86 protein-coding genes, 2 tRNA genes, 3 pseudogenes and 1 other annotated feature are annotated in these 105,050 nt (G+C 63.6%); of the genes and pseudogenes, 45 read left to right on the top strand and 46 right to left on the bottom strand.

Translation table 11 applies throughout. The features are described 5' to 3' along the window. The 4 genes and pseudogenes from ASC93_RS32210 to ASC93_RS17830 form a co-directional block, all read right to left on the bottom strand. Positions 1-633, bottom strand: a pseudogene (locus tag ASC93_RS32210) (hypothetical protein); the annotation flags it as partial. A 1,846-nt stretch (positions 634-2,479) separates the two neighbouring features. Then, a pseudogene (locus ASC93_RS32205) lies at positions 2,480-3,085 on the bottom strand (hypothetical protein); the annotation flags it as partial. Positions 3,086-3,592: 507 nt separating this feature from the next. Then, positions 3,593-4,732, bottom strand: a complete 1,140-nt coding sequence (locus ASC93_RS17835; protein ID WP_157201987.1) for a hypothetical protein — start codon at positions 4,730-4,732, stop codon at positions 3,593-3,595. A gap of 60 nt (positions 4,733-4,792) precedes the next feature. Continuing rightward, positions 4,793-5,689, bottom strand: a complete 897-nt coding sequence (locus ASC93_RS17830) for a cytochrome c5 family protein (protein WP_056445155.1) — start codon at positions 5,687-5,689, stop codon at positions 4,793-4,795. Positions 5,690-5,873: 184 nt separating this feature from the next. Here ASC93_RS17830 and ASC93_RS17825 point away from each other — a divergent pair. Beyond that, positions 5,874-5,949, top strand: a tRNA-Arg gene (locus ASC93_RS17825). Positions 5,950-6,485: 536 nt separating this feature from the next. On the opposite strand, the gene ASC93_RS17820 is transcribed toward ASC93_RS17825, so the two are convergent. Then, the gene (locus ASC93_RS17820; protein WP_056445152.1) at positions 6,486-7,112 is read right to left on the bottom strand and encodes a recombinase family protein; all 627 of its coding nucleotides are present in this window, start codon (positions 7,110-7,112) and stop codon (positions 6,486-6,488) included. A gap of 226 nt (positions 7,113-7,338) precedes the next feature. Here ASC93_RS17820 and ASC93_RS30015 point away from each other — a divergent pair, with 226 nt between their 5' ends. Further along, a complete protein-coding gene (locus ASC93_RS30015; protein ID WP_082548131.1) occupies positions 7,339-8,031 on the top strand; it encodes a DUF4145 domain-containing protein in 693 nt (230 codons plus the stop codon). A gap of 72 nt (positions 8,032-8,103) precedes the next feature. After that, complete coding sequence (locus tag ASC93_RS30895; RefSeq protein ID WP_157201986.1) at positions 8,104-8,826, top strand: hypothetical protein; 723 nt, start codon at positions 8,104-8,106, stop codon at positions 8,824-8,826. A 617-nt stretch (positions 8,827-9,443) separates the two neighbouring features. Here the strand turns inward: ASC93_RS30895 and ASC93_RS17815 are convergent. Next, complete coding sequence (locus tag ASC93_RS17815) at positions 9,444-9,935, bottom strand: type VI secretion system tube protein Hcp (protein WP_056445149.1); 492 nt, start codon at positions 9,933-9,935, stop codon at positions 9,444-9,446. Between the two features lie 134 nt (positions 9,936-10,069). Between ASC93_RS17815 and ASC93_RS30010 the strand changes: the two genes are divergently transcribed. The 8 genes from ASC93_RS30010 to ASC93_RS17780 all read left to right on the top strand — a co-directional run bounded on the left by ASC93_RS30010 (position 10,070) and on the right by ASC93_RS17780 (position 20,659). Then, entirely contained in the window at positions 10,070-10,618 is a 549-nt protein-coding gene (locus ASC93_RS30010) for a glycoside hydrolase family protein (RefSeq protein WP_229412773.1), read from the top strand. Beyond that, a complete protein-coding gene (locus ASC93_RS17810; protein WP_157201985.1) occupies positions 10,602-11,087 on the top strand; it encodes a hypothetical protein in 486 nt (161 codons plus the stop codon). Before ASC93_RS30010 ends, ASC93_RS17810 begins: the two co-directional genes overlap by 17 nt. 252 nt (positions 11,088-11,339) lie before the next feature. After that, on the top strand, positions 11,340-12,326 hold the full coding sequence (locus ASC93_RS17805) for a glycosyltransferase family 2 protein (protein ID WP_056445143.1): 987 nt from the start codon (positions 11,340-11,342) through the stop codon (positions 12,324-12,326). 402 nt (positions 12,327-12,728) lie between these two features. Further along, the gene (locus ASC93_RS17800) at positions 12,729-14,018 is read left to right on the top strand and encodes a nucleotide sugar dehydrogenase (protein ID WP_056445140.1); all 1,290 of its coding nucleotides are present in this window, start codon (positions 12,729-12,731) and stop codon (positions 14,016-14,018) included. Positions 14,019-14,261: 243 nt separating this feature from the next. Continuing rightward, a complete protein-coding gene (locus tag ASC93_RS17795; protein ID WP_056445137.1) occupies positions 14,262-15,674 on the top strand; it encodes a TIGR03013 family XrtA/PEP-CTERM system glycosyltransferase in 1,413 nt (470 codons plus the stop codon). A gap of 37 nt (positions 15,675-15,711) precedes the next feature. Further along, positions 15,712-17,844, top strand: a complete 2,133-nt coding sequence (prsK, locus tag ASC93_RS17790; RefSeq protein WP_229412772.1) for an XrtA/PEP-CTERM system histidine kinase PrsK — start codon at positions 15,712-15,714, stop codon at positions 17,842-17,844. 11 nt (positions 17,845-17,855) lie between these two features. After that, complete coding sequence (gene prsR, locus ASC93_RS17785) at positions 17,856-19,217, top strand: PEP-CTERM-box response regulator transcription factor (protein WP_056445131.1); 1,362 nt, start codon at positions 17,856-17,858, stop codon at positions 19,215-19,217. Next, entirely contained in the window at positions 19,214-20,659 is a 1,446-nt protein-coding gene (locus ASC93_RS17780; RefSeq protein ID WP_229412771.1) for a right-handed parallel beta-helix repeat-containing protein, read from the top strand. Before prsR ends, ASC93_RS17780 begins: the two co-directional genes overlap by 4 nt. A 3-nt stretch (positions 20,660-20,662) precedes the next feature. On the opposite strand, the gene ASC93_RS17775 is transcribed toward ASC93_RS17780, so the two are convergent. The 6 genes from ASC93_RS17775 to ASC93_RS17750 are packed head-to-tail and all read right to left on the bottom strand — an operon-like array spanning position 20,663 to position 26,211. After that, a complete protein-coding gene (locus tag ASC93_RS17775; RefSeq protein WP_056445128.1) occupies positions 20,663-21,508 on the bottom strand; it encodes a hydrolase 1, exosortase A system-associated in 846 nt (281 codons plus the stop codon). Then, complete coding sequence (locus ASC93_RS17770; protein WP_056445123.1) at positions 21,498-22,346, bottom strand: hydrolase 2, exosortase A system-associated; 849 nt, start codon at positions 22,344-22,346, stop codon at positions 21,498-21,500. The genes ASC93_RS17775 and ASC93_RS17770 overlap by 11 nt, the downstream gene beginning before the upstream one ends. Continuing rightward, complete coding sequence (locus tag ASC93_RS17765) at positions 22,343-22,594, bottom strand: acyl carrier protein (protein ID WP_056445266.1); 252 nt, start codon at positions 22,592-22,594, stop codon at positions 22,343-22,345. Before ASC93_RS17765 ends, ASC93_RS17770 begins: the two co-directional genes overlap by 4 nt. Before the next feature lie 48 nt (positions 22,595-22,642). Next, the gene (locus tag ASC93_RS17760; RefSeq protein ID WP_082548129.1) at positions 22,643-24,103 is read right to left on the bottom strand and encodes an oligosaccharide flippase family protein; all 1,461 of its coding nucleotides are present in this window, start codon (positions 24,101-24,103) and stop codon (positions 22,643-22,645) included. 34 nt (positions 24,104-24,137) lie between these two features. Continuing rightward, entirely contained in the window at positions 24,138-25,061 is a 924-nt protein-coding gene (locus tag ASC93_RS17755) for a hypothetical protein (RefSeq protein WP_157201984.1), read from the bottom strand. A gap of 43 nt (positions 25,062-25,104) precedes the next feature. Beyond that, positions 25,105-26,211, bottom strand: a complete 1,107-nt coding sequence (locus ASC93_RS17750) for a glycosyltransferase family 4 protein (protein ID WP_157201983.1) — start codon at positions 26,209-26,211, stop codon at positions 25,105-25,107. A gap of 217 nt (positions 26,212-26,428) precedes the next feature. Here ASC93_RS17750 and ASC93_RS17745 point away from each other — a divergent pair, with 217 nt between their 5' ends. Next, the gene (locus ASC93_RS17745) at positions 26,429-27,439 is read left to right on the top strand and encodes a polysaccharide deacetylase family protein (RefSeq protein ID WP_056445110.1); all 1,011 of its coding nucleotides are present in this window, start codon (positions 26,429-26,431) and stop codon (positions 27,437-27,439) included. Here the strand turns inward: ASC93_RS17745 and ASC93_RS17740 are convergent. Together ASC93_RS17740 and ASC93_RS17735 are read right to left on the bottom strand one after the other, a co-directional pair. Next, positions 27,393-28,481 (bottom strand): GNAT family N-acetyltransferase, encoded by a 1,089-nt coding sequence (locus tag ASC93_RS17740; RefSeq protein WP_056445107.1) that lies wholly within the window; start codon positions 28,479-28,481, stop codon positions 27,393-27,395. The two genes, ASC93_RS17745 and ASC93_RS17740, sit on opposite strands and share 47 nt — an antisense overlap. Beyond that, complete coding sequence (locus tag ASC93_RS17735; protein ID WP_056445103.1) at positions 28,478-29,707, bottom strand: aminotransferase class I/II-fold pyridoxal phosphate-dependent enzyme; 1,230 nt, start codon at positions 29,705-29,707, stop codon at positions 28,478-28,480. The genes ASC93_RS17740 and ASC93_RS17735 overlap by 4 nt, the downstream gene beginning before the upstream one ends. A gap of 181 nt (positions 29,708-29,888) precedes the next feature. Between ASC93_RS17735 and ASC93_RS30005 the strand changes: the two are divergent. Beyond that, a pseudogene (locus ASC93_RS30005) lies at positions 29,889-30,824 on the top strand (acyltransferase family protein); the annotation flags it as partial. Positions 30,825-30,917: 93 nt separating this feature from the next. Here ASC93_RS30005 and ASC93_RS32200 read toward each other — a convergent pair. Then, complete coding sequence (locus ASC93_RS32200) at positions 30,918-32,006, bottom strand: acyltransferase (RefSeq protein ID WP_056445094.1); 1,089 nt, start codon at positions 32,004-32,006, stop codon at positions 30,918-30,920. A 224-nt stretch (positions 32,007-32,230) separates the two neighbouring features. Between ASC93_RS32200 and ASC93_RS17715 the strand changes: the two genes are divergently transcribed. After that, a complete protein-coding gene (locus ASC93_RS17715; RefSeq protein ID WP_056445091.1) occupies positions 32,231-33,811 on the top strand; it encodes an acyl-CoA ligase (AMP-forming), exosortase A system-associated in 1,581 nt (526 codons plus the stop codon). Further along, positions 33,808-35,046, top strand: a complete 1,239-nt coding sequence (locus ASC93_RS17710; RefSeq protein WP_056445088.1) for a pyridoxal-dependent decarboxylase, exosortase A system-associated — start codon at positions 33,808-33,810, stop codon at positions 35,044-35,046. Before ASC93_RS17715 ends, ASC93_RS17710 begins: the two co-directional genes overlap by 4 nt. 87 nt (positions 35,047-35,133) lie before the next feature. On the opposite strand, the gene ASC93_RS17705 is transcribed toward ASC93_RS17710, so the two are convergent. The 11 genes from ASC93_RS17705 to ASC93_RS17655 are packed head-to-tail and all read right to left on the bottom strand — an operon-like array spanning position 35,134 to position 49,451. Then, a complete protein-coding gene (locus ASC93_RS17705) occupies positions 35,134-37,041 on the bottom strand; it encodes an XrtA/PEP-CTERM system amidotransferase (RefSeq protein WP_056445085.1) in 1,908 nt (635 codons plus the stop codon). 43 nt (positions 37,042-37,084) lie between these two features. Continuing rightward, positions 37,085-38,251, bottom strand: a complete 1,167-nt coding sequence (locus ASC93_RS17700) for a TIGR03088 family PEP-CTERM/XrtA system glycosyltransferase (RefSeq protein WP_056445082.1) — start codon at positions 38,249-38,251, stop codon at positions 37,085-37,087. A 13-nt stretch (positions 38,252-38,264) separates the two neighbouring features. Next, positions 38,265-39,482, bottom strand: a complete 1,218-nt coding sequence (locus ASC93_RS17695) for a TIGR04063 family PEP-CTERM/XrtA system glycosyltransferase (RefSeq protein ID WP_056445074.1) — start codon at positions 39,480-39,482, stop codon at positions 38,265-38,267. Positions 39,483-39,510: 28 nt separating this feature from the next. Continuing rightward, positions 39,511-41,067: an exosortase A gene (xrtA, locus tag ASC93_RS31730; RefSeq protein WP_056445071.1), complete on the bottom strand. Its 1,557-nt coding sequence runs from the start codon at positions 41,065-41,067 to the stop codon at positions 39,511-39,513. After that, entirely contained in the window at positions 41,058-42,260 is a 1,203-nt protein-coding gene (locus ASC93_RS31725) for a TIGR03087 family PEP-CTERM/XrtA system glycosyltransferase (protein ID WP_056445066.1), read from the bottom strand. The genes xrtA and ASC93_RS31725 overlap by 10 nt, the downstream gene beginning before the upstream one ends. A gap of 13 nt (positions 42,261-42,273) precedes the next feature. Beyond that, positions 42,274-43,371, bottom strand: a complete 1,098-nt coding sequence (locus ASC93_RS17680; RefSeq protein WP_056445063.1) for a FemAB family XrtA/PEP-CTERM system-associated protein — start codon at positions 43,369-43,371, stop codon at positions 42,274-42,276. Continuing rightward, the gene (locus ASC93_RS17675; RefSeq protein ID WP_229412770.1) at positions 43,368-44,252 is read right to left on the bottom strand and encodes an XrtA system polysaccharide deacetylase; all 885 of its coding nucleotides are present in this window, start codon (positions 44,250-44,252) and stop codon (positions 43,368-43,370) included. The genes ASC93_RS17680 and ASC93_RS17675 overlap by 4 nt, the downstream gene beginning before the upstream one ends. Further along, on the bottom strand, positions 44,249-45,334 hold the full coding sequence (locus tag ASC93_RS17670) for an XrtA/PEP-CTERM system-associated ATPase (RefSeq protein ID WP_056445062.1): 1,086 nt from the start codon (positions 45,332-45,334) through the stop codon (positions 44,249-44,251). Before ASC93_RS17670 ends, ASC93_RS17675 begins: the two co-directional genes overlap by 4 nt. A gap of 17 nt (positions 45,335-45,351) precedes the next feature. After that, the gene (locus tag ASC93_RS17665; RefSeq protein ID WP_082548127.1) at positions 45,352-46,935 is read right to left on the bottom strand and encodes a TIGR03016 family PEP-CTERM system-associated outer membrane protein; all 1,584 of its coding nucleotides are present in this window, start codon (positions 46,933-46,935) and stop codon (positions 45,352-45,354) included. Beyond that, positions 46,916-47,890, bottom strand: coding sequence for an XrtA-associated tyrosine autokinase (locus ASC93_RS17660; protein ID WP_056445056.1), 975 nt, complete (start codon positions 47,888-47,890; stop codon positions 46,916-46,918). The genes ASC93_RS17665 and ASC93_RS17660 overlap by 20 nt, the downstream gene beginning before the upstream one ends. Before the next feature lie 16 nt (positions 47,891-47,906). Further along, positions 47,907-49,451, bottom strand: a complete 1,545-nt coding sequence (locus tag ASC93_RS17655) for an XrtA system polysaccharide chain length determinant (protein WP_056445052.1) — start codon at positions 49,449-49,451, stop codon at positions 47,907-47,909. Positions 49,452-49,890: 439 nt separating this feature from the next. Between ASC93_RS17655 and ASC93_RS17650 the strand changes: the two genes are divergently transcribed. From ASC93_RS17650 to ASC93_RS17615, 8 genes are all read left to right on the top strand, one after another. After that, positions 49,891-50,640, top strand: a complete 750-nt coding sequence (locus tag ASC93_RS17650; protein ID WP_229412769.1) for a serine protease — start codon at positions 49,891-49,893, stop codon at positions 50,638-50,640. A gap of 132 nt (positions 50,641-50,772) precedes the next feature. Further along, on the top strand, positions 50,773-51,399 hold the full coding sequence (locus ASC93_RS17645) for an XrtA/PEP-CTERM system exopolysaccharide export protein (protein WP_082548125.1): 627 nt from the start codon (positions 50,773-50,775) through the stop codon (positions 51,397-51,399). 286 nt (positions 51,400-51,685) lie between these two features. Next, complete coding sequence (locus ASC93_RS17640) at positions 51,686-52,216, top strand: hypothetical protein (protein ID WP_056445045.1); 531 nt, start codon at positions 51,686-51,688, stop codon at positions 52,214-52,216. 15 nt (positions 52,217-52,231) lie between these two features. Beyond that, positions 52,232-52,498: an HPr-rel-A system PqqD family peptide chaperone gene (locus tag ASC93_RS17635; protein ID WP_056445041.1), complete on the top strand. Its 267-nt coding sequence runs from the start codon at positions 52,232-52,234 to the stop codon at positions 52,496-52,498. Continuing rightward, positions 52,492-53,409, top strand: a complete 918-nt coding sequence (locus ASC93_RS17630) for an HprK-related kinase A (protein ID WP_056445037.1) — start codon at positions 52,492-52,494, stop codon at positions 53,407-53,409. Before ASC93_RS17635 ends, ASC93_RS17630 begins: the two co-directional genes overlap by 7 nt. Continuing rightward, on the top strand, positions 53,406-54,494 hold the full coding sequence (locus tag ASC93_RS17625; RefSeq protein ID WP_056445036.1) for a nucleotidyltransferase family protein: 1,089 nt from the start codon (positions 53,406-53,408) through the stop codon (positions 54,492-54,494). The genes ASC93_RS17630 and ASC93_RS17625 overlap by 4 nt, the downstream gene beginning before the upstream one ends. A 53-nt stretch (positions 54,495-54,547) precedes the next feature. Further along, entirely contained in the window at positions 54,548-56,170 is a 1,623-nt protein-coding gene (locus tag ASC93_RS17620; protein ID WP_056445031.1) for a GMC oxidoreductase, read from the top strand. Positions 56,171-56,213: 43 nt separating this feature from the next. Next, on the top strand, positions 56,214-57,011 hold the full coding sequence (locus ASC93_RS17615; protein WP_056445028.1) for an SDR family oxidoreductase: 798 nt from the start codon (positions 56,214-56,216) through the stop codon (positions 57,009-57,011). Between the two features lie 64 nt (positions 57,012-57,075). Here ASC93_RS17615 and ASC93_RS17610 read toward each other — a convergent pair whose 3' ends face one another. The 10 genes from ASC93_RS17610 to ASC93_RS17565 form a co-directional block, all read right to left on the bottom strand. Next, complete coding sequence (locus tag ASC93_RS17610; RefSeq protein WP_056445027.1) at positions 57,076-57,957, bottom strand: PEP-CTERM sorting domain-containing protein; 882 nt, start codon at positions 57,955-57,957, stop codon at positions 57,076-57,078. A gap of 190 nt (positions 57,958-58,147) precedes the next feature. After that, positions 58,148-59,413: a glycosyltransferase gene (locus ASC93_RS17605; RefSeq protein WP_157201981.1), complete on the bottom strand. Its 1,266-nt coding sequence runs from the start codon at positions 59,411-59,413 to the stop codon at positions 58,148-58,150. An 80-nt stretch (positions 59,414-59,493) separates the two neighbouring features. Next, the gene (locus ASC93_RS17600) at positions 59,494-60,558 is read right to left on the bottom strand and encodes a molybdopterin biosynthesis protein MoeY (RefSeq protein ID WP_056445024.1); all 1,065 of its coding nucleotides are present in this window, start codon (positions 60,556-60,558) and stop codon (positions 59,494-59,496) included. Continuing rightward, positions 60,555-61,442 (bottom strand): ThiF family adenylyltransferase, encoded by an 888-nt coding sequence (locus ASC93_RS17595; RefSeq protein WP_056445018.1) that lies wholly within the window; start codon positions 61,440-61,442, stop codon positions 60,555-60,557. The genes ASC93_RS17600 and ASC93_RS17595 overlap by 4 nt, the downstream gene beginning before the upstream one ends. A 66-nt stretch (positions 61,443-61,508) precedes the next feature. Then, a complete protein-coding gene (locus tag ASC93_RS17590) occupies positions 61,509-62,285 on the bottom strand; it encodes an N-acetyltransferase (RefSeq protein WP_229412768.1) in 777 nt (258 codons plus the stop codon). A 116-nt stretch (positions 62,286-62,401) separates the two neighbouring features. Further along, positions 62,402-65,182, bottom strand: a complete 2,781-nt coding sequence (gene prsT / locus ASC93_RS17585; protein ID WP_056445015.1) for an XrtA/PEP-CTERM system TPR-repeat protein PrsT — start codon at positions 65,180-65,182, stop codon at positions 62,402-62,404. 178 nt (positions 65,183-65,360) lie between these two features. Next, entirely contained in the window at positions 65,361-65,681 is a 321-nt protein-coding gene (locus ASC93_RS17580; protein ID WP_056445012.1) for a hypothetical protein, read from the bottom strand. Positions 65,682-65,722: 41 nt separating this feature from the next. After that, positions 65,723-69,022, bottom strand: a complete 3,300-nt coding sequence (gene icmF / locus ASC93_RS17575) for a fused isobutyryl-CoA mutase/GTPase IcmF (protein WP_056445010.1) — start codon at positions 69,020-69,022, stop codon at positions 65,723-65,725. A 160-nt stretch (positions 69,023-69,182) separates the two neighbouring features. Further along, on the bottom strand, positions 69,183-72,719 hold the full coding sequence (locus tag ASC93_RS17570; protein ID WP_229412777.1) for an indolepyruvate ferredoxin oxidoreductase family protein: 3,537 nt from the start codon (positions 72,717-72,719) through the stop codon (positions 69,183-69,185). A 231-nt stretch (positions 72,720-72,950) separates the two neighbouring features. After that, positions 72,951-73,886: a LysR substrate-binding domain-containing protein gene (locus tag ASC93_RS17565; RefSeq protein ID WP_056445003.1), complete on the bottom strand. Its 936-nt coding sequence runs from the start codon at positions 73,884-73,886 to the stop codon at positions 72,951-72,953. Positions 73,887-74,029: 143 nt separating this feature from the next. On the opposite strand from ASC93_RS17565, the gene ASC93_RS17560 reads away from it, so the two are divergent. After that, the gene (locus ASC93_RS17560) at positions 74,030-75,250 is read left to right on the top strand and encodes an HD-GYP domain-containing protein (RefSeq protein WP_056445000.1); all 1,221 of its coding nucleotides are present in this window, start codon (positions 74,030-74,032) and stop codon (positions 75,248-75,250) included. 30 nt (positions 75,251-75,280) lie between these two features. Here ASC93_RS17560 and ASC93_RS17555 read toward each other — a convergent pair whose 3' ends face one another. Beyond that, positions 75,281-76,318 (bottom strand): GGDEF domain-containing protein, encoded by a 1,038-nt coding sequence (locus ASC93_RS17555; protein ID WP_056444997.1) that lies wholly within the window; start codon positions 76,316-76,318, stop codon positions 75,281-75,283. Between the two features lie 387 nt (positions 76,319-76,705). Between ASC93_RS17555 and ASC93_RS17550 the strand changes: the two genes are divergently transcribed. The 12 genes from ASC93_RS17550 (at position 76,706) to ASC93_RS17495 (ending at position 87,731) form a co-directional block, all read left to right on the top strand. Next, the gene (locus ASC93_RS17550; protein WP_056444987.1) at positions 76,706-76,891 is read left to right on the top strand and encodes a Flp family type IVb pilin; all 186 of its coding nucleotides are present in this window, start codon (positions 76,706-76,708) and stop codon (positions 76,889-76,891) included. 58 nt (positions 76,892-76,949) lie between these two features. After that, positions 76,950-77,474, top strand: coding sequence for a prepilin peptidase (locus ASC93_RS17545; RefSeq protein ID WP_056444984.1), 525 nt, complete (start codon positions 76,950-76,952; stop codon positions 77,472-77,474). A gap of 94 nt (positions 77,475-77,568) precedes the next feature. Continuing rightward, entirely contained in the window at positions 77,569-78,930 is a 1,362-nt protein-coding gene (locus ASC93_RS17540; RefSeq protein ID WP_056444978.1) for a hypothetical protein, read from the top strand. 1 nt (position 78,931) lies between these two features. Further along, positions 78,932-79,780 (top strand): Flp pilus assembly protein CpaB, encoded by an 849-nt coding sequence (gene cpaB, locus ASC93_RS17535; protein ID WP_056444976.1) that lies wholly within the window; start codon positions 78,932-78,934, stop codon positions 79,778-79,780. Positions 79,781-79,827: 47 nt separating this feature from the next. After that, entirely contained in the window at positions 79,828-81,354 is a 1,527-nt protein-coding gene (locus ASC93_RS17530; RefSeq protein ID WP_056444973.1) for a type II and III secretion system protein family protein, read from the top strand. A 9-nt stretch (positions 81,355-81,363) separates the two neighbouring features. Next, positions 81,364-81,642 carry a hypothetical protein gene (locus tag ASC93_RS17525; RefSeq protein ID WP_229412767.1) on the top strand — a complete coding sequence of 93 codons (279 nt, stop codon included), beginning with the start codon at positions 81,364-81,366 and terminating at the stop codon, positions 81,640-81,642. A 74-nt stretch (positions 81,643-81,716) separates the two neighbouring features. Further along, positions 81,717-82,889: an AAA family ATPase gene (locus ASC93_RS17520; protein ID WP_056444960.1), complete on the top strand. Its 1,173-nt coding sequence runs from the start codon at positions 81,717-81,719 to the stop codon at positions 82,887-82,889. Positions 82,890-82,909: 20 nt separating this feature from the next. After that, complete coding sequence (locus ASC93_RS17515) at positions 82,910-84,253, top strand: CpaF family protein (RefSeq protein ID WP_056444957.1); 1,344 nt, start codon at positions 82,910-82,912, stop codon at positions 84,251-84,253. 24 nt (positions 84,254-84,277) lie between these two features. Continuing rightward, a complete protein-coding gene (locus ASC93_RS17510) occupies positions 84,278-85,255 on the top strand; it encodes a type II secretion system F family protein (protein ID WP_056444952.1) in 978 nt (325 codons plus the stop codon). A gap of 10 nt (positions 85,256-85,265) precedes the next feature. Further along, complete coding sequence (locus ASC93_RS17505) at positions 85,266-86,207, top strand: type II secretion system F family protein (protein WP_056444949.1); 942 nt, start codon at positions 85,266-85,268, stop codon at positions 86,205-86,207. 16 nt (positions 86,208-86,223) lie between these two features. Further along, on the top strand, positions 86,224-87,318 hold the full coding sequence (locus tag ASC93_RS17500) for a LytR C-terminal domain-containing protein (protein WP_056444946.1): 1,095 nt from the start codon (positions 86,224-86,226) through the stop codon (positions 87,316-87,318). Positions 87,319-87,407: 89 nt separating this feature from the next. Continuing rightward, positions 87,408-87,731 (top strand): BON domain-containing protein, encoded by a 324-nt coding sequence (locus ASC93_RS17495; protein WP_056444944.1) that lies wholly within the window; start codon positions 87,408-87,410, stop codon positions 87,729-87,731. Positions 87,732-87,783: 52 nt separating this feature from the next. On the opposite strand, the gene ASC93_RS17490 is transcribed toward ASC93_RS17495, so the two are convergent. Beyond that, positions 87,784-88,551, bottom strand: a complete 768-nt coding sequence (locus tag ASC93_RS17490; RefSeq protein ID WP_056444941.1) for a DUF2807 domain-containing protein — start codon at positions 88,549-88,551, stop codon at positions 87,784-87,786. Positions 88,552-88,774: 223 nt separating this feature from the next. On the opposite strand from ASC93_RS17490, the gene ASC93_RS17485 reads away from it, so the two are divergent. The 3 genes from ASC93_RS17485 to ASC93_RS17475 all read left to right on the top strand — a co-directional run bounded on the left by ASC93_RS17485 (position 88,775) and on the right by ASC93_RS17475 (position 91,263). Then, positions 88,775-90,010 carry an RtcB family protein gene (locus ASC93_RS17485; protein ID WP_056445256.1) on the top strand — a complete coding sequence of 412 codons (1,236 nt, stop codon included), beginning with the start codon at positions 88,775-88,777 and terminating at the stop codon, positions 90,008-90,010. Positions 90,011-90,020: 10 nt separating this feature from the next. Further along, on the top strand, positions 90,021-90,437 hold the full coding sequence (locus ASC93_RS17480; RefSeq protein WP_056444937.1) for an RNA 3'-terminal phosphate cyclase: 417 nt from the start codon (positions 90,021-90,023) through the stop codon (positions 90,435-90,437). A gap of 202 nt (positions 90,438-90,639) precedes the next feature. Beyond that, the gene (locus tag ASC93_RS17475; RefSeq protein ID WP_056444934.1) at positions 90,640-91,263 is read left to right on the top strand and encodes a DVUA0089 family protein; all 624 of its coding nucleotides are present in this window, start codon (positions 90,640-90,642) and stop codon (positions 91,261-91,263) included. A 577-nt stretch (positions 91,264-91,840) separates the two neighbouring features. Here ASC93_RS17475 and ASC93_RS17470 read toward each other — a convergent pair. Beyond that, positions 91,841-92,689, bottom strand: a complete 849-nt coding sequence (locus ASC93_RS17470; RefSeq protein WP_229412766.1) for a TIR domain-containing protein — start codon at positions 92,687-92,689, stop codon at positions 91,841-91,843. A gap of 157 nt (positions 92,690-92,846) precedes the next feature. On the opposite strand from ASC93_RS17470, the gene ASC93_RS17465 reads away from it, so the two are divergent. After that, on the top strand, positions 92,847-93,425 hold the full coding sequence (locus ASC93_RS17465) for a recombinase family protein (protein WP_056444926.1): 579 nt from the start codon (positions 92,847-92,849) through the stop codon (positions 93,423-93,425). A gap of 583 nt (positions 93,426-94,008) precedes the next feature. After that, positions 94,009-95,243, top strand: a protein-coding gene (locus ASC93_RS17455; protein ID WP_157201980.1) for an IS3 family transposase whose coding sequence is annotated in 2 segments (ribosomal slippage) — positions 94,009-94,300 and positions 94,300-95,243 — 1,236 coding nt in all. Because the reading frame shifts where the segments join, the coding sequence is not laid out codon by codon here. Then, positions 94,290-94,406: a sequence feature (AL1L pseudoknot), on the top strand. Its footprint overlaps the gene before it by 117 nt. 1,013 nt (positions 95,244-96,256) lie before the next feature. On the opposite strand, the gene ASC93_RS17450 is transcribed toward ASC93_RS17455, so the two are convergent. The 7 genes from ASC93_RS17450 to petA all read right to left on the bottom strand — a co-directional run bounded on the left by ASC93_RS17450 (position 96,257) and on the right by petA (position 102,002). Beyond that, positions 96,257-97,699 carry a DUF6538 domain-containing protein gene (locus tag ASC93_RS17450; RefSeq protein ID WP_056444916.1) on the bottom strand — a complete coding sequence of 481 codons (1,443 nt, stop codon included), beginning with the start codon at positions 97,697-97,699 and terminating at the stop codon, positions 96,257-96,259. A 113-nt stretch (positions 97,700-97,812) separates the two neighbouring features. Then, positions 97,813-97,888: transfer RNA gene (locus tag ASC93_RS17445), tRNA-Thr, on the bottom strand. 21 nt (positions 97,889-97,909) lie between these two features. After that, positions 97,910-98,386, bottom strand: a complete 477-nt coding sequence (locus ASC93_RS17440; RefSeq protein ID WP_056444913.1) for a ClpXP protease specificity-enhancing factor — start codon at positions 98,384-98,386, stop codon at positions 97,910-97,912. Between the two features lie 90 nt (positions 98,387-98,476). Next, positions 98,477-99,088, bottom strand: coding sequence for a glutathione S-transferase N-terminal domain-containing protein (locus ASC93_RS17435; protein ID WP_036231132.1), 612 nt, complete (start codon positions 99,086-99,088; stop codon positions 98,477-98,479). Between the two features lie 90 nt (positions 99,089-99,178). Next, complete coding sequence (locus ASC93_RS17430) at positions 99,179-99,940, bottom strand: cytochrome c1 (protein WP_056445253.1); 762 nt, start codon at positions 99,938-99,940, stop codon at positions 99,179-99,181. 30 nt (positions 99,941-99,970) lie between these two features. Beyond that, positions 99,971-101,386 (bottom strand): cytochrome bc complex cytochrome b subunit, encoded by a 1,416-nt coding sequence (locus ASC93_RS17425; RefSeq protein ID WP_056444910.1) that lies wholly within the window; start codon positions 101,384-101,386, stop codon positions 99,971-99,973. Between the two features lies 1 nt (position 101,387). Further along, positions 101,388-102,002: a ubiquinol-cytochrome c reductase iron-sulfur subunit gene (gene petA / locus ASC93_RS17420; RefSeq protein ID WP_056444904.1), complete on the bottom strand. Its 615-nt coding sequence runs from the start codon at positions 102,000-102,002 to the stop codon at positions 101,388-101,390. A gap of 265 nt (positions 102,003-102,267) precedes the next feature. On the opposite strand from petA, the gene mscL reads away from it, so the two are divergent. The 4 genes from mscL to ASC93_RS17400 are packed head-to-tail and all read left to right on the top strand — an operon-like array spanning position 102,268 to position 104,961. Beyond that, positions 102,268-102,708: a large conductance mechanosensitive channel protein MscL gene (mscL, locus tag ASC93_RS17415; protein ID WP_056444901.1), complete on the top strand. Its 441-nt coding sequence runs from the start codon at positions 102,268-102,270 to the stop codon at positions 102,706-102,708. A gap of 15 nt (positions 102,709-102,723) precedes the next feature. Continuing rightward, complete coding sequence (locus ASC93_RS17410) at positions 102,724-103,875, top strand: Do family serine endopeptidase (RefSeq protein ID WP_056444897.1); 1,152 nt, start codon at positions 102,724-102,726, stop codon at positions 103,873-103,875. A gap of 15 nt (positions 103,876-103,890) precedes the next feature. Next, entirely contained in the window at positions 103,891-104,577 is a 687-nt protein-coding gene (locus tag ASC93_RS17405; RefSeq protein WP_056444895.1) for a DUF2461 domain-containing protein, read from the top strand. A 12-nt stretch (positions 104,578-104,589) separates the two neighbouring features. Beyond that, positions 104,590-104,961, top strand: a complete 372-nt coding sequence (locus ASC93_RS17400) for a cupin domain-containing protein (RefSeq protein WP_056444892.1) — start codon at positions 104,590-104,592, stop codon at positions 104,959-104,961. The last annotated feature ends 89 nt before the right edge of the window (positions 104,962-105,050 follow it).

The raw sequence follows: 105,050 nt of genomic DNA, 5'->3' as shown, positions 1-105,050 counted from the left end.
GCGCGATTTCAGGTTGTGGCCGACGTTGGCGTCGTGCGAGAAGCTGTAGCGGAAGGTCAGGCTCTTCACGTGACCGATGTACAGGTTGTGCGACTGACCGTCGCCGGCGCCGTTGTGGCCGAATTCGCTGTACTCGACCAGGATGTCGCTGTTCGTGTTGGCATTGGCCAGGATACCGTTCTGGTTATCGTGCAGGAACGAATTACGCAGCGTGAAATTGGTGCCTTCGAGGCGGAAGGCGGCACCGTTCGCGTCGGGCACTTTAGCACCGTACATTTCGACGTTATCGACGACGATGTTGTTGCCGTCGACGACCCAGATACCCTTGCCGCCGGCGTTCTTGCCGGCCGCGTCGATTTTCGGACGGCCGTTGACGCCGCGGATCGTCAAATTGCTGCGCACGATGGTGCACACGTCGCCGCTATAAGTGGTGTTACCGGTGATTTCGACGACGTCGCCGTCTTTGGCGGCTGCGAACGCGGCGCACGGCTTGGCGTAGGTTTTGCCCGGACCTACCGACAGGGTGGCTGCGGAAGCCACGGTCATGCCTGCGAATGCCAGCAGAACGGCAGCAGTCAGGCGCGATGCGGAAAATTGGGTGTTGCGCGATGCGATTTGACGCAGTTGTTGCATGTCGATGTCCTCGTAAGCGATTGCCTGTCAGCAGTTGTTCCTGCTGGAAAGTTGCAGAATACGAGGTTTAAGATCGACGGTTTGTAACGAAGTGTAACCGAAAATAGCTAAACGATAACCCTGAAAAGAAGGTAATTAATGTTCCTTTTAGCCTTATTTAGTAGAGCTAAAGAACATGTACTGGTCACTCTTTCTAGCACTGGCTGCAAGAAAAAACGGTCCAGATACCGACTTTCCCTATGGAATGTAATTTCCGATGGAAAATTTACCGACAGAGCCAGAGTAACAACATGCATATCTGTCTGGTAAATGCCGGCGCCGCGGCCGTTGTCGGAATGACTTCAAAAAAATTTTTCGAAATCAAGTCGATGTTGCGTTCACGCTGCATTTTTTTCGGAAAAAATTTATGCCAACGTCCAACACCTACGAGGAATTTACCGAAAAAGTTCAGGCCTGGAAACTATTTTCGGAGAAAACGTTGTTTTCGGGGTAATTGCGGGCAATTAACTTCGATTGGTCCGCAGAGTACAGGCCGGACGACAAATAAAAAAACGCGGCACGAGGCCGCGTTTCCGATGGGTGAGACTCCGACGATTGCGCTGTCGTTACATGGTCGAGTAGGTGCACGACTTGACCACGCGGTAAGCCGGGTCGCCACCGAACGCCGTGTTCGTGCAGGCGATCGAGCCGGTGACCGTCTTGGTCGCGTAGAAGCCGTTGGCGCCGTAACGGACCTGATGCGTGCCCGAGAACGAGCAGACCCCGCCTTCAGCCGCACACGTCGTCCAGCCCGCGTCGGCCGAGACCGTCGCCGTGGTGCCGGTCGTACCCGAGGTCGTGACCGTGTTGCTGGAGTAGCTGCAGTTCTTGAGCAGGCCGTGTGCCGGGTCGCCGAACGCGGTGTTCGAGCAGACGACGGAGCCGGTGAACGTCTTCGTTGCGTACGAACCGTTGGCGCCGTAGCGGACGTTGCGGGTGCCGCTGAACGTGCAGGTGCCGCCTTCGCCGGCGCAGGCGATCCACGACGACGTGTCCGCTGCCGGGGCCGCGATCGCGACGCTGATCGCGCTCGAGTAGCTGCAGGTCTTGGCGACGCCGTGGATCGGATCGCTGAACACGGCGGACGTGCACGGCGTCGAGCCGGTGATCACTTTCGACGTATAGATACCGTTGGCGCCGTAGCGGACTTCGTGGGTGCCGCTGAACGTGCAGGTGGCGCCTTCGTTGGCGCAGGTCGTCCAGGTGACTGCCGCTGCGCTCGCATCCGGACCCGTCGCTTCATAGGCACCGATATCCATCAGGCCGGCCACCGGACGTGCTTCGCCGTAAGCGGTGGATTTATATTGCGCCACCGGCAGCAGCGACACGCCCTTGACGGACTTGCCCGGGTCGGTAGCGGCATTGATCACGAGCGCGCTGGCGGTCGGATGCAGGTCCCAGTTGGCACGGTCGACGAAGCCCGGGGCAACGGAACGGTAGTTGCTCTTCTGGATGGCGCTGGCTTGCGAGGTGAGCGTACCGATGCCACTGAAGATATTGTTCTGGATCAGGGCCGGGGTCGGAACCTTGCCGCTGACGAACACGAACGTGCCGTCGCCATAATCGTTCAGGAACGTATTATTGATGACGTACAGGTCGCTGCCGATATTGGTCGCGCCTTCTTCGCCGTAGGCGACGATGGTCGGGTTCTGGTTGGCGGCCGGCTGTTCGATGACGTTGCCGATGATGTAGGACGTACCGGCGTTCGGCAGGTCGATCTCGTACGACGGCTGGCCGCTGGCCGTGCTGCCGGTCTGGCCCGGCGGCGTGCTCGAGAAGCGGCTGTACGCGATCATGTTCGTATCGNGCGCGATTTCAGGTTGTGGCCGACGTTGGCGTCGTGCGAGAAGCTGTAGCGGAAGGTCAGGCTTTTCACGTGGCCGATGTACAGGTTGTGCGTCTGGCCTTCGCCGCGGCCGTTATGGCCGAATTCGCTGTACTCGATCAGGATGTCGCTGTTCGTGTTGGCATTGGCCAGGATGCCGTTCTCGTTATCGTGCAGGAACGCGTTACGCAGCGTGAAATTGGTACCCTGCAGACGGAAGGCGGCGCCGTTTCCGTCCATGACTTTAGCGCCGTACATTTCGACGTTGTCGACGGTCAGGTTGTTGCCGTTGACGACCCAGATACCTTTGTCGGAGGCGCTCTTGCCGGCCGCATCGATTTTCGGACGGCCGTTGACGCCGCGGATCGTCAGGTTGTTGCGGTTGATGCTGCAGACGTCACCGCTGTAGGTGGTGTTGCCGGTGATTTCGATGACGTCGCCGTCCTGGGCGACAGCGATGGCAGCGCACGGTTTGGCATAGGTTTTGCCCGGGCCGACCGACAGCGTGGCTGCGGAAGCGGAGGTCACACCTGCGAAGGCCATCAGAATGGTGGCAGCCAGGAGTGAATGGGTACGCAGAGTGTGCATGGAGATTCCTCGTAAAGTTTCTGTGCGGGAAGTAATTCCCGTGGGCAAGTTGGAGAATACGAGGTTTGCGATCCGCGTTTTGTAACGACGTGTAACAGTAATTGCTCAAGTAAAAAGACTTGGATCAAGAGGATTGACGTCTTGTTCAGGATTATTCATAACAAAAATTCCATCTTGATGACTTCCTGAACATTATATTCGGGCATCGCCTGTTTGTGTTTCCTCAGGCCAATTTAAATTCTCCCTCTGAAACATGAAGTTTTGAATACAGAAAGTTAACAGTTAAATTTATGCAAGGGGCCGTAGCGTTTATGCACGAAACGGCTGCACGCACTTTTTTGAGAAAAATCAGCGGAAAAAACGCGACAGAGCGCGAAATGTTGCGTGGAAGCGTCAATGGAAGGTTGCCGCGCGCGGGCGGCGACGTCATGGCCGTCACGGAGGATGCGGCATTGCGGCGCGACAGCAGGGTGTCGACGCCGCCCGGCACGCGCGGCAGCAACCGGCTCAGCGGCCTTTATATGCGGCGGCTTTCGGATCGGTACCGCTCGACCACGGATCTGCCGCCGGCCCCGCTTTCACGACCATGTCGTTGACGAGCGGCCGCAGCGTGAAGCCGGCACGGTTGATGAACCCCGGCTTGTCCAGGCGGCGGTTGTCCTTCTGGATCGCGCCGGCCTGCGAGGTCAAGGTGCCTGGGCCGCCGAAAACATTGTTCTGGATTAGGGCCGGCGTCGACACCTTGCCGCTGATGAACACGAACGTACCGCCGGTGAAATCGTTCAGGAACGTGTTATTGATGACATATAAATCCTGGCCCGGATTCGTCGCGCCTTCTTCGCCATAGGCCACGAGGGTCGAATTGTCGTTCACGGCCGGCTGCTCGATGACATTGCCGATGAGATAGGACGTGCCGGCACTCGGCAGGTCGATCTCGTACGACGGCTTGCCGCTGGCCGTGCTGCCGGGCCGGCCAGGGGGCGTGCTCGAGAAGCGGTTGTACGCGATCATGTTGAACATCGCGCGCGACTTGAGGTCGTGGCCGATGACGGCGTCATGCGAATAGTTGTAGCGGAAGGTCAGGCTCCTGGCGTTACCGATGTAAAGATTATGCGTCTGGCCCGTGCCGCTGCCGTTGTGGCCGAACTCGCTGTGCTCGATCACGATATTGCTGTTTTTATTGGCATTACTCAGCACGCCGTTCTCGTTATCGTGAATAAAAGCCTGGCGCAGCGTGAAATTCGTGCCTTCCAGACGCAGCGCCGCGCCATTCCCATCCGGCACTTTTGCGCCCAGCATCTCGACATTCTCGACCGTGATGTTGTTGCCGGTGACGACCCAGGTGCCCTTGCCGCCGTGGTGGTGCCCGGCGGCGTCGATGGTCGGCCGCCCCTGCACGCCGCGGATGGTCAGGTTGTTGCGGGCGATGGCGCACACGTCGCCGCTGTACGTCCAGTCGCCGACGATCTCGATGGTGTCGCCATCCTTGGCGGCGGTGATGGCGGCGCAGGGGGCAACATAAGTCTTGCCCGGGCCGACCGACAGCGTGGCGCCGGCCGCGCTGCCTGCCACGGCCAGCAGGAGGGTTGACAGGCCGGCCAGCGAGCGGGCCCGTGTGCGCGTTACGGGGATGTACAACGGTGACACGTCAATTCCTTGCTTGATTCATACAATGAAAAAACCGTCCCGCAGGACGGCTTTTTCGGCTTATTTCGCTGCCGCGACCATGTAGTCCACGGCCGCTTTCACATCGGCATCGGGTGCCGTCGAGCCGCCTCGCGGCGGCATCATGCCGGCCTCGCCCTGGAAACCCTTGATGGCATGCTGGTACAGCATGCTGGTGCCCTGGGCGATACGGGGCGCCCACGCGGCCTTGTCGCCGAATTTCGGCGCGCCGGCGATGCCGGCACCGTGGCAAGCCGTGCAGGTCGCATTGAACAGGGCTTTGCCGGCTTCGTTGTTGCCGGCCACGGCCGGGGTTGCCAGCGCGCCCGCGGTGGGCGGCGTGCCCGGCGTTGCTGCCGGCGTTGCCGGTGCCGGTGCGGCGTTCGCCGCCGGGGCCGCAGCGTTGGCCTGGGCCGGTGCGGCGCTTGCGGCCGGCGCTTCCGGTTCCTTGAACTTGGCGCCCGCCTGGTTCGCCATGAAGGCTACCGCACGGGCGACTTCGATATTGTCGAGATCGGGATCGCCGCCCTTGGCCGGCATGGCGCGGATGCCTTGCACGGCGTGCTGGACGAGGGTGTCGTAGCCCTGGGCGATGCGGGCGCTCCAGGCGCCGGCGTCGCCGGCTTTCGGTGCGCCAGCCGCGCCCGTGCCGTGACAGGCGATGCACACGGCGTTATACACGGCCTGGCCCGATTGCAGGATCTTCGGCGCGTTCGCATCCTTGAGCGCAAACCCTTCCTCGGCCACCGGGCGCACGCGCGCGGCGATGGCCTGCGCGCTCTGGCTTTCGGACCCGGCACCACCGAGGGGCTTGTTGGTGGCAAAGATCACCAGCAGGATGATGCCGATGACGATGACCAGGAAAAAACCAGCCACTGCGATGATCAGTTGCTTGGGAGTCCGAATGAAGGAGGTGTGTTCGGTATGTGCGTCGCTCATGATTTCCTTAATACAAATTAAAAAAACCTGCTTCTGCCCTACGGAATGCTTATCTAAATGCAATGCCGCCGGCCGATTATAGACGCAAAGACTTTTAATGGAAACGCAATTTCCGGCCGTGATGGCCGGTTCCCCATAGACGACGGTCGGGAAAGTCTGTATCCTTCGCATCACTCCGACCAGCGCGGCTGTAGCTCAGTGGATAGAGTATTGGCCTCCGAAGCCAAGGGTCGTGGGTTCGATCCCCGCCAGCCGCGCCATCCCACCTTCCGTACGCAGTTTGAAATCAATGAGTTGTTGATCGGTTTGGAGACCGCGTTGATGCAAACTTGCAACTAGTATACGTTGGCATCGCCCTGTCACTGTGCTCAGATTGTGCTCAGGCTTGCCGCATGACGGCATCCGCTGCACCTATGCAAGAAGGCTGTCCGCAGGTAGTAGGGCAGGCCTCGTACTTGGGGTATCCCATGGGCCATAAGTAGGACGTAGTAGGCCCCGGCCCCGTATCAAGTTATGTCGATTTAAGAAGGCTCGGGGGCTGCATGGAAAACCTACGCACTCGTCAAAAGTCCAACAACAATAGAAATCGACCTTTAACCCCTTTTTTGAATTCGTCTGATAGGCGAACCCCGGGGGTACTTTGGGCAGCAGAGGAAAAAAGGCAGGCTACTCAGCTGCTACCTTTCCTTCGCGTCTACCGCATCGCTGACTTACCCTGTGCCTGTGGAATCGGTGGCGACACTGCCGAACCGAATACAGCTATAGGGGCATCCGACATTAGCCCCACTGTCGCGCTCTATGCCGCTTCCTTTGACTCGCGGACACGCTGGGCCAGTCGGGCAAGGGTAGACCGTGAACAGCCTGTAGCGGCGATTACGTGGTTCCAGCTATCGCCCCTGCGCAGCATGGTCATGATCGCTTCGTTGCGTTCTACGTCTTCTTTACGGCCCTTGTAGCCCCCTTCTGCTTTAAGCTTCTTGATGCCCTGCTGCTGACGCCTGCGACGATCGGTATAGTACTTGCGTGCGATAGCGGCCAGCATATCCAGCATCATCCCGTTCAGGGCGTCCATCATGCGTGCGGTCATTTCATCCGTGGCGCTGGTCATCATCCACGACGTAGGCAAGTCCAGCGCAACAACACGAACCTTGCGCGCCTGAAGTTCCCGTTTCAGGTTTTCCCAATCCTGGGCATTAAGGCGCGACAAACGGTCTACCTGTTCGATCAGTAGTACATCCCCGGCATGGCAGTCCGACAGCAAACGGAACAGTTCAGGACGGTGCAGGCTTGCCCCTGATTCGTTCTCGACGTAATACGCTGCGATACGTAGGCCGCGTTCGGATGCGAAGGCATCAAGATCGGCTTTGGCGCGGCTGGCGTCTTGTTCTGCTGTAGATGCGCGCAGGTAGGCACGGACAAACATCTTGGGAACCCTTCAGTTCGATTTGGATGGTTCTCATTATGCTAGTTCGATTAGGGTTTGGAAAGATGAATTATCGAACTAGAACCGGACCATAGTTCCTTGGTTCGCTTGGGGTATCCCAGTGGAGAACTGCCAAGCTTACGCCACAAAGGATGGGATAAGTTCTTTCAGCGAGCACTGGAACTTCCGTTATCATCAACATACTGATGCCTTTACTCTAAGTCCCATGCCGACGATTAAAATCACTGAACGCGAAACCTATGAATGTGACCAATATCCGGATGAATGCCCGGTGTGCCACAAACATGTACATGCCACGCTAAAGCTTTCGCATATTGCAGGGACTACGAGGGAAGTGGCCAGGTCAGCAAGAATCGAAGCAGTTTTTCTTTGCCCAAATAGTAGCTGTGCAAGTTTATTTATCGCGTATTTTCGCGAGGCGACCGATCGCTACGGGCATGGTAACGGGGAATTTCGTTTTACGGGTGCCGCACCTCGCGCTTCGTTAAAACCAATGGTATTTGAAGGGATTGTTAAACTTTCTCCGAATTTTTTTGAAATCTATACACAAGCTACCGAAGCAGACCATCGAAGGCTCGATCAAGTCGCTGGAGTTGGGTACCGAAAAGCTTTGGAATTTCTGGTAAAGGATTACTGCTGCGATAAAAACCCGGACGATGCAGACACAATCAAAAAAACTGCATTAGCGGCTTGCATTGATAGATATGTAAACGACCAGAATATCAAAGATTGCGCCAAGCTTGCGGCATGGTTAGGCAATGATGAGACCCATTACGTTCGAAAATGGAACGACAAGGACGTTCAAGACCTGAAGGCACTCATGGGCCTTGCAATGTCTTGGATCGAAACCAGTATTAAAACTGATCAGTATAGGGCTTCCATGCTCAACAAGTCGTAAAGACCTTTAGCAGCTTGAATACCTTTTTAAAATTTATTTTTAAAAACATGAGATTTAGTCGAAAGGTTTCTGATGAGTCAGTGGCTTGTCCAGTTGCAAGGTGATCCTTTTGATTTGGAAGAATTTCCTCGGTGGTTTCCCAAAGGTAACGTACATGCAATCACCCGAAATAACGAAACATTCCTAACTGGGAATGCTTTCAACAAATTTGAAAAAGCCGCAGATGTGCGTGACTCGGCAGCTCAGATTCTTGATGAATTCTCGTCAGTAATTTCGCTTTTATGGCCGAGTCTGAAGCGCCCAACAATCGGTCACCTTATCCATGAAAACGGTGATGGCGAAGGAAAGGTGCATTATGTACTTGTTGCTGAAAGCGCCACTATTCGATCCAAATTTAGTGCCGCCAAAATTTCGATCAACGGTGTACCCCAATTCGACCTAGATGGACCAACCCAAGCAGAACAGTTGTTAGAAGCTGCACGTCAAGATCGCTGCCTTCAGCTTGTATTGGCGATTTGGGCAGACCCCATCCGTACTTGGCCTCGGCTTTATCGTCTGCTTGAAGAACTGGAAGCGTTCTTGGAAAGCAGGGTTGACGTATCAGGCCTAACTACTAAGACCGAACGTGACCGGTTTACCCATTCCGCAAACAGCGCCGAGATCGCAGGTAAAGATGCGCGCCACAGGGGCGGAAAATTCGTTCCCCCTAAAAACCCCATGGGATTGAACGAAGCAACTACATTCATTGGCCAGTTGATTGTAGCGGTCCTTAAGCAAGCAAAGACGAACCGCTGAGCTTGATAAGGCTGCACAGTTAGTTGGTAATCTATGCCTATTTTTTGGGCATTTTTTTTATTGGTCGTATACAACGTTGCTTTTATGATATCAGGCGAAGGTAGCTTGACCTCGTGGTGTAGTTAGCCAGACCGCCTTGGGCAACCCTTGACCTGCTGCTGCATGGGTCACCGCAGGATTGGGCGGCGACCTATGATGCCGGTTTTCCTGCAAGTAACGCTAATGAATCCAACGCACGCTATTGTTTAGATCGTGCCGTTTGGATGATTCTAAAAAAACAGGAACATTCAAACGTCAGACGTGAGCCTGCAAAGGATGTTCTATTTAATCCACCACCAGCGTACATTGGTCGAGTTGTATTCGAGCGCCCATCTACACAATCGAACACGGTTCATATTGTCTCGGAAGGGTTCACATACACAATAAGAAAAATTGTAGGGGTATTTGATCCATCGGAGCGATTTTTTGAAATACTAGCTGAATCCGAAGAGAAGGATGGCGATTCACTATTACAAGTCGCAGCCGAATATTATCAAGGTTTTTTGCAGATCCTCGACGATGACGAGCCCTAATATATTGCAATATCGATAATGTGGGCGGCCAAGCCGCCCACATTATCACGCAACCTTATTGACAGCCAAGTCCCACCCGCCAACGGTTGATCCACCTGCTCCGCCGCCGATCTTTTGTTGGGTATATCGCCATTTGACCTTCGAAAACTTCAGGGAGACATGTTCGCCGAGAATTGATCCTGCTTCGAGGCCCGGCGTGATGGCACCGACCAAAACGTTCTCCAGTTCAATCTCGAAATACCTGATTGGCACACCATTCCCATCCGCGCGCATGAATTCGAATTTTGCTTTCGGAATAGTTTTCCCCATCGCGCACGTCTGCATTAATATCGGCGACGACAGATCGGCGAGTTTGCTGAATGTGATTTCTTCGATTTCGACTCGCTCCGCAGTATGCCCACCACCCGTCGACGACGTTGCGCTACGAGGCTGATGAAGCCCCCAGTTTACAGACTCGCACTCTATCCAGTCTTTATGCTTATCGTCTTGTGATTCGCCTTTGATGCCGTCGATCTGCAGGTAGACGTCGATTGCCATAGTTCCTCCGTATATTGATGAAAGAGTAGGTTGGCTATGGTGGCGCAATCCGGCCGAGATCGCTTGTGCCCGCGCAAGAAGGCACGTTGTCGTAGTGCTAGATTTGTCGGATGTTTATAAACTGCGGAGCCAACATGACTGGTAAGCATGGCCAGGCCACGACGAGCGGGCCGAACGCTTCAATGAAGATGAGCCCGGAAGCACGGGCTCGGATGCGCGCGACCGAGAAAGCAATTTATCGTTATTACAACGACCTGGGCAAGAATAAAGGGAATTGCACTTGGGGTGCGGGTATTCTTTCTCACAAGGGTGTTTGCACTGAAGACGAGTTAAAGAAAAAAGTTAGTGCGACGATGGTCGATCAAGAATTTGAACGCCGAGTGGGTGAGGCGGAACGAATTGTTCAACGAAACACCATCAAGGCTGTTAATCAGGATCAATTCGACGCGTTGGTCAGCCTAACATATAATTCTGGTGGCCGGGGTGCACGAGATACCTTTGATTTCGTAAATCGAGGAGATCTTGCAGGTGCGGCGAAAAATATCTCTTCGATGATTAAGGTTGGGGTAATGGAAAAAGGTAAGAAGAAATATGTTGTCGCGCCGGGTTTAATCAAACGGCGGGAAGAGGAAGCTGCCCCTTTCCGTGTTAAAGACGATAAGAAAAATGCTGACAGCAAATAAGGAGATAATTATGGCTCTTCGTCATTACGCAATCTTGCGCCGACGAGTGACGGCGCCCGTCATTGCCACGCTGGCTTTGGCTGCTTTGCCTGCTTGGGCCGATGCGCCTGCCGACTACGAGCAAGCCGTCGTTGGCAAGTGGCGCCTGACCGCAGCCTTGGATGGTGCGGACGTTACGTCTCTTGATGAGAAAGAGGCTCAGCGGCTGGTCGGCCGAGTGTTTACGATCCGCAGAGATGCGATAACGTTCGGCGACCGCAAGTGCGGTCCGTCTGAGTTTGAAGCAGAAAGCGTCGAGCCTCGGATGTTTGTTCGTGAACAGTTTCATGCCGATGCTGCTAAGCTACACCTGCCCAGCCCTGTGACAGTTGTTGATCTTAGCTGCACGTCTGTGTTCATCAAGAATGCGGTCACACTTGTCATCGCTTGGAAAGGATGGTTCTTCGACGCTGTTCGCGTGAAGCGCTAACTTTGAAATCGGGGAGAAAACTGCCTGACTTTCTTCCCATTATTTTTTCAGCCACGTCAGTCTCCCCCTGCCCCTCTCCCGGGACGTCACCCGTCAAACCACGTTCTATCGACGTCGCTACCGTTTGTGCGCTGCAACGCCGATGCACATGATAGTGTCCGTTGCCTTTCGGATTGGCTGCACATGTGTCAACATTCGACACTGCGCCGCGACCGCCGTCCGGCGCCGATTTTCATTTCACAGAGGACGATGATGAGCGCCAAGGTTTATGTGGTCATAGTGACCTACAACGGATCCAAGTGGGTGACGCCATGCTTTTCCAGCCTGCGCAAGTCGACCGTGCCGCTGCAGACGATCGTGATCGACAACGGGTCGCAGGACGACACGCTGGCGCGCATCGCCGCCGATTATCCTGAAGTCGAGATCGTCAATACGGGCCAGAACCTCGGTTTCGGCAAGGCCAACAACATCGGCATGGAACTGGCATACCGGCACGGCGCGGATTATGTGTTCCTGCTCAACCAGGACGCCTGGATCGATCCGGACGCCGTCGAAAAGCTCGTCGATGCGCATCAGCGCCATCCGGGCTACGGCGTCATCAGCCCGATGCACCTGAACGGCGCCGGTGACGGCCTCGATTACGGGTTTTCCAATTACATCGGGCCGAACAAGTGCAGGGGCCTGTATTCGGACATCTACCTCGGCCGCGTGAAGGACGTGTACGACGTCGGCTTCGTGAATGCCGCCGCCTGGTCGATGACGCGCGAATGCGTGGAACGCGTCGGCGGTTTCAGTCCGTCGTTCTTCCACTACGGCGAGGACGACAATTACACGCAGCGCCTGCACTTCCACAAGCTCAAGCTGGGCGTCCTGCCCACGTCGCGCATCTATCATGACCGCGAGCAGCGCCCGCCCAGCAAGTTCTTCGAGTCCGGCGAAACCTTCCGGCGCGAAGTCATCGCGCGCAGCTCGAACCCGAACACGCATTTTTCCTTCGGCCGCGAATGGGTGTCCGTGTTCGCCCACCTCGGCTATGCGCTGGCACGCCTGAACATGCACGACGTCAAGCTGCAGCTGGCCAAGGTCCGCCTGCTGGCCGGCATCGACAAGGCGACAATCGCCGCCAACCGCGAGCGCAGCAAGGCGGGCCGCGGCGCATTCCTGGACCTGGATGCCGGCGGCAGCGCACGGATTTCAAACGCCGCGCCCGGCCTGGCGGTCGAACACCAGCCCGGCTGACAAACGCCTGGCGTAATGGGCGATTTACCCGGAAAGCATAGCATTACGACAAGTTACGACCGTTCAATAACCATGCTTACAACACTCCGGTAAATCAGCACAAGGTAGTGCTTGCCTCTTTTGACTGCAGCAACTTATTCTGCTGTTCTTGGAGCGTTCGTTTCATGCGCACGGTATGTCTTGTTGCTAACTTGTAATCGATAAAATGTTATTATCTCATCAGCACGGCGGTGAGGATTCGTGAAGATTGGGTTGACGACCGCGGCATGAACGATGCTCTGTAACTGTCGATGACATGGGTCGTCGCCGTCCGCGGGACGGGGGGCGGCTTGTCGAGCATGCAGATGTTTCCGTGCTAAACAAAAGTTATCGTAATAGCAAAATTTGCGGAACGGAATCAATATGAAGCCAGACGAGGTCATCGCAGTAGTTGGATTGGGTTATGTAGGTTTGCCGCTGGCTGTCGAGTTCGGCAAGCTCGGCCCGACGATCGGGTTCGATTTATCGGTGGCAAAGGTCGAAAGCTACAAGAAATTTGTCGATCCCGCCGGTGAGGTCTCGACTGAACAATTGCGTGCAGCACGCCACCTGAGCGTCACGACCGACCCGGCCGCGCTGGCACAGGCCGATTACATCCTGATCGGCGTCCCGACGCCCGTCGACATCGCCCACGTTCCCGACTTCGCGCCGCTGATCGGCGCCAGCGAGACCGTCGGCAAGCACATGAAGCGCGGCGCGATCGTCATCTTCGAATCGACCGTCTATCCGGGCGCGACCGAGGAAGTCTGCATCCCCGTCCTGGAAAAATTCTCCGGCATGAAGTGGAAGGAAGACTTCCACGTCGGCTTCTCGCCCGAGCGCATCAACCCGGGCGACAAGGAACACACGCTGACCAACGTGATGAAAGTGGTCTCCGGCGACGACCAGGAAACCCTGGACCGCGTCGCGTCCATGTACGAGACCGTCGTCAAGGCCGGCGTGCACCGCGCGTCCAGCCTCAAGGTCGCGGAAGCGGCCAAGGTCATCGAGAACACGCAGCGCGACCTGAACATCGCCCTGATGAACGAACTGGCGATCATCTTCGACAAGATCGGCATCGACACGCTGGAAGTGCTGAAGGCCGCCGGCACGAAATGGAACTTCCTGCCGTTCCGCCCGGGCCTGGTGGGCGGCCACTGCATCGGCGTCGACCCGTACTACCTGACGCACAAGGCCGAGATGATCGGCTACCACCCGCAAGTGATCCTGGCAGGCCGCCGCATCAACGACGGCATGGCCAAGTTCGTTGCCGAGAAAACCGTCAAGTCGATGATTTCGGCCGGTTTCCACGTCAAGGGCTCGAAAGTCAACGTGATCGGCCTGACGTTCAAGGAAAATTGCCCCGATCTGCGCAATTCCAAGGTCGCCGACATTGTGTACGAGCTACAGTCCTATGGTGTCGACGTGCACGTGTACGACCCGGTGGCGGAAGCGGACGAAGCGCAGCACGAGTACGGCATCAAGCTGGAGCGCTGGGAAGACCTGCCCAAGGCCGATGCCCTCATCGTCGCGGTCCCGCACAAGGAAGTGCTGGCGCGTTCGCTGACGGACATCCAGTCCAAGCTGAACGACGGCGGCTGCTTCGTCGACGTGAAGGCCCAGTTCGATCCAAACGGGATCCGCGAGGCTGGCTACTGCGTCTGGCGTTTGTAATGTAATGCGGGCAGCCGCGATTCCGGTCGCGGCTGCCATGACTATTCAACAGGTCGTGCCGAGGGCAGGCCGCTTGGTCCCCGAGCCTTGCCGTTTCGCATGCAATGATGACAATGACAGTTCCTGGCTATTCTTGGCCTTATTTTCTTTCCTCGAGTCAAAAGCTTTCGGGAACGCCCGTGCGTCTCCCGCTTACCCTATTGGTTGTGCAAGTCAGCAATAACAGCTACTCCGGAGGCAACTGTGCTTAGGATCTCTAATCACTATGTGTCGAAGATCGTGTTCGTGCTGCTGTTCGTCGAAGTGCTGGTACTGCTCGGCGCAGTCTACATCGGCGCGGCGGTGCGATTCATGGAAGTGGGCCAGAATGCCGGCCTGCCCAGCATCGGCCATCTCGATCATTTCTTCACGTCCGCCATCGCCTTTACCGCAGCGATCATTTTCAGCATGAGCGCGATGGGGATGTACCAGCTCGACTTCAACGAAGGCCTGCGCCATCCGTTCTTCATGAAGCTGATGCCCTCGTTCCTGATGGGCTTCCTGATCCTGACGCTGGTGTTCTACGTGGCGCCGGACCTGTACTTCGGACGCGGCATCATGGCGCTCGTGTTCGGGATCGCCGCCAGCGGTATCTTCCTGGCGCGCATGGTGTTCTTCAAGTCGTCCGAGCTGCGCTTCCTGGAAACCCGCATCCTGTTCCTGGGCAGCGGTCCGCTGGCCAAGGAATGCAGCGACCTGGCCGTGCAGAGCGCCAGCTATCACCGCTACAACATCGCCGGCTTCGTGCCGACGCCGACCGAAGAACTGTGCGTGCCGTCGACGAACCTGCTCAAGTCGCGCGAGGGCGAATCGCTCGTCGCGCTGGCACGCCAGTACAACGTCGAGGAAATCGTCGTCTCCGTGCAGAACCGCCGCGGCGGCTTCCCCATCAAGGATCTGCTCGAGTGCAAGCTGCAGGGGTTCAAGGTCACGGACGCCGCCACGTTCTTCGAGCGCGAGACCTGCCAGATCCGCGTCGACTCGCTGCAGCCGTCGTGGCTCGTGTTCGGCGGCGGCTTCGACCAGAGCTTCGTGCGCACGTTCATGAAGCGCAGCTTCGACATCGTCTGCAGCCTGATCATCATGGTGCTGACGCTCCCGCTGATGCTGCTGGCGGCGCTGGCCGTCAAGCTGGAAGACCGCGGCCCCGTGTTCTATTCGCAGGAGCGGGTCGGCAAGGACGGCGTCACGTTCTTCGTCCACAAATTCCGCAGCATGCGCACGGACGCCGAAAAGGGCGGCAAGCCGCAATGGGCGCAGCAGAACGATCCGCGCATCACGCGCGTCGGCAATTTCATGCGCAAGACGCGTATCGACGAGCTGCCGCAGGTGCTCAATGTGCTCAAGGGCGACATGTCGTTCGTCGGCCCGCGTCCCGAGCGCCAGTACTTCGTCGACCAGCTGATCGAAGTGGTCCCGTATTACAACGTGCGCCACAGCGTCAAGCCGGGCATCACCGGCTGGGCCCAGGTGCGCTACGGCTACGGCTCGTCGGCCGAGGACGCGCTGCAGAAGCTGCAGTACGATCTGTACTACGTCAAGAACAACAGCCTGTTCCTCGACGTGCTGATCCTGATCGATACCCTGAAGGTCGTCCTGTTCCGCAGCGGACGCTGATGCTGCCCGCGGCTGCCGGCAAGGCCGGCGGGCGGCCGTGGATGACCACCGAATCCTGCCCAGTAACGTGATCAATATCGCTGCTTCCAGCTACGCACTGGCCGCCATCGGCTTCCTCGCCCTGGGCCTGTCGGTCCTGTCGGGCTGGCGCGGCCGCGCCCAGCGCGGCACGCTCAGCACCGCGTGCCTGGCCACGGCCGCGTGGGCCGCGGCGCTCGGCTGGGACGCCGCGCAGGAGATCCTGTGGAATACGGGCACGGCCGCGCTTGAACTGCTGCGCGACGGCGCCTGGTCGCTGTTCCTCGTAGCGCTGCTCGGCCACTGGCAACAGGAATCGGAAGGAACGCCGACGCGTCTCATCCTCGGTCGCTTCCACGCGCCGCGCACGTCGCTGCTGGCGGCGGGATGCGTCTACCTGATGCTGCTGGCCGGCGTCGGCGTCGCCCACTGGCGCAACGACCTGCTGCCCGAACTCGGGCTGCCCCTCCTGATCGGCTACGTCGGCCTGTCGGTGTACGGGATGCTGCTCGTCGAGCAGGTCTACCGCAACAAGACCATCGAGGAACGCTGGGCGATCAAGTTCGCCTGCCTCGGCATCGGCGGCATGTTCGCCTACGACTTCTACATGTACAGCAATGCGCTGCTGTTCCGCAAACTGAGTCCGGACCTGTGGACGGCGCGCGGTTTCGTCAACGCGCTGACCGTGCCGCTGGTGGCGGTGTCGATGACGCGCCGTAAATCGTGGACGACGTCGTTCGCCGTCTCGCGCCGCGTCGTGTTCCATTCGGCCGCGCTGTTCGGTTCCGCGATCTACCTGCTGGCCATGGGATCGGTCGGCTACTACCTGCGTTATGTCGGCGGCAGCTGGGGCACGGTGATGCAGACCGGCTTCCTGTTCGGCGCCATCTCGCTGCTGGGCGTGATCCTGTTCTCCGGCACGGCGCGCTCCTGGCTGAGGGTCTCGATCAGCAAGCATTTTTATCGCTACAACTACGATTACCGCGAAGAGTGGATGCGTTTTACGCGCACGCTGTCCGAGCGCGGCCCGAACCTGGGCGAGCGCGCGATCCAGGCGCTGGCCGTCCTCGTCGAAAGCCCCGGGGGCACGTTGTGGCAGCGTGATGCCGGCGGCCGCTTCACGGTGATGGCGGGCTGGCAGGCGCCCGATATGCACGTGGCGGAACCGGCCAACGCGCCGTTCTGCCGCTTCCTGGAAAGCACGCAGTGGGTGATCGACGTCGACGAATATGTCGAGCGCCCCGACAAGTACGAAGGCCTCGCGCTGCCCGACTGGCTGCTGGACATGCCGCGCCGCTGGCTCGTCGTGCCGCTGATGCTGCAGGAAAAACTGTTCGGCTTCGTCGTGCTGCAGCGCGCGCGCAGCCCGTTGAAACTGAACTGGGAAATCATCGACCTGCTCGAAATCGCCGGCAGCCAGGCCGCCAGCTACCTTGCGCAGGAAGACGCGGCCAATGCGCTGATGGTGGCGCGCCAGTTCGAGTCGTTCAACCGCATGTCGACGTTCGTCGTGCACGACCTCAAGAATCTCGTCGCCCAGCTGTCGCTGATGAACGCCAACGCCGAGAGGCACAAGGACAATCCGGAATTCCAGCGCGACATGCTGGAGACGCTGAACCACTCCGTGCAGAAGATGAAGCTGCTGCTGCAAAAGCTGTCGCGCAGCGAGAATGCCGAGAAGCCGCAGCCGCTGGCGGTCGACGAGGTCGCGCGCCAGGCGCTGGCCCTGAAAAGCGCGTTCGAACCGCATCCGCAGCTGCTCGTCGAGCAGGCCGGCCTGCTGGTGCTGGCCGACCGCGAGCGCCTCGAACGCGTGATCGGCCACCTGATCCAGAACGCGATCGAGGCGACGCCGCGCGACGGCCACGTGATGGTCCGCGTGGCCCCGGCGGCCGGCGGGCGCGGCGAGGCCGTCGAGGTCGAGATCACGGACACCGGCGAAGGCATGACGGAGGAATTCATCCGCGAGCGCCTGTTCAAGCCGTTCGATTCGACCAAGTCGGCCGGCATGGGTATCGGCGTGTTCGAGAGCCGGGAATACATCACTGAACTGGGCGGGGCGCTGGAAGTGACCAGCCAACCCGCGCTCGGCACCACATTCAAGGTCGTCCTGCCGCTGCATCGCGTCGCCGCGGCCGCGACGATCGCCTGAAAGAAGACACCATGACCCAACAAAAACCCAAGCTGTTGATCATCGAAGACGACCCGGGCCTGCAGAAGCAGCTGCGCTGGAGCCTGGACGCCTACGACGTCGTGGTGGCCGGCGACCGCGAGGCGGCGCTGGCGCAGATCCGCCGCCACGAACCGCCCGTGTGCACGATGGACCTGGGCCTGCCGCCCGATCCGGACGGCTCCACCGAGGGCCTCGCGACCCTGCAGCAGATCCTGGCGCTGGCGCCGGACACCCGCGTGATCGTCCTGACGGGCAACCAGGACCATGCCAACGCCGTCAAGGCGATCGCCATGGGCGCCTACGATTTTCACCAGAAGCCGGTCGACCCGGAAGTGCTGAACCTCGTGATCCAGCGCGCCTTCTTCCTGCACAACCTGCAGCAGGAAAACCGCCGCATGCAGCAGTCGCAGGCCGACTCGCCGCTGGCCGGCGTGATCTCGCGCGATCCGGGCATGCTCAAGGTCTGCCGCACCATCGAGAAGGTGGCGCCGACGTCCGCCTCCGTCATGCTGCTGGGCGAATCGGGCACCGGCAAGGAGGTGCTGGCGCGCGCCATCCACGCGCTGTCGCCGCGCGCGAAGGAGCGCTTCATGGCGATCAACTGCGCGGCGATCCCGGAAAACCTGCTGGAAAGCGAATTGTTCGGCTACGAAAAGGGCGCCTTCACGGGCGCCGCCAAGCAGACCAAGGGCAAGGTGGAACTGGCCCACGGCGGCACGTTCTTCCTCGACGAGGTTGGGGACCTGCCGATGGCGCTGCAGGCCAAGCTGCTGCGCTTTTTGCAGGAGCGCGTGATCGAGCGCATCGGCGGCCACGAGGAGATCCCCGTCGACGTGCGCATCGTCTGCGCGACGCACCAGAAACTGAAGGACTTGTGCGCGCAGGGCCGCTTCCGCGAAGACCTGTATTACCGCTTGTCGGAAATCGTCGTGACGATCCCGCCGCTGCGCCAGCGCGAAGGCGATGCCGCGCTGCTGGCCCATCACTTCAAGAACAAGTTCTGCGCGCAGGAGTCGCGCGCGTCGCTGCACTTCGCGCCGGACGCGCTGGCCGCGATCGAAGCGTATCAATGGCCCGGCAACGTGCGCGAGATGGAAAACTGCATCAAGCGCGCCGTCATCATGGCCGACGCGAACACCATCGTCGCCGACGACCTGGGCCTGCCAGACACGGGCGCCGAAGAGGAACCGCTGAACCTGCGCCAGGTGCGCGACGAGGCCGAATACAAAGCCATCGCCCGTGCGCTGGCGCGCACCGACGGCAACATCGTCAAGGCGTCCGAGATGCTGGGCGTGAGCCGTCCCACGTTGTATGACCTGATGGGACGCCACGGCATCAAGGCCAGCGCGTGACGGTGCGCCGGCTGGCGCGCCGCGGCCTGCTGGCGGCGGGCGTCGCCGCGGTGCTGCTTGCCGCCGCGCTGCCGGCCATCGTCGACCACATGGGCGTCGCCCCGCGCACGCTCGCCCCGTACATCGAAAAGCGCACCAGCGGCCATAACCCGCTCATCGTCGGCAGCGGCCGCCGCGTCGCCGCAATCCTGACGACGCTCGACCGCGGCCCGGCCGGCGTGGCGCCGCCCCGGCTGGCCCTGAACGTCGGCGCGCAGCCGCGGGCCGCCGGACAGGATGGCGGCGGCATCCAGGTCGCCACGCCCGATGCCCTGCGCGCCGCGCTCAAGGAAGCGGCACCGGGCGACGTCATCACGCTGGCACCGGGCACCTACCGCTTCCAGGGCAAGGGCATCGGCATTGCGCGCGCGGGCCGGGCGGATGCGCGCATCGTCGTGCGCGCGGCGCAGCCGGGCACCGTGCACATCGAACTCGAGACGCTCGAGGGCTTCGTCGTCGACGCGCCGTACTGGCGTTTCGAGAACCTCGATATCCGCGGCGTGTGCCCGGCGGACGACGACTGCGAGCACGCCTTCCACGTCATCGGCGGCGGCCATCACTTCGAGAGCGTCAACAACACGATCCGCGACTTCAACGCGCACATCAAGATCAATGGCCACGACGGCCGCTACCCCGACGACGGCCTGATCGACCACACGACACTGGCGGCCACGCACGTGCGCGCGACGACGAAGCCGGTGACGCCCATCGATCTCGTCACCGCCAGCGGCTGGACCGTGCGCGCGAACGTCATCACCGACTTCGTCAAGCGCGACGGCAACGAGGTCAGCTACGGCGCGTTCGCCAAGGGTGGCGGCAAAAACAACGTCTTCGAACGCAACGTCGTCTGGTGCGAGCAGACCTTGCGCGGCCAGCCGGGACAGCGCATCGGCCTGTCGCTGGGCGGCGGCGGCACGGGCCGCGAATTCTGCCGCGACGGCCGCTGCATCACCGAGCAGGATGGGAGTGTCGTGCGCGCCAACCTGATCGTCGGCTGTTCGGACGTGGGCATCTACCTGAACGGCGCGGCGGCCAGCAAGGTCGTCGACAACACGCTCGTCGACACGAGCGGCATCGACGTGCGTTATCCGACGAGCAGCGCGGTGGTGGACGGGAATCTGGTCGACGGTCCGATCCGCGCCCGCGACGGCGGCATCGTGCACCTGGGAGACAATCGCGCAACGCCGCTCTGGCGCGCGTACGTCGGCAGCCATCCCGTGCGCAGCCTGTTCCGCGCACCGGAGACGGGCGATTTTTCCTGGCGCGGCGCGCCGCCGTTGCGCGACGAGATGGATAGCGAAGGGCGGCCGGCGGATGCGCGCGACCTGTGCGGCAAACCGCGCGCCGCGGCCGCGGTGTATGGGGCGTTTGCCCGCTTTACGGATTGTCTGCCGGCGTCCTGAACGTCACCACGACACGACCCATTCGCGGGTCCACTCGGCGACCTGGTCGCGCCAGGCGCGGCGCGAGAACGTGTGGTCGGCACCGTCGAGACGGCGCCAGGTGACGCGCGGCGCGGACAGCAGGCGTTTCCAGGCCGGCGTCGATCCGGCCACGTCGCAGAATTCGCGCCCCGTCAGGTCGGCGCCGCCGATCACGAGCAGCGTGTGGCCGCCGAATGCGTGCAGGCCCTGGCGCATGCGCTCGGGCAGCGCAGCGGGGGCGTCTTCCGACGACGCTGCGCGGCCCGCGAACGCGGTGCGCACGAGTTTCAGCATCGATGCCAGCGAGCCCGCGTAGTCGAATTTTCCGCGTGCCAGCTTGCGCCAGAACGCGGGGTCGCGCAGGCGGTCGCGGTAGTGGTGTTTCAAGGTCGTGCGGGCGACGCCGTCGTCCGTGCGTACCCAGGGATTGAGCAGCACGAGGCCGCGCACGCGCGCGTCGCCCGGCGCATACATCGCGGCCGCCGAGGCGCCGTCGCACAGTCCCCACAGCACGACGTCGGCGAGGCCCGGCACGGCGCCGACGAAGGCGTCGAGCGCGGCGCGGATGTCGTCCTGGATGACTTCGAAATCCCGTTCTTCGCCGTCGCTGTCGCCCATGCCGCGGTAGTCGAAGCGCATGGCGGCGATGCCGTGCGCGGCCAGGTGGCGCGCCAGCAGGGCGAACTGGCGATGGCTGCCGACGCGGTATTGCGGACCGCCGACGACGATCAGCACACCGCGCGCGCACGGCGCCGCGGGCACGCTGGCGATGCCGACCAGCGTATCGCCGCCGCAGCGGAAGGCGAGGGCGCGTTCTTCATACGACATGGGCGCCCTCCCCGATGACGCCGTCGGTGGCGTCGAGCAGCGCGGGGCAGGTCGACACCGCCGTCGTGGCCCAGAACGGCGACCCCGTCACCGTGTGCACGTGGAGCACCGTGCCTTGGCCTTCCCACGCCGCCTTGACGCGCGCGGCGGCCGGTCCCGGCGCTTGCCCGGGCGCGCCGAGCACCTCGAACCAGTGCGCCGGGGCGGGCGGCAGCATGGCATCGGGCGCGGGCAGGCCGTCGATCGCGCGCGCCAGTTCGGGAGATAAATCGTAGCCGGCGATTTCCAGCGTCTCTCCGGTCTGCAACGCGGCGCGCAAGGCTTTCGTTCCCGACTGCGCGGCGTCGTCGCCCAGCATCGCGCCCGCCGTGCGCAGGCGCAGGAACTGGGTCAGGTACGCCGAGCCGCTGGCCACCGGTTGCCACAGCAGCAGCGGCGCGAGCGGGTAAGCCGCCGTGCGCGCATGGTCGAGCGCAAGCAAAGCGCCCAGGCGCAGGCCCCACAGCGTGAGCGGTGCATCGATGCGGGCGCGCAGCCAGGCGGCGCCCAGGTCGAGGTCCCGCTTCCATGCATCCCAGCGCGCATCGGCGAAGTCGCCGGCGCTGTCGCCGGTGCCGAGCAGGTCGATCTGCAGCACGCCATAGCCGTGCGCGGCCAGGCGGCGTGCGCCGAGGGCGGCCATGCGGCGGGTGCGGTTGAGTTCTTCGGCGAACGGCGGCACGTACAGGACGGCGCCGCGGCATGCGCCCGCAGGCCGGTGGAACAGGCAGAAGCGCCGGTCCGCGCCGCTGCCGAGGAAGAACGGTTCCGTGTCCACCTCGGCCCGCTCTGGCGTCATTCGGCGCGTTTCGCGGCCACGAAAGCGGCCAGGCTGCCCAGGGTTTCGAAGGTGCTGGCGCTGATGTCGTCGTCGTCGACGGCGATGCCGAAGCGTTCTTCGAGCGCGCCGATCAGGCTGACGACGGCCATCGAGTCGAGTTCGGGCAGGCTGCCCAGCAGGGGGGAATCGGCGTGCAGACGCTGGCCGGCGTCGCCCAGGCTCAGCACGTCGATCAGGGTCGCTTTGACTTCGTCGAGATACGTCATGGTGGTCATTCGGTTCGGTGAGCGCCCGCTTGGCAAGCGAGCGGTCGATTATACATTCGGGAGCAGCAGCGCCAGCCGGGCCTTCAACGGCGCGGCCAGGCGGTGCACTTCGCCCACGAGTTCGTGGCGGGTGGCGCGCAGCAGCACATACCAGGCGGCGGCCAGCGGCAGCAGCATCACGAGCAGGCGCGCCATCGCGGGGAGCGTCGCCGGCAGCAGCGCCGCCAGCAGCCAGGCGACGGCGCCGGTGCCCAACGCCACGACGGCGCTGGGCAGCAGGGCGCGGATCATCATCGCGGTCGTGAAGCCGAAATACCGGCTCTGCTGGATCGCGGTGACGGGCGCGCTGGCGACGGTCGCGAAGAACAGCGCCCATGCGAATCCGTTCAGGCTGCCGTCATACAGCAGCACGCCGAACAGGATGCGGGTCGCCAGGGTAACGACGACCGGGAAGGCGCTCAGGTAGGGACGGCCGATCGCCGTCACCGCCATCGGGATATAGTTGAAGGCCAGGGTCACGAAGGCCGCCAGCACGAGCGGCAGGATCGCGGGCACGCATTCGATCCATTTGGCGCCGTACAGCGCGACGACGATGTCCTGGCCCAGCACGGCCGTCAGCGCCAGCGCGGTCCAGCCGACGCCGGTCAAGAGCAGCGTGGAGCGGGCCAGGATCGGCGCCAGCGATTCGCCGCGGTGGTACGTCTGCGCCATGTACGGGACGGCGCCGTAGTTCATCGTCGAACCGGCGACGTAGCTGAAGATCGACACGGTGGAATTCGCGCGGCTCAGCAGGCCCACGTGGCGCGCGGACCCCAGCTTGCCGAGCAAGATGTCGGGGATCGAGTTGTTCAACGTGGTCGCGCAGTTGGTCACGAGGGAGCCGACGCCGAAATGGGCGACGCTCTTCCAGTGGCGGAAGCCCGGCAGCCACGGCATGCCTTTCGGGCGCAGGGGGATGTAGGCGATGCCGCAGGCGAGGATGTTGATCAGGTTACCCCACGCCATGGACATGGCGCCGTAGCCCATCTCGCCGAGGATCAGCGTGCTGGCGCAGAAGCACACGGTGCCGACGACGTGGACGACGGCCTGCTTCTCGGCCTCGTAGCCGCGCGCCAGCAGGGCGCCCGTGACGGTGCCGAACGGGATGAACACGAAGCCGACGGCCAGCACGCGCATCACCGGCACGATGCCCGGTTCCTTGAACCACATGCCGAGCCAGCCGCTGGCCGCGAACAGGGCGGCCGCGATGACCCACGACGTCGTGAACACGACGCCGGTGGCCGAGCGGATCTTGTCGTTGTCGAGGTCCGGTTCGCGCTGCAGGTAATAGCTGACGCCGAAGTCGCGGAACACCTGGGCGAAGTTCACGAACACGACGGTCATCGAATAGATGCCGATCTCGCTCGGGCTCAGGATCCGCGCCAGCAGGATGCTGACGATGAACTGCAGGACCTTGGTGCCCGAAGTCGCGAAGAAGTTGATGACGAGCGAACGACGCAAATCTGCCATGACAGGGCAACCGGGGAGAAAAACGCGCCGAGAATCAGGCCGGCGCGTTGGAGATCAGGTGGATGGCCTGGCGCGACGTCGTCTTGTACTTGTTGTTGATGAAGCGCATCGGCCCGATGAAGTGGAAGAACGCCGTCTCCGCCGTGGCGCAGTCGGGCGTGCCGTATTTCGGGAACGGCAGCGATTTCGTGGCGAACGCGTTCGCCACCAGGTAGTTCGACGTCACCTGTTCGGTGCCCCAGCGTTTCCAGTCCTCGCCCAGCTTGCCGGTCATGCGGCGCGAGAAGTCGAGCAGGTTGTCGCGCATCGTCGTCGATGGCGGAAAGCCCGTGAAGCCGGAGCAGCCGCGCACGTAGCGGGCGTCGCCCGGCAGGCCGACGTTGGCCATCTCGGCTTCCGACAGCGTCTGGATGTGCGCGCCCGGTTTCATCTTGGGCAGCGCGTGGGCGCGCACGGCGTCCAGCGGGCGGATCGGCGTGTCCGGGATTTCGCCCAGCACGAAGCCGGCGCCGGCCTGGATGGCCTGCAGCACTTCCGGGATCGGCTGCATGGTCAGCGTGTCGGCATCCAGCTGGATGACGTAGCTGTCCAGCGCATAGCCGGAGATCGCGAACAGGCGCTCCCAGGTGCCGCCGCGCGGGATGTCCGCATGGGTGAATTCGTGCGCTTCGCGCAGGATCACGTGCGGCAGGTGATGCTTCAGCACGGCGCGGTCGTTCTCGTCGATCGACGGATCGCACACGACGACGATGCGGGACGGATTCAGGAAATGGGTAAACGACTTGACCGCGACCAGGTAGGAATGGACGTCGCGCTGGTGCACCATCGACAGCAGCGTGAAGGGCAGGTCACCGCGCTGCACGGGACGGGTGTCCAGGATCTGGCGTGCGACTTTCTGGTACTGCCATCGGAAATAGTCTCGCCTTGCGCGCTGGACCACCCTCTCGACTAAAGACATTCCTCAGGACTCCCTTTTCTGCTGTTCAAATTCAAAGCATCGGTCACAGAAACCGCGCGATGTGTGCGGCGAATTCCTTGCTTTGACGCACAACATTATATGCGGTATCGACGTGCGCACGCGCGTTGTTTCCATGCATTTTTGCTATTTCCGGACTGTCGACATAGCGCAGAACGGCCTGCGTGAAGCCGGCGAAGTCGTCCAGCCCGATGACCGCGCCGGTCTTGCCGTCGAGGATGGTTTCCTTCGGTCCCAGCGCCGCGCTGGCGACGACCGGGATGCCGCAGGCCATGGCCTCGACGATGGCATTGCCGAAGCTTTCGCGCTCGGCCGCGTGCACGAGCAGGTCGGCGGCGCGGTAGTACGGCACGAGGTCGTTCTGGCGGCCGGCGAACACGCAGATATCTTCGAGGCCGAGTTCCGTCGCCAGCCGTTTCCATTCCACGGCCGGCGGGCCGTCGCCCACGTAGATGAAACCGATGCGCCGGTCCGGACGCGCGGCGACCACGTCGCGTACCACCTGCAGCAGGCGGTCGACGCGCTTTTCCGGGCGCGCCTGCGAGACGGCCAGGATCCAGAAGCGGTCCGGGTCGAGGCCCAGCCGGGCGCGCGCGGCGGCCCGGTCGCCGGGATGGAATTTCACGGAATCGACCGAATTGCGCATCAGGATGACCTTGTCGCGCGGTAGTTTCTGATAATTCAGCAGGAATTGTTCCTGGGCGACGGAATTGGCCAGGTGCAGGTCGTGCTGCTGCTTGCGCAGCACGCGCCGCACGAGGTATTTCGCGATCTTTTTGAGTGCACCGTCGCGCTGGCGCGGATCGAAGCTGTCGTTTTCCGTGTTGATCGTGCGCACGCCCAGGCGGCGCAGCAGATCCAGGCACACGGTGTTCGACAGCGCGCTCATGAACACCATGACCTTCACGTTATGGGTCAGCACGAATTGTTCGATCGCGGCCCGGCCGGCCGGCGTGGTGTCGTAGCAATCCAATTCCACGGGCTGCAGGTGTTTCGGCTGGTAGCTGGGATTGCCCGTCAGCCTGGGAAACGCCATGTAGACGTTCGCCCGGTCGAGCAGGTCGCTGCTTGCCCGGTCGCGCACGGCGGCGGTGAAATTCCATACGTAACCCGTATCGTCGGGATAGCGCATGGTGAACACGACTCCTGGCTTTTCCGCTGTTGTCACCCTGTACTCCGGTTTTGGTGCGAAGTTGCAATATTTAGCACAAAATTATAGCTCATCAATTAATTCTGCATGTTGCAGTGCAGCGTATTCGTGCGTGCAGCTGGGGCGGATTGCCACACGATTGATTTCCGGGCGACAAACACATTGTGCTAGGATTGCAATACTTTTAACGGCCCAAGTAATGTTAGAAAAAGCTCAGCAAGTGCCGGCGCAACTGGCACCCGGACAGCGTCCGGTCCTGCTCGTAATCGTCGACACCGAGGGCGAATTCGCCTGGGATCAACCGTTCAACCGCAGCGCCATCGGGACCACGTCCATCGCCAGGCAGCCGCTGATGCATGCGCGCGTGTTCGACAAGTTCGGCATCATCCCCACGTACATGGTCGACTGGCCCGTCGCGACGACGCCGGCCGCCGTCGCCACCTTGCGCCGCCTGCTCGATGCGGGCCGCTGCGAGATCGGCGCCCATTTGCATCCGTGGGTGTCGCCGCCTTACGAAGAGGCGCTGTCGGATTTCAATTCGTATGGCGGCAACCTGCCGCGCCAGCTCGAATACGACAAGCTGCGCCTCCTCACGGAGACCATCGTCGACGCGTTCGGCAAGCAGCCGCTCGCGTTCAAGGCGGGCCGCTACGGCCTCGGTCCGCACACCGCGGAATCGATCGCGTCGCTCGGCTACGACGTCGATGCGAGCGTCGTCCCGTACAGCGCCTTCACGGCCGACGGCGGGCCGGATTTCCGCGCATTCGACGAACATCCGTACTGGTTCCAGGCCGGGAAGCGCGAGCTGCTCGAACTGCCCGTGACCACGGGGTATTGCGGCTGGCTGCGCCGTTTCGGCCAGCGTTTATATGACGTCGCCCAGGGCCCCTGGGCGCGGCGCGCGCGTCTCGGCGGCGTGCTGGCGCGTTCGCGCGCGCTCGAACGCGTGCGCCTGAGTCCCGAAGTGGCGAGCGGCGCCGAGATGCGGCGCCTGACCGATGCCTTGCTCGCCGGCGGCTGCCAGGTGTTTTCGCTGACGTATCACAGCCCGTCGCTGATGCCGGGCCATACGCCGTACGTGCGCAGCGAGGCAGACCTGGAACGCCTGATCGCCAACGTGCACGATTACTGCGCGTGGTTCCGCGACGAGGTCGGCGGAGAATTCATGAGCCTGGCGCAGCTGCGGCAGGCGCTGGCGGCGCAGCGCTGACGCGCGCGCTGTCTCCCTTTTTGCGCGCGGCCAGCGCGTGCAAGCGGCCCAGCAGCGGCCAGCGGTAGCCGTTCAGGTGGTACATCGTGCGGATCTCGTCGGTCCAGCGGGTGTGCCACTCCATCACCCGTCCATAGAATTCGATGCGCTCGAAACGTCCTTCGTCGAACAGGCCGCGCGTCGCTTCCTCGCGCATCAACAGGGCCGGCGACAGCTGCGGTCCGAGCGCTTCGTCGTAGGCCGTCTTGAGGATCACGATGCAGCCGCCGCCTTCGACGCACAGATCCATCGCGGCCAGATGCGGACCGGCGGGGCCGTCGAACCAGTAGCGGTAGACGCTGGCCGCGCCGCGGCGCGCCAACGCTTCCAGCATCGTGCGATAAAAGCGGCCCTGGTCGTTGGCCGCATCGACGGCGGTGCCTTCGGTGGCCTTCCAGCCGCTCGTCTCCAGCTTGCCGTAGTCGGCCACGGCGGCCGCCATGTCGTCCGGCGAGCGCACGATTTCCAGGCGCGTGGCGATGCCGTCCTGGCGCAGGCGGTTGCGCTGCTTTTTGAGGTTGCTGCGCAGGTTCTTGCCGCGCGCAAGCCAGTAGTCGTCGAAGCTGCCCTGCACCGTGATGCGCGCCGTCCGGATGTAATCGAAGCTGCGCGCGCCGCCGGGACGCGCCATGAGTACCGGGTCGCACTGCGTGAGGCCGACCATCAGCGCGGGGCCGGGCAGGGCTTGCAGCAGGCCCGCGAGCAGGCCGTCGGCGGGACGGGTGTCGGCCTGCAGCCACAGGCCGACGGGTGCCTGGGCCGGCTGGAACGTGTTCCAGACGCCGCGGCGGCCGGGCGCGACGATCGTCATCGCGTCCGTGTCGTCGCCGTGCCAGGCCAGCAATTCCCGGCCCGTGCCGAACACGTCGAGCAGGGCCTGCACGAAGTCGGCGGCGAGCAGCGGCGACGCGGCACCGGCCGCGTGCAGGCGCTGCCAGCGTGCGGCGTGCCGCGCGAAGTCGCGCGCGGGGACGACGGTCCAATGCGCGGCGGTCGCGCTCATGCCGGCACCGCCGCGCAGGCTTCGAGCGCCTGCCGCACCTGCGCGTGCAGCCAGGCCCGTTCCGCGTCGTCCAGCGCCTGGTGGCAGGGGAAGGCGATCAGGCGCCGGCCGAGGTCCGCGCTGTTGGCGCACACGCTCGCGTCCACGCCCGGCCACAAGGTCGCGCCGAAGCGCGTCATCGGCACGCCGGCGCGCTGCAGCGCGTCGAATACCGCCTGCGGGCGATCGACGAGCAGCGGGAACATCCACGGACAGGCGCCGTCGGGCAGGCGCGTCATCAGGGGACGGCAGCCGGGCGCGCCGTCCAGCGCGCGCTGCAGTTCCTGGTAGTTGCGCCGGCGCCGCGCGACGATGCGCGCGGGCGACACGCAGCGCAGTACCGCGCGCGAAAACCAGGACGAGCGCTTGTCGGCCCAGCGCGCATCGAACTCGAAGCTGCTGTCCGACGACGACGGGGCCAGCGCGGACGCCGGCGCTGCCGCGGCGGTGCCGTTCGCGGCACGCGATTTGCGCGCGTTCCACAGCGCGCTTTTCAGGCGCAGCGGCAGCGCGAGCAACAGCCGCAGCACGGGCAGGCGGCCGTAGGCGAAGGCCGCTTCGAGCGCGTTGAGCGCCGCTTTCATCTCGAAGCCGGCACCGGCGCCGTGCAAGGCCACGTCCAGCCGGTGCCGGTGCGACACCAGGCAGCCGCCTTCATAGATCGGGAAGAATTTCATCGTGCTGCCGATCGCATAATCGCCCACGCTGCCGACCGCGGCGCCGTCGCGCGCGCCGAAGAAGGCGTGCGCGCAATCCTCGACGAGGCCGACGCCGTGGCGGTCGCACAGCGCGCGCAGCGGCCCCAGGTCGTGCGGGATGCCGAAGAAGTGGGTGGCGAGGATCGCCTTGACGCGGCCTTTGGCGAGGTGCGCTTCGATGTCGGCCAGGTCGGGCGCCGTGTCCGGACGGATGCGGTAGAACGCGACGTCGGCGCCGCACCAGTGCGCGGGCGGGACCATCGACGGACTGTGGTAAGCCGGCACCAGCACGACGTCGCCCGCGCCCACGCCGAGCGCGCGCAGCGCGAGACCGATCGCGATCCGGCCGCTCGTGACGAGACGCACGTCCGCTCCGTCCAGCAGCGACGGCAGCGCGGCACGACGCCCGCCCGTGAATGCGGCAAGCGACAGCACGGGCACGGGAGGGATGGCGCGGCGGGCGGACGGTGGAGCGGTTGTTGACGGCATGCACTTAATATAACACGCACGTTTCGGGGGCCGGTGCCGGCTAATTGCGGCTAAATTGCAACAAAATTAATTAAGTTAATTTCGATGCTACAATTTGTTGGATTGTACGTACGGGCGGATTTAATCCGTAACGCGCCGCAGCCGCGGGTATTCAACCGTTCCACAACCAGCCACCTCCATCATGAAACGCGACATCCCGCTCGGGCTCTCGGTGTATCTGGACCTGGTGCGCTTCGGCGCCGCCTCCCTCGTCGTGCTGTCCCACCTGTGGGTGCTCGCCTTCCCCAGGCATCCATTGCCGTGGCCCGGCCATGCCGCCGTCGTCATCTTCTTCGTGCTGTCCGGCTTCGTCATCTCGCATGCGTCCCGTCCGGAACTCGGATTGCGCGGCTACCTGCACCATCGCACCGCCCGCATCTATCCCGTCGTGCTGGGCGCGGCCGCGTTGTCCGTGCTGCTGTCCGCATTCGGCGTGCACGCGATGCAGTACGCGGGCACGCGCGGGTCGGACGCGCTGGACGTGGCGTTGAACATGACCTTCCTCGCGCAGACGTGGACCAATGTCGCGCTGCCGTACAACGGCCCGTTCTGGTCGCTGAACTACGAAGTCTGGTATTACATCCTGTTCGGCATCTGGTGCTATCACCCCAGCCGGCTGCTGCTGCTGTGCGCCGCCGTGATCGCGGGGCCGAAGATCCTGCTGCTGATGCCCGTGTGGCTGCTCGGCGTGTATCTGCACCGGAAGATGACGGTCCTCGACCGCAGGACGGCACTGTGGATCTTCGGGCTGACGCTCGCCGCCGGACTGGCGTTCTTCTGGATCGACGTCGGCGCGCGCGTCCGCGGAGCCATGCGCGGCATCTGGCCCGAGGCGATGGATCTCACGCGCGGATCGAACCAGTTCGTCGGCGATTTCCTGCTCGGCCTGATCGTCGCATTGAACTTCCTGGCGGCCGGCTCGCTCGGCATGGGCCTGTTGCTGAAATGCGAAGCGGCGATCCGCTACCTGTCCAGTTTCACGTTCTCGATGTACGTGTTCCACATGCCGCTGGCGGTCCTGATCTGGAACGGCCTGGGCGTGCAGGCGGCGCTGCCGTTCTGTGGCCTGCTGCTGCTCGGCGTCGTGGGCATGGGCGAGTTGACGGAGCGGCGCACGAAGCGGTACCGGTCGCTGCTTGCGCCGCTGTTCGGCGTCGTGCGAACGCCGGTGTCAATCCAGCGTGGGACGGACGACGGGCACGAAGACCGCGCGCCCCGCATCCCACCAGCGGTTCAACCGGTGCTTGAACGCGCCCGCGACGGGCTGCTCGACGCGGACGTTGATCGCGTAGGCGACGGCGATCATCACGACCACCGTCCCCCAGAGCAGCCCATGGGGATTTAATCCGGGGTAGAAGTGGTTGAAGACGACGTAGCCGATGGCCTGGTGCACCAGATAGAGGGGATAGGTCAGGGCGCCGACCACCATCCAGTTGCGGCGGCCGAACCAGCCGGACTTCTTGAGCGCCACCACCAGCATCACGACGAAAAATGCGGAGACCAGGAACAGGACGACACCGAGGTCCATCGTCGTGTGCGAGGCGGCTTCGAATTTCGGCACGCGGATCGCGCTTTCGTACAGCGCCAGCGCCCAGCTTCCGAGGATCACGCCCAGGCGCAGCCACGACATCCCATGCGACCAGACCTGATACATCATCGCGCCGGCGATGAAATAGGCGGCATAGTCGACGATCAGGACCTCGCGCAGGTGTTCCATCCCGGTCAGTTCGAACAGGACGACCGCGACCAGCCAGCCGGTGAGGAAGAGTTCCGCGCGATGGATCTGGCGCAGCAGGAGCAGCACCGCCACGAGGGCATAGAAGCGCATCTCGACGACCAGCGACCAATACGAGCCGTCGATCTGCGTGACCGGGGCGATCTTCTGCATGACGCTGAAACCGCTCAGCATCGTCATGTTCGATGCATACTGGACCAGCGTGGGCGCGTTCCTGCCAAAGAACAGCAGGATCAGGAACGTCAGGGTGCAGCAGACCCAGAAGGCGGGGTACAGGCGCACGATGCGCGAGATGACGAAATGCTTCAGGCTTCCGCTCGAGGCGCTCATCAGGATCACGAATCCGCTGATCAGGAAAAACAGTTCGACGCCATAGCACCCGTATTTGGCGACCGGTGCCAGCAACGGATAGGGCATGCTGGAACTGTGCGCGGCATACCCGCGAAACGCATAGTGGAAAAGCACGACCGCAAGCGCCGCCAGGAAGCGCAGCAGATCGATTTCGTTCGCGCGGGGTTTGTTCATGTTGTCGATCCTTGGTCGATGGCGCGAGGAAGCGTGTGCACGGCGCGGCAATCGTGAAGCGGTGAGCTGAGCCACGAATGAGAGCACCTTTCCCATGCCAAGTCAACACGGACCTTGTCGCGCCGGCGGCGGCGACGCGAGCGCTTCCTCTACGACTTGACGGAGACGAACTGGTAAGATTGGCGTTTGCCCGACCACGCCCGCCGGCAGAACCCATGGCATTGATGAACCACCTGATCCACGACTCCCTGTTCGACAGCGCGGCGCGCACGCCCGCCGCCGAAGCTCTCGCCTATGGCGACAAGCGCTGCAGCTACGCGCAGCTCGCCGCGCAGGTGCGCGCCGTCGCCGCGCTGCTGCTGGATGCGAAACTGGAACCCGGCGCGCGCGTGGCCGTGTACATGGAAAAGCGCATCGAGAACGTGGCCGCCATGTTCGGCGCCGCCGCCGCCGGCTGCGTGTTCGTGCCCGTCAATCCGCTGCTCAAGCCCGAGCAGGTCGCCTACATCCTCGCCGATTGCAACGTGCGCCTGCTGGCCACGACGGCCGAGCGCCTCGCGCAGCTGGCGCCCGTGCTCGAACGCTGCCCCGATGTGCGCGCCGTGCTGCTGGCCGACGGCGATGCGGCGCCCGCATCCGCCGCGCTGCCGGTGCTGGCCTGGCCCGCGGACGTGGACGTGGACGTGGACGTGGACGTCGCGCCGCACCGCCGCATCGACACCGACGTCGCCGCGATCCTGTACACGTCGGGCAGCACGGGGCAGCCGAAAGGCGTCGTGCTGTCGCACCGGAACATGGTCGCGGGTGCGCAGAGCGTCGCGAGCTACCTGGACCTGCGCGCGGACGACCGCCTGCTCGCCGTGCTGCCGCTCAGCTTCGACTACGGCCTGTCCCAGCTGACGACGGCCTTTATGCGCGGCGCCAGCGTCGTGCTGATGAACTACCTGTTCCCGAAGGATATCGTGGCGATGGTCGCGCGCGAGCGCATCACGGGCCTGGCCGCCGTGCCGCCGCTGTGGATCGCGCTGGCGCGCCTGGCGTGGCCGGCGGGTTGCACGCTGCGCTTCATCACGAATTCCGGCGGCGCCATGCCGGTGCCGACGGTGCAGGCGCTGCGCGAAGTCTTGCCGGACACGCAGATCTTCCTGATGTACGGCCTGACGGAAGCGTTCCGCTCCACCTACCTGTCGCCGGCGGAAGTGGCGCGCCGTCCCGATTCGATCGGCCGCGCGATCCCGAACGCCGAGATCCTCGTCGTGCGTCCGGATGGCAGCCCGTGCGACCCCGACGAACCGGGAGAACTCGTGCACCGCGGCGCGCTCGTGGCGCTCGGCTACTGGAACGATCCGGCGCGCACGGCGCAGCGGTTCCGTCCCGCGCCCGGCCGGGACCCTGGCCTGCCCGTGCCGGAACTGGCCGTGTGGTCGGGCGATACGGTGCGCCGCGACGCCGACGGCTATTTGTACTTCGTCGGCCGCAGCGACGACATGATCAAGGTGTCCGGCTACCGCATCAGCCCCACCGAGATCGAATCCGTGCTGCACGCGACCGGTCTCGTCGCCGAGGTGGCCGCCTTCGGCATCGACCATCCGCAACTGGGCCAGGCGATCGCCGTGATCGCCGTGCCCGTCGAGGAAGGCGTCATCGACGGTGCCGCGCTGCTGGCCGAATGCAAGCGCCGCCTGCCGGCCTATATGGTGCCGGCCCACATCGACCTGCGCGCCGGCCCGCTGCCGCGCAACCCGAACGGCAAGATCGACCGCAACCTGTTGCGGCTTACCCTGCAAACGAACGACGCATCATGACAGCAAGTAACCGCGCGCGCCACGCGCCGCAGATCCTTTTTTCCGTCGTCGACGACGTGTTGCAGGTCGGCGGCATCCCGCTGACCCGGCTCGCGCAGCGCGTGGGCCGCACGCCGTTCTTCGCGGTCGACCGCGCCCTGTGCACGCAGCGCGTGCGCGACCTGCGCGTCCAGCTGCCGCAAGGCGTGCTGCTGCATTACTCGATCAAGGCGAATCCGATGCCGGCGCTCGTGCAGCACATGGCCGGCCTCGTCGACGGCCTGGACGTGGCCTCCGGCGGCGAACTGAAAACGGCGCTGGATGCCGGCATGGCGCCCGAGCGCATCAGCTTCGCCGGCCCGGCCAAGCAGGACGCCGAACTGGCGCAGGCGGTGGCCGCCGGCGTGTGCGTGAACGTCGAATCGGAGCGCGAGCTCATGGCCCTCGCGCGCATCGGCGACCTGCTGGGCATCGCGCCGCGCATCGCCTTGCGCGTGAATCCGGACTTCGAACTGAAATCGTCCGGCATGAAGATGGGCGGCGGCGCCAAGCCTTTCGGCATCGACGCGGAGGAGGTGCCGCGCCTGCTGCGCGTCGCGGCCGGGCTGGCCGTCGACTTCCAGGGCTTCCACATCTTCGCCGGTTCGCAGAGCCTGCGCGCGGACGCCATCATCGACGCGCAGGCGCGCAGCATCGAACTCGCGCTGCGCCTGGCCGACGCGGCGCCCGTCCCGGTGCGCCAGGTGAACATCGGCGGCGGCTTCGGCATCCCGTATTTTCCGGGCGAGGAACGCCTCGACGTGGCGCCCATCGCCGCGCGCCTGGCGCCCGAACTGGAAAAGCTGACCACGGCGCTGCCGCAGGCGCGGCTGGCGCTGGAACTGGGCCGCTACCTCGTGGGCGAATGCGGCGTCTACGTGACGCGCGTCGTCGACCGCAAGGTCTCGCGCGGTGAAGTCTTCCTCGTGACGGACGGCGGCATGCACCACCACCTGGCCGCCTCGGGCAACCTGGGGCAGGTCATCCGCAAGAATTATCCGGTCGCCGTGGGCAGCCGCGTGGCGCCGGTTGACAGCGGCCCGGCCAGCGTGACGGGGCCGTTGTGCACCCCGCTCGACATCCTGGCCGACCGGATGGAGCTGGCGCATGCGCAGGTGGGCGACCTGATCGTCGTGTTCCAGTCGGGCGCCTACGGCCCGTCCGCCAGCCCGGGCGCATTCCTCGGGCACCCGGCGGCGCTGGAAGTGCTGGTGTAGGGTAGGCACCCCGGTGCCCACGCGCGAGGCATGCGGTGGGTTGGCGTCACGCGTGGGCTCGGTGAGCCCACCCTGCCTGGGCAGGCTCTAAGCGCCGGCGCTGACGCGCAGGAACGCGTCGAACATCATCAGCGACCACAGTGCCACGCTGTGGTCGGCCGTGCCCGCGTGGTGCTGGGACACCAGCTGTTCCAGGTAGCGGCGGTTGAAGATGCCGGTATCGACCAGGCGCGCGCCCAGCACGGCCTCGCGCACCGCCTCGCGCAGCGGGCCGCGCAGCCAGGCCGCCAGCGGGATCGAAAAGCCCTTCTTGGACCGGTACATGATGTCGTGCGGCAGATGCGGCTCCAGCGACTTCTTGAGGATGTACTTGCCTTCGCCGCCGCGCAGTTTCAGGCTCGGGGGCAGGGTGGCCGCGTATTCGCAGAATTCGTGATCCAGCAGCGGCACGCGCACTTCCAGCGAGTGGGCCATGCTGGCGCGGTCGACCTTCGTCAGGATGTCGCCCGGCAGCCAGGTCTTGAAATCGAGGTACTGGATCAGCGACAGCGGATCGTCCGTCGGCGCCTGGGCGGCGTGCGTGCGCATCACGTCGATCGCGCGGTAGCCCTGCAGGTCGCTCTTGAACGTATCCGAGAACAGCTGGTTGCGCTGGCGGTCGGTCAGGCGCGACACGCCGTGGAAGTAGCCCTCGACGAGGTCGCGCGCGATCGCCTCGAACGTCGTCTTGGCGCGGAATACGCGCGGCGCCCAGTCGGCCTTCGGGTACAGGCTGCCCAGGGTGCCGAACAGCGGTTTGCGGATCGCTTCCGGGACCTTCGAGCGCACGCTGTGTTCGGCCATCGCGAAACGGTAGCGGCGGTAGCCGGCAAAGTTCTCGTCGCCGCCGTCGCCCGACAGCGCCACCGTCACGTGGCGGCGCGCCAGCTGGCACACGCGGTAGGTCGGGATCGCGGAACTGTCGGCAAAGGGTTCGTCGTACAGGTGCGCGAGCGTGTCGATCAGGCCGTAGTCGTCCTTGTCGACGATCTGCGCGTGGTGGTGCGTGCGGTAGCGCTGGGCCACCTGCATGGCGTACTGGGTTTCGTCGAACTCGGGATCGTCGAAGCCGATCGAGCACGTGGTGACGCCCTCGCTGACCGTGCCGTCCCTGGCGCCGGCCATCATCGCGACGACGGCGCTGGAATCGACGCCGCCGGACAGGAAGGCGCCCAGCGGCACCTCCGATTCCATCTGGCTCTTCACCGCTTCGCGCACGCGGTCGATCAGTTCGGCCTCGACGTCCGCCTCCGGCCGCGCCGGCGCGACGTTGAAGGCGAGGTCCCACCAGCGCTTCGGCTGCACCGCGCGGTCGCCGACCTTCAGCAGGATCGAATGGCCGGGGCTGAGTTTATAAGCGTTATGGAAAATCGTGTTCGGCTCCGGCACGTAGCCGTAGGCGAAGTAATCCTCGACGGCGCGCGGGTTCAGCTTGCGCGACAGTTCGGGGAAGGTCATGATCGACTTGAGTTCCGAGCCGAACACGAACAGGCCGCTGGGCAGCAGCGAATAGAACATCGGTTTTACGCCAACGTGGTCGCGCGCGAGGAACAGCGTCTGCTTCTTGCGGTCCCACACGCCGAACGCGAACATGCCGCGCAGCCGGCGCACGCAGTCCTCGCCCCACGCAAGCCAGGCGTTCATGACGACTTCCGTGTCGGACTTGGTGCGGAACACGTGGCCCAGCGCGATCAGCTCGTCGCGCAGGATGCGGTAGTTGTAGATCTCGCCGTTGAACACGAGCGCCACGTCGCGCGCGGCGTTCAGGAACGGCTGCTGGCCGGTGGCCACGTCGATCACGGACAGGCGGCGGTGGCCCATGCCCAGCGCTTTTTCCAGATACAGTTCGCCTTCGTCGGGACCGCGGTGGTACTGGCTTTCGTTCATGCGCCGCAGCGCTTCGCGGTCGATCTCCCGGTTGCCTTGGGTGTCAAAGATTCCGACTATTCCGCACATGATGTTGGCTTTCTTGCTTGTATATGGGTGAAACGGTAACGCGTCAGTGTGCCTTGTTCAGGCACAGTTCGTCGTACAGGACGCCGTATGCGGCCACCATGGCGCGCAGGCTGAAACGGTCCAGCACGCGGGCGCGCGCCGCGCTGCCGTGCGTGCGTGCCATGGCCGGGTCCTGCGCGTAGCGGGCCAGCGCGTCGGTCAGGGCACCGACGTCGCCGACCGGCACCAGCAGGCCTTGTTCGCCGTCGTCGACGACTTCCGGAATGCCGCCGACGCGCGAGGCGACGACGGGCAGGCCGCACGCCATCGCTTCCAGCATCGAGACGGGCGTGCCTTCGGCCAGCGAGGGCAGCGCAAAGACCGAGAACGTGTGCAGGATGGCGGCGATGTCGGACCGCGCGCCGGGCAGCCACACGGCATCAAGGAGGCCGAGGCGCGCCACCTGGTCGCGCACGGCCGGCAGCAGCGGGCCGTCCCCGACGATCGCGAGTTTCAGGCGCGGCGCCAGGTCGGGCAGGCGGGCACGCAATTGCGCGAACGCGTCGACGAGGGCGCGGTGGTTCTTGACGTCCTGGATGCGCGCGACGGTGCCGATCACGATGTCGCCCGTTTGAAACGGCGCGTCCGCGGCTGGCGTGCCGCCGGGCGCGTACTTGTCCGTGTCGACGCCGTTCTTGATGAACAGCGTCTTGTCGGTCGGGATGCGCACGACGTCGCCGAGCCAGCGGTTCAGGTCTTCGGACACGGGAATGAAGCGGTCGACGAACGGGACCAGGCGGCGGCGCAGGAAGTTGTGTTTCGGGTTCAGGCCGTGCGGGTCGCTCGCGTCGCGGCCGTGTTCCGCGTGGATGCGCACGGGGACGCCCGCCAGCGTGGCGGTAAAAGCGTATTCCAGCGCGGCCAGGTTATACGTGTGCAGCACGGTCGGGCGCATGCGCCGCATCAGGCGCCAGAACGTCAGGTGCGTGCCGAGGCCGAGACCGGGCGGCTTGCCGAGCGCATGCAGCTCGACGTCGTGCCGGGCGATGCGGTCGGCGAACGACGTGTAGGTCGTCAGGCAGACGACGGCGTGGCGCCAGGCCGGCATGCGGTTGATGCAGTCGACGAGCAGCGTCTCCAGGCCGCCCACGCCGAGCGAATACACGAGGTGCACGACCAGCGGCCGGGTGTCGACGCCGGCCGGCGTGAGCGCAGGTGCGGGCGCGTTCATCGTCGACGTTCCATCATGCCGCCAGGGCCTTTTGCGTCAGGCGGCCGTAGATGGCCGGATAGCGTCCGACGCTGACCTTCCAGTTGCGCTCCGTCTCGACGTAGCGGCGGCCGGCCTGGCGCAGCTGCGGCCACGTGTCGTGCGCGGCCAGCAGGGCGCCGACCTTGTCGGCCAGCGAATCCGGATCGTCGGCGCCGAACAGCACGCCGGTCTTGCCGTCTTCGATCAGCTCGAGGTGGCCGCCGACGTCGGAGGCGGCGAGGATGCGGCCCTGCGCCATCGCCTCCAGCGGCTTGAGCGGGGTGACGAGGTCGGTCAGGCGCATCGACAGGCGCGGGTACACGAGCACGTCGAGCAGGTCGTAGTACTTGTTGACCTGGTCGTGCGGCACTCGGCCCGTGAACACGACCCTGTCGGCGATGTTCAGGTCTTTCGCCAGCTGGCGCAATGGCGCGTCCTGCGGGCCGCCGCCGACGAGCAGCACGCGCAGGTCGGGCATGCGCGCGATGAGCTTGGGCACGGCGCGCAGCAGCACGTCCAGGCCTTCGTAGGCATAGAACGAGCCGATGAAGCCGACCAGGCGCGCGTCGCCCAGGCCCAGTTGTTGTTTCAGTGCGAGGTCCGGCGTGCCGCCCATCGAGAATTTTTCGATGTCGACCGCGTTCGGGATCACCGTGACCTTCTCGGCCGCGACGCCGCGCGCGACGATGTCCTTGCGCAGGCCCTCGCAGATGGTGGTGACGGCGTCGGCCTGCTTCAGCGCATAGGTCTCGAGCGCGCGCGTGAGGCGGTAGCGCAGGCCGTTCTCCGTGCTGGTGCCGTGATCGACGGCGGCGTCTTCCCAGAACGCGCGCACTTCGTACACGACCGGGATGTTGAAGCGCTTGCCGGCGCGCAGCGCGGCGATCGCGTTCAGCGACGGCGAGTGCGCGTGCAGGACGTCCGGTTTCACGAGCGGGATGATCTCGGCCAGGCGCTTGGCCAGGCCGTCGATCACGTTCACCTGGTTCAGCACGGGCATCTTCGCCAGCGCGCCCTTCGATTCCGGCGTGCGGTAGAAGTGCAGGCCGTCGACGGTTTCTTCCAGCATGTCGCCGGCATTCTGCTTGGCGCCGGTGACGTGGAAGGTTTCCCAGCCGAGCGCGCGTTGCTCGCGCAGGATCGAACGGGTGCGGAAGGTGTAACCGCTGTGCAGCGGGATCGAATGGTCGAGGACGTGCAGGACTCGCATGGTCTGGATTTCCGTTTTTGTGGTCGCGTTATTGGTGAGTTCGGGTCGCGTTCAGCGCCTGGTCCAGCGCGGTGCCCTGATCGGCCAGGAAGCGGTGCAGTGCGGCGCGCGCGCGTTCCTTGTCGTTGTCGTACGGGACCGCGAGCATCACGGCGGCGCCGTCGTCGCCGCGCAGCATGGCCTTGTTCGCGGCCTGCCACAGCTTGCCGACGTAATCGCTGCCCGTGTAGTGCCCGCCGACCCATTTGAAGGCCCAGACCATGATCGCGCCCTGCGGCGTGCGCAGGACCCCTTCGTGCAGCGTGAGCGGCGTGCCGGCCACGGTCTCGCTGCGCGCTGCGCTTTCGACCTCGTGCCAGGCGTCTTCGTAGCCGTTCAGGCGGTTCATGGAACTGATCAGGTTCTTTTCCGGGTCCTGGTTGCGGTAGTACAGGATGGTCAGGCTGACGGGCAGGCTGCCTGCCTGGTAGGCCTGGTGGAAGCGCGCGTCCGGTGTCATGTAGAAGGGCTTCCAGTCCGCGAAGTCGGCGGTGCGCGGTGCGGTGACGGCGACGTCGGCCAGGCGCACCGGCGCCGGGTTGTGGTTGGCGCGCTCGCCCAGCAGCGCCAGCGCCGGCCAGAACGCGCACACGAGCACGACGCCGGCCACCATCGCCGGCAGGCGGCGCGGCGCGGCGGCGCCTTGCGCGACCGATGCGGGCATGGTCGTCGGCGCCGGCATCGATGGGGCGACGATGTCCTCGCGCCAGAAGCTGCCGATCCAGAACATGACGAACATGACGAGGCCGAAGAACAGCCAGCCGTAGATGATGTGGTCAACGCCCGTCGCCAGCTCCATGCCGGACAGGTGGCCGATCATCACGATCATGTACGCGCGCAGGCCGTTGGCGATGACCGGGACGACCATCGACAGGGCGACGAACAGCACGCGCCGCGCCGTGGAGCGATAGGTCAGGTAGGCGTACAGGCTGCCCAGGGTGATCGAGGAAATCAGGTAGCGCACGCCGCTGCAGGCCTCGACGACGGACCAGCTCCCGGTCGGCAGTTCGAAGCGGGTGCCGCTGCGCAGCACGGGGATGCCGGTGGCGCGCACCGCCCACACGGTGAAGTCGGCGGTGAACTGGATCAGCGGGGCGACGAAGATCTCGCCGAACGGCACCGCGAACAGCAGGAACAGCAGGGGGAAGGTGAGCGAGCCGGCCAGGCGCGGGCCGAACAGGGCCAGCGCGGCGACGGGGAACATCGCGACGAACGTGTATTGCGACACGACCTGCACCTCGCCCAGCTGCGCGGCCAGCCAGCCGGCGCCGAGCACCGCCAGCAGCAGCAGCGCGGGCGGCCACGGCCTGGGCGGATACAGGCTGAAATTCTCGCGCCGGCGCCACACGAGCCAGAGGCTGATCGGCAGGATCACGTAGCCGTGCGCGAACGTTTCGGAGCTGTTCCACACCGAGATGATCGAGCGCACCGTGCCGAGGTACAGCAGGAACGGCGCGAGCAAGGCCAGCACGATCAGGAAGGTAGCCTGGCGCGAGATGGGGGTGGCGGTGGCGTTCATCACACCGGGCGGCGGTTTCAGGAACATTCGAGACTCTCCCCAATGCAGGCCAGGTTGCTGGACCAGCTGTAGCGGCGCTGGACCTTGGCGCGGGCGGCCGCGCCGATCGCGGCGGCGGCGCTGTCCTGGCCGGCCAGCAGCGTCGTGACGACGTCGACGAAGGCGGCGGCATCCTCGGCCAGTACCAGTTCGCTGCCCGGCACCGCGTCGATGCCTTCCAGCGCCTGCGGCGACACGACGACCGGGGTCGCCATCGCCATCGCTTCCAGCACCTTGTTCTGGATGCCGCGCGCGATGCGCAGCGGTGCGACCGAGACGGCGGCGTGCGCGATGTACGGCCGCACGTCGGGCACGGTGCCGGTCACGACGACGCCCGGCAGCTTCGCCAGTTCTTGCACGGCCGGCGCCGGACGGGCGCCCACGATATAAAACTTGACGTCGGCGAAGCGCTCGCGCAGCGTCGGGAAGATGTCGGCCGCGAACCACTGCACGGCATCCACGTTGGGCCAGTAATCCATCGCGCCCGTGAACACGAGGGCGCGCTCGCCGGCCGCATACGGATTCGCATGCGGCTGGTCGGGCGAAAAGTAATCGGTGTCGACGCCGTTGTTGAAGTGGCCGATCTTGGCCGTGCTTTCCGGCGCGAGCTGGCGGAACAGCTCCGCCTCGGGCGCGGAGACGAACAGCGACGCGTCGTAGTCGCGCGCCACGCGGCGTTCGTACGCGAGCAGCTGGCGCGCCTCGTAGCGGTACAGCCAGTTCATCGGCCACGATTTCTGGTCGGCGTACTGGCGCCACTTGTCCGAGTCGACGTCGCAGAAGTCGACGACGCGGCGCGCCGAGCGGTACGGGTCGGCGTACTGCGCCATCGCCGACGAGAACACGAGCACGCGCTCGATCTTGTGTTTCGCCACCGTCTCGTCGACCCAGCGCGCGAGCGAAGCGTCGCGGTAGTATTCGAGCGAGAGCGAGCGGTTCTTCACCAGCGCCTGCAGGCTGCGCACGCGCGCCAGCAGGGGCTTCATGCCGGCGAAGTGGCTGCTGGCGCACAGCGCCTCGACGTGCGGCACGTATTGCCAGTCGTCGGGATCGTCCACGAAGGTGCCCAGGTGCACGCGATAGTGCCGCGCCAGGTGCTTGAGCAGGTGGTACGAGCGGATCTTGTCGCCCTTGTTGGGCGGGTACGGGATCCGGTGGATCAGCAGCAGCAGGTCTTCCACGATGGCTTCCTTGTCACCCCAGATTACGGACGATGTAGGGACCCATGAAGTTCGCCACCGGCAGCGGCAGCTTCTTCCACATCTTGATGAACAGCTGGTATTTCGGGTTCAGCGGATTGTTGTCCGGCAGCGCGCTCGCGCCATACAGCTTGTACTCGTACGGCAGGTGCTGCGCCGTGAAGCCCCAGTTCTTCTTGAAGTCGTAGGCGCCGGTGCCCAGCTTGCTGCGGCCGAAGTCGAACAGGCGGCAGCCGCGCGCGGCCGCTGCCTGCATCAAGTTCCAGTACATGAAGTCGTTGCCGGCCACTTCGCGTGCGAGGTCGGTGCCGCCGCCGTAGTAGGGCACGACTTCGTCGCGCCAGTAGAACGACAGCACGGCGGCCACGAGGCGGTTGTCTTCCGTGACGATGGAACGCACTTCGCATTCGTTGCCGAAGACTTCCTGCAGCATGGCGAAGTATTTTTTCGGGAATACCGGCGTGCCCAGGCGATGCACGCTGCGCGCATACGCTTCGAACAGGCGGTCGACGTTCGCATCGACTTCGCCGCGCAGGCCCAGCTTGATGCCCTTGCGGACCATCGCGCGCTGCTTGCGCGGGATGGCGTTCAGATTGGCTTCGTCGTCGCCGGAAATCTCTTTTCTGAACGTGACGTACAGCTCCTTCGTGTGCCACGCCGCGTCGTCCGGGTGGAAGCGCTGCATGCCGCGGTATTCCAGGTGGCCGACGCCGAGCCGTTGCGCGAGTTCGTGCGCGGCGGCGTCGAGCATCGTGCGGGCCGCATCGCTGGTCGCGGCCGGGCCGCCGTACACGCAGAACGGCATCGCGCCGAGCGAGTGGCCGAACAGGCGGCTCTTGATCTCCGCGAGCGGCAGCACGCCGAGGATCTGGCCGTCCTGCTGCACGTAATAAAACCAGGTCTTGATGCCGAACGAGCCTTCGATCACCTTCTGCCAGCCGGACAGGTGGAAGAAGGTGGCGTCCGGGCAGGCGCGCACGAAGGCGTCCCAGCGGCCGTATTCGTGCGGCTGCAGCGTGTGCAGCGTCATGGGCGAGGTGGCCAGGACGGGGGCGGCCCGTTTGGCGGCGGCGGCTTCGATGATCGAGTTCATGGGCGGTTCAGGAAGATGTGGTCCATGCGATCCCACGCGAAGTCGCGCGCGAGGGATTCGATGCGGCGTTCCATCCGGTCGATGTTGATGTAGTGGCGGAAGCGCGCCTTGGCGCCGAGGCCTTCGGGCCGCGGCTGGCCGGGATCGACTTCCCACGGGTGGAAGTAGAACAGGGCGCTCTGGCCGTCATCGCGGTTGACCTTGGCCATCATCCAGCGCGACAGCGCATACGGCAGCAGGCGGAAATAGCCGCCGCCGCCGGCCGGCAGGTTGCGGCCCATCATCTGCACGGTCGTGATCGGGATTTCCAGCAGGCCGTCCGTGCCGTTCGGGTAGAACGCGAAGCGCGGCGCTTCCGGCATGCCGTAGTGGTCGTGCACGACCGGGTAGATGCTCGAGCTGTAGCGGTAGCCGGCGTCCAGGAGTTCGTCGAGCGCCCACAGGTTGTCGCGGCCGATCGAGAAGCTCGGCGCGCGGTAGCCCAGCACGGCCTGGCCGCCGATGTCTTCCAGCAGCGCTTTCGCGGAACGGATGTCGTTGGCGAATTCGGCGCGGGTCTGGTCCGACGCGCGCAGGTGGCCGTAGCCGTGGCTGGCCAGTTCGTGGCCCGCGGCGACGATGCGTTTCACGAGTTGCGGATAGCGCTCGGCGATCCAGCCCAGCGTGAAGAAGGTGGCGCGCACATCGTGGCGCTCGAACAGCGCGAGGATGCGCTCCATGTTCGCTTCGACGCGGCATTCGCGGCTCGGCCAGCTGGCGCGATCGATGTAGGGCGCGAACGCGGAGACCTGGAAGTAATCCTCGACGTCGCAGGTCATCGCATTGCGGATGCGTTGTCCCGGGGCCGGCACGGGCCGCGGGGCGAGTTCGACCATGTTCATTCTTGGTTGTCCATAGGCTGGGTTACCGCCCCCTGGGGCGTGGCGACGATCTTCTTCAGGATCGACAGTACGGAAACGATCGACTTTTCCAGACGCATCATGCGTTCGTCGAGCACTTCGACGCTGCTGGCGCGGCGTTCGCCGTTGCGCTGGTCGATGGTGCGCAGGCCGGCCGGATGCAGGTCGGTCCGGTAGCCCGCGTCCAGGTCGGTGCCGGGAGCGGCGTCGGGCAGCGTGTCCGGCGCCGGCGTGCCGACCGGATCTGGCACGTCGAATTCCTCGCTGATGTCCTTCACGACGGTGTTGATGTCCTGCTCGCCGAACGCGTGCATCTCTTCCAGATAGCCCATCAGCAGCACGCGGTCCATCAGCGTGTTGACCTTGCGCGGGATGCCGCCGCTGTAGGCGTAGACCGCGGCGTGGGCGCCGTCGTCGAACGACGGGTCGCCCTTCCAGCCGACGGTCGCCAGGCGGTGTTCGACGTAGGCGCGGGTTTCCTGCGCATCCATCGGGCCCAGGTGGTAGCTGGCGATCACGCGCTGGCGCAGCTGCTGCATGCCGGGGCTGTGCAGGGTGGCGCGGAATTCCGGCTGGCCGAGCAGGAAGGTCTGCAGCAGCGATTTGTCGTCGGTCTGGAAGTTCGACAGCATGCGCAGTTCTTCGACCGTGCGCGCGGACAGGTTCTGCGCTTCGTCGATCACGAGCAGGGCGCGCTTGCCCTGGTGGTCGACGTCGCACAGGAATTTTTCCAGGCGCGTGAGCAGGTCCGTCTTGCTGGCGCCTTCATACGGCAGGCCGAACGCCGACACGACCATGCGCAGCGTGTCGTCCGGGTCGAGGTGCGTGTTGACGATGTGGGCGGCCAGGATCTGGTCGGACGGCAGCCGGTTGAACAGGTTGCGCACGAGCGTGGTCTTGCCCGCACCGACTTCGCCGGTGATGACGATGAAACCCTCGCCCTGCGACAGGCCGTACTCGAGGTAGGCCATGGCGCGCTTGTGGCCTTTGCTGCCGAAGAAGAAATGCGGGTCCGGACGCAGCTGGAAAGGTTTGGCGGAAAATCCGTAGAAAGACTCGTACATCGTATGCCTCCGCGGGCTCAATACTGGACGGAAAGCGTCGCCACGATGGCATTCTCGTGGTAGTCGCGGTTGTCGAACACGCCGATGCGGCCCTTGGAGTGGCGCAGGTCGAGCGATCCGTTGATCTTGGTGTTGAAGCGGCTGCTCATGCCCACGTTCAGCTGGCGGATGTCGTTGGTGATGCCGGTCCGCAGCGATTTCACCTTCGCGCCGTACAGGCTGGCGTGCGCCGAGGTCCGCGTCGACAGCTTGTAGTCGGCATTCACGTTGGCGCCGTGCTGGTCGGTGTCTTCGTTCAGCGAGCTCAGCTGCGTCGGCAGCAGCGTGCTGTCTTCCTGCTGCAGCGACAGGGCTTCCGTACGTTCCTTGAACACGGACAGCAGCAGGCTGCTGCGCGCACCCTTGAACGTGACCGAGCCCTGCAAGCGCTTGTTGCGCATGTAGCGGTTGCTCAGGTAGTTGATGCTGTCGACCAGCGTGGGCGGCAGGCCCGCCTGCGCCATGTACGCCTGCACGATCTGCTGGCGCACGACCGGGTCCGGATACGCCCCGGCGAACAGGCGGTTCAGCATGGCGGCCGTGTCGAGCGCGGCCGGCAGCAGGAATTGCGAGCGCGTCGTCGTGACGATGTCGGCATAGGTCAGCGCCCAGATGCTGCGCTGGGTGCGGTAGCTGGCGTCGAACGATCCCGTCTTGCCGAAGTAGCGGTGGCCGAACGACGCCTCGACCTTGGTGCGCGTCGACGGTTGCCAGATGAAGCCGCCCGACCAGCTGGGGCCGCTCGTGTTTTCGGAGAGCGCGTGGTATTCGTACTTGTCGTAGCCGACGGTGGAGGTCAGGCTCAGGTGCGACGCGACGCGGTACTGCAGGCCCGCCAGGCTGTTCTCGGTCGTCGTATTGCCGGTGCGCTGGGCGCTCATGTCCTGGTGCGAATAGTGCACGTTCCAGCCGAGATCGGGGGATGCGGGGCCGCTGACCAGGTCGATCGCGCGCGTGCTGGCCAGGCTGTTGCCGAAGCCGTTGCCGCTGCCGCCCTCGACCGAGTCGCGCGCCAGGCGGGCCGTCAGCGTGGCCGTCGCGCCGAACCGGTGGCGCAGGTAGGGGCTGATGCTCCAGGTGCGGATGTTCGTGCCGTTGTTGGCCGCAAACGAATTGTTCGGCACCGGGCCGAACGCCGACACCGCCTGGCGCGACCCGTTGGCGCTGGCGTCCACGTACAGCAATTCCTTGATGGCGATGGCCTCGGCCGTCATCGAGTAGCGACGGTCATTGCTGCGCGCATTGGTCGTATCGGTGTTGCTGTACGCGTATTTGCGCCATTCCGCGCTGGCGTTGAACTTGAGGCGCGGACTGAGGCCGGTGACGGTCAGGCTCGGCGCCGCCTCGCTGATGAAGCTGCCGCGCGCCTGTTCGTCGGCCACGTTGCCGACGTTGTCGGAATACGATTCACGCAACTGGACGACGGGCGTGACTTTCCATTCTGCCCGGCAGTCGTTCGACAGCAGCATCGCCGCCAGCGCAAGCGGCGTGAGCCGGAGCGCGCCGCTGCCAGGCCATTTGACCAACCGGTGAGCGGACAAATTAGCCGTAGTGATAGTCATACGTTTCTTCGATGCCTGGGAAGTCCCTGGTCTTGTTATAGATGAGATTGACGTTCGGGTAGCCTTCCAGCTGGTGCAGGGCTTCCTTGACCGCGTGCTGGGTCGTCGTCTGCGCTTCGACCACCATCACGATCTGTCCCATGTGCGAGGCCAGCACGCGCGATTCGCTCGTCAGCAGCAGCGGCGGCGAATCGAAGATCACGACGCGGTCCGGATAGCGGTTGGCGATCTCGTTCACCAGCGTGCTCATGGCGGAGCTGGCCAGCAGCTCGGTCGCGCGCGGCGTGCTGGTGCCGGCAGGCAGGATCGACAGCGTGTCCACGTTCGTGCGCAGCATGACGTCGGCCATGTCGATCTTGTCGTCCAGCAGGATGTCCATCAGGCCACGGTGCGCGGGCAGGCCGAGCGAGCGCAGCACCGACGGGCGCGCGACGTCGGCGTCGACGAGCAGCACGGTGTGGTCGAGTTCCATCGCGATGCTCATCGCCAGGTTGATCGCGCAATAGGTCTTGCCTTCGCCCGGCAGCGAGCTGGTCACCATGATCAGGTTGCCCGGCTTTTCGCCCGCGGCGCGTTCGGCGAACGCGCGCTGCAGCAGCGGGCGCTTGATGACGCGGAAGTCTTCCAGCAGGCGCGTGCGGCCGCCGGCCGCCGTGACCATGCCCAGGTCGCGCATGCGGTTCAGGTCCAGTTCGACGCGGCGGGTCGAAAATTTCTGCGCCGGGCGCGAATCGGCCTCGGCTGCCGCGGGCGCCGCTGCGGGTGCGGCCGCGGGTTTGGCCGCGGATTTGGCCGATTCCGGCGCCACGACCGGTGCCAGGGCCACGGGCGCGTTCGGCGCGGCCGCGCCGGCCGCCTCGATGGCGTCGACCGCGGCCGTTTCCGCTGGCTTGGCGACGGCGGGCGCGTTGCGCTGCAGGTCGATCCGGCTTGCCGCTTTTTCGATGATGCTCACGGTGTACTCCTTAATCTTAAAGCGTGGGGCGGACCAGGATTGCGGCCATCCCGATGCCATAGGCACTGAACAGCAGCAACACGGATCCCCCGAGCGCGACCAGGCGGCGCTTGCGCTTGACGGTCTGCTCCGGCGTCCAGTTCATGCCGATCGAGCCGAGCACCGGCAGGCCGGTCACGTCGCGCAGCGTGCTCTGGCTCAGGAACGTCGGACGCAGTTGGCTCATCAGGAACGCGACGGCCAGGCCGGCGATGAGGGCGCCGGCGAACACCAGTGAGAACAGGCGCAGGCGGTTCGGGCCGCTCGGATGGTTCGGCACGGTCGGCGGATCGATCACGCGGAACGTCAGCATGTCGGTGGCGGACGACAGGTCGCCCGACAGGCGCGCCGATTCGCGGCGTTCGACCAGCTTCTGATAGTTTTCGCGGTTGACCGCATAGTCGCGGTTCAGCTGGGCGAACTGGGCCTCGATTTCCGGCGCCGTCGTGCTCTGGCTGCGCAGGCGTGCCGCACGGTTCTCGTATTCCGCGACGCGGGCGCGCATCGACGCCACGCGCGCCTCGGCCTGCGACAGCGCCACGTTCAGCTGCTGCAGCATCGGGCTGTAGCTGGCGCCCGGGTCGAGGCTGCGCTTCTTGTTCTTGGCCAGGTCGGCCTTCTGCGCCAGCAACTGGTCGAGCAGGCGGCGGTTGGCGATCACGTCCGGATGCTGTTCCGTGAACTGCAGGCGCAGCATGTCCAGGTTCTTTTGCGCGGTCGCGATGCGCGCTTCCAGTTCCGGGTCGACGAGGGCCGGGTCGACCGTCACGGTGCCCGGCTTGGCCGGCTCGCCGTCGATCTGGTGGCGGATCGCGTTGCGTGCCTGTTCCGCTTCGGCCAGTTCGAGCTTGGCCTGGCTCAGCTGGTCGTTCGCCTGCAGCAACTGGCCGCCGAAGTCGCCGCTGCCGCCGCCTTCGCGCGGGAGCATGCCCAGGTTCTTGAGCTTGAATTCCTTCAGCGAATTCTCGGCCGCGGCCAGTTTTTCTTCATAGGTCTTGATCTGGTCGTCGATGAACTGGACCGCCTTTTCCGAATCCTGCTTCTTGCCGCTGAAGCTGCCTTCGACGAAGATCGTCAGCAGCGACTGGACGACGTCCTTGCCCAGCTTGGGACTGTCGGAGACATAGGTCAGCGTGTAGATGTCGTCGCGCTCCGTGCCGGAGACCTTGATCTTCGACATCAGTTCATCGACGATCTTGTCGTGTTCCTTGCTGTCCTTGGCCTTGACGTCGAGGTCGACCATGCGCATCAGGCGCTCGACGTTCGGGCGGCTGATCAGCGTACGGCGCATGAACATCACTTGCTGCTCCAGGTTGGGCACGGTCGTCATGCTCGACAGCAATGGTTTCAGGATGCTCTGCGTGTCGACATAGACGCGTGCCGATGCTTCGTACTGATTGGGCAGGCGCAACACCACCACCCAGCCGATCAGTGCGACAACCCAGGTAATGACGACGGCATGCCAACGGTATTTGCCAATCGCCTTGAGGAAGTTAAGAAGTACGGCTGTGATCTCTGCCATCTCGTCAGTCTCGCCATGAACGGCCCGCTACCTTTCGGGAGGGGGCCAAAAAATAATCAAATACCTCGCATGATCGCTTGTACCCCGAGCAATTGCAATTACACGCGAGAAAAATATGGTGAGCCCATTCGGAAGTGCCTCATCTGCAACACTAATGCCGCCAAGCAATCTGAGGACCATGCGGGTTTTTGCTTAACATCCGTGAATTATTAGCACGGATTTAATAAAAATCCGTTAAACCGTTGTATGCCTTCAACGCCAGCGCAGTGCGTTGAGCGATCTCATCGCGTAGACTAGCGGCGCAGCAATTGCTCAAGTTCAAGCGCTTTATTGTAATGTCTAAAATGCAAAAGGGGGTGCACGGTTGATGCCGCTTCGAAATAGGGAGCGTGCTCCCGTCAACCCGTCTTCCCACCCCCGTCGGCGCCGTGTGGCGACCGTGCTGGGCGTACTTGCGCTGTCCGCCTGCGCCCTGCCGGGGCTGGCCGCGGCAACCGACCTGAGGACGATCGTCCCGACCATCAAACGTTCCGTCGTGGGTGTCGGCACGTTCGAGCGGACCCGCAGCCCGTCGACGGTCTTCGTCGGCACCGGTTTCGTCGTCGGCGACGGCCTGGACGTCATCACCAATGCCCACGTCGTCCCGGCCACGCCGGCCGACGGCAACATCGAACAGCTCGGCATCGTGCTGCCGGATGGCGAAGGGGTGCGCTTCCGGCCGGCCGCGCTGGTGGCGCGCGACAACGAACACGACCTGGCCCACCTGCGTCTCAGCGGCACGCCCTTGCCCGCGCTCGAACTGGGCGATTCGGATACGGCCCAGGAAGGGCAGGAGCTGGCGTTGACGGGTTTCCCGCTCGCCATGGCGCTGGGCCTGCACGCGGCCACGCACCGGGCGACCCTGGCGGCCATCACGCCCATCGTCCGTCCTTCGCTCGGCGCCCGCAGCCTCGATCCGCGCCAGATCGCGGCCCTGCAACGCGCACCCTTCAATATCTTCCAGCTCGACGGGACGGCGTATCCCGGCAACAGCGGCAGCCCCGTGTACGATCCCGCCACCGGCAAGGTGCTGGGCGTGATCAATGCCGTGTTCGTGAAAGGGCTCAAGGAGACGGCGATCACGGCGCCGAGCGGGATCACATATGCCATCCCCGCCAACTACGTGCGCGCGCTGTTGCAGAAGAAGTAAGCAGAAAAGCGGCAAGCGCGTCATGATCAAACACAATTTCTATTGTGCGCAGTCTTTTCGTTGGGCACTATGTTATACAATACGAAGCTGTTAATGGCTTTATAACAACGGCTTTACCGAAAGGGATCTGACGTGGGCAAGTACAAGGCGAACCTGGTGAAACATTCGGCGATCGTGCTCGCCGCCGCATGCGCGCTGGCGCTGGGTGGTTGCGCAACGCGCGGCCAACAGCCGATCGAGACGCAGGTGACCGACAGCCAATACCTGATCGGGCCGGGGGATGCCGTGAACATCATCGTCTGGCGCAATCCGGAAGTGTCGATGTCGGTGCCGGTGCGTCCGGACGGCAAGATCACGACGCCGCTCGTCGAAGACCTGCCGGCCGCCGGCAAAACCTCGACCGCGCTCGCCCGCGATATCGAAAAAGCCCTGTCCAAGTACATCCAGCAGCCCGTCGTCACCGTCGTCGTGACGACCTTCGTCGGCAATTACGACGAGCAGATCCGCGTGATCGGCCAGGCCACGAAGCCGCAGGCGCTGCCTTACCGCCGGAACATGAGTTTGATGGACGTGATGATCGCCGTCGGCGGCACCACGGAATTCGCGGCGGGCAATCGCGCCAGCCTGATCCGTAACGTGGATGGTAAACAACAACGGTTCAACGTTCGCCTCGACGACCTGATCAAAGAGGGCGACATTTCGGCCAACGTGCCGATGCGACCGGGTGACGTTCTGGTCATTCCGGAAAGTTTCTTCTGACAACAACGTCCGTCGATATTTTTTACATCACCCGGCGTTCCAACATACAATAGTAGTTGCTGGGTGGTACGGCACCAAAATAAGCACCTGATTTTAATGTAAGTTTTTCTTCCTGGCACCACGCTGGCGCAAAACTTGCTTGTTCAGGTACTGGTCGCCCTCAGTGAGCGCGACAACATTTTGGGGAACGCACGTGGCTACCGAAAATCAAAATAACGACAAGATTGAAACGGCGCCGTCCTTGACTCAACGCGGGGCGGCCCGTCGTCGCCTGGCCAAAATCGGCATGGGCGCCGGGGTTCTCGCGACGCTGGAAAGCAAGTCGGCGATGGCGTCGATGGTCTGTCGGGCGCCTTCGGGCTCGCTGTCGAACGGCCTGGCCGCCAGCCATTACGCGAACGGCAAGGCGCCTGCCTGCAACGGCTTATCGCCGGGCTACTGGAAGCAGCCGCAACATGCATGGCCGGTGTCGCGCGACCTGATGTTCACCAGCGTGTTCTACGCGGTGGGCAACGGCACGGCCTGCCCGGTCCGGGCCGATTCGTACAACAACGGCGACTGCTACAAGCCGGGCTCGTACTACTGCGCCAAGCTGGCGGACATGCTGAACCCGCAGGACTTCGACAACAACAATGTCGGCATGCACCTGGTGGCGGCTTACCTCAACCTGCAGGCGAAGTACATCGACTTCATCGAACTCACCGACCTGCAGACCATGTGGAGCGAGCTGCAGACCACGGGCCGCTACAGCCCGACCGCCGGCGTGTACTGGGACAATGCCCAGGTCGCTAACTACCTCAGCTCGATTCACGACTGACGGGCGGCGACACGCATGTGGCGTTTGACGCCTGGGCAGGCGCTGGCCTGCCGGGAATGGGATGGGGAAGCCGTGCTGTACAACGACTTGTCGGGCAGTACCCACCTGCTGGATGGTGCCGCGCTCGACCTGCTGCTCGCCTTGCGCGACGAACCCGCCGATGCCGCCACGCTGGCCGGCCGCCTGGCCGAACGCTTTGATGCCGGCGACGATGACCTCGTGTCCCTGATCGACGACATGCTGGCCGCGCTGGCCGGGCTGGACCTGATCGAACCATGCTGACGGTCGGTTCGCTGTCGCGCGCCGAACTGCGGGCGCGCCTGTCCGGCGACGGCCTCGTGTTGCGCACGGGCCCCTTCGCCAACCGCATCCGCAGCGACGTCCCGCCATTGATCGACAGCCTCGCGCTGATGTATGCCGATTATCCGGTCGAGCCGGACGGCGGCTTCGTCGACTTCCACCTCGATTTACGGCGCTCGGGCGGCCTGCGCCGCTGGTATCGTTCCCAGGTGCATTTTGCCTATGACGGCACGACGCCGTTCCAGCCGCTGCCGCTGGGGCAAGCGTATCCGATGCTGGAATGGACGATGAACTGGTGCGTCTCGCACCGCGCCCACGGCTATCTGATCATCCACGCGGCCGTGCTCGAAAAACATGGCCGCGCGATCATCCTGCCGGCGCCGCCCGGCTCCGGCAAGAGCACCCTGACGGCCGCCTTGCTGGGACACGGCTGGCGGCTGCTGTCGGACGAGATGACCCTCGTGCACCTCGACGACGGCGTGCTCGTGCCGCTGCCGCGCCCCGTCAGCCTCAAGAATGCCTCGATCGACATCATCCGCGCCTTCCGTCCCGACGCCGTGCTGAGCCGCCCCGTGGAAGAAACCACCAAGGGGACGATCGCCCACCTGAAGGCGCCGCGGGACAGCATCGCCCGTGCCCTGGAACCGGCCCGGCCCGCCTGCATCGTGTTCCCGCGCTGGGAGGCCGGCGCCGCCGTCGCATTGGAACCGCTGCCGAAAGCGCGCGCCTTCATGCAGGTGGCCGACAACAGCTTCAATTACCAGGTGCTGGGCGCGCGCGGTTTCATGGCGCTCGGCCGGCTGATCGACGCCAGCGACGCGTACACGTTCCGCTACAGCAGCCTGCCCGACGCGATGGCACTGTTCGAACGCCTGGCGCTGGGGACGGCATGACGCGCCTGCCGGTACTGGTGCGCGTGCTGCGCGATCCGGCCGTCGTGCGCGGCCTGGACGCGGCCGGCTGGGACTTGCTGCTGCGCCAGGCCGACGCCGCCAACCTCGATGCGTTCCTGCTCGTGCTGCTGGAAGATGCCAACCTGCTGGACACGGTTCCCGCCGCGCCGCGCGCGCACCTGGAGTGGACGCGCGCGGGCGCATCCGGCCATGCCCGGGCCGCGCGCTACGAAGTCCGCCAGATCGGCCGGGCGCTGGCGGATCTGGGATTGCCGCTGATCCTGCTCAAGGGCGCCGCGTATGCGATGGCCGGCCTGGACGCGGGCCGCGGACGGCTGTTTTCCGACATCGACATCCTCGTGCCCAAGACCCGCCTGCCCGAGGTCGAGGCGGCCCTCATGATGCACGGCTGGATCACCACCCACCACGATACCTACGACCAGCGTTACTATCGTGAATGGATGCACGAGCTGCCGCCGATGCAGCACGCGCGGCGCGGCAACTCGATCGACGTGCACCACGCGATCCTGCCGGAGACGGCGCCGGTGCGCCCCGACCCGGACAAGCTGCGCGCCGCGGCCAGGCCGATCGCCGGCGCGCCCGGCCTGGCCACGCTGGCCCCGGCCGACATGGTGCTGCACAGCGCCGTGCACCTGTTCTTCGACGGCGAATTCGACAAGGGCTTGCGCGACCTCGTCGACATGCACCGGCTGCTGCGGGAATTCGGCGCGCAGCCCGGGTTCTGGGACGCGCTGCCGGCGCGCGCGCGCGAACTCGAGCTGGGGCGGCCGCTGTTCTATGCGTTACGCTATTGCCCGCGCCTGCTCGGCACGGTCGTCCCGCCGGCGGTGCAGGCGGCCGTGGCCCCGGCGGGGCCGAATCCGGTCCTGTTGTGGCTGATGGACCGGTTGTTCGGGCGCGCGCTGCTGCCGCTGCATGTGAGCTGCGAGGGTACGTTCAGCAGCCTGGCGCGCTTTGCGCTGTACGTGCGCGGGAACTGGCTGCGCATGCCGCCGCTGCTGCTGGCGCGGCATCTGTTTCATAAAGCGTTTATCACGAAGCATGACGAGTCGCAGGCGGCCTGAACCTTTTAGGCGCGCCCGGCGACCCCAACTGGAGCGGCCACTGCCGGGGGAATATGTCGGAACCGTTTGATATCGACCAGGACTGGGACGCCGTCGTCGTCGGCACCGGCATGGGGGGCGCCACGCTCGGTTACGCGCTGGCGCGCGCCGGCCGTCGCGTGCTGTTCCTCGAAAAGGGCGCGGCCCACCCGGACCTCGTCGGCCGCTACGCCGAGGACGACTTCCCGCGGCCGGAAGTCCCGCAGCCGGCGCATCGGGACATCCTCGCGCGCGCCGGCCGCTATCCGGACCAGATCGTCGACCGCTCGGGTCCGCGCACCCAGCGCTTCGTGCCCTTCATCGGTTCCGGGGCGGGCGGTTCGAGTGCGCTGTACGGCATGGCGCTGGAACGCTTCTTCCCATCCGATTTCGCCGCCGCCGACCACTATCAAGCGCCGCCCGGGGCCGATCTGCCGCCGCGCTGGCCCGTCGCCTACGACGAGCTGGCACCGTACTACGACAAGGCCGAGCAATTGTTCCGGGTGCGCGGCACGGCGGACCCGCTGCGCGCGGACGGGCCGCGCGAGCATTTGCTGCCGTCTCCGCCGTTGACGCCGGGGTCCGCGGAACTGTTCGGCTTGTTCGAAGGCCGCGGCCTGCATCCGTACCGGTTGCCGCTGGCCTGCGAATTCGTCGACGGCTGCAGCGGTTGCCAGGGTTATCTGTGCGGCCGCGCCTGCAAGAACGACGCCGGCCGGATCTGCCTGCAACCGGCCTTGCGCGACCACGGCGCCCGCCTGCTCGACGATTGCGAGGTCGTGGCGCTGGAAGCCGACCGCAGCCGCGTGACGGGCGTCGTGTGCGAACGACGCGGCACGCGCTTCACCGTGCGTGCCCCCATCGTGGTGCTGGCCGCCGGCGCCCTCGAGACGCCGCGCATCCTGCTCGGCTCGGCGTCCGGCGCGTGGCCGCAAGGCCTCGCGAACGCGTCCGGCCTCGTCGGCAAATACCTGATGCGCCACCACATCGACCTGTACCTGGTCGAGCCGAAGCTCAAGGGTGAGTTCGACAATCGCCAAAAAGAGCTCGCCTTCAACGATTTTTATTTGTTGGACGGACAGAAACTCGGCTCCGTGCAATCCTTCGGCCGCCTGCCGCCGGCGGCCACCCTGGCGGCCTCCGTGGCCGACGACCTGCGCCAGGGACCGCTGCCGTGGGTGGCGCCGCTGTTCAAGCTGGCCAAGCCGTTCGTCATGCCGGTGCTCGACGGTCTCGTACATCGGCGCATGATCCTGGCAGCGACGCTCGAGGATTTCCCGTATGCCGACAACCGCGTCGAACCGGCGCGCGACGACGCGGAGAACGCCCGCCTGGCCATCGAATACCGCGTGCGCGACGCCGACCGCGCGCGCATCGCGGCGTTTCGCGCGCGGATGCGCGCGGTGTTCGCGGGCTACAGCGTCAAACTGATCAAGCAGGCCGAGAACAACCAGCGCATCGCCCACGTGTGCGGCACATGCCGGTTCGGCGACGATCCTGCGCAGAGCGTGCTCGACCGTAATAACCGCGCGCACGGGCTCGCCAACCTGTACGTCGTCGACAGCTCGTTCTTCCCGTCGTCCGGCGGCACCAACCCGAGCCTGACGATCGCGGCGAACGCCCTGCGCGTGGCGGATCACCTGCTGGCGCAGGCCTGATGCGGCTTTATTTATTCATCATTCATCGACAAGGAGATCGCCCATGCGGCTTTCCGACTTAAAAGGCCATTGGGCGCTGGTGACTGGCGCGTCGTCCGGCATCGGCGAGGAATTCGCCCGCCAGCTGGCGCAGGCCGGCATGCGGCTGGTGCTCGTGGCGCGGCGCGAAGAGCGGCTGCTGGCCGTCGTCAAGACGTTGCAGACGGAGTACGGCGTCGAGGCGCGGGCCATCGTGGCCGACCTGGCCGATCCGGCCGCCGTGGCGCGCATCCGTGCGGAACTCGACGGCGCGGGCATCCGCGTGCGTCTGCTGTGCAATAACGCTGGGGCAGGGCGCTGGGGACGGTTCGAGGCGACCGATGCGAGCGTCTACGACGAACTCAACACGCTCAACACGACCGCGCTCGTCGCGACGTGCCGCCGCTTCTTCGACCATCTGTCCTCGTTCCCGAGCAGTGCCGTGATCAATGTCTCGTCGGCCGCGGCCTACCAGCCGGTGCCGTACATGGCCGTGTACGCGGCCAGCAAAGCCTTCGTGCAGAGCTTCAGCCAGGCGCTGCATGGGGAGTGGAAGGAGCGCGGGATCCTCGTGCAGACGCTCGTGCCGGGCCCGACGGCCACCGAGTTCGACGCCAAGGCCGGCGCCTACGAGAGCGCCCTCGTCGAGCGCGATGCGCCGGCCGACGTCGTGCGGGCATCGCTGGCGGGACTGGAGCGCGACGTGCCCGTCGTGAACGCGGCCAAGGGGACGTACAAGCAGCGCGTGTTTGCCGGGCTGGCGCCGCACGCGATGGTCATCCGCGAAGTCGGCAAGATGTTCAAGCCGCCCGAAGGCAAGTGAAACGGCAATAAAAAAACCGCGGTCGAAACCGCGGTTTTTTCATGAGGCCGGTCCGAAAGGCGGATTAGGCCTTCGGAGCGCGACGACGACGCTGTGCGCCGACCAGACCCAGCATGCCCATGCCCAGCAGCATCATGGTGCCCGGTTCCGGCAGGGCGAAGGTGTTCGAACCGTCGACCTTGAAGACGATGTCGTGCGCGGTGTCAACGGTGTAATCCGGGAACAGGGCGCTGCCGCCTTTCTGGAAGTTCAGCGTAGCCGAGTTGCCAGCCGGGAAGTTCAGGTTCGATTCGAAGTTGATGCCGAACAGCAGGTGCGTCACGCCCTGCAGGTAGGCCGGGTCGATGAAGTCGCCAGCCTGGACGATGTCTGCGTTCAGCTTGGTCGAACCCTGGCCGCCGGCGCCAGCGATCGTGAAGGTCGACTGGGTGTTGGTCGGCACGATGGTCAGCAGGGCGATCAGCTGGCCGTCGTCGAAACCGGTGCCGCCGGTGGTCGAGGCGTTGGCGGCGGTGTCGTAGTAGATCGCGACTTTGTTGTCGGCAGCGGTGCCGCCCAGACCGAAGGTAGCGGTCGTGCCTGCCAGGCTCGTGACTTTTTCGGTCAGCTTGGCGACGATCGTGAATTCGAAGGCCTTGCCGGCGCCTTTGGTGCCGTTGGCGTTGAAGTCCAGGCCCGAGTCGAACGTGTTCGTCGTGTTGCCGTCGATGCTGGCCAGGTTCGACTGGTACAGGAACTGGAAGTTCTGGCCAACGCTCAGCGGCGAGCCGAACGGGCCGACGCCTTTCGCAACACCGCTACCGGTCGTGTTCCAGTCCAGGGTCGTGGCATCCGATGCCAGGACGTTGGTGCCATCCTTCAGGGTGAAAGCTTGTGCCGACGATGCGGCGAGTGCGAAACCAAGGGCGGCTGCGACCGGGATCAGCTTGCGAAACGACTTCTTCATATTGGCTCCAAGTAATCTGCTGGTTAAATTTGTCGGGGGGAGTAGCCCGTTGTAATTGCGGGCTTATACCTACACTAAAGCAATCCCCGTGCCAGCTCGATTTACTCTGTTTAGAATCAAGGACTTAAGCAGTAAAACAAGAGAAATCGTAAGTCACCAGACGCGCGGTGTAAAAAATTCCGACAGCCAATTAATCGACGTTGGACAGCGCAGCGCTGTCGTCGCCCACCCTGTGCGCCGGCGCAAACCGGTGGAAAGCACGCACGCCTTCCAGGAAGGCGGCCATGCGTTGCGGCGCCGGATAAGCGGCGAAGGCATCGGCCACGCGCCGCGCCGCGGCCGTCATGGCCGGATCGTCGAGCATCGCGCGCACCTGGCGCGTCAGTTTCTTGGCGCGGAAGCGATCGGCGCGCAGCAACGCACCGGCGCCGGCCTTGATGACGCCGCTCATGTTCAGGAATTGGTCGAGATTGCCGGCGACGCCCAGCACCGGCACGCCGGCGGCCAGGGCCTGCTGGCTGGTCGGACTGCCGCCGTTGCACACGACCAGGCTGGCGCGCTGCGCCGCCAGGTCGCCCGGCAGGTAGGGCGCGACGAACGCGTTCGCCAGCGCGCTCGCCACGTCGATCGTCCCGGCCGTGGCCGCGATGACCGTCACCGGCAGCGGCGCCAGCGCTTCCAGCACGAGCGGCAGCAGGCGGCCCTGGCCGGAACTGCCGAGCGTGACGTAGACGATGGGTTTGTCTTCCGGCACCCTGTCCCACCACTCGGGCTTGGCAAGCGGCGGCGCCCAGATGATGGGGCCGATGTACGCATGCTGCTGCGGCAGGCTTTTTGGCGGGAACAGGTCGGGGACGTCGGCGTACATGCTGTAGTCCGCATCCGTGTACACCTTGCGCAGGTCGGCGCCCAGCGAGGGCAGCCCGTATTTGCGGCGCACGCGGTTGAGCGGGACGGAATGCGAGGCGAAGGCGACCGGACGCGCCATGCGGAAGATCGCATTCGCGATGCGGATCGGCAGGAGGCGCGTCAGCGGGATGTGCGGCACGGCGTAATGCTGCACGACGTACGGGCTCCAGTACGCGTTCATCAGCGACACGTACGGAATCCGGCGCAGCCGCGCGCTGACGGACAGCGACAGGCGGAAGTCGCCGACGACGATGTCGGGGCGGACCGCGTCCAGCACGCGCAGGTCGTCTTCCACGTAGCCGGTGAGGGTCGCCGTGTTGTACACCGGCTTGCCGCCCGCGAGCGCGTCAAGGAATTGCTGGCTGGGAATGCTGTGGATGGTCCAGCGGGTGAATTGCGTCCCGTTGAAACAGAAGTCATAGCCTTCGGCGCAGGCGAAATGCACGTCGAAGCGTGCCGGATCGAGGGATTGCGCGAGCGCGATGGGACGTCCGACGTGGGCCAGCGTCACGGCTTCCGCAAAGAACAGGATTTTGATACGTTCCATAGGGGCGTTGATCGTGAAAGGGTTGCGGGAACGTGCCGGGCGAACGACGCCGGCGGTGCGGGAAGGCCCGCGCCGCCGGTTTATTTCATCAGTTCTTCGAGCGGCTTGCGCAGCGAACGGGCCTGGGGTGCGGGACCGGCGCCGAGGCGGCCCATGAAGACCGGATGACCGTTGCCGGTGCCGATCAGCTTGTGCAGGCGCTGCTGCAATTGCCGCGCCGCGCCATGCAGTTTCTCGACGGTCGAGAACGATTCGCCGTGCTGCACGTAGGCGGAAAAAATCAGCGGCGTCATCTCGGGCTGCATGGCCAGTCCCAGGTGGGTGAGCGTGAGCCAGAAGCGCTGCACGGCGCGGCCGGCGGCGACGTGGTCCTCGACGGTCTCCGGCGCGCGTTTGGCCATGATGACGAAGTGCGCAGCGCAGCGCAGACCCGGCACGAGGTCCATCTGCAGGCGCGGCGCCCAGGTGCCCATCAGGCGGTTCATCGTGGACAGGCGGCCCCAGCTGACCATCGCCCATTTCATCAGGCGCAAGGTGGCGGCGTCGACGCCCAGGGCCTGGTCGGGCACGCGGTCGGGGCTGTGGCGCGCGTTCCAGTGGATGATGCGGCGATGCACCTCGTAGGCTTCCGGCATGGTCAGGCGCAGCTTGGCGTTCGAAAACATCAGGCGCGCGGCGGCCATCTTGCCGCCGAAGCCTTCGATCCAACGCACGTCGTAGCCGTCGCCGACGGCATCTTCGAGGGCGCGTTTTTCCTCGGGCAGCAGGGCGCGCGTGCTCATCGCGCGGCGCTGCACGCTGCGGGTCGTGATCGCGGCGATGAGCGGACTCGGCGTTACTGCCGCATCCTGCACGAAACGCACGTCGAACACGGGCAGGTGATCCTGATCGTCCGGACGCCGGGTGATCTCGGTGCGCAGGCCGTGGGCGGTGGCGGCGATCGCCATCGTTTCCAGCAGGGTGCCGTGCGACAGCTGGCTCGGGCGGCCGCGGAAGTCGTACACGGTATCCTCGCGCGTGTCGTAAAAGTGCACGGCGACGTGGTCGGGGCCGAGCACTTCGAAACGCCAGACCTGGGTGTTGTCGCCGCTCGGCGCCCAGCGTGCCAGCTCGAGGATGTCGTGGATCGTCTGCGGGAGGTTCATGCCTGTACCGCTTTCCCTGCCAGCTGGCGTGTCATCTGGCGCTTGCCGACGGCGATCATCAGTCGGTGCAGCGGATTGCCGTTGCCGCCCGGGCGCCAGGTATGGGCCAGCTTGTTGCGATAGGCATCGAACTGCACGCCGTGCGGTGCGGCCAGGACCTTGCCGCGTCCGAGCAGGATCTTGAGCGCCTCGGTGGCGACGATGCCGGCGCACAACTGGCACGCCATGAAGGTCGACGGACCGCGGCGCTCCACGAAGTTGACGGCGTCCGGCACCACGAGATAGGGACGATGCAGGCCGGCCGGCGCGAGGCCGACGACGAAGCGGATTGCCTTGTCCAGTTCTGGCAGGTCGCCCCACTGGAAATACTCCTCGAACGTCATCTGCCCCGGCATGAAGTTCAGCAGGGCGGCGCCCATGCCCAGCGGCGCGGCCGTCGTGGCCGGGATGCCGAGGCGGGCGCAGGCGGCGAACGTCTGCTGGCGGGCGTCGAAGGCAAAGAAGTCGAGCGCGTCGACGTACAGGTCGACACCGTCCAGGAATTGATCGAGATTGCCCTGGTTGACGCCATCAGGAAAGATCTTGATGTCGATTTCGGGATTGATGTCCTTGGCCATGCGGGCCAGGACCTCGGCCTTGGGCTGGCCGACCGTCGACATCATGGCGCCGACCTGGCGGTTGAAGTTGACGATGTCGAAGGTGTCGAAATCGGCGATATGAAATTTTGTCACGCCCAGGCGCGCCAGGGTCAGCAGGTGTACGCCGCCGACCCCGCCGCCGCCGGCGATGGCGACGCGCTTGCCGCGCAGGGTCTGCTGTTCTGCCGGCGTCACCCAGCCGATATTGCGCGAAAACGCCTGTTCATAGCGGAACGGATTTGTCATTGATGAGGAAAAACGGTTTTATCGATAAAAGGGCCGCGGCGACGTGATCTGCAACGCACAGCCCTTTTATGCGTGCTGTTCGTCCATGCGCAGGAGGCGATTGATGATGCCTCGTTCTTCGCGCGGCGAGAAGAAATAGGGATAAAACGAACGTTCGGACACGTTGTTATCGGCGCTAAATGTGCCGCCGAATTTCTGGATCTGTTCCGTTACAAATTCCAGATTTACCCGCAACAGGTAGGCCGGTGCCTCGACGCGCGGGTTGATTTTCAGTTCGCCCTCCTGCTGGAAACCGAGCATGCGTTCGTAAAAACGGCGATGGCGCGGGTTCACTTCGATGACGATATCCGTACATTGGTGGATGTCGCGGGCGTAGATCACGGCCAGGTGAAACAGGTTGGCCAGCGAAGTCTTCGAACGTACCGATGGGTCGAACGCCAGCTTCGTGAACTCGCACAGGCGCGCGCCATAGTTGCGGTGTGCGTCCAGCTCCTCCTTGAAGATCTGGTCTGCCATCAGGCCGATCGGCGAGTCGATACCGATCGTGAGCGTACCGACCACGTCGCCCTTGTCGGTGGCGGTGAGGGTAATGCGATTCGGGTCGTCGCTGAATTGGTGCGTGCCGGAGTAACCACGCCAGGCATACATCTTGTTGATCAGCATACTTGCCGAATTTCGCCCGTCCGCAGTATCGGTAAGCCGGATTCCATACGAATCGTGGTTCACGATGACATCCTCATATTGCGAGGGCGTCATATTATCGCGATCGCTGAAATCATGAGCGTCCGATAGGGATGCGGCCGAACTACCCTCTGGATCCTTGAAATCGTCGAAAGTCGTCATCGCAGGATTCCCCAATTGTTTAAAAACGCCCGCGTGCGGCGGACGGAAGTTCCGGACCCCGGCCCTGGCGCTGCCGGGCACGGATTATTATTTATTTATTAATGTATATTAGCTTCTTACAAAGCCTTTAGCAATGCGCGCGCTTCATCTGCCTGGGCGAACGATTTATCGGTCGCCAGAAGCTTGTCGAGCTCCTTGCGCGCGCCCGCCTTGTCGCCGGATTTGCTCAGGCCCACCGCCAGGTGGTAGCGCACTTCCGACGAGTTCGGCGCCAGGCCGCTGGCCTTCTGCAGCAGCGGCACGCCGCGGCTCGTATTGCCTTGCTCGACCAGCAGCCAGCCCAGCGTGTCCATGATGCCGGGGTTGTTGTCCGCCAGCTTGTACGCCTGCTCGGCAGTCGGCAGGGCTCGCGGATCTTTTTCTTGTTGGTAAGCGTAGGCCAGGTTGTTCAGTGCGGCCGCGTTGTTCGGGATGCGCTTGACGACGTCTTCCAGGCGCGCGATCGCCGCCTTGTAATCCTTGGCGGCCAGGCTGTTCTCGGACACGTACATGCCGGTCAGGACGTCATCCGGGTGTTCCTTGAGCCACTGGGCCGCGCGTGCCTGCGCTTCCTTGCCTTTGCCGGCCAGCGTCATGGCCTGCAGGGATTTCACGAAGATTTGCGGCGCCTTGTCGAGCGCCAATGCCTTGTCGTAGGCCGGCAGCGCTTGCGCCGGCTTCTTCTGCGCCATCAGCACGTCGCCTTCGGTTGCGTAGCCGACGGGCGACTTGGCGTTGGTCTTCTGGATCTCGCGGGCAAAGGCCAGGGCCTCGTCCGCGTGGCCCATGCGCATGGCCAGCTCGACCTGGGCCAGGCGGGCGGCGACCAGGTCCGGCTGCAGGTCGACGGCGCGCTTGAGGTCCTCGACCGCGGCATTATTGTTCTGCATCAGCATGTGCACACCGGCCAGGCGCAGGTGCGGCGCGGCCGATTTCGGCACCAGGTTCACCAGCTTGCTGTAGGTTTCCAGCGCGCCGGCCGTGTCCTTGTTGGCGATCTGGGCCTGGCCCAGCAGTTCCACCAGCTCGGGATTGGTCGGGTTGGCGGTCTGGAACTTGCGTGCCAGGGTCAGCGCTTTTTGCGGCTGTCCCGTACGCAGGTAGTGCCGGCCGAGCGTGATCGCGGGGACCACCGAATTCGGATTCGAATTGCTGGCTTTCTCGAACCACGTCGTCGCCTCGGCGGCATGATTCTGCATCATCGCCAGTTCACCCAGGGCGCGCATGGCGTCGGCGTTGTTCGGTTCCTTCTGCAGGACTTTTTCGTAGCGCTGCTTGGCGGCGTCGGGTTTCTTTTCGACGAGGTCCAGGCGCGCCAGGTTCTGCACGGCCGGAATGAAGGTCGGCTGTATGGCCACGGCCTTGTCGAGCGCGGCGCGGGCGGCGGGAACATCGCCCCTCACCATGTTGACCGCACCTTTCAGCGTCAGCACCTGGGGATTGTCGGGCTGCTGCTTTTCGAGGGCGTCGATGGCGGCCAGGGCCTTGTCGTAGTGCTTGAGGCTGACTTCTGTCTGGACCAGCGCCATCGTCGCGTGCGCCGATTTCGGATCGAGCTCGGTGGCCATTTCCAGTTCGGACAGGCCGCGTGCCTGGTCGCCCTGGGCCAGCTTGGACAGGCCGAGCGAAGTGCGCAAGCCGGCCGCCTTGGGCGCCAGCACAGCGGCTTTTTCCAGGTAGGCACTGGCTTTGTTGAAGTCATGTACCTGCATATAGGTTTCACCGGCCAGCGCCAGGACCTGCGGATCGTCCGCCGCGCTCTTGAGGGCCGGTGCCAGCGTGGCGGCCGCGTCGGCCGGCTGGGCGCTCCTGAGCTGGACCTGGGCCAGCAGCTTGCGGGCATAGACGTCGTCCGGATTGCTTTCCAGATATTTACGCAGGTGCTGGTCGGCCTGTTGCAGGGAGCCGAGATTCAGTTCGGATGCACCGGTCAGCAGGATGCTGGGCATGTGGTCGGGGGCGACTTTCAGCACGCGTTGCAGGGCATCCTGGGCGGCCTGGTATTTACCTTGCGAGAATTCGTACAGCGCACGGGTGTACGTCACGAGCAAATTGCCCGGAGCATTCTTCTCGGCGGCATCGATTTCCGTTTTTGCATCCGGGAACTTGCCGCGGGTGATGTCGATGTATGCCTTTTCGATATGCGCGGTACGATGGTGCGGATTTAACGCCAGCGCCTGATCGAATGCGGCGATCGCCTCGTCGGCCTTGCCCTGGGTGCGCAGCATGGTGCCGCGCGCCATGAAGACATCCGGATTCTTGGGGTCCTTGGCCACCGCCTCATCGATATAGTGTGTGGCGGCATCCCTGTCGTGCTTGGCGATGGCATAGCGCGCCAGGCCGAGCAGCGCATCGCCCGAATTGGCGTTCAGCGCCAGGGCCTGGTCGAACGCCTGCTTGGCCTCGTCGAGCTTGCCGGTTGCCAGCAGGGCTTCGCCGCGCAGCGCCAGCAGCGGCGCCGACTTGGCGGCCGCCTCAGGCGTGACGTCGTCGAGGATTTCCTTGAATTTGCCTTGCTGCGACATCGCCTTGCTCAGCAGGGGCAGCACGCGGTCGGCCGCGATACCGGCCGAGCGGGCTTTACGGAATTCCTTTTCGGCCGAGGCGAAATCGCCCATGCCGAGTTCCAGGCTGCCCAGCTCGATGCGCGCTTCGCCGTTTTCCGGGCTCTTTTCGACGGCATTCTTGAGCTGGATCATTGCCGACTTCAGGTCACCCTTTTGCTGGTACTGTTTGGCATCGGTCAGCAGCTGTTCGGTCGACTGCGTGGAGCGACCGCAGGCGGACAGCCCTGCTACCATGAAAGCGCCGGACAGGATGGCAGCAGTGAGTTTGAGCTTGTTCGGGTGACGCGGCATCTGGATTCCTCGAGATATGGTTCGTGTCCGCATTGATGTGCGGATTCCTCTTCAACAATAATACCTGAAGGAATAGTAACAAAGCCGTACAAGTTGGACGTCTTGTTGCAAATCCCCCCATCAAAGTGGTAGAAGTCGCTCCCTTTTGACGCGATATCTCGTCGATATGACGCTCATCTTACTTCTCCGGGCCACTGCCGCCCTTGCGCAGGCGGCTCAGCAGGGCTTCGACATTGTCCCCGACGGGCAAGCCATGGCGACGTAACAATTGCACGTGCAATACCAGATTCTCGAGCACGAGCTTGGCCGACACGGCCAGCAGCGTCATCAGGCGGTCTTCGGTACTGAAATTTTCCATCGAGGCAGCCATCTCGCACAGGTGGCTGGCGACCAGCTGGCGCAGGTCGTCGTCGGGGAAGGGCAGGTCCGCGAAGTCGATCGGATCTTCCTGTTCGACTTCGCGCATGAGGGCGGCGAGTTGTTGCGGCTGGATCGGCATGAATGGCTCCGTGGTGGTCCCGGAACCATTCTACCGGGGGCTCACATATTGCGACGATATTGTCCGCCGACCTCGAACAGCGCCGTCGTGATCTGCCCCAAGGAACACACGCGCACGGCATCCATCAGGCGTGCAAACACGTTCTCGTTGTCGATGGCGGCTTGCTGCAGCGCAGCAAGGGCAGCCGGTGCCGCGTCCGCGTGGCGCTGGTGGAAGTCTTGCAGGCGGGAGAGCTGCGACTGCTTTTCGTCGTCCGTGGAGCGCGCCAGTTCGATCGTCGCCGGTGCCTGGGCACCCTTGGGATTGCGGAACGTATTGACGCCGACGATGGGCAGCGAGCCATCGTGCTTGCGGTGCTCGTACAGCATCGACTCTTCCTGGATCTTGCCGCGCTGGTAGCCCGTCTCCATCGCACCCAGCACGCCGCCGCGTTCGGCGATGCGTTCGAATTCCTGCAGCACGGCTTCCTCGACGAGGTCGGTCAATTCCTCGAGGATGAACGAGCCCTGGTTCGGATTCTCGTTCTTGGCCAGGCCCCATTCGCGGTTGATGATCAATTGGATGGCCAGCGCGCGGCGCACGGACTCGTCGGTCGGGGTCGTGATCGCCTCGTCGTACGCATTCGTGTGCAGCGAGTTGCAGTTGTCGTAGATCGCGATCAGCGCCTGCAAGGTCGTGCGGATGTCGTTGAAGTCGATCTCCTGCGCGTGCAGCGAGCGGCCGGACGTCTGGATGTGGTATTTCAGTTTTTGCGAGCGGTCGTTGGCGCCGTACTTGTCGCGCATCGCGACGGCCCAGATGCGGCGCGCCACGCGGCCCAGCACCGTGTATTCCGGGTCCATCCCGTTCGAGAAGAAGAATGACAGGTTCGGCGCGAAGTCGTCGATGTGCATGCCGCGTGCGAGATAGGCTTCGACAAAGGTAAAACCGTTCGACAGCGTGAAGGCCAGCTGCGAGATCGGGTTCGCGCCCGCTTCCGCGATGTGGTAGCCGGAGATCGACACGGAATAAAAATTGCGCACCTGGTTCTGGACGAAGTATTCCTGGATGTCGCCCATCACCTTCAGCGAGAACTCCGTCGAGAAGATGCAGGTGTTCTGGCCCTGGTCTTCCTTGAGGATGTCCGCCTGGACGGTGCCGCGCACGTTCGCGAGCACCCAGGCGCGGATCTTGTCCGCTTCTTCGGCCGCGGGGCGACGTCCATTCTCGCGCTCGAACCGGTCCATCTGCTGGTCGATCGCGGTGTTCATGAACATCGCGAGGATGGTCGGCGCCGGGCCGTTGATCGTCATCGACACGGACGTGGAAGGGCTGCACAAATCAAACCCGTCGTACAGCACTTTCATGTCGTCCAGCGTCGCGATCGACACGCCGGAGTTGCCGACCTTGCCGTAGATGTCCGGCCGCAGCGCCGGGTCGGCGCCGTACAGGGTGACGGAGTCGAACGCGGTCGACAGGCGCTTCGCGTCCATCCCTTGCGAGACCAGTTTGAAACGGCGGTTGGTGCGGAACGCGTCGCCTTCGCCGGCGAACATGCGGGTCGGGTCCTCGCCCTCGCGTTTGAACGGGAACACGCCGGCCGTGTACGGGAAGGCACCCGGCACGTTTTCCAGCATCAGGAAGCGCAGGATCTCGCCGTGGTCCTCGAAGCGGGGCAGGGCGACCTTGCGCACCTTGTTGCCGGACAGGGTGGTGTAGGTGAGATTCGTGCGGATTTCCTTGTCGCGGATCTTGACGACGTGCTCGTCGCCGGCATAGGTCTCCTGCAGCTGCGGCCAGGACGCGAGCAGTTTTTTCGCTTCGCCGTCCATCGCGTCGTCGCGTTCCGTGATCAGGTCGTCGAGGACCACTTCACGGTTGGCGGCGGCCAGCATGCGCTTCGTTTCGGTGAGCTGCTGGCGTTCGCGCGCGAGTTTCACCTGGCGGCCGACGTTGCGGTGGTAGCCGCGCACGCTGTCCGCGATCTCGGCCAGGTAGCGCGTGCGCGCGGGCGGCACGATCACGTTCTTGCCGCTCGAGTATTTGGTGGCGGGCCGGGGCAGCCTGGATGCTTCGGTTTTCAGGCCGAAGCCGGCCAGCGCCGGCAACAGGCCGAGGTACAAGGCCGTTACGCCGTCGTCGTTGAAGCGCGACGCCTGCGTGCCGTAGACGGGCATCTCGTCCGGCGACTTGCTCCACGATTCCTTGTTGCGCTGGACCTGCTTGGCCACGTCGCGCAGCGCGTCCTGGGCGCCCTTGCGGTCGAACTTGTTGATGGCGATGAAGTCGGCGAAGTCCAGCATGTCGATCTTTTCGAGCTGCGATGCGGCGCCGAATTCCGGCGTCATCACGTACATCGACACGTCCACGTGCGGCACGATGGCGGCATCGCCCTGGCCGATGCCCGACGTCTCGACGATGACGAGATCGAAGCCCGCGACCTTGCACGCGGCGATCACGCCAGGCAGCGCCTGCGAAATCTCCGAACCCGCTTCGCGCGTGGCGAGCGAACGCATGAACACGCGGGCCCGCATTTCCCCATCCTTGTTCCACGGGTTGATCGCATTCATGCGGATGCGGTCGCCCAGCAAGGCGCCGCCGGATTTGCGGCGCGACGGGTCGATCGAAATCACGGCGATGTTCAGGCGGTCGCCCTGGTCGAGGCGGATGCGGCGAATGAGTTCATCCGTCAGCGACGATTTACCCGCGCCGCCCGTGCCCGTGATGCCCAGCACGGGCACTTGCAGGCCTTCGGCCGTGTCCATGATGCGCTTGCGCAGCTCGGCGCTGGCTTTACCGTTTTCCAGCGCCGTGATCAGCTGCGCGAGGGGGCGGTGTCGCTGCTCGATCGATCCCGTCTGCAGCGGCTCGAGCGTGGTCGGCGCATAGGGCGACAGGTCGACGTCGCAGGCTTCCAGCATAGCCCGGATCATGCCGACGAGGCCCATGCGCTGGCCGTCTTCCGGCGAAAAGATGCGCGTGACGCCATAGGCATGCAGCTCTTCGATCTCGTGCGGGACGATGACGCCGCCGCCGCCGCCGAACACCTTGATGTGGGCGCCGCCGCGCTGGCGCAGCAGGTCGATCATGTATTTGAAATATTCGACATGGCCGCCCTGGTAGCTGGAGATGGCGATGCCCTGCACGTCCTCGGCGAGCGCCGCGGTGACGACGTCGTCGACCGAGCGGTTATGGCCCAGGTGTACGACTTCGGCGCCATTCGTCTGCAGGATGCGGCGCATGATGTTGATCGAGGCGTCGTGGCCGTCGAACAGCGAGGCGGCGGTGACGAAACGGACTTTGTTGGACAGTTTGGCGTGTTCCGGCAGGTCGAGCTTGGCGGCGGACGTGATGTCGTTCATGGTGTTCCCTGGAAAACGGAAGCGAACTTTTGGTTCTTTGTACGGTATATGACGTTAACGTAAACGTCAAGAATGGCGCATTGATGTGCTCCGCGTGGGCACGGGGTGCCCACCCTGCGTAGGGTGGGCGGCCTCCGCCCACGCGTTCAACCGGCGTAAATCAGGCCGCGCGTTTCTTCACGCTGCCGGACAGCAGCTCCTGCCTGCGCACGCGATACTCGGCCACGGCCTGCTCCTTGACGTGCCCGAAGCCGCGGATCTGCTCCGGCAGCGCCGCCAGCTCGACGGCGACGGCGTGGTTCGCCGCATCCAGCGACGGCAGCAGCGCTTCGATCATGTCACGGTATTCTTTGATCAGGGCGCGCTCCATCTTGCGCTCGGCCGTGTAGCCGAACACGTCGAACGCCGTGCCGCGCAGGCCTTTCAGCCTGGCCAGCAGCTTGAACGCGTTCCACATCCACGACCCGAATTCGGCTTTCACCAGGTGGCCCTTGGCGTCCTTCTTCGCGAACAGCGGCGGCGCCAGGTTGAATTTCACGCTGAACTTGCCGTCGAACTGGCTTTGCAGCTGTTCGACGAAGCGGCCGTCCGTGTACAGGCGCGCGACTTCGTACTCGTCCTTGTAGGCCAGCAGCTTGGCATAGGACTTCGCCACGGCCATCGACAGCTTGTTGCCCAGCTTGAGCGCCGCCTCGCGTTCGCGCACGCGCGCGACCAGCGTCTCGTATTGCGTCGCGTACGCCGCATCCTGGTAACCGGTCAGGAACTCGACGCGCTTCTTGACGACCGAGTCGAGGCTCTGCGGCATCTGGATCAGAACGGGTTGCGCCGGCATCGCCGTGCGTTCGACGCGCTCGAAGTCGACGGCGGCGCGGCGGCCCCACAGGAAGCTGCGCTGGTTCGACGCGACGGCCACGCCATTCAGTTCGATGGCGCGCAGCAGGGACGCTTCCGACAGCGGCACGAGGCCCTTCTGCCATGCGTAGCCCAGCATGAACAGGTTGGCGGCGATCGAATCGCCCATCAGCGCAGTCGCCAGCTTCGTCGCGTCGAGGAAGTCGGCGCCCGCTTCGCCGCCGACGGCTTCCACGATCAGCGAACGGACCTGGTCGGCCGGGAATTCCCAGTCTCTCTGTTGCGCGAAGGTGCCGGTCGGCTGCTCGTGCAGGTTCACGATGACCATCGTGCGGCCCGGACGCATCTTCGAGATGGCGTCGGCCGCGCCGGCCGTCAGCATGTCGCAGCCCAGCACGAGGTCCGCCTCGCCGGTGGCGATGCGCTGGGCGCGCAGGCGTTCCGGCGTTGCGGCGATCTTGACGTGCGACGTGACGGAGCCGTTCTTCTGGCTCATGCCCGTCATGTCCAGCACGGACGCGCCTTTACCCTCGAGGTGGGCCGCCATGCCCATCAGCGCGCCGACGGTGATGACGCCCGTGCCGCCGATGCCGTTGATCAGGATGTTGTACGGGGCCGCGATCGAGGGCAGCGCAGGCGTCGGCAGCGGACCCCAGCCGTCGTCGCCGTCATTCTTGCTGGCGCCGGCCTTGTTCTTCTTGAGCGTGCCGCCTTCGACGGTGGCGAAGCTCGGGCAGAAGCCCTTCGCGCACGAATAATCCTTGTTGCACGCCGACTGGTCGATGGCGCGCTTGCGGCCGAATTCCGTTTCCTTCGGCAGGATCGAGACGCAGTTCGACTGGACGCCGCAATCGCCGCAGCCTTCGCACACGGCTTCGTTGATCACCATGCGTTTCGCCACGTCGGGGAACTCTCCCTTTTTACGACGGCGGCGCTTCTCGGCCGCGCAAGTCTGGTCGTAGATCAGGACCGTCACGCCCGGGATCTCGCGCAGTTCGCGCTGCACGTCGTCCATCTTGCTGCGGTCGTACAGCGTGACTTCGGCCGGCAGCGCCGAGCGATCCTCATAACGCGACAGATCTTCCGTGACGAGCGCGATGCGCTTGACGCCCTCGGCCGCCATCTGGCGCGCGATCAGCGGCACGGACGTCGTGCCGTCGACCGGCTGGCCGCCCGTCATCGCGACGGCGTCGTTGTACAGGATTTTATAGGTGATGTTTACCTTGGCCGCGATGGCGGCGCGCACGGCCAGGTAGCCGGAGTGGAAATAGGTGCCGTCGCCCAGGTTCTGGAACACGTGCGGCACGTCGGAGAACGCGGCCTGGCCGATCCACGGGGCGCCTTCGCCGCCCATATGCGTCGTCAGCTTGTTCATCTCCGGGTAGATCGACGTGGCCATCACGTGGCAGCCGATGCCGGCCAGCGCGAACGAGCCGTCCGGGACCTTGGTCGACGTGTTGTGCGGGCAGCCGGAGCAATAGAATGCGGGACGGAACGGCGTCGTCACGGCTTTCATCAGCACGGCATCCTTCGCTTCCAGGAAGGCCAATCTCGCCTTGACCAGGTCGCGCGTGCGGTCATCGAGATTCAAACGGGTGATGCGGCCGGCGATCACGCGCGCCACCTGGGCGACGGAAAAGTCGGCCTTGGGCGGCAGCAGCCATTCGCCGCGCGGCGCGACCCACTCGCCCTTTTCGTCGAACTTGCCGATCACGCGCGGACGCACGTCGTCGCGCCAGTTGTACAGCTGCTCCTTGAGCTGGTATTCGACGACCTGGCGCTTCTCTTCGACCACGAGGATCTCGTCCAGGCCCTGCGCGAATTCGCGCACGCCTTCTGGTTCCAGCGGCCAGATCATCGTCACCTTGAACAGGCGCAGCCCGACCTCGGCGGCCATCGCTTCGTCGATGCCCAGTTCTTCCAGCGCTTCCAGTACGTCCACGTACGATTTACCCGACGCGATGATGCCGAGCTTCGCGTCCGCGCTGTCGATCGTCGTGCGATTCAGCTTGTTTTCACGCGCGTACGCGAGGGCCGCGTAGATTTTGTAGTCCTGCATCAGGGCTTCCTGATTGCGCGCCTGCTGGCCCAGCGGGATGGACGAGAGCCGCGTATTCAGGCCGCCTTCCGGTATCGCGAAGTCCTGCGGAATTTTCACCTCGACGCGGAACGGATCGGCGTCGACCGACGCGCTCGACTCCACCGTGTCGGCCAGCGCCTTGAACGCGACGGCCAGGCCGGAAAAGCGCGACATCGCCCAGCCGTGCACGCCCAGGTCCAGGTATTCCTGCACGTTCGACGGGTACAGCACGGGGATCATGCAGGCGGCGAAGATGTGGTCGGACTGGTGCGGCAGGGTCGACGAATAGGCGCCGTGATCGTCGCCCGCGATGAGGAGCACGCCGCCGTTCTTTGCCGTGCCGGCGTGGTTCATGTGCTTGAAGACGTCGCCGCAGCGGTCCACGCCCGGACCCTTCGCGTACCACATCGCGAACACGCCGTCGTACCTGGCGGGACCGATCAGGTCCACGGTCTGCGTGCCCCAGACGGCGGTCGCCGCGAGATCCTCGTTCACACCCGGCACGAACTGGATGCGCTTCGCTTCCAGGTGGCCCTTGGCCTTCCACAGGTTCTCGTCCAGGCCACCCAGCGGCGAACCGCGGTAGCCCGACACGAAGCCGGCCGTGTTCAGGCCCGCCTGTTCGTCGCGCAGCTTCTGGATCATCGGCAGGCGCACGAGGGCCTGGATGCCGGACAGGAAGATCTTGCCGGAGGTGGCGGTGTACTTGTCGTCGAGGCTGACGTCTTTGAGGGGAACGGGAACGGCGGGCGCGGCAGGCATGGACGCGGATGCGCCCTGGCCCAGGACGGTGTCAGGCATGGAGTCTCCAAACTTTGTGTTTTCAGATGGACCCGTGCCGGTGGTGCGCCGGGTAGGCGCTGGCCGGATCGGGCCCGGAGGCCGCTTTGGCGGCTGTTACAGCAAGTGTAGAGACAAGTTGACGTATACGGAAATACGGATTGGGGATGGAGCCATAAGAAAAAATGATGGCCCAGCCCGGCCGCGCCCGGATCAGCCGTCGAGGGAACGCGCGCCGACCCAGAGACCCTCAGCGCACAGCCCGTGCGCCACCTGGACGACGAGGCGGCTGACGGCGGCCGCCGCATTGGTCAGCGGGATATTGCGCGAGGTGCAGAGGACAACGGTGCGCGCGATGGCCGGATCGCGGATGGCGAGGGCCCGCATGGCGCCGCGTTCGAGCTCGGCCTGGACCGGCGCCACCGGCAGGATGGTGGCGCCCATGCCCGCCAGGATGGCCGACTTCAGGATCGCGATCGAATTGATTTCGATGACGTCGTGCGTGGCCAGGCCCGCGGCCCGTGCCGTGCTTTCGATGCGTGGCCGCACGCCGTGCTGCAGGCCCGGCAGGATCAGGGTCGTATCCAGGGCGGCGCGCAAGGTCAGGCTGTCGCGTCCGGCGGCGGCGGGTGCGTCGGCGCGGCAGACGAAGCGCAGTTCTTCCTCGACGAGCGGGGTGGCGACGAAGCCGCCGAGCTGGCCGTCGTCGAACAGCACGGCCAGGTTGATGCGGCCGGCGCGCAATTGTTCAGCCAGGCTGCCGGTGATTTCCTCGGTCAGCTGCAGCGTGATTTCCGGATAACGCTGGCGGATGGCGGTCAGCAGCGGCAGCGCGAGGGCGTCCGAAATACTGTGCGGCAGGCCGAGCGTGACGCTGCCCGACGGCCGCTCGGCCGATTGCACGACGGCCGCCTGCGCATCCGCGACCTGCTTGAGGATGGCCAGGGCATGTTCGTAAAACAGCTTGCCGGCGTCGGTGCTCAGCACGCCCTGGGCCGAGCGGTGCAGCAATTGCACGCCCAGCTCTTCTTCCAGCTGGCGCAACTGCTGGGTCAGCGCGGGTTGCGCCACATGCAGCACCAGGGCCGCGCGCGACAGCGAGCCGTGGTCCACGATGGCGACGAAATAGCGCAGCTGGCGAAATTCCATGATGTAAATACTTGTATCTTTATGGCTACAAAAAATAACCAGAAGTTTATTTATGGAAACTATCTTGTCATCAAGTTGTTATACTCGGAGTCGCCCGAGGGCTGCCAAAGTGCGGCGAGATTAACACACCCCCAGACCCTTTCATGCTCAAGAAAGTCGATTCTTCCCGGCTGCGCGTAGGGATGTTCATCCACGATCTCGATTGCGGCTGGATGGAGCATCCGTTCGTCCGCAACCGCTTCGTCATCACGAGCGAGGACGAGATCCACAAGATCCTGACGGCGGGCATCCGCGGTGTGACGATCGACTGCGCACGCGGGCTGGACGTGACCGATGCCCCCACGATCGCCGAAGCCGACGCTGCGACGGAGGCCGAGCTTGCCGCGATCGCGGCCCGGCCGGTGGCGCCGCTGCGCACGACGCTGGCCGAGGAATTCGACCGTGCCATGGCGATCCGGCGCCAGGCGGCCGGGCTCGTCAGGACGGTGATGCAGGATGCGCGCCTGGGCAAGGCGGTGGAAATGGACAAGGTGTCGCCGGTGGTGGAGAGCATCACGGCGTCGATCCTGCGCAATGCGTCCGCATTGCTCGGCCTGTCCGTCATCAAGAACAAGGACGACTATACGTTCCTGCATTCGGTGAGTGTGTGCACGCTGCTGGTCGCATTCTGCCGTTCGCGCGCGATGGATGCGGAGGCCACCTACCAGGCCGGCATCGGGGGCCTGCTGCACGACACCGGCAAGGCCCTGGTCCCGGACGACATCCTGAACAAGCCGGGACGCCTGACCGACGCGGAATTCGAGATCGTCCGCCGCCACCCCAGGGACGGCTACGACATCCTGTGCCGTTCGCCCGAAATCGGCGCCATCCCGCTCGACATCACGCTGCACCACCACGAACGCCGCGACGGCACGGGGTATCCGGACCGCCAGGGCGAACTGGACATCAGCGAACTGGCGCAGATGGCCGCGATCGTCGATGTGTACGACGCCATCACGGCCGACCGCTGCTACCACAAGGGCATGCCGGCGGCCGAGGCGCTGCGCAAGATGTATGAGTGGAGCAAATTCCATTTCAATCCGGCGTTGACCCAGGAGTTCATGCGTTGCGTCGGCATCTATCCGGTCGGGACCCTCGTCCTGCTGGAATCGGGCCGTCTGGCCGTGGTCGTCGAACCGCACGAAACGAGCTTGCTTACGCCCAAGGTCAACGTGTTCTACAGCACCAAGAGTCAGACCTATATCAAGCCGCAGACGGTGGATCTGGCGCGTGGCGTGGGCTTCGGCGGCGGCGACAAGATCGTGCGCCACGAATCGCCCGAAAAATGGCAGGTCGACCCGCTGCGTTTCATGGCGGTGGCGTAAGCCGGCGCGGCCTGAGCCGTCCGGCGGCGTTCAAAAGAATTCGGCGGTGTCGTTGGAGGCGACGGTCTGCAGCAGGCCGTGCGCGACGAGGTCGTCGTAGTGGCAGGCGCGGTTGCGCCCGTTGCTTTTCGCGTAGTACAGCGCCTGGTCGGCGTGGCCCAGCGTGACCACCGGCGATTCATAGGCGCTGATGCTGACGAAGCCGACGCTGACCGTCACGCGTCCCACCTGCGGGAAGTCATGGCTTTCGACGTTCGTACGGAAGCGCTCGATGATCTTCCAGGCATTGTCCAGCGTGGTCGAGCGCAGCAGCACGACGAATTCCTCGCCGCCGAAGCGGAACACGCGGTCCTGGGCGCGGAACGAGGATTGCAGCAGGTTCGCGATCAGGATCAGCACTTCGTCGCCGTACAGGTGGCCGAACTTGTCGTTCACGGCCTTGAAGTGGTCGACGTCGACGACGGCCAGCCACTGTTTTTCTTCGCCGTAGTGCTGGCGCCGCTCGGGCAGGCCCGGCAGGCGCGGGTCCTGGTCGTGGGAATGCTGCAGCATGCGCGCGAGCTGGTCGTCGAAGGTCTTGCGGTTGAGCAGGCCGGTGAGGGAATCGCGCTCGCTGTAGTCGAGCAGGTTCTGGAAATTCCGGTACACGCCGACGATGCCACCGATCACATACACGGTGTCGTGCGAAAACGCCTTGTCGTCGCGGATTTCCAGGCAGGTCGTGGCCTTGTCGCCGAACCAGATCGGCAGCCACAGTACGCGCATGCCGTCGGCGGCGATTGCTTCCGCGCTGGCCTGGTGCTCGGCCAGGCAGCGTTTCAGTTCGGGGAGGGCGGCCACCGGATCGCCCAGCGCGCCGTCGGTCCCTTCCTCCAGATGCGCCGCGCCACCTTTCGCGATGCTGGCGCGTGCGCGCAGATATTGCTGTCCCGAGACGGTCGTGATGGCCAAGATGCGCGTCTGCGCCGCACCAGCAAGCTCCTGCACTGCCGAGATCACGGAGATATCGAGCATCGCGTGATCGCGGTGGCCGGTCATGTCCACCATGTGTTTCAGAAGCGAGTCCATGTCGTTCTCAGCAATGTAATCAACCGACCTGCAGGCTGGGCACAGCCGCCGTCGCGTTCGCAGGTATCAGGTGTTTCACAAAGAGCAAGCGAAACAGGATATAGCGTTTTTGTATTCTAAGCAATTATGCAAATGCAATTTTTTTAGCCTGAGTGAATTTTCTCAAAGCTTAATCGCACTGTGCTCCCCCAATTGAGGGGGATTTCGATTCCATGGAACAAAAAATAGTTCCATGAGGCAAAGTTGTCTGTCATCAAGTTGCCGCGTGGCATCAACACTTATAGTGAACTCACTGGCACGGAACGCGGCAAGCCAGCTAAGAAAGGGACTTGACCAGCGCCCCCGGCTAGTAGCAGTTCTTATTAACCTACCATATGGGAGTTTGTCATGAGCAACTTCATCTCCGCAGTCAAAGCCTTCGCTGCTGACGAGAACGGTGTGACGGCCATCGAGTATGGCCTGATCGCTGCCTTGATCGGCGTGGCGATGGCGGCCTCGGCGACAACCGTGGGCAGCAAGGTGAAAGGGGTATTCGACTACGTCGCCAGCCAGCTGGTCACCCCGGCTGCGTGATGTAGTGGAGCTGCCCTCCGGGTTTCCGGGCCCGGAGGGCTTTTTTTTGGGGGCTGTGATGCAAATCGAACAATACCTCGATGCGCTGCTGCTGCTCATGGTCAGCATTGCCGCCATCAACGATCTGGCGACGCGGCGTATCCCGAACCGTCTTCTGCTCGTCGGCCTGGCCGGCGCGCTTGTCCTGCACGGGCTGTCCGTCGATCCGGGCGCCGCGTTGCTCTCCGCGCTCGGCGGCATGCTGCTGGGCCTGGCCATCTTCCTGCCGTTTTACCTGGTGCGCGGCATGGCCGCCGGCGACGTCAAGATGATGGCGGTGGTCGGGTTCTTCACCGGTCCGGCCGACGCGTTCCAGATCATCGTCCTCACGTGGTGCGCCGGCGGCGTGATGGCGTTGCTGCTCGTGGTGCTGCGCAGCCGGGTGAAGGCGGCCCTCGTCAACATCGGTCACATGTTGTTCGGAATCTTCGTTCCCGGCACGAAATTATCTGACACGGCGCCCGCGCAGAGCGTCGGTTCCATGCCTTACGGACTGGCAATTGCGTTTGGCACGATCGTGGTTTTGGTCACTCATTATGGATGAGCCCGCTCTTGGCGAAGCTCAAGGGTGGCCAAAAGACCGGTCGTTAGAATGATTCTGACCTGTTTCGGAAAACATGCAAGGCAAGGGGGTTCCGATGTTTGAAACGCTATCGACAGGCAGTACCGCGACGCCGCCGCGCGCCGCACAGGCGGCGCCAGCGGGCGGTCCGGAGATCGCGCCGGTGCTGCCGCGCCAGGCCAAGACCGTGCGCGACACCGGTCTCGAACCGCGCTTCTTGACGGACCTGGTGCTCAAGGCGATCCAGACCGGCGGCAAGACGCCGTTGACGCATCTGGCCGGCAAGCTGCGGCTGTCGATCAGCGTGCTGCGCGAAATCCTCAATCCGCTGATCGCCGAACAGCAGGTGGAAGTGGCCTGGTGCGGCGAGTCCGACATCGACATGCAATACCAGCTGACGGCGATTGGCCAGCGCGGCGCCGCCGACGCCCTGGGGCGTTGCCGCTATGTCGGCCCGGCGCCCGTCACGCTGGCGTCGTATCGCGCCGTGGTCGAACGCCAGGCGCTGCGCCACGCGGACGCCGAGCGCATCACGCCCGCGCAACTGGCGGGCGCGCTCGGCGAGGATGGCCTGACGCCAGGCGCGCGCGACGTGCTGGGCGCGGCATTGTACGCGCGCCGTTCGCTGCTGCTGTACGGACCGTCCGGCGGCGGCAAGACGACGCTGGCGCGCAAGCTCGGGCGCCTGTTGCCCGGTCCCATCGCCGTACCGTATGCGTTGATGGTCGGGCGCCAGGTAATCCGCCTGTACGATCCGGCCGTGCACGTGGCGCCGCCGCCGACTGCGCGCCAGCAGGAAGAACGGCGCAGCTGCGATGCGCGCTGGACCGTGTGCCAGCGCCCGCTCGTCCACGTCGGCGCCGAACTGGGACGCGACATGCTCGACCTGCGCTTCGACGCAGAAGAGGGCGTGTACCACGCGCCGCCGCACCTGCAGGCGAACAACGGCATGCTGGTGCTCGACGACGTCGGCCGCCAGCGCATTGCCGCCGCCGAGCTGCTGAACCGCTTCATCGGACCGCTGGATGCCGGGTGCGACCAGCTGTCGCTGCAGGGCGGCCAGGCCGAACTGGTGCCGTTCGACGCCGCCGTGGTGTTTGCGACCAACCTGGCCCCGGGCGGCGTGTTCGACGACGCCGCGCTGCGCCGCATCGGCTACAAGGCCGACATCGGCGCGTGGGCGCCGAATGCCTACCGCGCCCTGTTGCGCCGCCAGTGCCGGCTGCGCCGCATCGATTACGAGGATGCCGCGGTCGATCACCTGGTCGAGCGGCTGCACCCGCAATCCGGACGCGCGCTGCTGGCCTGCTATCCGGGCGAGTTGCTCGACCGGGTCACCGATTTCGCCGGGTTCGCCGGGGCCGAACCGCGCCTTACCGTCGCGGCGGTCGAGCAGGCCTGGCGCAGCATGTTCATCGCTTGCGCGACGGAGGCCTGACATGAAGAACAAGCGTGCCATCCTCGTCATGGCTGTCGCGATCCTGTTCGGATTCGCGGCCGTCGTGTTCGCATCGCGCTGGTTGCTGAAGCAGCCGGGCAGCGGCCGCATCCTCGTGGCTGCCACCGACGTCAACCTTGGCCAGCGCCTGACGCCCGAGATGTTCAAGCTGGCCGAGTGGCCGGCCGACAGCGTGCCGAAAGGCGCCTTCACGGATCCGCAGAAACTGGGCGGTCGCGTCCTCAAGACCAATCTGCTGATGGGCGAGCCGGTCAGCGAAGCCAAGCTGGCGCCGGCCGGTACGCTCGGCGGATTGTCGGCCCTGATCACGGAAGGCAAGCGCGCGATCACGGTGCGCGTGAACGACGTGATCGGCGTGGCGGGCTTCGCACTGCCCGGCAACTATGTCGACATCATCGTCAGTACCCAGAAGGACGTGCCGCCCGGCGCCGACGCCCGCCAGCAGAACATCTCGAAGATCGTGCTGGAAAGGATTCTCGTGCTGGCCGTCGCCCAGGAAGTCAACCGCGACGAGACCAAGCCCAAGGTCGTCAATGCGGTGACGCTGGAAGTGACGCCGGAGCAGGCCGAAAAGCTCGACCTGGCGCGCAGCGTCGGCACGCTGTCGCTGGCCCTGCGCAACCAGGTCGACCCGCAGTCGGCGAGCACCGAAGGCGCGACCAAGCTGACCCTGCTGCCCGAGGCGCCGCCGCCGGCACCGCGCAAGCCCGCGCCCAAGCCGGCACCGGTGGTACGTCCGGCGCCGGTGGTGGTCAAGGTGGCGGCCCCGGTGCGACGCGATTGCGTCAGCGTGCTCAACGGCCTGCGCGCGTCGCAGGAGTGCTTCTGAACTTCATTCAGGGTAAAGCCATGAACGGATGCTTGACGCCATCACCGATGCTTCGCTGCCTGTTCGCCGCCGGCCTGGCGCTGGCGGCCTCTGGCCCCGCAGGCGCGGCCGCCAGATCGAAAGCGCAGTCCGCGGACAATCCGGCCGAGGCTGCGCCACCGCGCGCCGAGGTCGGCCCCAACTGCAAGGGCGAGGCCGCGCGGCCGGCCCAGCTGGCGCTGCAGATCGGCAAGTCCAGCCTGATGCGCCTGCCGGAGCCGGTCCAGCACCGCAGCGTCGGCAATCCGCTCGTCGTGCAGGCCCTGATGGTGGCGCCCGATACGCTGTACATCGCGGGCGTCGACGTCGGTACGACGAATATGATCATCCAGGGTAAAAGCGGCCTGTGCAGCGTGCTCGACATCACCGTCGCCATGGACCCGTCGGCCGTGCAGGCCACGCTGGCCGCCGCCTTGCCGGACGAGCATGACATCAAGGTGCTGGCCGCGGCCGATGCCCTCGTGTTGACCGGAACCGTGAGCGATGCCACCGCGGCGGCGCGCGCCGTCGAACTGGCGGCCGCTTATGTACGGCGACCTTTGCGCGGGCTGACGGTGCCCGACAAGGAGGACGCCGCCAGCCAGAATCAGCGGGAAAGCCAGAATCAGGGCGGTGCTGCGGCAGCCGCGGCGCGGGTGGTCAATATGCTGTCCGTGCGTGCGCCGCAGCAGGTCCAGCTGGAAGTCAAGATCGCCGAAGTGTCGAAAACCCTGCTCGACCGCCTGGAAGCCGGCGTCACCTGGCGCTTCGGTTCCGGCAGCTGGGGGGCCACGCTGCTGTCGAATTTCATCAGCGGCACGGCCAACGCGTCGTTCCAGGCGACCAAAGGCACCGGCCGCAGCGTGGCCGGTGCAGCCGAGAAGCAGGACGGCTTCGTGCGCGTGCTGGCCGAGCCGAACGTGATGGCGATCAGCGGTCAGGAGGGAACGTTCCTCGTGGGCGGGAAGTTCTATATTCCGGTCGCGCAGGACAACAACCGCGTCACGCTGGAAGAGAAGGAATTCGGCGTCGGCCTGCGCTTCACGCCGACGGTGCTGGGCGGCGGACGCATCAACCTGCGCGTCGCGCCCGAAGTCTCGGAATTGTCGCGCGAAGGCATCGGCGTGTCGGCCACCGGGTTTTCCGGTACCGCCATCATGCCGGTCGTGACGACGCGCCGCGCCACGACCACGGTCCAGCTGTACGACGGCCAGAGCTTCGCGATCGGCGGCCTGATCAAGAGCAATCTGGTCGCCAACCTGAAAGGGTTGCCCGTGCTGGGCGAACTGCCCGTGCTGGGCGCCCTGTTCCGCAGCACGGATTATCAACAGGACCGCACGGAACTGGTCTTCGTGATCACCGCCCACCTCGTCAAGCCCCTGTCCGGCAATGCCTACACGCTCCCGACCGACAAGGTGGGCGAGCCGTCGCGTGCCGGACTGATGTTGGGTGGGCGCCTGGAAGGGCCGCCGCCGGCGGCGACGACGGCGGCCATGTCGACCCCGGCGCCGACGGCACCGCCAGCGCAGAGCGCGGGCGGCTTCGAATTGAAATAGGAGAAAGCGATGGTCATCAGATACGAGCGAATGGCGTGCGCGGCGTTGGCGGGCATGCTGCTGTACGGATGCAGCACGACGCCGCGCTTCAACGAAAACTTCGGCACCTCCGTGCGCGCCAACGCGGCGGCGCAGGTGCTCGATCCGGCCGCCGCGGCCAACACGAATCCCGCGGCCGGCATGGAAGGCTCCACCGCCGTCATCGCCCAGGGACGCTACCAGGATTCGTTCAAGGCGACGGAGCCCCCCATCAGGCCGTTGATCATCAGCGGGGCGGGCAGCAAATGATGCGACGCTCCGGGTCGAACTGAACATTTTGCGCCCACTCATCCCGATGACCAGAAGCCGATCCGAGGAGTCCGATGAAAGCCCTGCTGATCAGCCGCGACACCCAGCTTTACGCGGAGATCGCCTCCCAAGGCGCGGCGCGCGTACCGCCATTGAATGTCGCCGCCAGCCGCGCCAGCCTGCGCGATGCACTCGAGCGTCCGCTGTCTGATGGTCCGAGCCTGATCATCGTCGACATCAGCGACGCCGATGCCGCCGACGGCGACCTGCTGGAGCGCCTGACCCGTCACTACTCGGCAGCGCATTTCATGCTGCTGACCGACAATCATCATCCCGATCTCCTGATCCGCGCCATGCGCGCCGGCGTGCGCGAAGTGCTGCAACTGCCGCTGGTGCACCGCGCGCTGCACGAGGCGATCGACCGCATCGCGGCCAGCGCCGGCGTGGCCGCGATGCGCGACGGGAAGATACTCGCGTTCATCGCCTGCAAGGGCGGCAGCGGCGCGACCTTCATCTCCACCAATTTCGGCTACGCGCTGGCCACGCTGGCGGACAAGAAAGTGCTGTTGATCGATCTGCATCGCCAGTTCGGCGACGCCACGCTGTACGTGTCGGACCAGAAGCCGGGCATGACGCTGTCCGACGTGTGCCAGCAGATCGCCCGCATCGACGGACCGTTCCTGGAATCGTGCCTCGTGCACGTGGCGCCCGGGTTCGGCGTGCTGGCGGCGGCCGACGATCCGGGCCAGACCACCGAGGCCAAGCCCGAACACATCGACACGATCCTGCGCGTCGCGCGCCAGCACTACGATTACATCCTGCTCGACGTCGGACGCCAGATCGACGCGGTGTCGCTGCGCGCGCTCGACAGCACGGACGCGATTTATCCGGTGCTGCAACTGGCGCTGCCGGACATCCGCGACGCGCGCCGCCTGCTCGACATCTTCCGCTCGCTCGGTTATGTCACCGACCACATTCGCCTGATCGTCAACCGCTACGAAAAGGGCGGCAAGCTGCGCCTTTCGGATTTGCACGCGGCGCTGGGCGCGGAAGTGCTGCACACCGTCCCCAACGATTACATCGCCGTCACCGATTCCGTCAACCAGGGCATTCCGGTGCTGCAGCTCGCGCGCGGTAGCGCCGCCGCGCGCAGCCTGGCCGACCTGGTCGAAATGGTGACCGCGCGCCGCATTCCCGAGACCAAGGGCCTGTTCGACCGCCTGTTCGGGCGCAACGAAGACGATTGATTTTTTCGAGGAGCCGACCCATGTCCCTGCGCGAACGCCTGTCCGTGACGGACGAGGAGCGCCAATCCCAGCCGGTACCGGCGGCGGCGCAACAAGCCTATCAGGAATTGAAGAAGACGATGCACCAGATGATCCTCGACCGGATCGACCTGGAGCGCCTGAAACGCCTGACGAGCGAGCAGTTCAAACACGAGCTGGCACTGCTGGTCCAGCGCATCATCGAAGAAGAACGGATCGTGCTGAACCAGCAGGAGCGCCATCACCTGGTGCTCGACATTCAGCACGAAATGCTCGGCTTCGGCCCGCTCGAGCCGCTGTTGAACGATCCGACCATCTCCGACATCCTGATCAACACCTACGACAAGATCTACGTCGAACGGCGCGGCCGCCTGGAACTGACCGACGTCAGCTTCCACGACAACGCGCACCTCATGAAGATCATCGAGAAGATCGTCTCGCGCGTCGGCCGCCGCGTGGACGAGTCGAGCCCGATGGTCGACGCGCGCCTGCCGGACGGTTCGCGCGTCAACGCGATCATCCCGCCGCTCGCGGTCGACGGGCCGCTGGTGTCGATCCGGCGCTTCGGCGCGACGCCGCTCACGGTGCAGAACCTGCTCGACTACAAAAGCGTCACGCCGCCGATGATCAAGGTGCTCGAGAGCCTCGGTCTCGCCAAGGTGAACATCCTGATCTCGGGCGGTACCGGCAGCGGCAAGACGACGATGCTGAACCTGATCTCCGGCTTCATCCCCGGTAACGAGCGCATCGTGACGATCGAGGACGCGGCCGAACTCCAGCTGCGCCAGCCGCACGTCGTGCGCCTCGAGACGCGCCCGCCGAACATCGAAGGCAAGGGCGAAGTGACGCAGCGCGCGCTCGTGCGCAACTCGCTGCGCATGCGCCCGGACCGCATCATCCTGGGCGAGGTGCGCGGACCGGAAGCGCTGGACATGCTGCAGGCCATGAACACGGGTCACGAAGGTTCGCTCGCGACCATCCACGCGAACACGCCGCGCGACGCGCTCGCGCGCCTGGAGAACATGGTCGGCATGGCCGGCGTGAACCTGACGCCGCGCGCCATCCGCCAGCAGATCGCCTCCGCGATCACCGTGGTCCTGCAGGCGTCGCGCCTGGCCGACGGCACGCGCAAGGTCGTCAGCATGCAGGAGATTACGGGCATGGAAGGCGAGATCATCTCGATGCAGGAAATCTTCCGCTTCGAGCAGACTGGGATCGACGCCGACGGCAAGGTGCAGGGCCATTTCTGCGCCACCGGCGTGCGCCCGCGCTTCGCCGACCGCCTGCGGATGTTCGGCACGGCGGTACCCGAAGACACGTTCGATCCCGACCGCGTGTTCACCTGAACCGCACAGCCGCGAAAGCCTCGCATGGACATCCTCTTCTACGGATTCATCGTCTTTCTGTTCGCCGCCGTCATCCTCGGCATCGAGGGCGTTTATCTATGGTGGGTGGGCACGCACGGCGCCAGCGCCCAACGGATCGCGCGCCGGCTGCAGCTGATGTCGGGGAACCAGGGCCGGAACGCCGAACGCATTTCGATCCTCAAGCTGCGCCGCTTCGGCCAGCACGACCTGACCGACCGGCTGCTGCAGCGCTGGCGCTTCGCGCACCGCATCGACCGGCTGCTCGTGCAGTCCGGGATGGCTTGGTCGGTCGAGCGCTTCCTGCTGTGCTCCGGCGCGGTGTTCCTGGTGGCCGTGTATGTCGTGATGCAGTGGCCGATGCCGTTGCCGGTGCGCGTCGGGATCGTCGTGCTGTGTGCCCACGTGCCGTTGCTGCTGGTGCGGCGCGCGCGCATGCGCCGCCTCGCGCACATCGAGGAGCAGTTGCCCGACGCGGCCGACTTCATCGCGCGCGCGCTGCGCGCCGGCCACTCGTTTTCGAACGTGCTGCAAATCGTCGGGAACGAACTGCCGGAGCCGCTCAGCGGCGAATTCCGCATCGCGCGCGAGGAAATCAATTATGGCGTGCCGCTGGGCGAAGCGCTGCACAACATGGCATCGCGCATTCCGCTGACCGACCTGCGCTACCTCGTCATCGCCATCCTGATCCAGCGCGAGACCGGCGGCAATCTGGCCGAGATCCTCGGCAACATCAGCCACATCATCCGCGGCCGCCTGCGGCTGGCGGCGCAGGTTCGCGTGCTGTCGGCCGAAGGGCGCATGTCGGCCTGGATCCTCGGCCTGCTGCCGTTCGCCGTGGGCGCCATGCTGGTGCTGGCGAATCCCACTTACGTCATGATTCTGTGGACCGATCCGTTCGGCGTCAAGCTGCTCTGGACCGCGCTGGTGATGATCATCATCGGCGTGATCTGGCTGAAGAAGGTGATCCGCATCCGCATCTGAGGAGACGTCGATGTCTAGCGCACAGCTGCTGTTCCTGTTGATCGTCTTTGCGATCGTCTGCTGCCTCGCGTGGATCGCGGCAGTGCTGTTCGCGCCCGCCGCGCTGCGCGCCCGGCTGGCGAGCTTCATGGGCCGCAGGGACGACGGTCAGGCGGAGGGCAACGGCTGGGTCGAACGCGTGGCGCGCGCCGCCAAGCCGCTGACCAAGCTGTCGGTGCCGGAGGAGGGCTGGGAAAAGTCGGCGCTGCGCACCCGTTTCATGAACGCCGGCTGGCGCAATCCGGCGGCGCCGACACTGTACTTCGCCTCCAAAACGTCGCTGGCGCTGGGCCTGCCCGCGCTCGTCGGCCTCGTGCTGGCCTTCGTGCCTGCCGACATTGCCGGTTTCGGGACGGTGTCCCTGCTGCTGCTCGCGGCGACGTGCGGCTATTATTGTCCGAACGTGATCCTCGAGCGCGTGATCAAGCGCCGCAAGCGCGACATCTTCGAAAACATTCCCGATGCGCTCGACCTGCTCACGGTCTGCGTGGAGGCTGGCCTGAGCCTCGAGCGCGCGCTGGTCAAGGTCGCCGCCGAGATCCACATCAAGAGCGTGACGCTGGGCCAGGAATTGCAGCTGGTGCTGATGGAGATGCGCGCCGGCTTCAGCAAGGAAAAGGCGCTGCGCAATTTCGCGCTGCGCGTCGGGCTGGAAGACGTCGATTCGCTCGTTGCGATGCTGATCCAGTCCGAGCGCTTCGGCACCAGCATCGGCGACGCCTTGCGCGTGTATTCGGAAACGCTGCGCGGCAAGCGCCGCATCGTGGCGGAAGAGGCGGCCGCCAAGATCGGCCTGAAACTGTTGTTCCCCCTGATCTTCTGCATCTTCCCGACCTTATTGATGGTGTTGCTCGGCCCTGCCGGCATCCAGCTCACCAAGCTCTTCGGTACCGCACTGGGCGGTTCCAATTGATTCGATGGAGATAGTCATGCGCACGCGTATCCGGCTCTATACCATGCCTTTGTTGTGCAGCGGCGTGCTGCTGCTGGCCTGCAGCACCCCGTCGCCGCTGCCGGAAGCCGGCACGACCATGTCTTCGACGGCGGATGACAGCTATCTGCGCGGCCGCAACCTGTACCTCGCGCGCCGCTACGACGAAGCGATCGCCGCCTACGAGGCCGCGCTGCGCATCGACGGCACGCACGTCAATGCGCGCAACGGGCTGGCGATCGCCTACGCCGAGCAGCGCGATTTCGCCCGCGCGATCCCGATCTGGCGCGAGCTGACCCGCGACGTCACCATGGCGTCCGGCCCGGCGTCCGGCTTCCTGTTTGCCAACCTGGGCTATGCCTATCTGCTCAGCGGCGATTTTGATGCGGCCCAGGTCGCACTGGAAAAAGCCTGCCTGCTCGATCCGCTCAGCCAGCGCGGCTGGCAATACCTGGGCGAAACCCTGCTCAAGCTGGGCCAGGAAGCGCGCGGCCGGCAGATGCTGCGCCAGGCCGAGGCCTTGCGCGAACACGATTTCCGCGCCGACTATGCGACGGCGAACGGCGGCACGCGGCTGCCGGCCATCGAGCAGGCGGTCAAGACCGACCAGCACCCCGACGACGAGGAATGGGCGTCCGTCGAAGTGATCCGCAGGGACGACGGCCTGCTCGAGTTGCGGCGCGTGCCGGCACAAGCCGCGGCGCTGCGCAGCGAACCGGTCGACCCCGCTTCTGGCCGCTCGTTCGTGCCGGAGGCGGTCGCCACACTGGAGATCAGCAACGGCGACGGCCGCGAGGGGCTGGCACGCTTCGTGTCGCGCCAGTTGCGCGATCCCGGGCTCAAGGTCGTACGCTTGACCAATGAAAAAGGGTTCGGCGTGCGTCAGACGCGTGTCGAGTACCAGCCGGCTTTCCGGACGACGGCGGAACGCCTGGCCCGGCATGTCGGCAGCGGCGAACCGGTCGAAGTCGGAATGGCCGGGCATGCCGACGTGCGCCTCGTCATCGGTCACGACCTGCCGCTGCAACGCATCACTGCACGGCCGCCGTCGGGTCCGCTTGTGGCGCAGGCAGGCCGGACCGACACGCCCTGAACGGCCAGTGCCGATTTCACAACAGTAGCGGGCGACAGGCTGTCCCGAAATTCGGAATAATGGTCACTTGACCATTCGGGAGAACCGCCATGAAGCTCACTCGTTTCCAGTCCGCTATTGCTCAGTCTGTGCTTGCGACGTCGCTGCTGGTCTCGCTCGCGGCCTGCGCCCCGACGCCGACCCGCGAAGGCACGGGCGAATACGTCGACGACTCCTTGATTACCAGCAAGGTGAAGGCCGCCTTTGCCGCCGATCCGATGGTCAAGGCGACCCAGGTCAACGTGGAAACGTTCAAGGGGACGGTGCAGCTGAGCGGCTTTGTCGATTCACGTGAATCCGCCGCGAAGGCGGTCGAACTCGCGCGTAGCGTAAAAGGCGTGAAGTCCGTCAAGAACGACACAGTCATCCGCTGAGGACGTTACGCCGCACCGGCATATGGCACGTCGTGTGCCGGTGCGTGCGCGCTTATTGCCAGCTGACTTTGCCGAAGCCGTTCGTCGTGGCATTGCGCGTGGCCGGCTTGCCGTAGACGGTGGCCGAGCCCATGCCGCTCAGATTGACGTTGGCGGCAGTTTTCGCGTACACGCTGGCCCCACCGAGACCGGTCATGTCCAGGTCGACTGTTTCGGCGCGCAGTTGTTGAGCGTCCAGGCCACCGACGCCGCCCAGTTGCGCACGCAGTAATTTCGTCTGGCCGGCCACGGTGATATGCCCGGCGCCGCCCAGATGCAGTTCGATGCGCTCGGCCTGGCCGGGATTCAGCGTCAGACCGCCGACGCCGCCCAGGCGCGCGTCGACGTCGCGATATTGTCCCGTGAAGCGCACGGCGCCGGCGCCGTCCAGCGCGAGTTTCAGCTTGTCGCCGCTGAAGCCGGAGACGTCGCTCGAGCCGACGCCCTGCGACACGAATTCCTGCAGGTTCGGCACGGTCAGGTCGGCGCGCAACTCGTTCTTGCTGTTGCCGTCGAAACGGGTATTGTTTTCCATGTCGATCACGAGCGTATCGCCGCGCTGCGTGGTCGTCACCTTCGCCACGTAACGGCGGTCGCCGGACACCACGAGCGATGGCGTCGGTCCCTGGTGCAGGTTCAGGCGGATCACGCCGCCCAGGTGCACTTTCGACACGCCGGCATCGACATTACGGTTTTCGCGGACGAGATCGTCGGCCACGGCGGCATGTGCGCCGACTGCCAGGGTGGTGGCGAGGATGGCGCTCTTGATCAATTTGTTCATGTCGGGTCTCCGTTGGTTTGCTGTTGAAAGCACTGTTGAAAGTACTATAGGCAATCGCCCTGGACGAAACCCGTCGATTGCGACGGATTGCAGCATTGGCGGTACAGGCCGCGAAATCGCCGCATTGCCCCGCAAACCGTTCGATCGCACTTGGATTCACCCATCCCGCCGCCATGTTCTGTCGGCGGCGGCGCGACGCATGCCGGACGATGAGAGAGCAATGATGAAAGACGAACACTACGATGTGCTGGACGTGAACGGCGGCCGTCCCGTCAAGATGTGGACGCGCGGCGTCCCTGTGGAAGAAGAAGCCAAGCGCCAACTGGCCAACACGGCGCGCATGCCGTTCATTTATAAACACATGGCGGCCATGCCCGACGTTCACCTGGGCAAGGGCTCGACGATCGGCAGCGTGATTCCCACATTGGGTGCGGTGATCCCGGCCGCGGTCGGCGTCGACATCGGCTGCGGCATGATGGCTGCCAAGACGACCCTGAGCGCGCATGATCTGCCCGACAATCCGGGCCTGCTGCGCAGCGCCATCGAACGCTCGGTGCCGCACGGGATGTCGCCCAGAACGCGCGGTGTTAAAGGACGTGACCAGGGATCGTGGGATACGCCGCCGCAAGCCGTCGACCGGGCCTGGATGGCACTGAAGGACGAGTTCGACGTCATCTGCCAAAAGACCCCCAAGCTGAAGCACACGAACAACTACAAGCACCTGGGCACGCTGGGCAGCGGCAACCACTTCATCGAGATCTGCCTCGACGAACAGGGTTTCGTCTGGTTCATGCTGCACTCCGGCTCGCGCGGCGTCGGCAATGCGATCGGCACGCACTTCATCGAACTCGCCAAGCAGGACATGCGCACGCACCTCGCCAATTTGCCAGACCAGGATCTGGCCTACCTCAAGGAAGGCACGCAACACTACGACGATTACGTGGAGGCCGTCGGCTGGGCCCAGAAATTCGCACGGATGAACCGCGAAGTGATGATGCAGAACCTGATCGCGGCCGTGCGCACGGTCATCAAAAAACCATTCGAGACGCATGTGGAAGCCGTGAACTGCCATCACAACTACGTGCAGAAGGAACACCATTTCGGCAAGGACGTGCTGGTCACGCGCAAGGGCGCCGTGTCGGCGCGCGAGGGCGAACTGGGCATCATCCCGGGGTCGATGGGAGCGAAGAGCTACATCGTGCGCGGCAAGGGCAATCCAGAGAGCTTTCACAGTTGCAGCCACGGCGCCGGCCGCACGATGAGCCGCACCGAGGCCAAGCGCCGCTTCTCGGTGGAGGACCAGGTGCGCGCCACCGAGGGCGTCGAATGCCGCAAGGATGCCGCCGTCATCGACGAGATCCCGATGGCGTACAAGGACATCGACGCGGTGATGCAGGCGCAGAGCGACCTCGTCGAAGTCGTGCACACCCTGAAACAGATCGTCTGCGTGAAGGGGTGAGGGAGCGGGCATGATCGAACTGGACGGCGCGGCCGGCGAGGGCGGCGGCCAGATCGTGCGCAGCGCGCTGACCCTGGCCATGATCACGGGACAGCCCTTCCGCATCCGCAACATTCGCGCCAACCGCGACGGCGACGCGACCGAGGTGTTCACGGCCCTTGGCGAAAAATCCGTCCCGGCCGAGCAGGTGGCCCGCCAGGCAGTGCAGCGGGCGCGCCGGTATCTTGCGTCGCAAGCGGCGTTTGCCGAATACTTGGCCGACCAGATGATGCTTCCGCTCGCGCTGGCGGGCAGTGGCGGCTTCACGCTGGACGAGGTGTCGATGCATGCGCGCACCAATGCACAGGTGATCGAGACCTTCCTCCCCGTACGTTTCGGTTTCGAACGGCACGATGGTCTGGATCGCTGCACGGTGACGTCGCGCTGATGCCGTATTTATTTCTCGCAAAACAATTATATTGGCTCAAGTAATTTACAGATATGCACAATAGCGTCGAATAATTTTACATTTATATTGCATAAACGAAATTATCTATATAAATCAATTGCTTTTTGTTACTGGCATAGGTTTTGCTACAAGCGGCCTCGGGTACTTTTGATAAACGTTTCAGATTAACTAGGAACCGAGAATGAAATTCAAGACCGCTGCCGCCATGCTGGCATTGGCTGTTTTTGCAACGGGCGCACAGGCGACCGACCTGTCGTTTACGGGTCACTTCAATCATGACAATGACGTGCAAAGCTTCACCTTCGTGGTGAGCGGCACGTCGACGGTAACGTTGCGCAGCTGGTCGTATGCCGGCGGCGTGAATGCCCATGGCGACACGATCGCGCGTGGCGGCTTCGATCCGATCCTGGCGTTGTTCGACTCGACGGGCGCCAAGCTGGACGAGCAGGACGACGCCCACTGCCCGGACGTCGCGAGCGATGCGGTGACGGGGCGCTGCTATGACGTCAACTACAAGAACGCTCTGGCGGCAGGCACCTACACGGTAACGATCCAGCAATTCGATAACTTCGCCCTCGGCGCCAACCTGTCCGACGGCTTCGCGTTCGACGGTGTGGCCAACCAGAACTTCCGCAACGGCTTCGTGGATGCGGCCGGCGACAAACGTGATGCGCACTGGGCGTTCGACATTTTGAACGTCGACACGGCCGTCGTGACACCGCCGGCGGATGTGCCGGAACCGGCGTCGCTGATGCTGCTGGGTATTGGGGCGCTGGCGATCGCGGGGCGTCGCAAGCGTTCGTAAGCTGCGCTGAGCGGATAAAACAAAGGGTTACGAGCGTAAGCTCGTAACCCTTTGTTTTTGCTGCATATTCTTGGTGCCGGCTGCAAACATCGAACCAGCGTCTTAACCTATGCACAAGTGGGGCTAAGGGGGCTGCAAAACCTAATCATATCAATGACTTACTGATGAGCGCAAGCGGTACTGGTCGAGCGCCAAAGATGCCTTGTGTTACCCGATGTGATGCCCATGTGATACCTGAGAGGTTCCGCATTACCTCTGGTCGGCGTGCAGGAAATCTACCCGCTCATCGAAGCCCCAACAACAAAACTGAAAATCGGCCTTTAACCCTTTTATTGAAAATCGGCTGATGATTACAGCCCCGGGGGTACTTAGGCCGGTTCAGGGTTCGTCCTCGTGGTCGGTATCGGTGTAACGAAAAGCCACAGCGCAAGCATCGAAGAAATGCTTGGGTTTATTAATCCCTAGCGTCTACATCGTTTGCCCAGTTTGGCATATCAGGTTAGTGCCATCAATGGAATTCAGTGAGGGCTTGCGAGGTACGTCAGATTGTCGAGACATGCCCCACGGAATTGAAACCCTAAGCAAGCTTATTGAAGTCCACATCCAGGCCAACGCTTTTCATTTCTCTAGCCACGGTAATCTCCCAGTTAGCGTCGGTTACGTAAACCATGCCGCTGATGTCACCGGGCAGTTCGATATCTCCATTGACCAAGGGAACTACGCAGTCGCGGCCAAGCCTACCCATCAGGTAGCCGTGTTCGAAGACGACGTTCTGCCTTGCGCGCGACTTGAGCTTTCCGTCAGCGACGGCAGCGTTTGCTTCACCTTTATCATCAGGCGTGTAGAGAACTATTGCGAAATCGACATCGGTATAAGTTTCAATCTTCTCAATAATGGTTTTATTATTACTAACTTGTTCATGCAAAATGATGGCCTCAAAGCCCAGGGACTCGACGAATCGGGCTGTCTTAATTTTCGTAAGTTCATCATGCCCGTGAACGATAAAAACCTTGGTCTGACCTTTGCTTTTTTGCATTTTCGCGCCTTTCACAGATTTCTTACTTCGTGCGGTTGCTGTTGCTGCTTCATATTCGCCATGTTCGATGTCGAGTTTTAAAGAATCGATGTAGGATAGGACGATGTCCCCGTCTACTCGCCAGAATTGCTGCTCATCAGATTCCCCGAAATGCGCTGAAAGTACGTAATGTGTCAGCTTTGCATTCAGGACTGATGATTCACCAGGGAAATGTTCATCAAGGAACTTCGCAAAACGCCTTCTCCACGCGCTAAAGCGTTCCCTGCCGTATGTTGCTCCGCGTGATTGAAATGCTTGCGCAACTTCCCCTGTGAGTCGTTTCCGAAACTCGTCTAACGCAGCCAAGGCTTCCTGATCGTCCACTAATCCCCCGAAACTTAATTCAAGCAAGAATTCTACATCGGATGATGGTTGTCGAGTTGGCAGCTTAACTGTCCGAAACCGACCGCTTACGTACATGCCGAATATGACTGTCCGAAAGTAGGCTTGACGTAGTTTCGTACAGACCCTATGATTCGTACATCACTTTCGTACACATAGGAATCCCATGTCCCGCCTGTTCGCTTACTGCCGTGTTTCGACCAACGACCAAACCACGGAGAACCAAGTTCAAGAAATCGCAGCAGCAGGCTTTGCCGTCGCCAAACAGCGCATCGTGTCCGAAACGGTATCGGGTTCGGTAGCTGCCTTGGAACGTCAGGGGTTCGCTAAGCTGCTCGACAAGCTGGAAGCAGGGGACATATTGGTCGTGACGAAGCTTGACCGTCTTGGACGTAATGCGATGGACGTACGGGCTACTGTTGAGCGTTTGGAAGCTTCTGGCGTCAAGGTTCATTGTCTGGCCTTGGGTGGCGTTGACCTTACCAGCCCAGCAGGCAAGATGACCATGCAGGTTATTAACGCTGTGGCTGAGTTTGAGCGTGATTTGCTGATCGAACGGACCAATGCAGGGATTAAACGTGCTAAGGCCGAAGGGAAAGCCTTTGGACGACCATCGGCCCTTACGGTAGCCCAGCAGGAACAGGTAAAGGAACAGATCAAAGCAGGCGTAGCCGTTGCGCAGATTGCTAAGGCGTTTGATACGTCCCGTCAAACGGTAATGCGGATTCGGATCGCCATGGCGTAAGGCGCCAGGGTTATATGAACGGCGCATAGATTTGTTGGTTGTTATTAATTTTTTTTATAGGTAATGCAACCTTCCTGTCTTTGGAAGGGAAACGGTGGATGTTGGGTTAGCGCATCTGAGGTCAATTAGGCAATTGCCTTCTGGCCTCAATAGCGGGTCTCAGGGGCACTTTCTTATTGAGTAAGGGGTTTCCCCCATGACTGGCCTTTGACCGCCTTGTAGCTCGTGTTAGGGCCTTTGGATGGGGTAAGGCTAAAAGCTACAGCTTAGAGAGAACAGGTATTTTAAACCGCGCCTGTCAACCTCATGATTCATGTGCATCTGTTGTGTGAATTGCACCATGAAATCCATACATTCCTAACCTAACTATCCAAATGAACAACAGTAACAACGTAGCAACCCCTTCGCGTTCCCTAAGAACTTCCCCTGCATCTTTCGTTTTCAAAGAAAGTTCAATCCGCACTACCGTTGACGACTACGGAACCCCGTGGTTCGTTGCGGCAGACGTTTGCGATGCTTTAGAAATCAAGAACTGAACCGCCCCGGATTTGGTGGAGGCTCCAACTCTTGAGAGAATGGAGCTATGAACAAGAAGCCAAGCAAATTTTCGCCGGAAGTCCGGGAGCGCGCAGTCCGTCTGGTACGGGAGCAGCGTGATGAGCATCCGTCGCTCTGGGCGGCGGTCGAGTCAATCGCAGGGATGATCGGCTGTACGCCGCAAACACTGCATGAATGGATCAAGCGCGACCAGATTGATCAAGGTGAGCGTGCAGGAGTGACGACAGACGAGCGTGAGCGACTCAAAGCCTTGGAGCGCGAGAACAAGGAACTGCGGCGAGCCAACGAAATCCTGAAGCTGGCGAGTGCGTTTTTCGCCCAGGCGGAGCTCGACCGCCGGTTGAAATCCTGAAGGCCTTTATTGATCAGCATCGCGACACCTTCGGGGTCGAGCCGATCTGCAAGGTCTTGCGGATTGCCCCGTCGGGTTATCGGCGCCATGCCGCACAGCTTCGTGATGCGTCGAAGTTATGCGCCCGGGCGAAGCGAGATGAGATCCTCTGCCCGGAAATCAGTCGGGTTTGGCAGACCAATATGCAGGTCTACGGCGCAGTCAAAGTCTGGAAGCAGATGAACCGGGAACGCATCGTCGTTGCCCGCTGCACGGTGGAGCGCTTGATGAAGCGACTGGGTTTGCAAGGTGCTGTACGCGGCAAGCGAATCCGGACAACGACTCCCGATGTTGCCGCCCCACGTCCGCTGGATCGGGTCAATCGGCAATTCTCTGCTGACCGCCCAAATCAGCTGTGGGTGTCGGACTTCACATACGTTTCAACGTGGCAGGGCTGGTTGTACGTAGCCTTCGTAGTGGACGTGTTCGCCCGGCGCATTGTCGGCTGGCGGGTCAGTTCGTCGATGACCACTGATTTCGTTCTGGATGCGCTTGAACAGGCGCTGTATGCTCGCCAGCCCGGTGACAATGGAACTTTGATCCATCACTCCGATAGAGGCTCGCAATATCTGAGTATCCGCTACAGCGAACGTCTGGCCGAAGCGGGCATCGAACCGTCGGTTGGTAGTCGGGGCGACAGCTACGACAACGCGCTGGCTGAAACGATCAACGGTTTGTACAAGACGGAATTGATTCATCGCCGGACTTGGAAAACTCGGGAATCTGTCGAGCTGGCAACCTTGGAATGGGTGGCCTGGTTCAACCACCATCGGCTGATGGAACCACTCGGCTATGTCCCGCCCGCCGAAGCTGAGGCAAACTACTACCGGCAGCTCAAAACCGCTGCCGATGAAACTGCATTAACTTAAACCAATTAGCCTCCACGGTTCCCGGGGCGGTTCAGGCAGACGGAATCCTCAATGCGAAGCTTGCCCGCATCAAAGAACACAGGGATGAAAAGGATGCCCGAGCCAGGGCATTCAAGTTGCTACGCTGAGACCGTCCGCACGGATGCTGTAAGCGCCCCGCCCGTCACTAGATTTTCCATAACACATTCCGTATGTGGTCAGGGGTGCGTCGGAATGACAAGGGAAGTCAGACGAACCTACTCAGTTGAGCCAGCGCTTCTCAGACAAAGCTAAACTCCACAGCTAAGGAGAAGGAAGCTTGCCGAGCCTGGGAAACCTGACATTGGCCTTAAAAGCTAAAAGGTACAGCTAAGAGAAGACAAGGCCGACGACACTACCGTTGTGGGGGTAGGGGGCACACTAAAGATAACTCTAGTGCAACTGTAGATTCTGTAGATGCCTAAGTAGCCCCTAAGGGTGCATTCTAAATGACAATAACTAAAGGTCTTCCCTTTAGCTTTGCACCCATGCCTAAACCTATACCAACCTAAGGTAATCCAAAGGTATCCATAGGGATGATGGGTCTACCCCGTATGGGATTGATTGTCTTCTTTACCAGTCAAGACAGATGTTCTTGATTGGTGTTTTTTCTTAGTGTCCGTCCCATATGCACGACTACAGCGCGCCTCAGGAGGGCCTAGAAGCCGCCTGTTGCGTTTCTTGAGGTAGGGAATGCCTACCTAGCCGTAACGGTCTACGTGGTCCTGTGGGGCTTCTTGAGGTGCCCTGAAAGGCGGCAACGTATCGTGTACTTTATCAATGCTTTCTGTGCATATTAGTCTTCAAGGCGGGAAGTCAGCCATGCTGCCCTGATCGGTGTTTTTTCGATCCAGCCAGCTTCTTCTTAAACATCCGCGCAACGCCACAGGATGCACTCAGAAGCCCTACAATGCGTTTTTCCATGCAAGACTAGACAACCCCTACCCTCGTCGCACAAACAGTATGCAGGCCTTCTTATGGCGTCCTGTGGCAACCTAAACCCAAACAGCCGCCACGGCCTTGTTGAGCCACTCGGCTAACACTTCCAAAGGATACCCCTGGCCGTATCCAGCGCCGATGCCTTGGGATTTGTGACCAAGAATCTGGTCTTGGACGGAATCAGGGCACTGGACGGCGCGAAGACGGTCTTTCATCGAATGCCGCAGACTATGATTATCCACCTTTGCGTTTTCAAAGCCACTACGACTACGAACCCATTTAATCAAGGTTGCCGATACCGAATTGATGCTGCACTGTTCCACGGTTGTGTATTGGGGAAACAGAAATTTGGAATCAGCAGAGATAATCTGCGCGGCCTTGATGGCTTCCATGGCCCGAGGCGTCAAAGGGACCTTACGAATACTGGTTTCGTTCTTCAATGAGCGCCACGGGTGTTCCTTGAGATCGATATAAGGGGTTTCGGTATCGAGATAAACATCGGCTGATGCCAAGCCTGTGACTTCGGCCAACCTACAGCCGGTTTCGGCCAGGACCGTGACGATACAGCGGGGCTGATCCCAGCCTTTAACAGCGACCCATTCATCCACGGCACGATGCAGCGACTTCAATTGGTGCAAATCAAACGGAAGACGCGCCTGAGCATCCTTGCCAGCGTTGGGAATCTCAACACTGGAAAACTGGTTCTTAATGTCGAGTTCGTTTTCCTTGATTGCGCGCCTAACCGCAGCGTTGATGCAGTTCAGGTAACGGGTAACGGTCGTGGTCGTAATTGGCTTACCGTCATCATTGTGTTCGCCAGCAAGAAGCCACTTCACGAATTCGTTCACGTCCTGACGACGGATTGACCCAAGCGGACGATCCGACTTGAAGAAGGCCCTCAGATACCCAAAGGCAATCTTGCCTGATCTGGCGGTCTTTTCAGAGCGGGAAGCGACGTACTGATCAAGGCAATCGCTCAACGTGAATTCCCGGCGTCCCTGGGCAATTTGGAAGGCCGTAGCGACAACGGGGGGCAGGTACGGCTCAATATCCCGTTTCGGATTGATCGGGTAGTCATGCTCGTATGCTTCTTGCAGATGGTCCTTGACCTTGGTAGGAAGACCATCTTCGACCATATCGAAGAAGATGCCTAACGCTTCCTCGTCTGCTTTTGGTGCACCAGGGTCGATACCTCTAGCCCTAAGAAAACTTTCTGCCTGGGCCAGCGCCCCGGCTTTGGACGGATTGCGTAACTGTTCCCATTCCTTATCGTGTTGCTCGGCCAGCTTGGCGATCTTGGATGCAGCGGCCTTAGGATCATCCGTTTGCAGACTGATTACGATTTGTTCCTTCCCTGCCCATTCGGAACGTGAGGCTTCCAGCAGAGGCTTGATGTCGTCAGGAATACGACGACGATAGTAAAGAAGGGAACTGGTAGGCTTCTTCCAGAGGTGTTTTACCTTGACGGACACGATGGGGGATAGTGCAAGCAGGGGCATGCGGTAGCGTAAGTGGTACGGGTATGATACCCATTTGTGATACCACTCATGCTTAGGGATGCCTTAAAATCCCATCCGAATCAAGGACTTATGGGATTGCAAGGACAGGGGAATGGTGCCGGCTGCAGGACTCGAACCCGCCACCTGATGATTACAAATCAACTGCTCTACCTGATGAGCTAAGCCGGCAATGTGGCCAGAATTATACCCTTATTTGATCCGGGTCAACGTCGGGCGGCCACCTTTTTTGGGTGGTTCGTCGTCATCGTCGGGTACATGCGACACCTCGGATGCGGTCTTGGCCGGGACCGCGGCCAGGCCGGGGGCCGGACTTGCTGCCGGTTCAGGTGCCGGCGGGGGCAGGTCGGCGGCCATCGTCGTGACGTCGAAGGCCATGCCCTGGCCGTTTTCGTTGGCGTAGATGGCCAGCACGTTGTGCACCGGGATGTACAGCTCGCGCGAGACGCCGTTGAAGCGTGCACGGAACGTGATCGCGTCGTTGTCCATTTTCAGCCCGGAGGTCGCGCCGTAGCTGATGTTGAGGATGATTTCGCCCTTTTTCACGTATTCCATCGGAACCGTGGTGGCGGCGTCGACCTTGACGGCCAGGTAAGGCGTATAGCCGCTGTCCGTGCACCATTCGTAAATGGCGCGCAGCAGGTACGGCTTGGTGGAGATGTCTGGCATGGTGTGATCGAAATGATGCGAGATGTTACACGCCAGTGTACTTCGATTCGCCTGTGGCGTCGTAAACTGGCGTGCAACGGAGGTGGCGCTTTAGCGGCGCATCACCTTTTCGGACGGGGTCAGGGCTTCGATGTAGGCCGGACGCGAGAAGATGCGCTCGGCATACTTCATCAGCGGCGCCGCCGTCTTCGACAGTTCGATGCCGTAGTGATCCAGACGCCACAGCAGCGGGGCGATGGCCACGTCGAGCATCGAGAATTCGTCGCCCAGCATGTATTTGTTCTTCAGGAACAGCGGGGCCAGCGTCGTCAGGCGGTCGCGGATTTCGGCGCGCGCCTTGTCGTGGCTCTTGTCGCCCACTTTGTTGCGCTCGTTTTCGAGCGTGTTGACGTGGACGAACAGTTCCTTCTCGAAATTGAACAGCATCAGGCGGGCACGGGCGCGCATGAGCGGGTCCGCAGGCATCAACTGCGGATGCGGGAAGCGCTCGTCGATGTATTCGTTGATGATGTTCGATTCGTACAGAATCAGTTCGCGCTCGACCAGGATCGGCACCTGGCCGTACGGATTCATCGTCGAGATGTCCTCGGGCTTGTTGAACAGGTCCACGTCGCGCACTTCGAAGTCCATGCCCTTTTCGAACAGGACCAGACGGCAGCGCTGGGAGAACGGGCACGTGGTGCCGGAGTAGAGAACCATCATGGTTTATAGTTCCTTCAAGAAACAAAGGGGTGAAGCGCCAGGCGGCTCACCCCGAATAGACATTGCCCGCATTATAACCGGGCAATCAACTCACTTTACGTCTTTCCAATAAGAAGCATTCAAAGACCAGGCGAGGAAGGCGAAGAAAGCGAGGAAAATCACGACGATCGCACCCAGACGTTTGCGAAAGTCGCGCGCCGGTTCGGCCATCCAGTCCATGTATGCGACCAGGTCGGCCACCTGGGCATCGAACTCCTGCGGGCTCAGCGTGCCCGGCGTCACCTGCTCGAAGCCGGCGAAGCGGTGCACGGTTTTTTCATGCTCGTGGGGGTCCGGTTCCTCGACCATCTTGGCCGTACGCACGCCCTGCAGCTGCCACAGTACGTGCGGCATGGCGACGTTCGGCACGACCATGTTGTTCCAGCCGGTCGGGCGGGTATCGTCCTTGTAGAAAGTGCGCAGGTAGGTGTAGATGTAGTCGGGGCCGGAGCCGGCGGCCGAGGCGCGCGCACGCGTGATCACCGACAGGTCCGGCGGTACGGCGCCGAACCAGGCTTTCGCATCCGCGGGACGCATCGCGATCGTCATCATGTCGCCCACCTTCTCACCCGAGAACAGCAGGTTGTTCTTGATCTGGTCTTCGGTCAAGCCCAGGTCACGCAGGCGATTGTAGCGCATCGACGATGCGGAATGACAGTTCAGGCAGTAGTTGACGAACAGCTTGGCGCCGTTTTGCAGCGAGGCGATATCGGTGCGTTCGGGCGCGCGGTCGAGCGGGAACGCGCCTTCGTTCGCGAACACGAATCCCGGCAGCAGGGCCAGGACCGCGAGCAGTTTTTTCGAAAAAAACATCATTGTTGTCCTTTGGCTTTGGTTCCGGGATCAATGCGGGGTGAACGTGACGCGATTGGGCACCGGCTTGAACCGGCCCATCGAGCTCCACCATGGCATCAGGAGGAAGAAGCTAAAGTACAGCAGGGTGCAGGCCTGGGCGACCAGCGTGTAGGCCGGGGTCGGCAGTTGGGTGCCGAGGTAGCCGAGCGTCAGGAACGCCAGGAAGAATACGGCATACACGTATTTGTGCCAGCCCGGACGGTAGCGGATCGATTTCACCGGCGAATGATCCAGCCACGGCAGCAGCGCCAGGATCACGACGGCCGAGCCGAACAGCACGACGCCCCAGAATTTCGCGTCCAGCACCTGCGGCAGCATGCCGATCTCGGCCAGGATGGCGACCGCGGTCACCGCGATCTTCGTCTTGTACGACAGGCGCGAACGGAGCCAGATGAACACGACGTAGGCGGCCACGCCGGCCATCACGACCCACATGAAGTCCGACGTCGTCGCGCGCAGCACCGAGTAGAACGGCGTGAAGTACCAGGTCGGGGCGATGTGCGGCGGGGTCTTGAGCGAGTCGGCGGGCAGGAAGTTGTTGTATTCCAGGAAGTAGCCGCCCATTTCCGGCGCAAAGAACACGACGCTGCTGAAGATCAGCAGGAACATCGACACGCCGAACAAATCCTTGGTCGTGTAGTACGGATGCGAGGGGATGGTGTCGACGCCGTGGCCGTCCGGGCCGAGGTTTTCCTTGACCTCGATGCCGTCCGGGTTGTTCGAGCCCACTTCGTGCAGGGCGATCAGGTGCGCCGCGACGAGGCCCAGCAGCACCAGCGGGATCGCGATCACGTGGAAGGCGAAGAAGCGGTTCAGGGTGGCGTCCGACACGACGTAGTCGCCGCGGATCCACAGCGACAGGTCCTGGCCGATGAACGGGATGGCGCTGAACAGGTTGACGATCACCTGGGCGCCCCAGTACGACATCTGGCCCCACGGCAGCAGGTAGCCGAAGAAGGCCTCGGCCATCAGGCACAGGAAGATCGCGAAGCCGAACAGCCAGATCAGCTCGCGCGGCTTGCGATACGAGCCGTACAGCAGGCCACGGGTCATGTGCAGGTACACGACGATGAAGAACGCCGAGGCGCCCGTCGAGTGCATGTAGCGCACGAGCCAGCCCCACGGGACTTCGCGCATGATGTATTCGACGGAGCCGAACGCGAGGCCGGCGTCCGGCTTGTAGTGCATGGTCAGGAAGATGCCGGTGACGATCTGCATCACCAGGATCAGCATGGCCAGCGAGCCGAACAGATACCAGATATTGAAGTTCTTCGGGGCGTAGTAGCGGCCCCACTGGTCGTTCCACAGCTTCGACAGCGGGAAGCGGTCGTCGACCCAGGCCAGGGCCCGGTGGCTTTTCGGCGCGTCGGCCGGGAGTTTGGTTTCCTTGAACGCTGCGCCCATCTTATGCCTCGCCTTTCTCGTCTTTGCCGATCAGGATCTTGTTGTCGGACAGGTACATGTACGGAGGCACGTCAAGGTTGGCCGGAGCCGGCTTGTTCTTGAAGACGCGGCCCGACAGGTCGAACGTCGATCCATGGCAGGGACAAAGGAAGCCGCCGTGCCAGTCGTCCGGCAGGTTCGGCTGGGGGCCTTCGGTGAAGCGGGCGGAAGGAGAGCAGCCCAGGTGGGAGCAGATGCCGACGACGACAAGGAGATCCTTGTGTTTCTCGTATGCGCGGAATTCGTTCTTCGCATAGGCCGGCACCGGCATTTGATACGATTTATCGGAATTTGGATCGGCGACCAGGCTGTCGTTCTTCGGCAGGCTGGCCAGCATTTCGGGGGTGCGGCGAAGGAGCCACACGGGCTTGCCGCGCCACTCCACGACTTTCAACTCGCCCGGTTTGATGTCGGAAATATCCGCCTCGACCGGGGCGCCGGCCGCTTTTGCTCGTTCGGAGGGCTGCAACGTACTGACCAGCACCCCGGCCGTTGAAACACCGACAACGCCACCCGCCGCGCATGTAGCCACGAGCAAGCCTCGCCGGCCTGAATCGACCTGCTTCTCATTACTCATACCAACTCCATTCGTCAAATGCGAAATGTTGCAATGCAATACGTTGCAATACGGTATTAACCTTTTATGCAACGGTCGATTATATGTGAACAGTTTTGCAAATTAAAGAAAAAACGTTTGCATTGTCGCGACCCTTCCCAAATGCGCATTTTTGTGTTCGCGGCCCGGGTCACATGCTCATCTCGACCATCGGGTGCACTGCACGTTTCCTGTATCATCGCTGTGAACCTGGCAAGATTTTTAAAAACACAAAGGAGGGCGTGGGATGGCTATGCTGGAAGAGTTCAAAAAATTCGCGCTGAAGGGCAATGTCGTCGACCTGGCGGTCGGCGTGATCATCGGCGGCGCGTTCGGGCGGATCGTGGATTCTCTCGTGCAGGACGTCATCATGCCGCCGATCGGCAAGTTGTTCGGCGGCCTCGATTTCGCCAGTTACTACCTCCCGCTCAACGGCCAGCCCTACGGCCTGCCGCTGGCGGAAGCCAAGAAGGCCGGCGCCGTGCTGGCGTACGGGAATTTCTTCACGATCCTGCTGAACTTCCTGATATTGGCGTTCGTCATTTTCCAAATGGTCAGGCTGATGAATCGCATGCGCGCGCCGTTCACCAAGGCCGAGGAAGAGCAGCAGGCGGCCGCTGTGGTGGCAACGGCGGAAGAAGTCGTTCTGCTGCGTGAAATCCGCGACGCGCTGACGCTGAAGCGCTAGCCGCGGAGTCGCCCGATGCGCCGCTACTGGCTGCTGTTCGCACAAACCGTCACGATCGCCCTCGGCATCTATGTCGTGATCGCGGCGCTGCAGCCGGCGTGGATCGGACGCGCGCCGACGCAGATGGGCATCGGTGGACCGGGGCGCGCGGTGCCGGTGCTGCAGGCGCCGGGCAGTGGTCTCGCCCCGGCCAGTTACCGCGACGCGGCCGGCCGCGCCATGCCGGCCGTCGTCAACATTCTCACCAGCAAGGCGTTGCGCGAAACCCATCCGCTGCTGAAGGACCCGTTCTTCCGGCGCTTCTTCGGCGACAAGACGCCGCCGCAGGAACAGATGGCCAGCCTGGGCTCAGGCGTCATCGTCAGCGGCGACGGCTACATCCTGACCAATTACCACGTCGTCGAAGGCGCCGACGAGATCGAGGTCGGCCTGGCCGACGGACGCAAGGCCGCCGCCAGCGTCGTCGGCACCGATCCGGAAACGGATTTGGCCGTGATCCGCATCAAGGCGGACAAACTGCCCGTGATCGTGCTGGGCGACCCGGAGCAGGCGCGCGTGGGCGACGTCGTGCTGGCGATCGGCAATCCGTTCGGCGTCGGGCAGACCGTCACGCTGGGCATCATCTCCGCGCTGGGCCGCAACAACCTGCACATCAACCATTTCGAGAATTTCATCCAGACGGATGCCGCCATCAACTTCGGCAACTCGGGCGGGGCGCTCGTCGATACGCGCGGTAATCTGCTGGGCATCAATTCGGCCATTTATTCGCAGACGGGCGGCTCGGTGGGCATCGGCTTCGCGATTCCCGTGTCGACGGCGAAAACCGTGCTCGATTCCATCATCAAGCACGGCCAGGTCGTGCGCGGCTGGATCGGCGTCGAATCGCAGGACATCACGCCCGAAATCGCCGACAGCTTCGGCCTCGCGCGCGACCGCGGGGCCATCATCGCCGGTGTCGTGCGCGGCGGCCCGGCGGACCGCGCCGGCATGCGCCCGGGCGACATCCTGCTGGCCGTGCAAGGCAAAAAAGTCGGCAGCACCAACGACATGATGAACCTCATCGCCGCGCTGCCGCCCGGCGGCAAGGCGGCGATGACGGTGATGCGCAAGAACCGCGAGACGACCTTCGACGTCACCGTCGGCCGCCGTCCGCGCCAGACCCCCTGATTATCCGGACTTTCCATGCACCTGCGCGACCTCACGCAATTCCTTTCCGAGCTCAAAGAGAACAACACCCGGCCCTGGTTCATCATGAACAAGCCCCGCTACGACATCCTGCGGGTCGAATTCCTGGAGGTGCTGACGGAACTCATCAAGGAGATCGGCCGGTTCGACAAGCAGATCATCGCCTGCGATCCGAAGAAGGCGATGTTCCGCTTCCAGCGCGATACCCGCTTTTCGCACGACAAGACGCCCTATAAAACGCATTTCTCGGCCGGCATCGCGCCGGGCAACAAGCGCCGCCCCAGCGAAGGCGGCGGCCCGACCTATTACTTCCACATCGAAGCCGACGGTACGTTGCTGTACGGCGCCGGCGAATACCTGCCGCCGGCGGCGCGCCTGAAGGCGATCCGCGAGCACGTCGTCAACGATGCGACAGGCTTCGCCAAAATGTTGAAGAATAAACATCTGCGCGAGGCGTACGGCGACCTGCAGCCGGAAGACAAGCTGCAACGCCCGCCGAAGGGATTCGATCCGAACCATCCGCTGGTCGAATACCTGAAGCTCAAGAGTTATTTTGTCTGGAACGAAGCGAAGCTCGACATCAACGCCCCGGACAAGCTCGTGCCGCAGCTCGCGCAGGGATTCAAGGACGCCACCGCGCTCGTCAACTGGTTGCGCGCGGTGCCGCAGACATTCGAAGAGTAAAGGGAGTCACACATGGCGTTGCACCACGCAGTATCGGGTGAGCGGATCGCACTCCAGCGGGGCGAAGACGACATCGCGAATTTCACGTCGATCGCATTGATCAAGACGGATCACATGGAATTGATCCGGCTCGTGATACCCAAGGAAAAACCGCTGCCGGAACATTGGGTCGAAGGCGAGATGACCTTGCTGTGCCTGGAGGGCGAGATCGCGTTCCAGGCCCACGGCCGCACGACCATCCTGCAGCCGAATGAGATGGTGTACCTGGCCGGCGGCGAGCCGCATGCGATCCATGCCAACCAGGACGCGGTCGCGCTGCTGACCATTTTGCTGCATCCGGGCGATAACTCGGGTGGGCCGACGCGGAACGCGCCGAGCGCCTGATCCTGGCAACGGTTTGGTGGGCACGGGGTGCCCACCCTTGTATCTTGAGCGTGTTGGTGATTAGCTACCACTAACTGAGGTGAAGACCA

The sequence above is a fragment of the Massilia sp. Root335 genome (genome assembly GCF_001425685.1).
In the GTDB taxonomy this organism is placed as follows: domain Bacteria; phylum Pseudomonadota; class Gammaproteobacteria; order Burkholderiales; family Burkholderiaceae_D; genus Telluria; species Telluria luteola.
This window is presented reverse-complemented; position numbering and strand designations above follow the sequence as displayed.

What these genes read in the sequence shown, in the direction of transcription:
- ASC93_RS17830 (WP_056445155.1), bottom strand. Translation starts at nt 5,689, where the DNA reads ATGAGCGACGCACATACCGAACACACCTCCTTCATTCGGACTCCCAAG.
- ASC93_RS17820 (WP_056445152.1), bottom strand. Translation starts at nt 7,112, where the DNA reads ATGTTTGTCCGTGCCTACCTGCGCGCATCTACAGCAGAACAAGACGCC.
- ASC93_RS30015 (WP_082548131.1), top strand. Translation starts at nt 7,339, where the DNA reads ATGCCGACGATTAAAATCACTGAACGCGAAACCTATGAATGTGACCAA.
- ASC93_RS30895 (WP_157201986.1), top strand. Translation starts at nt 8,104, where the DNA reads ATGAGTCAGTGGCTTGTCCAGTTGCAAGGTGATCCTTTTGATTTGGAA.
- ASC93_RS17815 (WP_056445149.1), bottom strand. Translation starts at nt 9,935, where the DNA reads ATGGCAATCGACGTCTACCTGCAGATCGACGGCATCAAAGGCGAATCA.
- ASC93_RS30010 (WP_229412773.1), top strand. Translation starts at nt 10,070, where the DNA reads ATGACTGGTAAGCATGGCCAGGCCACGACGAGCGGGCCGAACGCTTCA.
- ASC93_RS17810 (WP_157201985.1), top strand. Translation starts at nt 10,602, where the DNA reads ATGCTGACAGCAAATAAGGAGATAATTATGGCTCTTCGTCATTACGCA.
- ASC93_RS17805 (WP_056445143.1), top strand. Translation starts at nt 11,340, where the DNA reads ATGAGCGCCAAGGTTTATGTGGTCATAGTGACCTACAACGGATCCAAG.
- ASC93_RS17800 (WP_056445140.1), top strand. Translation starts at nt 12,729, where the DNA reads ATGAAGCCAGACGAGGTCATCGCAGTAGTTGGATTGGGTTATGTAGGT.
- prsR (WP_056445131.1), top strand. Translation starts at nt 17,856, where the DNA reads ATGACCCAACAAAAACCCAAGCTGTTGATCATCGAAGACGACCCGGGC.
- ASC93_RS17775 (WP_056445128.1), bottom strand. Translation starts at nt 21,508, where the DNA reads ATGTCGTATGAAGAACGCGCCCTCGCCTTCCGCTGCGGCGGCGATACG.
- ASC93_RS17770 (WP_056445123.1), bottom strand. Translation starts at nt 22,346, where the DNA reads ATGACGCCAGAGCGGGCCGAGGTGGACACGGAACCGTTCTTCCTCGGC.
- ASC93_RS17765 (WP_056445266.1), bottom strand. Translation starts at nt 22,594, where the DNA reads ATGACGTATCTCGACGAAGTCAAAGCGACCCTGATCGACGTGCTGAGC.
- ASC93_RS17760 (WP_082548129.1), bottom strand. Translation starts at nt 24,103, where the DNA reads ATGGCAGATTTGCGTCGTTCGCTCGTCATCAACTTCTTCGCGACTTCG.
- ASC93_RS17755 (WP_157201984.1), bottom strand. Translation starts at nt 25,061, where the DNA reads ATGTCTTTAGTCGAGAGGGTGGTCCAGCGCGCAAGGCGAGACTATTTC.
- ASC93_RS17750 (WP_157201983.1), bottom strand. Translation starts at nt 26,211, where the DNA reads ATGCGCTATCCCGACGATACGGGTTACGTATGGAATTTCACCGCCGCC.
- ASC93_RS17745 (WP_056445110.1), top strand. Translation starts at nt 26,429, where the DNA reads ATGTTAGAAAAAGCTCAGCAAGTGCCGGCGCAACTGGCACCCGGACAG.
- ASC93_RS17740 (WP_056445107.1), bottom strand. Translation starts at nt 28,481, where the DNA reads ATGAGCGCGACCGCCGCGCATTGGACCGTCGTCCCCGCGCGCGACTTC.
- ASC93_RS17735 (WP_056445103.1), bottom strand. Translation starts at nt 29,707, where the DNA reads ATGCCGTCAACAACCGCTCCACCGTCCGCCCGCCGCGCCATCCCTCCC.
- ASC93_RS32200 (WP_056445094.1), bottom strand. Translation starts at nt 32,006, where the DNA reads ATGAACAAACCCCGCGCGAACGAAATCGATCTGCTGCGCTTCCTGGCG.
- ASC93_RS17715 (WP_056445091.1), top strand. Translation starts at nt 32,231, where the DNA reads ATGAACCACCTGATCCACGACTCCCTGTTCGACAGCGCGGCGCGCACG.
- ASC93_RS17710 (WP_056445088.1), top strand. Translation starts at nt 33,808, where the DNA reads ATGACAGCAAGTAACCGCGCGCGCCACGCGCCGCAGATCCTTTTTTCC.
- ASC93_RS17705 (WP_056445085.1), bottom strand. Translation starts at nt 37,041, where the DNA reads ATGTGCGGAATAGTCGGAATCTTTGACACCCAAGGCAACCGGGAGATC.
- ASC93_RS17700 (WP_056445082.1), bottom strand. Translation starts at nt 38,251, where the DNA reads ATGAACGCGCCCGCACCTGCGCTCACGCCGGCCGGCGTCGACACCCGG.
- ASC93_RS17695 (WP_056445074.1), bottom strand. Translation starts at nt 39,482, where the DNA reads ATGCGAGTCCTGCACGTCCTCGACCATTCGATCCCGCTGCACAGCGGT.
- xrtA (WP_056445071.1), bottom strand. Translation starts at nt 41,067, where the DNA reads ATGTTCCTGAAACCGCCGCCCGGTGTGATGAACGCCACCGCCACCCCC.
- ASC93_RS17680 (WP_056445063.1), bottom strand. Translation starts at nt 43,371, where the DNA reads ATGAACTCGATCATCGAAGCCGCCGCCGCCAAACGGGCCGCCCCCGTC.
- ASC93_RS17675 (WP_229412770.1), bottom strand. Translation starts at nt 44,252, where the DNA reads ATGAACATGGTCGAACTCGCCCCGCGGCCCGTGCCGGCCCCGGGACAA.
- ASC93_RS17670 (WP_056445062.1), bottom strand. Translation starts at nt 45,334, where the DNA reads ATGTACGAGTCTTTCTACGGATTTTCCGCCAAACCTTTCCAGCTGCGT.
- ASC93_RS17665 (WP_082548127.1), bottom strand. Translation starts at nt 46,935, where the DNA reads ATGACTATCACTACGGCTAATTTGTCCGCTCACCGGTTGGTCAAATGG.
- ASC93_RS17655 (WP_056445052.1), bottom strand. Translation starts at nt 49,451, where the DNA reads ATGGCAGAGATCACAGCCGTACTTCTTAACTTCCTCAAGGCGATTGGC.
- ASC93_RS17640 (WP_056445045.1), top strand. Translation starts at nt 51,686, where the DNA reads ATGGGCGCCGGGGTTCTCGCGACGCTGGAAAGCAAGTCGGCGATGGCG.
- ASC93_RS17635 (WP_056445041.1), top strand. Translation starts at nt 52,232, where the DNA reads ATGTGGCGTTTGACGCCTGGGCAGGCGCTGGCCTGCCGGGAATGGGAT.
- ASC93_RS17630 (WP_056445037.1), top strand. Translation starts at nt 52,492, where the DNA reads ATGCTGACGGTCGGTTCGCTGTCGCGCGCCGAACTGCGGGCGCGCCTG.
- ASC93_RS17625 (WP_056445036.1), top strand. Translation starts at nt 53,406, where the DNA reads ATGACGCGCCTGCCGGTACTGGTGCGCGTGCTGCGCGATCCGGCCGTC.
- ASC93_RS17620 (WP_056445031.1), top strand. Translation starts at nt 54,548, where the DNA reads ATGTCGGAACCGTTTGATATCGACCAGGACTGGGACGCCGTCGTCGTC.
- ASC93_RS17615 (WP_056445028.1), top strand. Translation starts at nt 56,214, where the DNA reads ATGCGGCTTTCCGACTTAAAAGGCCATTGGGCGCTGGTGACTGGCGCG.
- ASC93_RS17610 (WP_056445027.1), bottom strand. Translation starts at nt 57,957, where the DNA reads ATGAAGAAGTCGTTTCGCAAGCTGATCCCGGTCGCAGCCGCCCTTGGT.
- ASC93_RS17605 (WP_157201981.1), bottom strand. Translation starts at nt 59,413, where the DNA reads ATGGAACGTATCAAAATCCTGTTCTTTGCGGAAGCCGTGACGCTGGCC.
- ASC93_RS17600 (WP_056445024.1), bottom strand. Translation starts at nt 60,558, where the DNA reads ATGAACCTCCCGCAGACGATCCACGACATCCTCGAGCTGGCACGCTGG.
- ASC93_RS17595 (WP_056445018.1), bottom strand. Translation starts at nt 61,442, where the DNA reads ATGACAAATCCGTTCCGCTATGAACAGGCGTTTTCGCGCAATATCGGC.
- ASC93_RS17590 (WP_229412768.1), bottom strand. Translation starts at nt 62,285, where the DNA reads ATGACGACTTTCGACGATTTCAAGGATCCAGAGGGTAGTTCGGCCGCA.
- prsT (WP_056445015.1), bottom strand. Translation starts at nt 65,182, where the DNA reads ATGCCGCGTCACCCGAACAAGCTCAAACTCACTGCTGCCATCCTGTCC.
- ASC93_RS17580 (WP_056445012.1), bottom strand. Translation starts at nt 65,681, where the DNA reads ATGCCGATCCAGCCGCAACAACTCGCCGCCCTCATGCGCGAAGTCGAA.
- icmF (WP_056445010.1), bottom strand. Translation starts at nt 69,022, where the DNA reads ATGAACGACATCACGTCCGCCGCCAAGCTCGACCTGCCGGAACACGCC.
- ASC93_RS17570 (WP_229412777.1), bottom strand. Translation starts at nt 72,719, where the DNA reads ATGCCTGCCGCGCCCGCCGTTCCCGTTCCCCTCAAAGACGTCAGCCTC.
- ASC93_RS17565 (WP_056445003.1), bottom strand. Translation starts at nt 73,886, where the DNA reads ATGGAATTTCGCCAGCTGCGCTATTTCGTCGCCATCGTGGACCACGGC.
- ASC93_RS17560 (WP_056445000.1), top strand. Translation starts at nt 74,030, where the DNA reads ATGCTCAAGAAAGTCGATTCTTCCCGGCTGCGCGTAGGGATGTTCATC.
- ASC93_RS17555 (WP_056444997.1), bottom strand. Translation starts at nt 76,318, where the DNA reads ATGGACTCGCTTCTGAAACACATGGTGGACATGACCGGCCACCGCGAT.
- ASC93_RS17550 (WP_056444987.1), top strand. Translation starts at nt 76,706, where the DNA reads ATGAGCAACTTCATCTCCGCAGTCAAAGCCTTCGCTGCTGACGAGAAC.
- ASC93_RS17545 (WP_056444984.1), top strand. Translation starts at nt 76,950, where the DNA reads ATGCAAATCGAACAATACCTCGATGCGCTGCTGCTGCTCATGGTCAGC.
- ASC93_RS17540 (WP_056444978.1), top strand. Translation starts at nt 77,569, where the DNA reads ATGTTTGAAACGCTATCGACAGGCAGTACCGCGACGCCGCCGCGCGCC.
- cpaB (WP_056444976.1), top strand. Translation starts at nt 78,932, where the DNA reads ATGAAGAACAAGCGTGCCATCCTCGTCATGGCTGTCGCGATCCTGTTC.
- ASC93_RS17530 (WP_056444973.1), top strand. Translation starts at nt 79,828, where the DNA reads ATGCTTCGCTGCCTGTTCGCCGCCGGCCTGGCGCTGGCGGCCTCTGGC.
- ASC93_RS17525 (WP_229412767.1), top strand. Translation starts at nt 81,364, where the DNA reads ATGGTCATCAGATACGAGCGAATGGCGTGCGCGGCGTTGGCGGGCATG.
- ASC93_RS17520 (WP_056444960.1), top strand. Translation starts at nt 81,717, where the DNA reads ATGAAAGCCCTGCTGATCAGCCGCGACACCCAGCTTTACGCGGAGATC.
- ASC93_RS17515 (WP_056444957.1), top strand. Translation starts at nt 82,910, where the DNA reads ATGTCCCTGCGCGAACGCCTGTCCGTGACGGACGAGGAGCGCCAATCC.
- ASC93_RS17510 (WP_056444952.1), top strand. Translation starts at nt 84,278, where the DNA reads ATGGACATCCTCTTCTACGGATTCATCGTCTTTCTGTTCGCCGCCGTC.
- ASC93_RS17505 (WP_056444949.1), top strand. Translation starts at nt 85,266, where the DNA reads ATGTCTAGCGCACAGCTGCTGTTCCTGTTGATCGTCTTTGCGATCGTC.
- ASC93_RS17500 (WP_056444946.1), top strand. Translation starts at nt 86,224, where the DNA reads ATGCGCACGCGTATCCGGCTCTATACCATGCCTTTGTTGTGCAGCGGC.
- ASC93_RS17495 (WP_056444944.1), top strand. Translation starts at nt 87,408, where the DNA reads ATGAAGCTCACTCGTTTCCAGTCCGCTATTGCTCAGTCTGTGCTTGCG.
- ASC93_RS17490 (WP_056444941.1), bottom strand. Translation starts at nt 88,551, where the DNA reads ATGAACAAATTGATCAAGAGCGCCATCCTCGCCACCACCCTGGCAGTC.
- ASC93_RS17485 (WP_056445256.1), top strand. Translation starts at nt 88,775, where the DNA reads ATGAAAGACGAACACTACGATGTGCTGGACGTGAACGGCGGCCGTCCC.
- ASC93_RS17480 (WP_056444937.1), top strand. Translation starts at nt 90,021, where the DNA reads ATGATCGAACTGGACGGCGCGGCCGGCGAGGGCGGCGGCCAGATCGTG.
- ASC93_RS17475 (WP_056444934.1), top strand. Translation starts at nt 90,640, where the DNA reads ATGAAATTCAAGACCGCTGCCGCCATGCTGGCATTGGCTGTTTTTGCA.
- ASC93_RS17465 (WP_056444926.1), top strand. Translation starts at nt 92,847, where the DNA reads ATGTCCCGCCTGTTCGCTTACTGCCGTGTTTCGACCAACGACCAAACC.
- ASC93_RS17450 (WP_056444916.1), bottom strand. Translation starts at nt 97,699, where the DNA reads ATGCCCCTGCTTGCACTATCCCCCATCGTGTCCGTCAAGGTAAAACAC.
- ASC93_RS17440 (WP_056444913.1), bottom strand. Translation starts at nt 98,386, where the DNA reads ATGCCAGACATCTCCACCAAGCCGTACCTGCTGCGCGCCATTTACGAA.
- ASC93_RS17435 (WP_036231132.1), bottom strand. Translation starts at nt 99,088, where the DNA reads ATGATGGTTCTCTACTCCGGCACCACGTGCCCGTTCTCCCAGCGCTGC.
- ASC93_RS17430 (WP_056445253.1), bottom strand. Translation starts at nt 99,940, where the DNA reads ATGTTTTTTTCGAAAAAACTGCTCGCGGTCCTGGCCCTGCTGCCGGGA.
- ASC93_RS17425 (WP_056444910.1), bottom strand. Translation starts at nt 101,386, where the DNA reads ATGGGCGCAGCGTTCAAGGAAACCAAACTCCCGGCCGACGCGCCGAAA.
- petA (WP_056444904.1), bottom strand. Translation starts at nt 102,002, where the DNA reads ATGAGTAATGAGAAGCAGGTCGATTCAGGCCGGCGAGGCTTGCTCGTG.
- mscL (WP_056444901.1), top strand. Translation starts at nt 102,268, where the DNA reads ATGGCTATGCTGGAAGAGTTCAAAAAATTCGCGCTGAAGGGCAATGTC.
- ASC93_RS17410 (WP_056444897.1), top strand. Translation starts at nt 102,724, where the DNA reads ATGCGCCGCTACTGGCTGCTGTTCGCACAAACCGTCACGATCGCCCTC.
- ASC93_RS17405 (WP_056444895.1), top strand. Translation starts at nt 103,891, where the DNA reads ATGCACCTGCGCGACCTCACGCAATTCCTTTCCGAGCTCAAAGAGAAC.
- ASC93_RS17400 (WP_056444892.1), top strand. Translation starts at nt 104,590, where the DNA reads ATGGCGTTGCACCACGCAGTATCGGGTGAGCGGATCGCACTCCAGCGG.